The 113,022-nt window shown below is 68.7% G+C and carries 109 protein-coding genes and 3 pseudogenes (2 of these 112 only partly in view); 40 read left to right on the top strand and 72 right to left on the bottom strand.

The annotated features are described in order from the left end of the window. The 10 genes from AC5DRG_RS29355 to AC5DRG_RS29310 all read right to left on the bottom strand — a co-directional run. Positions 1-472 carry the 5' portion of a Uma2 family endonuclease gene (locus AC5DRG_RS29355; protein ID WP_491802448.1) on the bottom strand. 107 nt of this gene lie to the left of the window's left edge, so only the first 472 of its 579 coding nucleotides appear in the window; it begins with the start codon at positions 470-472; the stop codon falls past the left edge of the window. Positions 473-560: 88 nt separating this feature from the next. Beyond that, on the bottom strand, positions 561-1,589 hold the full coding sequence (locus tag AC5DRG_RS29350; RefSeq protein ID WP_491802447.1) for a hypothetical protein: 1,029 nt from the start codon (positions 1,587-1,589) through the stop codon (positions 561-563). A gap of 297 nt (positions 1,590-1,886) precedes the next feature. Further along, entirely contained in the window at positions 1,887-2,078 is a 192-nt protein-coding gene (locus tag AC5DRG_RS29345; RefSeq protein WP_491802446.1) for a DUF397 domain-containing protein, read from the bottom strand. Next, positions 2,071-2,889 carry a helix-turn-helix domain-containing protein gene (locus tag AC5DRG_RS29340; RefSeq protein ID WP_491802445.1) on the bottom strand — a complete coding sequence of 273 codons (819 nt, stop codon included), beginning with the start codon at positions 2,887-2,889 and terminating at the stop codon, positions 2,071-2,073. Before AC5DRG_RS29340 ends, AC5DRG_RS29345 begins: the two co-directional genes overlap by 8 nt. A 514-nt stretch (positions 2,890-3,403) precedes the next feature. Continuing rightward, positions 3,404-3,655: a trypco2 family protein gene (locus AC5DRG_RS29335; RefSeq protein ID WP_491802444.1), complete on the bottom strand. Its 252-nt coding sequence runs from the start codon at positions 3,653-3,655 to the stop codon at positions 3,404-3,406. Positions 3,656-3,777: 122 nt separating this feature from the next. Beyond that, the gene (locus AC5DRG_RS29330; protein ID WP_491802443.1) at positions 3,778-4,110 is read right to left on the bottom strand and encodes a helix-turn-helix domain-containing protein; all 333 of its coding nucleotides are present in this window, start codon (positions 4,108-4,110) and stop codon (positions 3,778-3,780) included. After that, on the bottom strand, positions 4,107-4,493 hold the full coding sequence (locus AC5DRG_RS29325; RefSeq protein ID WP_491802442.1) for a type II toxin-antitoxin system RelE/ParE family toxin: 387 nt from the start codon (positions 4,491-4,493) through the stop codon (positions 4,107-4,109). The genes AC5DRG_RS29330 and AC5DRG_RS29325 overlap by 4 nt, the downstream gene beginning before the upstream one ends. 94 nt (positions 4,494-4,587) lie before the next feature. Further along, positions 4,588-5,247: a DUF5063 domain-containing protein gene (locus AC5DRG_RS29320; protein WP_491802441.1), complete on the bottom strand. Its 660-nt coding sequence runs from the start codon at positions 5,245-5,247 to the stop codon at positions 4,588-4,590. After that, entirely contained in the window at positions 5,240-5,839 is a 600-nt protein-coding gene (recR, locus tag AC5DRG_RS29315; protein WP_356133870.1) for a recombination mediator RecR, read from the bottom strand. The genes AC5DRG_RS29320 and recR overlap by 8 nt, the downstream gene beginning before the upstream one ends. A 97-nt stretch (positions 5,840-5,936) precedes the next feature. Then, entirely contained in the window at positions 5,937-6,284 is a 348-nt protein-coding gene (locus tag AC5DRG_RS29310; protein ID WP_491802440.1) for a YbaB/EbfC family nucleoid-associated protein, read from the bottom strand. 298 nt (positions 6,285-6,582) lie between these two features. Here AC5DRG_RS29310 and AC5DRG_RS29305 point away from each other — a divergent pair, with 298 nt between their 5' ends. Next, on the top strand, positions 6,583-7,335 hold the full coding sequence (locus AC5DRG_RS29305) for an SLATT domain-containing protein (protein ID WP_491802439.1): 753 nt from the start codon (positions 6,583-6,585) through the stop codon (positions 7,333-7,335). Between the two features lie 351 nt (positions 7,336-7,686). Here AC5DRG_RS29305 and AC5DRG_RS29300 read toward each other — a convergent pair whose 3' ends face one another. The 4 genes from AC5DRG_RS29300 to AC5DRG_RS29285 form a co-directional block, all read right to left on the bottom strand. After that, on the bottom strand, positions 7,687-9,108 hold the full coding sequence (locus AC5DRG_RS29300) for a M20/M25/M40 family metallo-hydrolase (RefSeq protein ID WP_491802438.1): 1,422 nt from the start codon (positions 9,106-9,108) through the stop codon (positions 7,687-7,689). A gap of 46 nt (positions 9,109-9,154) precedes the next feature. Further along, entirely contained in the window at positions 9,155-10,708 is a 1,554-nt protein-coding gene (locus tag AC5DRG_RS29295; RefSeq protein ID WP_491802437.1) for a substrate-binding domain-containing protein, read from the bottom strand. 168 nt (positions 10,709-10,876) lie between these two features. Next, complete coding sequence (locus AC5DRG_RS29290) at positions 10,877-12,871, bottom strand: serine/threonine-protein kinase (protein ID WP_491802436.1); 1,995 nt, start codon at positions 12,869-12,871, stop codon at positions 10,877-10,879. Between the two features lie 130 nt (positions 12,872-13,001). Beyond that, entirely contained in the window at positions 13,002-13,799 is a 798-nt protein-coding gene (locus AC5DRG_RS29285) for a hypothetical protein (protein WP_491802435.1), read from the bottom strand. Positions 13,800-13,979: 180 nt separating this feature from the next. Here AC5DRG_RS29285 and AC5DRG_RS29280 point away from each other — a divergent pair, with 180 nt between their 5' ends. The 4 genes from AC5DRG_RS29280 (at position 13,980) to AC5DRG_RS29265 (ending at position 19,334) form a co-directional block, all read left to right on the top strand. Beyond that, entirely contained in the window at positions 13,980-15,335 is a 1,356-nt protein-coding gene (locus tag AC5DRG_RS29280) for an aspartate aminotransferase family protein (RefSeq protein WP_491802434.1), read from the top strand. Positions 15,336-15,466: 131 nt separating this feature from the next. Then, positions 15,467-16,168: a GntR family transcriptional regulator gene (locus AC5DRG_RS29275; protein ID WP_491813192.1), complete on the top strand. Its 702-nt coding sequence runs from the start codon at positions 15,467-15,469 to the stop codon at positions 16,166-16,168. Then, the gene (locus tag AC5DRG_RS29270) at positions 16,165-18,594 is read left to right on the top strand and encodes a dolichyl-phosphate beta-glucosyltransferase (RefSeq protein WP_491802433.1); all 2,430 of its coding nucleotides are present in this window, start codon (positions 16,165-16,167) and stop codon (positions 18,592-18,594) included. Before AC5DRG_RS29275 ends, AC5DRG_RS29270 begins: the two co-directional genes overlap by 4 nt. Before the next feature lie 89 nt (positions 18,595-18,683). Beyond that, entirely contained in the window at positions 18,684-19,334 is a 651-nt protein-coding gene (locus AC5DRG_RS29265; protein WP_491802432.1) for a putative DNA-mimic protein, read from the top strand. Here the strand turns inward: AC5DRG_RS29265 and AC5DRG_RS29260 are convergent. Next, the gene (locus AC5DRG_RS29260; protein WP_491802431.1) at positions 19,327-19,623 is read right to left on the bottom strand and encodes a hypothetical protein; all 297 of its coding nucleotides are present in this window, start codon (positions 19,621-19,623) and stop codon (positions 19,327-19,329) included. The two genes, AC5DRG_RS29265 and AC5DRG_RS29260, sit on opposite strands and share 8 nt — an antisense overlap. A 176-nt stretch (positions 19,624-19,799) precedes the next feature. Here AC5DRG_RS29260 and AC5DRG_RS29255 point away from each other — a divergent pair, with 176 nt between their 5' ends. After that, positions 19,800-20,663, top strand: a complete 864-nt coding sequence (locus AC5DRG_RS29255) for an SDR family oxidoreductase (protein ID WP_491802430.1) — start codon at positions 19,800-19,802, stop codon at positions 20,661-20,663. A gap of 45 nt (positions 20,664-20,708) precedes the next feature. On the opposite strand, the gene AC5DRG_RS29250 is transcribed toward AC5DRG_RS29255, so the two are convergent. From AC5DRG_RS29250 to AC5DRG_RS29235, 4 genes are all read right to left on the bottom strand, one after another. Next, positions 20,709-21,173 (bottom strand): PIN domain-containing protein, encoded by a 465-nt coding sequence (locus AC5DRG_RS29250; RefSeq protein ID WP_491802428.1) that lies wholly within the window; start codon positions 21,171-21,173, stop codon positions 20,709-20,711. Further along, positions 21,170-21,436 carry a cupin domain-containing protein gene (locus AC5DRG_RS29245; RefSeq protein WP_491802427.1) on the bottom strand — a complete coding sequence of 89 codons (267 nt, stop codon included), beginning with the start codon at positions 21,434-21,436 and terminating at the stop codon, positions 21,170-21,172. The genes AC5DRG_RS29250 and AC5DRG_RS29245 overlap by 4 nt, the downstream gene beginning before the upstream one ends. A gap of 115 nt (positions 21,437-21,551) precedes the next feature. Further along, positions 21,552-22,388, bottom strand: coding sequence for a hypothetical protein (locus AC5DRG_RS29240; RefSeq protein ID WP_491802426.1), 837 nt, complete (start codon positions 22,386-22,388; stop codon positions 21,552-21,554). 137 nt (positions 22,389-22,525) lie between these two features. Further along, a complete protein-coding gene (locus tag AC5DRG_RS29235; RefSeq protein ID WP_491802425.1) occupies positions 22,526-22,921 on the bottom strand; it encodes a hypothetical protein in 396 nt (131 codons plus the stop codon). Between the two features lie 125 nt (positions 22,922-23,046). Between AC5DRG_RS29235 and AC5DRG_RS29230 the strand changes: the two genes are divergently transcribed. Together AC5DRG_RS29230 and AC5DRG_RS29225 are read left to right on the top strand one after the other, a co-directional pair. After that, positions 23,047-23,883, top strand: coding sequence for a helix-turn-helix domain-containing protein (locus tag AC5DRG_RS29230; RefSeq protein ID WP_491813191.1), 837 nt, complete (start codon positions 23,047-23,049; stop codon positions 23,881-23,883). Continuing rightward, the gene (locus AC5DRG_RS29225; RefSeq protein WP_491802424.1) at positions 23,880-24,131 is read left to right on the top strand and encodes a DUF397 domain-containing protein; all 252 of its coding nucleotides are present in this window, start codon (positions 23,880-23,882) and stop codon (positions 24,129-24,131) included. Before AC5DRG_RS29230 ends, AC5DRG_RS29225 begins: the two co-directional genes overlap by 4 nt. A gap of 164 nt (positions 24,132-24,295) precedes the next feature. Here AC5DRG_RS29225 and AC5DRG_RS29220 read toward each other — a convergent pair whose 3' ends face one another. From AC5DRG_RS29220 to AC5DRG_RS29200, 5 genes are all read right to left on the bottom strand, one after another. After that, complete coding sequence (locus AC5DRG_RS29220; protein ID WP_491802423.1) at positions 24,296-25,294, bottom strand: peptidoglycan-binding protein; 999 nt, start codon at positions 25,292-25,294, stop codon at positions 24,296-24,298. 1 nt (position 25,295) lies between these two features. Continuing rightward, positions 25,296-25,469 (bottom strand): hypothetical protein, encoded by a 174-nt coding sequence (locus AC5DRG_RS29215; protein ID WP_491802422.1) that lies wholly within the window; start codon positions 25,467-25,469, stop codon positions 25,296-25,298. Between the two features lie 51 nt (positions 25,470-25,520). Then, on the bottom strand, positions 25,521-26,405 hold the full coding sequence (locus tag AC5DRG_RS29210; protein WP_491802421.1) for a helix-turn-helix domain-containing protein: 885 nt from the start codon (positions 26,403-26,405) through the stop codon (positions 25,521-25,523). A gap of 86 nt (positions 26,406-26,491) precedes the next feature. Further along, positions 26,492-28,309 (bottom strand): bifunctional metallophosphatase/5'-nucleotidase, encoded by a 1,818-nt coding sequence (locus AC5DRG_RS29205; RefSeq protein ID WP_491802420.1) that lies wholly within the window; start codon positions 28,307-28,309, stop codon positions 26,492-26,494. 194 nt (positions 28,310-28,503) lie between these two features. After that, positions 28,504-29,787: an adenylosuccinate synthase gene (locus AC5DRG_RS29200; RefSeq protein WP_491802419.1), complete on the bottom strand. Its 1,284-nt coding sequence runs from the start codon at positions 29,785-29,787 to the stop codon at positions 28,504-28,506. 207 nt (positions 29,788-29,994) lie between these two features. Between AC5DRG_RS29200 and AC5DRG_RS29195 the strand changes: the two genes are divergently transcribed. After that, on the top strand, positions 29,995-30,840 hold the full coding sequence (locus AC5DRG_RS29195) for a diacylglycerol kinase family protein (RefSeq protein ID WP_491802418.1): 846 nt from the start codon (positions 29,995-29,997) through the stop codon (positions 30,838-30,840). Positions 30,841-30,873: 33 nt separating this feature from the next. Here AC5DRG_RS29195 and eutC read toward each other — a convergent pair whose 3' ends face one another. Both eutC and AC5DRG_RS29185 read right to left on the bottom strand, forming a co-directional pair. Next, entirely contained in the window at positions 30,874-31,659 is a 786-nt protein-coding gene (gene eutC, locus AC5DRG_RS29190) for an ethanolamine ammonia-lyase subunit EutC (RefSeq protein WP_491802417.1), read from the bottom strand. Next, a complete protein-coding gene (locus AC5DRG_RS29185) occupies positions 31,656-33,062 on the bottom strand; it encodes an ethanolamine ammonia-lyase subunit EutB (protein ID WP_491802416.1) in 1,407 nt (468 codons plus the stop codon). Before AC5DRG_RS29185 ends, eutC begins: the two co-directional genes overlap by 4 nt. Before the next feature lie 153 nt (positions 33,063-33,215). On the opposite strand from AC5DRG_RS29185, the gene AC5DRG_RS29180 reads away from it, so the two are divergent. Further along, positions 33,216-34,724, top strand: a complete 1,509-nt coding sequence (locus tag AC5DRG_RS29180) for an APC family permease (RefSeq protein WP_491802415.1) — start codon at positions 33,216-33,218, stop codon at positions 34,722-34,724. Between the two features lie 32 nt (positions 34,725-34,756). Here AC5DRG_RS29180 and AC5DRG_RS29175 read toward each other — a convergent pair whose 3' ends face one another. After that, complete coding sequence (locus tag AC5DRG_RS29175; protein ID WP_491802414.1) at positions 34,757-35,251, bottom strand: GbsR/MarR family transcriptional regulator; 495 nt, start codon at positions 35,249-35,251, stop codon at positions 34,757-34,759. Between the two features lie 73 nt (positions 35,252-35,324). Here AC5DRG_RS29175 and AC5DRG_RS29170 point away from each other — a divergent pair, with 73 nt between their 5' ends. The 3 genes from AC5DRG_RS29170 to AC5DRG_RS29160 are packed head-to-tail and all read left to right on the top strand — an operon-like array spanning position 35,325 to position 38,203. Then, the gene (locus AC5DRG_RS29170; RefSeq protein ID WP_491802413.1) at positions 35,325-36,284 is read left to right on the top strand and encodes an ABC transporter ATP-binding protein; all 960 of its coding nucleotides are present in this window, start codon (positions 35,325-35,327) and stop codon (positions 36,282-36,284) included. Beyond that, positions 36,281-37,900, top strand: coding sequence for an ABC transporter permease (locus AC5DRG_RS29165; protein ID WP_491802412.1), 1,620 nt, complete (start codon positions 36,281-36,283; stop codon positions 37,898-37,900). Before AC5DRG_RS29170 ends, AC5DRG_RS29165 begins: the two co-directional genes overlap by 4 nt. A 48-nt stretch (positions 37,901-37,948) precedes the next feature. Further along, positions 37,949-38,203 carry a hypothetical protein gene (locus tag AC5DRG_RS29160; RefSeq protein WP_491802411.1) on the top strand — a complete coding sequence of 85 codons (255 nt, stop codon included), beginning with the start codon at positions 37,949-37,951 and terminating at the stop codon, positions 38,201-38,203. Positions 38,204-38,393: 190 nt separating this feature from the next. On the opposite strand, the gene AC5DRG_RS29155 is transcribed toward AC5DRG_RS29160, so the two are convergent. The 13 genes and pseudogenes from AC5DRG_RS29155 to AC5DRG_RS29095 all read right to left on the bottom strand — a co-directional run bounded on the left by AC5DRG_RS29155 (position 38,394) and on the right by AC5DRG_RS29095 (position 51,196). Beyond that, complete coding sequence (locus tag AC5DRG_RS29155; RefSeq protein ID WP_491802410.1) at positions 38,394-39,620, bottom strand: cytochrome P450; 1,227 nt, start codon at positions 39,618-39,620, stop codon at positions 38,394-38,396. 44 nt (positions 39,621-39,664) lie between these two features. Next, the gene (locus tag AC5DRG_RS29150) at positions 39,665-40,333 is read right to left on the bottom strand and encodes a response regulator (RefSeq protein ID WP_491802409.1); all 669 of its coding nucleotides are present in this window, start codon (positions 40,331-40,333) and stop codon (positions 39,665-39,667) included. Further along, positions 40,330-41,667 (bottom strand): sensor histidine kinase, encoded by a 1,338-nt coding sequence (locus tag AC5DRG_RS29145; RefSeq protein ID WP_491802408.1) that lies wholly within the window; start codon positions 41,665-41,667, stop codon positions 40,330-40,332. Before AC5DRG_RS29145 ends, AC5DRG_RS29150 begins: the two co-directional genes overlap by 4 nt. Before the next feature lie 98 nt (positions 41,668-41,765). After that, on the bottom strand, positions 41,766-42,452 hold the full coding sequence (locus AC5DRG_RS29140) for a response regulator (protein ID WP_491802407.1): 687 nt from the start codon (positions 42,450-42,452) through the stop codon (positions 41,766-41,768). After that, positions 42,449-43,819, bottom strand: coding sequence for a sensor histidine kinase (locus AC5DRG_RS29135; RefSeq protein WP_491802406.1), 1,371 nt, complete (start codon positions 43,817-43,819; stop codon positions 42,449-42,451). The genes AC5DRG_RS29140 and AC5DRG_RS29135 overlap by 4 nt, the downstream gene beginning before the upstream one ends. Positions 43,820-43,829: 10 nt before the next feature. Beyond that, positions 43,830-45,074, bottom strand: a complete 1,245-nt coding sequence (locus AC5DRG_RS29130) for an acyltransferase family protein (protein ID WP_491813189.1) — start codon at positions 45,072-45,074, stop codon at positions 43,830-43,832. A 1-nt stretch (position 45,075) separates the two neighbouring features. Beyond that, complete coding sequence (locus tag AC5DRG_RS29125; protein ID WP_491802405.1) at positions 45,076-45,981, bottom strand: alpha/beta hydrolase; 906 nt, start codon at positions 45,979-45,981, stop codon at positions 45,076-45,078. 597 nt (positions 45,982-46,578) lie between these two features. Then, complete coding sequence (locus AC5DRG_RS29120; protein ID WP_491802404.1) at positions 46,579-47,505, bottom strand: alpha/beta hydrolase; 927 nt, start codon at positions 47,503-47,505, stop codon at positions 46,579-46,581. A 238-nt stretch (positions 47,506-47,743) separates the two neighbouring features. Further along, positions 47,744-48,946 (bottom strand): kynureninase, encoded by a 1,203-nt coding sequence (kynU, locus tag AC5DRG_RS29115; RefSeq protein WP_491802403.1) that lies wholly within the window; start codon positions 48,944-48,946, stop codon positions 47,744-47,746. After that, complete coding sequence (locus tag AC5DRG_RS29110) at positions 48,939-49,778, bottom strand: tryptophan 2,3-dioxygenase family protein (RefSeq protein ID WP_491802402.1); 840 nt, start codon at positions 49,776-49,778, stop codon at positions 48,939-48,941. The genes kynU and AC5DRG_RS29110 overlap by 8 nt, the downstream gene beginning before the upstream one ends. Positions 49,779-49,931: 153 nt before the next feature. Continuing rightward, positions 49,932-50,087: pseudogene (locus AC5DRG_RS29105) on the bottom strand (DUF3151 family protein); the annotation flags it as partial. Between the two features lie 508 nt (positions 50,088-50,595). Then, entirely contained in the window at positions 50,596-50,820 is a 225-nt protein-coding gene (locus AC5DRG_RS29100) for a hypothetical protein (RefSeq protein WP_491802401.1), read from the bottom strand. A 94-nt stretch (positions 50,821-50,914) separates the two neighbouring features. Next, positions 50,915-51,196 (bottom strand): NADPH-dependent FMN reductase, encoded by a 282-nt coding sequence (locus tag AC5DRG_RS29095; protein ID WP_491802400.1) that lies wholly within the window; start codon positions 51,194-51,196, stop codon positions 50,915-50,917. 731 nt (positions 51,197-51,927) lie between these two features. Between AC5DRG_RS29095 and AC5DRG_RS29090 the strand changes: the two genes are divergently transcribed. From AC5DRG_RS29090 to metG, 10 genes are all read left to right on the top strand, one after another. Beyond that, on the top strand, positions 51,928-53,070 hold the full coding sequence (locus tag AC5DRG_RS29090; RefSeq protein WP_491802399.1) for a GNAT family N-acetyltransferase: 1,143 nt from the start codon (positions 51,928-51,930) through the stop codon (positions 53,068-53,070). Between the two features lie 182 nt (positions 53,071-53,252). Then, positions 53,253-53,447 (top strand): hypothetical protein, encoded by a 195-nt coding sequence (locus AC5DRG_RS29085; RefSeq protein WP_351587934.1) that lies wholly within the window; start codon positions 53,253-53,255, stop codon positions 53,445-53,447. A 180-nt stretch (positions 53,448-53,627) separates the two neighbouring features. Further along, positions 53,628-55,808, top strand: coding sequence for a radical SAM protein (locus AC5DRG_RS29080; RefSeq protein WP_491802398.1), 2,181 nt, complete (start codon positions 53,628-53,630; stop codon positions 55,806-55,808). A 10-nt stretch (positions 55,809-55,818) separates the two neighbouring features. Then, positions 55,819-57,468: a B12-binding domain-containing radical SAM protein gene (locus AC5DRG_RS29075; RefSeq protein ID WP_491802397.1), complete on the top strand. Its 1,650-nt coding sequence runs from the start codon at positions 55,819-55,821 to the stop codon at positions 57,466-57,468. Continuing rightward, positions 57,465-58,079, top strand: coding sequence for a hypothetical protein (locus AC5DRG_RS29070; protein ID WP_491802396.1), 615 nt, complete (start codon positions 57,465-57,467; stop codon positions 58,077-58,079). Before AC5DRG_RS29075 ends, AC5DRG_RS29070 begins: the two co-directional genes overlap by 4 nt. Next, positions 58,079-59,062, top strand: a complete 984-nt coding sequence (locus AC5DRG_RS29065; protein ID WP_491802395.1) for an aldo/keto reductase — start codon at positions 58,079-58,081, stop codon at positions 59,060-59,062. The genes AC5DRG_RS29070 and AC5DRG_RS29065 overlap by 1 nt, the downstream gene beginning before the upstream one ends. A 26-nt stretch (positions 59,063-59,088) precedes the next feature. Then, positions 59,089-60,018 carry a phytanoyl-CoA dioxygenase family protein gene (locus AC5DRG_RS29060; RefSeq protein WP_491802394.1) on the top strand — a complete coding sequence of 310 codons (930 nt, stop codon included), beginning with the start codon at positions 59,089-59,091 and terminating at the stop codon, positions 60,016-60,018. Positions 60,019-60,035: 17 nt separating this feature from the next. Next, complete coding sequence (locus AC5DRG_RS29055) at positions 60,036-61,274, top strand: MDR family MFS transporter (RefSeq protein ID WP_491802393.1); 1,239 nt, start codon at positions 60,036-60,038, stop codon at positions 61,272-61,274. 71 nt (positions 61,275-61,345) lie between these two features. Next, entirely contained in the window at positions 61,346-62,161 is an 816-nt protein-coding gene (locus AC5DRG_RS29050) for a phytanoyl-CoA dioxygenase family protein (protein WP_491802392.1), read from the top strand. A gap of 199 nt (positions 62,162-62,360) precedes the next feature. Beyond that, positions 62,361-63,977 carry a methionine--tRNA ligase gene (gene metG, locus AC5DRG_RS29045; protein ID WP_491802391.1) on the top strand — a complete coding sequence of 539 codons (1,617 nt, stop codon included), beginning with the start codon at positions 62,361-62,363 and terminating at the stop codon, positions 63,975-63,977. Between the two features lie 133 nt (positions 63,978-64,110). Here metG and AC5DRG_RS29040 read toward each other — a convergent pair whose 3' ends face one another. Beyond that, positions 64,111-65,127, bottom strand: coding sequence for a ParB/RepB/Spo0J family partition protein (locus AC5DRG_RS29040; RefSeq protein WP_491802390.1), 1,017 nt, complete (start codon positions 65,125-65,127; stop codon positions 64,111-64,113). Positions 65,128-65,495: 368 nt separating this feature from the next. Then, positions 65,496-65,801: a hypothetical protein gene (locus AC5DRG_RS29035; protein WP_491802389.1), complete on the bottom strand. Its 306-nt coding sequence runs from the start codon at positions 65,799-65,801 to the stop codon at positions 65,496-65,498. Between the two features lie 116 nt (positions 65,802-65,917). Between AC5DRG_RS29035 and AC5DRG_RS29030 the strand changes: the two genes are divergently transcribed. After that, positions 65,918-66,973 carry a LuxR C-terminal-related transcriptional regulator gene (locus AC5DRG_RS29030; RefSeq protein WP_491802388.1) on the top strand — a complete coding sequence of 352 codons (1,056 nt, stop codon included), beginning with the start codon at positions 65,918-65,920 and terminating at the stop codon, positions 66,971-66,973. 62 nt (positions 66,974-67,035) lie between these two features. Here AC5DRG_RS29030 and AC5DRG_RS29025 read toward each other — a convergent pair. From AC5DRG_RS29025 to AC5DRG_RS28975, 11 genes and pseudogenes are all read right to left on the bottom strand, one after another. Continuing rightward, positions 67,036-67,224 (bottom strand): annotated as a pseudogene (locus AC5DRG_RS29025) (NUDIX domain-containing protein); the annotation flags it as partial. A 125-nt stretch (positions 67,225-67,349) separates the two neighbouring features. Next, positions 67,350-67,484 (bottom strand): hypothetical protein, encoded by a 135-nt coding sequence (locus AC5DRG_RS29020; RefSeq protein WP_281250185.1) that lies wholly within the window; start codon positions 67,482-67,484, stop codon positions 67,350-67,352. A 180-nt stretch (positions 67,485-67,664) separates the two neighbouring features. Next, entirely contained in the window at positions 67,665-67,988 is a 324-nt protein-coding gene (locus AC5DRG_RS29015) for a hypothetical protein (RefSeq protein WP_491802387.1), read from the bottom strand. After that, on the bottom strand, positions 67,982-68,389 hold the full coding sequence (locus AC5DRG_RS29010; RefSeq protein ID WP_491813188.1) for an ATP-binding protein: 408 nt from the start codon (positions 68,387-68,389) through the stop codon (positions 67,982-67,984). Before AC5DRG_RS29010 ends, AC5DRG_RS29015 begins: the two co-directional genes overlap by 7 nt. A gap of 168 nt (positions 68,390-68,557) precedes the next feature. After that, complete coding sequence (locus tag AC5DRG_RS29005) at positions 68,558-69,406, bottom strand: DUF5753 domain-containing protein (protein WP_491802386.1); 849 nt, start codon at positions 69,404-69,406, stop codon at positions 68,558-68,560. A gap of 15 nt (positions 69,407-69,421) precedes the next feature. Beyond that, positions 69,422-69,955 (bottom strand): DUF6879 family protein, encoded by a 534-nt coding sequence (locus AC5DRG_RS29000; protein WP_491802385.1) that lies wholly within the window; start codon positions 69,953-69,955, stop codon positions 69,422-69,424. Further along, positions 69,924-70,190: a hypothetical protein gene (locus AC5DRG_RS28995; RefSeq protein WP_224739827.1), complete on the bottom strand. Its 267-nt coding sequence runs from the start codon at positions 70,188-70,190 to the stop codon at positions 69,924-69,926. Before AC5DRG_RS28995 ends, AC5DRG_RS29000 begins: the two co-directional genes overlap by 32 nt. A gap of 161 nt (positions 70,191-70,351) precedes the next feature. Then, a complete protein-coding gene (locus AC5DRG_RS28990) occupies positions 70,352-72,067 on the bottom strand; it encodes a relaxase/mobilization nuclease domain-containing protein (protein WP_491802384.1) in 1,716 nt (571 codons plus the stop codon). Continuing rightward, entirely contained in the window at positions 72,064-72,624 is a 561-nt protein-coding gene (locus tag AC5DRG_RS28985; protein ID WP_491802383.1) for a MobC family plasmid mobilization relaxosome protein, read from the bottom strand. The genes AC5DRG_RS28990 and AC5DRG_RS28985 overlap by 4 nt, the downstream gene beginning before the upstream one ends. A 244-nt stretch (positions 72,625-72,868) precedes the next feature. Beyond that, positions 72,869-73,777, bottom strand: a complete 909-nt coding sequence (locus AC5DRG_RS28980) for a DUF2637 domain-containing protein (RefSeq protein WP_491802382.1) — start codon at positions 73,775-73,777, stop codon at positions 72,869-72,871. Positions 73,778-74,154: 377 nt separating this feature from the next. Beyond that, the gene (locus AC5DRG_RS28975) at positions 74,155-75,684 is read right to left on the bottom strand and encodes a DnaB-like helicase N-terminal domain-containing protein (protein ID WP_491802381.1); all 1,530 of its coding nucleotides are present in this window, start codon (positions 75,682-75,684) and stop codon (positions 74,155-74,157) included. 265 nt (positions 75,685-75,949) lie between these two features. Between AC5DRG_RS28975 and AC5DRG_RS28970 the strand changes: the two genes are divergently transcribed. Beyond that, entirely contained in the window at positions 75,950-76,504 is a 555-nt protein-coding gene (locus tag AC5DRG_RS28970; RefSeq protein ID WP_491802380.1) for a helix-turn-helix domain-containing protein, read from the top strand. 413 nt (positions 76,505-76,917) lie between these two features. Here AC5DRG_RS28970 and AC5DRG_RS28965 read toward each other — a convergent pair whose 3' ends face one another. Beyond that, the gene (locus AC5DRG_RS28965) at positions 76,918-78,366 is read right to left on the bottom strand and encodes a recombinase family protein (RefSeq protein ID WP_491802379.1); all 1,449 of its coding nucleotides are present in this window, start codon (positions 78,364-78,366) and stop codon (positions 76,918-76,920) included. 122 nt (positions 78,367-78,488) lie between these two features. Here AC5DRG_RS28965 and AC5DRG_RS28960 point away from each other — a divergent pair, with 122 nt between their 5' ends. After that, complete coding sequence (locus AC5DRG_RS28960) at positions 78,489-78,908, top strand: DUF3151 domain-containing protein (protein ID WP_385730082.1); 420 nt, start codon at positions 78,489-78,491, stop codon at positions 78,906-78,908. 87 nt (positions 78,909-78,995) lie between these two features. Here the strand turns inward: AC5DRG_RS28960 and AC5DRG_RS28955 are convergent. From AC5DRG_RS28955 to AC5DRG_RS28915, 9 genes and pseudogenes are all read right to left on the bottom strand, one after another. Next, positions 78,996-79,271, bottom strand: a pseudogene (locus tag AC5DRG_RS28955) (DUF3151 domain-containing protein); the annotation flags it as partial. Positions 79,272-79,362: 91 nt separating this feature from the next. Then, positions 79,363-80,832 carry an MFS transporter gene (locus tag AC5DRG_RS28950; RefSeq protein ID WP_491802378.1) on the bottom strand — a complete coding sequence of 490 codons (1,470 nt, stop codon included), beginning with the start codon at positions 80,830-80,832 and terminating at the stop codon, positions 79,363-79,365. Between the two features lie 80 nt (positions 80,833-80,912). Further along, entirely contained in the window at positions 80,913-81,944 is a 1,032-nt protein-coding gene (gene fbaA, locus AC5DRG_RS28945; RefSeq protein WP_491802377.1) for a class II fructose-bisphosphate aldolase, read from the bottom strand. A 140-nt stretch (positions 81,945-82,084) separates the two neighbouring features. Further along, positions 82,085-82,639, bottom strand: a complete 555-nt coding sequence (gene pyrE / locus AC5DRG_RS28940) for an orotate phosphoribosyltransferase (protein WP_491802376.1) — start codon at positions 82,637-82,639, stop codon at positions 82,085-82,087. A gap of 10 nt (positions 82,640-82,649) precedes the next feature. After that, the gene (locus tag AC5DRG_RS28935) at positions 82,650-83,456 is read right to left on the bottom strand and encodes an aldose epimerase family protein (protein ID WP_491802375.1); all 807 of its coding nucleotides are present in this window, start codon (positions 83,454-83,456) and stop codon (positions 82,650-82,652) included. A 176-nt stretch (positions 83,457-83,632) separates the two neighbouring features. Then, on the bottom strand, positions 83,633-84,403 hold the full coding sequence (locus AC5DRG_RS28930; protein WP_491802374.1) for an SRPBCC domain-containing protein: 771 nt from the start codon (positions 84,401-84,403) through the stop codon (positions 83,633-83,635). Between the two features lie 76 nt (positions 84,404-84,479). Beyond that, positions 84,480-86,141, bottom strand: coding sequence for a polyamine aminopropyltransferase (locus tag AC5DRG_RS28925; RefSeq protein WP_491802373.1), 1,662 nt, complete (start codon positions 86,139-86,141; stop codon positions 84,480-84,482). A 123-nt stretch (positions 86,142-86,264) separates the two neighbouring features. Further along, on the bottom strand, positions 86,265-86,792 hold the full coding sequence (locus AC5DRG_RS28920; RefSeq protein ID WP_491802372.1) for a DUF2617 family protein: 528 nt from the start codon (positions 86,790-86,792) through the stop codon (positions 86,265-86,267). 356 nt (positions 86,793-87,148) lie between these two features. Beyond that, complete coding sequence (locus AC5DRG_RS28915) at positions 87,149-87,412, bottom strand: hypothetical protein (protein ID WP_491802371.1); 264 nt, start codon at positions 87,410-87,412, stop codon at positions 87,149-87,151. Between the two features lie 129 nt (positions 87,413-87,541). On the opposite strand from AC5DRG_RS28915, the gene AC5DRG_RS28910 reads away from it, so the two are divergent. After that, positions 87,542-88,732 (top strand): pyridoxal phosphate-dependent aminotransferase, encoded by a 1,191-nt coding sequence (locus tag AC5DRG_RS28910; RefSeq protein ID WP_491802370.1) that lies wholly within the window; start codon positions 87,542-87,544, stop codon positions 88,730-88,732. Between the two features lie 75 nt (positions 88,733-88,807). Then, entirely contained in the window at positions 88,808-90,019 is a 1,212-nt protein-coding gene (locus AC5DRG_RS28905) for a hypothetical protein (protein WP_491802369.1), read from the top strand. A 38-nt stretch (positions 90,020-90,057) separates the two neighbouring features. Here the strand turns inward: AC5DRG_RS28905 and AC5DRG_RS28900 are convergent, their stop codons facing one another. From AC5DRG_RS28900 to clpB, 4 genes are all read right to left on the bottom strand, one after another. Continuing rightward, positions 90,058-90,609 carry a YbjN domain-containing protein gene (locus AC5DRG_RS28900; protein WP_491802368.1) on the bottom strand — a complete coding sequence of 184 codons (552 nt, stop codon included), beginning with the start codon at positions 90,607-90,609 and terminating at the stop codon, positions 90,058-90,060. Between the two features lie 196 nt (positions 90,610-90,805). Further along, a complete protein-coding gene (locus AC5DRG_RS28895; protein ID WP_491802367.1) occupies positions 90,806-91,327 on the bottom strand; it encodes an RloB family protein in 522 nt (173 codons plus the stop codon). A gap of 46 nt (positions 91,328-91,373) precedes the next feature. After that, positions 91,374-92,654 carry an AAA family ATPase gene (locus AC5DRG_RS28890; RefSeq protein WP_491802366.1) on the bottom strand — a complete coding sequence of 427 codons (1,281 nt, stop codon included), beginning with the start codon at positions 92,652-92,654 and terminating at the stop codon, positions 91,374-91,376. Positions 92,655-92,787: 133 nt separating this feature from the next. Further along, the gene (gene clpB, locus AC5DRG_RS28885) at positions 92,788-95,385 is read right to left on the bottom strand and encodes an ATP-dependent chaperone ClpB (protein ID WP_491802365.1); all 2,598 of its coding nucleotides are present in this window, start codon (positions 95,383-95,385) and stop codon (positions 92,788-92,790) included. Positions 95,386-95,495: 110 nt separating this feature from the next. Between clpB and AC5DRG_RS28880 the strand changes: the two genes are divergently transcribed. After that, positions 95,496-95,909 (top strand): pyridoxamine 5'-phosphate oxidase family protein, encoded by a 414-nt coding sequence (locus tag AC5DRG_RS28880; RefSeq protein ID WP_491802364.1) that lies wholly within the window; start codon positions 95,496-95,498, stop codon positions 95,907-95,909. Positions 95,910-96,069: 160 nt separating this feature from the next. Here AC5DRG_RS28880 and AC5DRG_RS28875 read toward each other — a convergent pair whose 3' ends face one another. Next, the gene (locus tag AC5DRG_RS28875) at positions 96,070-96,405 is read right to left on the bottom strand and encodes a hypothetical protein (RefSeq protein WP_491802363.1); all 336 of its coding nucleotides are present in this window, start codon (positions 96,403-96,405) and stop codon (positions 96,070-96,072) included. A 282-nt stretch (positions 96,406-96,687) separates the two neighbouring features. Between AC5DRG_RS28875 and AC5DRG_RS28870 the strand changes: the two genes are divergently transcribed. The 3 genes from AC5DRG_RS28870 to AC5DRG_RS28860 are packed head-to-tail and all read left to right on the top strand — an operon-like array spanning position 96,688 to position 99,712. Next, positions 96,688-97,698, top strand: coding sequence for a helix-turn-helix transcriptional regulator (locus AC5DRG_RS28870; RefSeq protein ID WP_491802362.1), 1,011 nt, complete (start codon positions 96,688-96,690; stop codon positions 97,696-97,698). Between the two features lie 20 nt (positions 97,699-97,718). Then, on the top strand, positions 97,719-98,702 hold the full coding sequence (locus tag AC5DRG_RS28865; RefSeq protein ID WP_491802361.1) for a helix-turn-helix transcriptional regulator: 984 nt from the start codon (positions 97,719-97,721) through the stop codon (positions 98,700-98,702). Next, positions 98,699-99,712, top strand: a complete 1,014-nt coding sequence (locus tag AC5DRG_RS28860; RefSeq protein ID WP_491802360.1) for a helix-turn-helix transcriptional regulator — start codon at positions 98,699-98,701, stop codon at positions 99,710-99,712. Before AC5DRG_RS28865 ends, AC5DRG_RS28860 begins: the two co-directional genes overlap by 4 nt. On the opposite strand, the gene AC5DRG_RS28855 is transcribed toward AC5DRG_RS28860, so the two are convergent. Beyond that, positions 99,651-100,724 (bottom strand): helix-turn-helix transcriptional regulator, encoded by a 1,074-nt coding sequence (locus AC5DRG_RS28855; RefSeq protein ID WP_491802359.1) that lies wholly within the window; start codon positions 100,722-100,724, stop codon positions 99,651-99,653. The two genes, AC5DRG_RS28860 and AC5DRG_RS28855, sit on opposite strands and share 62 nt — an antisense overlap. A 384-nt stretch (positions 100,725-101,108) precedes the next feature. On the opposite strand from AC5DRG_RS28855, the gene AC5DRG_RS28850 reads away from it, so the two are divergent. The 3 genes from AC5DRG_RS28850 to AC5DRG_RS28840 are packed head-to-tail and all read left to right on the top strand — an operon-like array spanning position 101,109 to position 104,426. After that, positions 101,109-102,653, top strand: coding sequence for a circularly permuted type 2 ATP-grasp protein (locus AC5DRG_RS28850; RefSeq protein ID WP_491802358.1), 1,545 nt, complete (start codon positions 101,109-101,111; stop codon positions 102,651-102,653). After that, positions 102,650-103,582: an alpha-E domain-containing protein gene (locus AC5DRG_RS28845; RefSeq protein WP_491802357.1), complete on the top strand. Its 933-nt coding sequence runs from the start codon at positions 102,650-102,652 to the stop codon at positions 103,580-103,582. Before AC5DRG_RS28850 ends, AC5DRG_RS28845 begins: the two co-directional genes overlap by 4 nt. Position 103,583: 1 nt before the next feature. Continuing rightward, positions 103,584-104,426 (top strand): transglutaminase family protein, encoded by an 843-nt coding sequence (locus AC5DRG_RS28840; protein WP_491802356.1) that lies wholly within the window; start codon positions 103,584-103,586, stop codon positions 104,424-104,426. Positions 104,427-104,499: 73 nt separating this feature from the next. Here AC5DRG_RS28840 and AC5DRG_RS28835 read toward each other — a convergent pair whose 3' ends face one another. Beyond that, positions 104,500-105,609: a sugar ABC transporter substrate-binding protein gene (locus AC5DRG_RS28835; RefSeq protein WP_491802355.1), complete on the bottom strand. Its 1,110-nt coding sequence runs from the start codon at positions 105,607-105,609 to the stop codon at positions 104,500-104,502. A gap of 308 nt (positions 105,610-105,917) precedes the next feature. Between AC5DRG_RS28835 and AC5DRG_RS28830 the strand changes: the two genes are divergently transcribed. Continuing rightward, positions 105,918-108,215 carry a fibronectin type III domain-containing protein gene (locus AC5DRG_RS28830; protein ID WP_491802354.1) on the top strand — a complete coding sequence of 766 codons (2,298 nt, stop codon included), beginning with the start codon at positions 105,918-105,920 and terminating at the stop codon, positions 108,213-108,215. 31 nt (positions 108,216-108,246) lie between these two features. Here AC5DRG_RS28830 and AC5DRG_RS28825 read toward each other — a convergent pair whose 3' ends face one another. Together AC5DRG_RS28825 and AC5DRG_RS28820 are read right to left on the bottom strand one after the other, a co-directional pair. Further along, on the bottom strand, positions 108,247-108,906 hold the full coding sequence (locus AC5DRG_RS28825) for a Uma2 family endonuclease (RefSeq protein WP_491802353.1): 660 nt from the start codon (positions 108,904-108,906) through the stop codon (positions 108,247-108,249). Positions 108,907-109,009: 103 nt separating this feature from the next. Then, entirely contained in the window at positions 109,010-109,462 is a 453-nt protein-coding gene (locus tag AC5DRG_RS28820; RefSeq protein ID WP_491802352.1) for an ATP-binding protein, read from the bottom strand. A 265-nt stretch (positions 109,463-109,727) separates the two neighbouring features. On the opposite strand from AC5DRG_RS28820, the gene AC5DRG_RS28815 reads away from it, so the two are divergent. The 4 genes from AC5DRG_RS28815 to AC5DRG_RS28800 all read left to right on the top strand — a co-directional run. Then, entirely contained in the window at positions 109,728-110,609 is an 882-nt protein-coding gene (locus AC5DRG_RS28815) for a helix-turn-helix domain-containing protein (protein WP_491802351.1), read from the top strand. 9 nt (positions 110,610-110,618) lie between these two features. Then, a complete protein-coding gene (locus AC5DRG_RS28810) occupies positions 110,619-110,807 on the top strand; it encodes a DUF397 domain-containing protein (protein ID WP_491802350.1) in 189 nt (62 codons plus the stop codon). Positions 110,808-110,924: 117 nt separating this feature from the next. Further along, positions 110,925-112,901 carry a PA14 domain-containing protein gene (locus AC5DRG_RS28805; protein WP_491802349.1) on the top strand — a complete coding sequence of 659 codons (1,977 nt, stop codon included), beginning with the start codon at positions 110,925-110,927 and terminating at the stop codon, positions 112,899-112,901. A gap of 12 nt (positions 112,902-112,913) precedes the next feature. Then, positions 112,914-113,022 carry the start of a fibronectin type III domain-containing protein gene (locus AC5DRG_RS28800; RefSeq protein WP_491802348.1) on the top strand. 1,586 nt of this gene lie beyond the right edge of the window, so the window shows 109 of its 1,695 coding nt (coding positions 1-109); its start codon is at positions 112,914-112,916; its stop codon lies beyond the right edge, outside the window.

Here is a 113,022-nt window from a genome sequence, read left to right as displayed (position 1 = left end):
CGTCCTCGGGTTCGGTGAACACGGTGACCGAGCCGTCGTCCCTGTCGATGAGGAGGTAAACAGGGATACCGGCCGCTGCGTAGCCATCCGGCTTCTCGACACGATCACGCTGGCCGGCATCGGCGTCGTACGAGGTCACCTCCACAGCCATCAGCGCACCCTTAGTTTCCGACCACTCACCGTGCCCCTTGAAGGTGCCCACCGGCACGAGTACTCCGTCGGCCCGAGCACGGCCTTTGCGGTAGCGCTCTGTCTTCAAGCCACGCTCCGCGTGCAACCACAGCTCGGGACGATGCTGCATACACAGCCTCTGTAGCCAGGCGATGATCTCGCTGTGGTTGCCGTCAGGCACGGGCTTGACCACGACCCTTCCATTGATGAACTCCAGCCACACGGTCTCGGGGGCATGGTGTTCCAGCTCCTCGAACTCCTCGACGGACATCTGGGGCCGGTTCTCGATCCTGGGGGTCATGGCGTCGCCTCCTCGACTCCATGGTGCCCTGACCGGCGCGTCCTGCACGCTCATACGTCACTCCCGTCGAGTGCTCCATGTCTCTCGGTCACTTCCAACGCCCCAGCCCCGCCGCCCGGCGCAGCGCGTCGACGCGCTCGGTGACATCGATGACCTCGTCGGCGCCCGGCAGACCGCCGCCGCCTCCGCCGTCGCGCGGGCCGGCAAGGAAGGTCTCCGGGACGGCCCCGTACACCGTCACCGGCCCCTCCGCCTCGATCAGGTCGATGCACTCGCGGCACAGCCCGCTCACGATCTCCACCGTGCGCTCGTCCGCGTCGCACAGACCGCAGGCCATGATCACCCGGTTCACGTGGGCACGACGGGCGGGCTTCTGGCGCACCTTCGCCTTCTTCGGAGGCATCTTGTTCTCCAATCGCTTACGGGCGAGTCCGCCCGGGTTGGTGACGGCGGGCGGCAACCCGTCGGTCAGGGCCTTGGTGATGTCGTGGGGCGTCGCGCCACGGCTCAGCCACTCGGCGGCGAGAGATTCGAGGGAACGGCAGTCGCGGTCGGACAGCGGCATACGCGGGTCGGCTGCCGGGAGGTCGGCGAGGGTCTGGAAGGCAGTGCTCGGCTGCCCGGCGCTCTCGCCGTCGGGTTCGACCTGGTCGCCCTGTTCGCCCTGCTCGACCTGGTCCGTCTGCTCGGCTTCCGGAGAGGGTTCCGGGATGTCCTCGGCTTCCTCGATCCGGGCCAGCCCCGGCTGGTAGCGCTCGGTCACGTCCTTGCCGTGCCGCTCCCGCGCGAAGTCCGCCCACCATTCCGGCGACCTGCTCTCACGCGACCAGTACGTCCGCGTCACCCACCGCATCGAGTTGTCCTCGACGGTTATGTGCTCCTTGATCCAACGGAGGTGGCCGGCGAGGGTGATGCGGCCCATCGAGACTCGGGCGGCCTGCTGGCCGTAGCGGGGGTGCTCGGCCGCGATCACCTTGTAGCCCATGGCGTGGCCGTCTTCGAGGTGGTCGATGAAGACGGCGATCTCGGCGTCGCGAGGGAGCAGATGTGCGAAGTCCGGGTCGGCGTGCGGGTCTTCGTCACCTACGTCGCGCTTTCCGTAGCCCGAATTGGCCATGGGATGCGACGGGGACGGCAGGGCAGGGCTAAGGTTGGCGTAAGCCACGGTCGAAGCTCGCATTCGATCTGTAGGTCTAGGCCCCGGAGCCGGTGTTGGTAGCACCGACCGGGGCCGAATTATTTGCTTGTTTGCCGCGAACCTAGAGTGGCTTTACCTTCCGGCGCAAGCCGATCACGGAACGTCACCCGTTCGAGTGACGGTGCCTCAACTCACGTGCAGGCTTGGTTGGTTGGGTTGGATTTCACCCATTCCCAAAACCCAGGAAACCCAAGGGAAGAGCTCGAAGCCCGAGGCTCAAGCTCCGGGCTGAACTGCGGAAACGTCGGAGAGGAACGCCGTCCAGGCGGGGGCGGGGATGTGGAGTTCGGGGCCGGAGGGGACCTTGGAGTCGCGGATGTGGATGCGGGCGGAGAACGCGACTTCGACGCAGGCGCCGCCCTCGTCGTCGCTGTAGCTCGACTTGAACCACTTCAGCTGGTCACTCACGGCTGTCCACCATCCGCTCGATGAAACGGGCCGACTCGTCGGGTCCGAGAGCCTGCGTCCGGATCATGCTAAGCCGCTCCGTGACCCTGCTGACAACCCCCGGATCGGCCGACAATTCGCTGGCGAACTGCCCCTCCATGAAGGCGAAACGCTCGTGGTCGTGGGTCTCCAGCAGCAGCATGGGGCCCATGAGTGCGGCAGGGATGGCGCGTTCGAAGGGGAGCACCTGCAACACGACGTTCCGCAGCCGCCCCACGTCCAGCAGGTGGCGCAGTTGTTCGCCGTCCACCTGCGGGGCGCGCAGCACGGCCTCGTAGAGGACGAAGCTCAGGCCGACCGGCGGTTTCCGTTCGGTGAGGATGGACTGCCGCTCCATGCGGCCCGCGATGCGCTCCTCCACCGTCTCCTCGTCCAGGGGCGGGATGCGGTTGTCGATGAGGGAACGGGCGTACCCCTTGGTCTGCAACAGCCCCGGCACGAGCGAGCTTTCGTACCACCAGATGCTGGTGGCCTCCTTCTCCCGATCCATGAGGTCCTGCGCACGTGGCGAATACCGCTCCCGGTCCAGGAACTCCTTGGCCGCGCTCAACATGCCTTCCGCACCGCACATTTCGTCCGCCACGTCGAGCGCGCGTGGCGTCGGCCTGCGTACGCCGCGCTCCATGGACGCGATGGTGTCCGGGGAGTAGTTGGCGGCCGAGGCGAGTTTCTCCCGGCTGACGTCCGCCTTCGTGCGCCAGCGTTTCATCTGGTCGCCGCTGTAGCGCCAAGACGCGGGCGACTGGGAGTTGGAGTTGTACGGACTCGGCATAGCGCCACCTCCGACAGGGACACCCCGGCGTTCAAGACCTCGGTCACTACCGAGCGTAGCCTCACGGGCGCAGCTGTGTGACCATGACGAACGCAATTCCCCACTACCGGCCTGAGTGGATTCCGCCGGCTGGTCACCAACTCTGCGTACCCGGCGTCTACTTCGACGCGGTCCGTATCCAAGGGGGTGCGGGGAGAGCAAGTCGCCGCCGACCTCGTCGAGGCGACTGACGGGGACGCGGGGCCGGTGGTGTGCGAGGCGGTCGGGTTCCGCTAGAGGTACTTCCTGGTGGCGCCGGGGGCGACGAGGGGGCGGGAGTGGCCGTTGGGGGTGCAGCGGTTCAGCGGGGCTCGGAGCCGGAGTCCTCGTACGGTCACGTACATCAGGATTCCGGTGCCGGACGGGAACACGTGGCCGTTGCGGTGGCACAGCGAGCCTACGGTTATGGCGCCGTTTGTGGAGGCGGGGCGGTTGCGGGCGGTTATGGGTGCTGGCAGTTTGTAGATCACACGTCTTACCCACGCACGATCAACAAGTTCTTGCGGACAATCCTTGTCGTCGGATGGTCCTCACCCAACACCCGAAGACATTCGGGGACCTTCGCCCGTGCTTCCCCGTCCTTCTTCACGTCCACGGCGAACTCGATCTCCACCGGGCCCGTCCGGAACTGGATCTCCTGACCCGCCCCGTCCCGCGCCGCCTGCTGAAGCTCCGCCCGGATCGCCCCGATCGCCTCGGCCAGCCCAGCCCACGCCTCGTCGGCCATCGGGCGCCCCCTTCATCCCCGTACGAGATCCGCCGTACGAAATCCCCCGCACACGCGCTGTGGGGCGCAGCGTACTCGCCGCGCCCCACGTCATACGGCCCCATCCGCGATCCCGCCGCCGCTCAGGCCGCGCCGACCGTCCGGTCCCCGTACTCGATGGTCACCGTGATCCTCGCCCCGAGCGCCTCCGCGTACGTACGCATCGTCTCCAGGTTGTGGATCTCGCCCCGCTCGATCTGGGAGACGCGGGCCTGGGTAATCCCCACCGAGGCGGCCACCTGAGTCTGCGTCAGGCCTTGCTCCTCGCGGATCTCCCGGAGGTGGTGGCCCACCACATACGCCTCGGTCGCCGTACGCGCCGCCTGCTTGCGGGCCTCCCACTCGGCGTCGGACACCTCGGGCCGACTCTCCCGCATCCGCCGCTTGGTCTCAGCCCAGCTGCTGTACTGGCTCATCGGGCCTTCCCGTCCTCTCCTGCCTCGTCTGCGGCGGCCAGATACTCGTCGTACCGGGCCTCGGCGAGGGGGACCGCCTCGCGGTACCAGTCCCTCCAACGGCCGGACTTGTCCCCGACCACCAGCAGGATCGCCTCCCGCTTGGGGTCGAAGACGAACAGGATCCGAATCTCGGTGCTCCCTGCGCTACCCGGCCGCAGTTCCTTGAGGTTGTGCGTGCGGCAGCCGGAAAGCCGGTCGACGAGCGGACGCCCCAGCGCGGGACCGCTCTCCGCCAGCATGTCGACTGCCGCTTCGACGAGGTCCGCCGACACCGGGTCCTCCTCCGCCAGTTTGAGCAGCCAGGACTCCACCGATGCATGGAGGTTGATCTCCCAGTTCATACTCCGCATCCCAGCGTACGACGCAGAGACGCAGAAGGAAATCCTTATATCTTCAGCTCAACGAGTGAGCAGGTACGTACCCCGCCAAACTTTCTTACTGCACCGTCCGCAGCCCCAGCGGCCCCGCGATCTCCTCCGCCATGACCTCGCCCGCCTCGAACTCAAGCGTGTCGTCGCCCACGGACTGGTCCGTGTCCAAGCCGTCCAGTTCCTCCAGGGGCTGGTTCAAGCGGACGTGGGCCACCACGGACTGCAGCGCACGCAGCGTCGCCGACGCCGTCGAGCCCCAGTTGGAGAAGTACGAGAACTGCCACCACCACAGGGCCTCCGTGGTGCGGCCCGCGCGGTAGTGGGCCCAGCCGTGGCGGAGGTCGGTGATGACGTCGGCCAGGTCGTCGGAGATGCGGGCCGGGACCGGGGGCTTGCGGGGCTCGTAGGGGTCGAAGACCTCCGAGTAGACGTCCACCGGCTCCAGCATCGCCGCGAGGCGCTCGCGGATGTCGTCCACGTCCGGCTCCGGGCCCAGGTCGGGCTCGTAGCGCTCGTCGGGGACGATGTCCTCGTGCGCGCCGAGGCGGCCGCCGGCCAGGAGGAGCTGGGAGACCTCCAGGAGGAGGAAGGGGACCGCCGAGTCGGGGTCCTCGCCCTTCGCGACCTCGGTGACGGCGACCAGGAAGCTCTCCACCTGGTCCGCGATCTGGACCGCGAAGTCGTCCGGGTCCTGCGTCGTGTCGTGCAGCGTGGCGTCAGACATCTAGGAGTCGTCTCCCCTCGAAGGCGCGCCCGAGGGTCACCTCGTCCGCGTATTCCAGGTCGCCGCCCACCGGGAGGCCGCTGGCCAGGCGGGTGACCTTGAGGCCCATGGGCTTGATCATGCGGGCGAGGTACGTGGCCGTGGCCTCGCCTTCCAGGTTCGGGTCGGTGGCCAGGATCAGCTCCGTGACCGTCCCGTCGGCCAACCGCGCGAGAAGTTCTCGTATACGCAGGTCGTCCGGGCCCACACCCTCGATCGGGCTGATCGCTCCGCCCAGGACGTGGTACTTGCCTCGGAACTCGCGGGTGCGCTCCACCGCGACCACGTCCTTCGGCTCCTCCACCACGCAGATCACCGACAGGTCGCGGCGCGGGTCGCGGCAGATGTTGCACAGCTCCTCCTGCGCGACGTTGCCGCAGGTCGCGCAGAAGCGGACCTTCGCCTTGACTTCCATCAGGCACTGCGCGAGGCGCCGTACGTCCGTCGGTTCCGCCTGGAGGATGTGGAAGGCGATCCGCTGCGCGCTCTTGGGACCGACGCCGGGGAGCCGCCCCAGTTCGTCGATGAGGTCCTGGACCACGCCTTCGTACAACGGCCTGCCCTTCCTGGGTCTTCGGTACGTATGTACGTACCGTAGTTGGCCACCACCCGCCTGAGGAAGGCGGTACGGGGGGCGCGTGATGCGAACGTCAGAACGGCAGGCCCGGGATGCCGCTGCCGCCGCCACCAAGGCCCTGGGCCAGCGGGCCCAGCTTCTGCTGCTGGAGCGTCTGCGCGTTCTCCGTCGCCGCCTGTACGGCCGCCACGATCAGGTCGGCGAGGGTCTCCGTGTCATCCGGGTCCACCGCCTTCGGGTCGATCTTCAGCGCCCTGAGCTCGCCGGCGCCGGTCACGGTCGCCCGGACGAGGCCGCCGCCGGCCTGGCCGTCGACCTCTGTCTGCGCCAGTTCCTCCTGCGCCCGCGCCAGGTCCTGCTGCATCTTCTGGGCCTGCTGGAGCAGCTGCTGCATGTTGGGCTGGCCACCACCGGGGATCACGATCAGCTCCGTTTCGTACGGCTGTCCAGGCGAGGTTCTTTCCCGCTTGGCACGAGCCTACGTGGTCCTCGCAGCCGTCGCTCCAGCACTCTTTCGAGTGAGACGCCCGTGACGCCCATACCTGATCAAGGCCCTCTTCCGGGCGAAAAAGAGACGAAACCGGGGACTTCGCCACCCATTGGGCGGTAGGAAGGTTCCGGAGCGTCGGCATCAGGCGTCACGCAGGCGCCATACGTAATACGCCATACGCGGCGTCACACACTGTGATCAGTGAGCCGTGATCAGTAGGGAGTGCCGGGTGGGTCAGCCGGAGATGCAGCCCGAGGGTCCGCCTCAGGACGGGCGGGGTGGCGAGGGCGGGGCGGGGCTGAGGCCGGGTGATCTGGCCGGGCGGGAGTTTCCGCTCGGGGACTGGGGCGAGCCCGCCGAGCGGCTCGACGAGCTGTACCGGTGGGTGGAGCGGGGGGCTCTGGAGACTTCGGCCTGGTATCTCGCGGACCGGGTGTGGAAGCGGCGGGGGGCTCGGGGGCTGCGGGTGGGGGCGGCTGTCGGGGCCGTGTGCGGGACCGCGTTGCCTCTGCTCGACCTTGCGGGGGTTGTGGGCGGGGCGGCCGCCTGGGGGTATCTCGCGCTGCTGCTCGGGGTGGCTTGTGTGGCCGGGGATCGGTTTTTTGGCGTGACCTCCGGGTGGATAAGGGACGTGGCTACCGCGCAGGCGGTTCAGCGGCGGCTTCAGGTGCTCCAGTTCGACTGGGCTTCGGAGAGTGTGCGGGAGGTTCTGGGGCCGACGGAGGGGACCGCGAGTGAGGCTGCCGAGCGGTGTCTCGGCGTGCTTCGGCGGTTTTCGGAGGATGTGACGGAGCTGGTGCGGACGGAGACGGCCGACTGGATGGTGGAGTTCCGGATGGGGGCGGCGCCGTTGGGGATTCAGGCGGCGGTGCCGGCTGGGGGGCGGGCGGATGTTGGTGGCCCTCAGGGGCGGTTTTCTACGCCGCCGGGGGCGAATGCCCGGCCTAACATGCCTCGGCAGCGGCCGCCGGAGCCGCGGTGAGTTTCTTCGCCCCCGCCGCCCCTACCCGTCCCATCACCAGGGGCTGCCGCCCCTTCGACCCCGTCCCCAGGGGGCTCTGCCCCCTGGACCCCCGCTCCTCAAACGCCGGAGGGGCTGGATTTTTGCCGGCCGGGGTGGAATGTACGGGCGGGCTGAAATTGTGAGGACCAGGCTGGATTGTGCGGGCGGGCTGGAATTTGCGAGACGGGCTGGATCTTGCGAGACGGGCTGGATCTTGCCGGGACTTTTCAGCGCCGGTCCAGGCAATCCCAGCCCGTCCGGCGATTGAGGACAAGGCCCGTTCAGGGCCGGAGCGGGGGTCTGGGGGCGCAGCCCCCAGGGACGGGACCGCTACACCTGCGGGTCCGGAAACGCCACCGGGCTCCGCAACCCCGCCCCGTTCACCGCTCGCACCCCGAAGAACACGTTGTCCTTCGACAGGTCCACCTCGTATGTCGTCACGTCGCCCGCGGCGATTACGTGGGTCCACTCCGGGGCCGTTGTTTCTCGCCAGACGATTTCGTAGCCCGTCAGGTCGGGTTCCGGGCCCCGGGTCCACACCAGCTGGGTTGAGTTCGTGAGGGTCGACGTCACGATCTTCGCCCCCTTCGGGGTTCCCGGTGCTTGCGCCAGCGTCCATATCGTCGCCGCGTTCACCTTGGCCACCCGCGTGATGTACGGGAAGTCGCAGAACTCCGGCAGGTCCCCGTACTGCTTGCCTGTGTCGTCGACGCGTACGTCCTGGTGCTGGTGGGCGTAGTCCTCGGTCGGTTCTGTGTAGCGGGCGGCCGGGTAGCCGCGTTCCAGAAAGGGGATGTGGTCGCCGCCTCGGCGGTAGCGGTCCCGGCGGTAGATCACGCGGACGTGCATGCCCGTGGCGTCGTTGTCCGCCACGTCCCTTACGAAGCGGGCCAGTTGGCGGGTCGCCGAGTCGTTCTCGCCGCCTACCGAGCGGCGGATCGCCGCCTGTTCCGCCGTTTCCGACGAGGGGACGCCCTCTGTGAACAGGCGGATCGTGTACGGGTCCACCGTGCCGTCGTCCGCCTTCGGGCTGCCGACGATGTCGTTGGTGAACATGCCCTGGACGTCCGCGCCCGCCGACTTGAACTGCTGCGCCATGTACGCCGCCCCGTACAGGCCCTGCTCTTCCCCCGCCACCGCCGCGAACACGATCGTCGCGGCCGGCCGGCGGGTCGCCATCACCCTGGCCAGCTCCATCGCCACCGCCACGCCCGACGCGTCGTCGTCCGCGCCCGGGGCGTCCGAGGTGGCGTCCATGACGTCCGTGACCCGGGAGTCGTAGTGGCCCGATACGACGTACACGCGGTCCGGGGTCACCGAACCCCTCAGCGTCGCCACCACGCTCGTGATGCGGGTCGCCACCGGGATGCGGGTCGCCGGTTCCTGGATGTACGACTGGAGCTCCACCGTCATCCGGCCTTCGGACCGGGACGCGTACGAACGCAGCTCCGCCGCTATCCAGTCCCGGGCCGCGCCTATGCCTCGCGTCGGGTCGTCCTGGGAGGAGAGGGTGTGGCGGGTTCCGAAGGAGACCAGCTTGCGGATCGTCGCCTCAACTCGCTTCTCGTCCAACTCCCTCAGCAGCTTGCGGAGTTCACTGCTCGGCTGCTGTGCCGTCGCCGGGGGGCGGGGGCTCGACGGTGACGCCTGTGCGGTGCCCGCCGCCGCGCCCAGCGCCACCGCGCTCGCCGCCGTCGCGGTCGCCGTGAGGACCGACCTTCTGCTGGGGCTGGGGGTGAGGTTGGGGCTCATGCCGTCATCGTCGTGCACATGCCAGACGCAGGCAAGAGGGCCCGGCTCAGGGCGAGTTGGTCGGCAGCGCGTCATCCGCGCACAGCTTCATGCCCTCCGGCGTGTAGCACGGCAGATGGCCGTGGGTGCGGATCACCTGCTGGCCGTCGCCGCGGACCAAGTACGTCAGGAAGCTCGATGAGAGGGAGTCCGCCGGGGGCTGGCCGTAGGTGTAGGCGTACTCGATCTCGCGGTACGGGTACGCGCTCGTCCCGTCCTCGATGGCCTCCACGGAGGGGGTGTGGCGATCGAGGTTGAGGCGGTGGAGGCCCTTTGCCCGGGCGGCCGCGTTGAGTTCGCTGTAGCCGATCGCGCCGCGGAGTCTCGCCACCGTCGACAACACCTGGTCCGTGGAGTCGAGTTCGCAGCGGATGACCGGTGCCGTCGCGTCGTCCTTGTGGACGCAGTCGACCGAGGAGTTGGCGATCTCGCCCCGGCCCAGGACTCTTCGCTGGAAGACCTGTCTCGTCCCGGAGTTGGCGTCGCGGCTGACCAGGTGGACGGCCAGGTCCGGGCCGCCCAACTCCTTCCAGTTCGTGATCTCGCCCCGGTACAAGCTTCGCAGATCCTCAAGGGAGAGGTTCTTCACGTCTACGCCGTCGTTAACGACGAGGGCGAACACCGATATCGCCACCCGGTTGCCTCGCAGTTCGGGCAGGCCGTACTGCTTGGGGCCGTCGGAGAGGGCGATGACCGGCGGCGAGCCCTTCTTCGACGCGGCGCCGGCCTCGGCGAGTTCCCGCACGCCCGCCGTCGAGCCGTGCGGGTCCACCGTGATCGACGAACCCTCGCAGGCCTTCTCGTACTTGCCCGCGACCTCCTCCATCACGGGCGCGAAAGCCGTCGAGCCGGTGATGGTCAGGGAGCCGCTCGCGCAGACGATCGGGGGCGGGGTGTCGTCGTTGGCGACGACGAGCCACGCCAGTACGACCACGCTGGCCGTGAGCATGACGGTGATGTTCCGGGCGGCCCGGCTGAACAGGGGCGGCTTGTCGTCCGGGGTCGCGCTGCGGTTGGGGTGCACCTCGCCGTCCCGCAGGCCGCCGCGCAGCCGTATCTCGCTGCCCACGTCGCCGCCGGACAGGAGCACCAGGACCTTGAAGTGGTCGCCCTGGTTCAGCGGGACGCGGGGGATGCGCAGGGTGTTGCCCTCGTAGCCGAAGCCGGCGGCCGGGGTGAAGTGCTCCATGAGGTGGTCGGTCTCGGGCGGCTGGGTGACCGAGACTCCGCGGATGGTGCGATCGGTGAACACCGCTGTCAGGCCGTGGAGTTCGCGGCCCGTGTAGTCGTTGTCGCCGATGCTCTGCGAGCCGTCGTTCTCGATGCGCAGCAGGACCAGGGTCGCGTCGGACATGTCCGGGGCCTCGTCGAAGAGGCCGAGCCGTACGTTGAGCCGGCCGAGGCGTACGTCGTCGCCTATCGGGTTGTCCATCTGGACGCGGTAGCCGATCCGCTTACGGCGTGGCACCCGGCGTTCGTACCAGACCATCACGCCGGACGCGACGACGCCCAGGATGGCCGTGCCCACGGCCACGAAGTTCTCTGCGCTCAGCCACTCCACTGTGGGTGCCCCCGCCGCTCCCCGGAGTCATTTTGTGTGGGGTCACGGTACGTGTGCCGACGGGGACATTCCGGTCTCGTCCGCTGAAGTTCGCCGTACGTTCAACAGCCGTCAAATGGCGTTGCGGCGCTGGTCAGTTGGCGGATAGGAGGTTGCTGATCGTTACTACTACCGGGTGTACGTCAGGCTGTCCCCGTTGCCCGTGTTCAGTCGCTGGAGGCTCCCGTCCGGCAGGAGGCTGATCTCCGTCGCCTCGCCGGGAGTGCACGCGGAGATCGGCTCGCCGGAGGTGACGACGGACGGGCCGACCTCCAACGGCCCCTCCGCGCCCGGCTGTCCGGTCAGCTCGGCCTCGAACACGCAGCGATAGGTGCCGTTCGCGGTGGGCCCCTCGGCGATGAGGGACATGACCGTGTCGCCCACCTCGCCCTGCTGGATGGTCAGTTGGCGGGTGCTGTGGCCGTTGTCGTTGTCGATGGACGCGGTCCACGTGCCGAGGAACGCGGCCGGGATCGCGCCGTCCGCGGCGGCCGACATCGACGCGGACGCCGACGGTTCGCCGGTGGTCGGGCCCGGCGTCGTGGGCGCGCCACTCGTGCTCGCGGACGCGGAAGCGTCGCCGCCCGCCTTGTCGTCGCTGCCGTCACTGTTCATCAGCGCGTAGACCGAGCCCCCGGCGGCGAGCGCGACCACGAGGGCGACGATGACGAGGACCGCCGTGGAACGCCCGCTGCGACGCTGCGGTTCCTGAGGGGGTACGGGGGCGAGGGCGCCGTAGGGCAGCGTCGTGGACCCGGGCGGGGGCGGGCCGTGGGGCGTGGTGGGCCCGAGGCCGCCGCCGCTGTACGGGTTGTAGGGGTTGTACGGGTTCTGCGGCGCCGGGGTGCCGGGCTGCGGTGGATAGCCGTAGGCGGGGGGCTGCGGGTGCTGCTGCGGATAGCCGTACGCCGGATGGGAGGGGGGCGGAGCGGCCGGGGTGGGTGGCGGCGGAGGGGTCTGTCCGGCGACCACCGTCGGGAGCTGGCTCTGTGGGGTGCCGGGCGGTGGCGAGACCGGATCCGGAGAGGGGGCGGGAGCGGGAGCCTGAGCCGGGATGGGTGCCGGGGTGGACTCATCGGCGGCGGGCGCGTGCTCGGGCGAACCCCCCGAGCCCACCGATCCAGCCGAACCCGCCCGTCCTCCCGAACCCGCCGACCCTCCCGATCCTCCCGGGCCCGCCGATCCCCCCACCCCAACCGGCCCCTCCGGATCCTCCGCGTCCAGCAACCGCACCGCGTGGCGCCCGAGTTGGGCCACCAGCGCGCTCGGCAGCCAAGGGTCCCGTGAGCGGCCGTCGGCGACCGTGTCCTCCGCGCCCGTGCGTTCCAGGATCCGGTCCAGGGGCGGGCGGGCGGCCGGGTCCTTGCGCAGGCACTCGCGGACGAGGTCGGCGATGCCCTCGGGGACGCCCGTGAGGTCGGGTTCCTCCTGGGCGATGCGGAACATCAGGGCGTGCACACCGCTGTTGGCGGCGCCGAAGGGCAGCGCGCCCGTCGCCGCGTAGGCCAGCACGGAGCCCAGGCAGAAGACGTCGCAGGCGGGCGTGATCCGGTCGCCGCGTACCTGCTCGGGTGCCATGAAGCCGGGCGAGCCGACCAGCGAACCGGTGCGGGTGAGGCCGTCGCCGGCCTGGGTCTCCAGCGCGCGGGCGATCCCGAAGTCGATGACGCGGGGGCCGTCGATGGTGACGAGCACGTTGGACGGCTTGAGGTCGCGGTGGACTATCCCGGCGGCGTGGATGTCCTGGAGGGCGTGGGCGAGCCCGGCCGCGAGGATCCGTACCGAGCGTTCGGGCAGCGGCCCGTGGTCGTGCCCGACGACCTGCTGGAGGCTGGGCCCGGCGACATACCCGGTGGCGACCCACGGCACGGCGGCCTCGGTGTCCGCGTCCAGCACCGGCGCCGTCCAGTACCCGCCGACCCGCCGGGCGGCCTGGACCTCCTGCCGGAACCGCCCGCGGAACTCCTCCTGCGCGGCCAGCTCCTCACGCACCAGCTTGACGGCGACGGTCCGCCCCCGGTCCGACCGGGCCAGATACACCTGCCCCATCCCACCGGCCCCGAGCCGCGCCAGCAGCCGGTACGCCCCGATCCGCTGCGGATCGGCCGCCCCCAGTTTCTCCATGGCAGCGCCGCCTCCCCCCGAAATCCCCCGATACGCCGCTGTGCGACAGACCCAGAACGAGAATAGTGCGGGGACACGACGAGCCGGGCGGAGCGGTGTCCACGGTTCCGTAACAGGAGGGCCGGTCTCGTCAGCGGCCGGAGGCGTTGCGCGTCGTCCACACGAGCGCCAGGTCGATGTCCACCTCGAAGGGAAGATCGACGCACACACCGCCTTGAGCGGGGAAGTGGCCGATGCCGCGCTGCCGGATCAGCTTCCAGGCCGCCTCGATCTCGATCACCGAGTGGGGTGGAACCTCGACCGCGATGGTCCTGGTCCGGCGCAGTGTCGTCTGGCTGGTCACGGCGTACATGGCTCTGAGTTCGTTCGCCAGCGTCCTGCCCAGGGTGGCGAGTCCGGCGAAGGTCAGGCGCCCTTCGGTTCCCGCGATGGTCGCCCTGCGGTCCTCGACCGTGACCGAGCGGACCCATTCGCAGGAGAACTGGTCGGAGTCGGTCACCTTGGCCGAGCTGTTGTTGGTCATGGTCCTGTGGTCGGTGCGCACGAGGAGTTCGGCGCGATCCGATTCCTCGACGGTGGAGAGGCTGAACTGAGCCGGAGACAGGGTGGGCGGGGTGGACGGGGCGGCAGCACCGAGGGACGTGGAGAAGAGCTGCGAGGTCGCGGTGCCCAGTTGCAGTCTGGCGGCCAGGACCTGCGGGCCCTCCTCTCGGATCTGCCAGTGCTCCCTGCAGAAAAGGCAGGTGAAGGTGTTGGGCGACGTGAACGTCACCGGGGCGCTGCTCGGCGCCAGCCGCAACCTCTGCGCGAACGTCAGGCCAGTGGCGTACGCGGACAGTCCCAGTTCGTCGTTGACGAACGCATAGGCAAAGTTGAGGATCTCCCGACCGCAACGCGGGCAGTTACCCGAGTTCATGTATGACCGCATGTCAGCGGTGATCCTTTTCATACCCACCCCCGATGAGACCCTCCCCCGAGGACCTCCTCCGAGAGTAGGGATGGAGCGGACCGTCCGTCCCCGGCACGCGACAACCTGTCGCGGAAACCCCCCGACCACAGACAGGACGCCGATTCCCCTTCCGTATCGCGGACATTTACGCTCACCCGCATGACCCCTCAGCCCAACCCCCAGGCCGGCGCCGCCGTCAAGGCCGCGGACCGTGCGCATGTGTTCCACTCCTGGTCCGCGCAGGAGCTCATCGACCCGCTCGCCGTCGCCGGCGCGGAGGGGTCCTACTTCTGGGACTACGACGGCAAGCGGTACCTGGACTTCACCAGCGGGCTCGTCTACACGAACATCGGCTACCAGCACCCGAAGGTCGTCGCGGCGATCCAGGAGCAGGCCGCGAAGATGACGACCTTCGCGCCCGCCTTCGCCGTCGAGGCGCGTTCGGAGGCGGCGCGGCTGATCGCCGAGCGGACGCCCGGTGACCTGGACAAGATCTTCTTCACCAACGCCGGCGCGGACGCCGTCGAGCACGCGGTGCGGATGGCCCGGCTGCACACCGGGCGCCCGAAGGTGCTGGCGGCGTACCGCTCGTACCACGGCGGTACGCAGCAGGCGATCAACCTCACCGGCGACCCGCGCCGCTGGCCCTCCGACAGCGGCACCGCCGGTGTCGTGCACTTCTGGGCGCCCTACCTCTACCGCTCCCGCTTCTACGCGGAGACCGAGGAGCAGGAGTGCGCCCGGGCGCTTGAGCACCTGGAGACGACGATCGCCTTCGAGGGGCCCGCGAGCGTCGCCGCGATCATCCTGGAGACCATTCCGGGCACCGCCGGGATCATGGTCCCGCCGCCGGGCTACCTCGCCGGTGTGCGTGAGATCTGCGACAAGTACGGGATCGTCTTCATCCTCGACGAGGTGATGGCCGGGTTCGGGCGGACCGGTGAGTGGTTCGCGGCCGACCTGTTCGACGTCACCCCGGACCTGATGACCTTCGCCAAGGGCGTGAACTCCGGATACGTGCCGCTCGGCGGTGTCGCCATCTCGGGCGCGATCGCGGAGACCTTCGGCAAGCGGGCGTACCCGGGCGGGCTGACGTACTCCGGGCACCCGCTGGCCTGTGCCGCAGCCGTCGCCACGCTCAATGTCATGGCCGAGGAGGGTGTCGTGGAGAACGCGGCGCACCTCGGCGCCACCGTCGTCGGGCCCGCCCTGCGTGAGCTCGCCGAGCGCCACCCCTCCGTCGGCGAGGTGCGCGGCGTCGGCATGTTCTGGGCGCTGGACCTCGTCAAGAACAAGGAGACGCGCGAGCCGCTGGTGCCGTACAACGCGGCCGGTGAGGCGAACGCGGCGATGGTCGCCTTCGGCGCCGCCGCGAAGAAGCAGGGCCTGTGGCCCTTCATCAACATGAACCGCACCCATGTCGTGCCGCCCTGCAACGTGAGCGAGGCGGAGCTGAAGGAGGGGCTGGCCGCGCTCGACATCGCACTGTCTGTGGCGGACGAGCACACCGAGTAGGCAGTAAACGGCTGTTGCCGCACTCACCTCGGCGGACCGGGAATCCGAACGCGTAAGGTGGCGTGCTCGTAGACATCTACGCGCGCATCTACGAGCATGCCACCAACCGCGACGAGGGAGACGCCCCGACCATGCCCGCCACCAGCGGCAACGGCGCCGTGACCCGCAACACCCTGCGGCAGCAGATCGCCGACGCGCTTCGTGACGAGGTGCTGGGCGGGCGGCTGCAGCCGGGCCAGGAGTTCACGGTGAAGGAGATCGCCGAGCAGTACGGCGTTTCCGCTACCCCTGTCCGCGAGGCGCTGGTCGATCTCTCGGCACAGGGCCTGCTGGAGGCGGACCAGCATCGCGGGTTCCGCGTCCACGAGTACTCGCTGGCCGACTACCGCGGCATGGTCGAGGCCCGCAGCCTCGTCTCGGACGGCATGTTCCGCGTCTTCGAGGACAGCCACATCGCCGCCGCACGCTACGCCGACCCCCGTACCGTCGCCGCCCTCGCCGGGGTGCGCCGGCGCGGCGAGGAGGCCCAGCGCGCCGCGGCCGCCGGTGACCTCACCATCCTCATCGGCTACGACCTGCGCTACTGGCGGGAGCTCAGTGCCCTGTTCGGCAACCCCTACCTCGTCGACTTCCTGCACCGGCTGCGCGTCCAGTCCTGGGTGTGCGCGGTACAGCGCCTGCGCCACCACACCGATCTGCGCGGACAGCTGTGGTCGGAGCACACCGAACTGGTCGACGCGCTGGCCCGCCAGGACTTCGTGACCGCGCAGGCCATAGTCGCCACGTACAACGAGCAGTCCCTCGCCGTCATCGAGCGGCTGGCCGCCGGATGAGCGGGCCAAAGCAGCGGACCGTCGACCTCTCCGTCGTCATACCCGCCTACAACGAAGAGCAGCGCCTGGGCCCGACCCTCGACGCCGTGACCGCGTATCTCAGCGTGAACGAGGGCCGCTGGGGCACGTGGGAGGTCGTGGTCGCCGACGACGGCTCGACCGACGGAACGCGCGAGGTCGTGACGGCCCGCACCGACCCCCGCGTCCAGCTCGTCACCAGCCCGCGCAACCGCGGCAAGGGCTCCGCCCTGCGCCTGGGCGTCGCCGCCTCGGTCGGCCGCCGGGTCCTGGTCACGGACGCCGATCTGGCCGCCCCCATCGAGGAGTTGGACCAGCTCGACAAGGAACTCGGCGAAGGAAACGCGGCCGCGATCGGCTCCCGCTCCATACCGGGCTCGACCATCGACAGCCACCAGCACCGGCTGCGCGAACTGGCCGGCCGGGCAGGCAACCTCCTCATACGGCAGGTCGCGGTGCCCGGCATACGCGACACCCAGTGCGGCTTCAAGCTCTTCGAGGGCGACAAGGCCCGCGAGGCCTTCGCCGCGTCCCGGCTCAACGGCTGGGGCATCGACGTAGAGGTCCTCCAGCACTTCCGCCGCTCCGACTGGCCGGTCGCCGAGGTCCCGGTGCGCTGGTCCCACCAGTCAGGATCGAAGGTACGGCCCCTCGACTACGCCCGTGTCCTGGCCGAGCTGACCGTCCTGAAGTCCCGCAGCCTGCGCCCGGCGGACGCCTTCGCGGTGATCCTCTTTCTCCTCATGGCGGTGGCCCTGTACTCGGGCCGCTTCTTCGACCCGGGGAACCGCTACCTCCCGGACTCGCTCCAGGACCAGAACCAGTGGGAGTGGTTCTTCGCGGTCACGGCCGACAGCGTCAGCCACTTCCGCAACCCCCTCTTCACCGACCTCCAAGGCTTCCCCGACGGCGTGAACCTCATGGCCAACACGGTCATGCTGGGCCTGTCGGTCCCCGCCACCCCGATCACGCTCCTGTTCGGCCCGGCGACGGCCCTGAGCCTCGTCATGACACTGGGCCTGGCCGCCACCGCGTCGGCCTGGTACTGGCTGATAGTGAAGCGGGTCGTAAAGCAACGCGCCGCAGCCTTCCTCGGCGCATCGCTCGCGGCCTTCGCCCCACCCATGGTCAGCCACGCCAACGCGCACCCGAACTTCGTGATCCTGTTCATGATCCCGCTGATCATCGACCGCGCCCTGCGCCTGTGCACGGGCGCCCGGGTCCGCCGGGACGGGATCGTGCTCGGCCTGATGGCGGCGTACCAGGTCTTCCTGGGCGAGGAGCCGTTCCTGCTCGCGGCCATGGGCATGCTGATGTTCGCGGCGGCCTACGGGGTCGTACGCCGGGACGTGGCGAAGGAGGCCTGGCGCCCGCTGCTCAAGGGCCTGCTGATCGCGGGCGCGGTCTGTCTCCCGATCGTCGCCTTCCCCCTCTACTGGCAGTTCGCGGGCCCGCAGAGCTACAAGAGCGTCCTGCACGGCGACAACGCGGGCAACAGCCCCCTGGCCCTGCTCTCCTTCTCCGAACGCTCCTGGATGTTCGGCGACCGGGACACGGCCAACGCCCTGTCCCTGAACCCCACCGAACAGAACGCCTTCTACGGCTGGCCGCTGGCCCTGCTCGCCTTCGGGATCGTCGTACGACTGTGGGACCGCGCGCTCGTCAAGGCGCTGGCCTTCACGGCGGTCGCCGCGGCCCTCCTCTCCCTGGGCCCGAAGATCAAGTTCCCGCTCACGGATGTGGTGTTCTCGGGCCCGTGGGCCGTCCTCGCCGACAAACCTCTCTTCGAGTCGGTCATCGAGGGCCGCCTGGCGATGATCTGCGCGCCCGCACTCGGCATCCTGCTCGCCGTCGCGGTCGACCGGCTGGCGGCGACTAGGGCCATGGGCACGCAGTACGTCGGCCTGGTGGCCGTCTGTCTGGCGGTGCTCCCGATCATCCCCGCCCCGCTGAAGGCGGTGGGCCGCGCGGAGGTGCCGGCGTTCATCGCGGACGGAACGTGGCGGTCGTATGTGGGCAAGGGCGAGTCACTGGTCCCGGTGCCGCTGCCCGACCCCGGCAACGCGGAGGCACTGCACTGGCAGACGGTCGCCGGCCTCGGCTTCGACCTCCCCGGCGGCTACTTCAACGGCCCCTACGGCGAGGACCGCGTCGGCATCTACGGCGCCTCCCCCCGCTACACCTCCAACATGCTGCGTGACGTCCGCTACACCGGCGTGGTCCCGGTGATCGGCGAGAACTGGCAGGCGCAGGCCAAGAAGGACTTCGCGTACTGGAACGCGGGTGTGCTGGTGGTGGCCCCGCAGACCAACGCCGACAAGCTGCGCGAGGCGGTGGAGAAGCTGGTGGGCCGTCCCGGTAAGTGGACGGGCGGGGTGTGGGTATGGGACCTGCACAACGGGAGCTGAGCTTGGCCCGGACCGATTACTCTGCCTTGACCACGCACGTGACGACGTACTCGACCACCTGCTGACCGCACTCTGCGAGGAGTCCTCTTTTGGCCTGTGACCTGTGGCTGGTACCGCTCGTCGACGTGTTGTGCCACACGCCAGACAACCCGTTCGCCGAGGAACTCGCGCAATACAACATGGTGCTGGGCGAGGCGGGCCTGCCTCCGGTGCCGGTGTACCAGTACATGCCGGGCCTGTCCGGCGAGGTCGCTCCGGTCGCCGGGTTCGACTACGACGCGCTGCACTTCCTGCGCCGGGCCTACCTCCTCCAGGTCTGCGGACTGCCCGTGACACCGGTGGACGAACTGGGCGGCGACTACGAGCAGTTGCTGGAGATGTTCGAGACGACGGCCCAGCAGTCACACCTGGTCTGGCACTACGACCACGCGGGCGCGTACGTCCCGGTCGACTTCCCGCACCCCTTGTCGAGCGACGAACTCCTCGCGGGCGGAGGCCCGTTGGGCTCGTCGCAGACTCTCCTGAGGGAGCTGGAGTTCGTGGCGGGCGTGATCGGCATCGACGCGACCAACCCCCCGGCGCCCCCGGAACCGCCACGAGCTCCCACGGAGCTGGAGGAGCCCGCCGTACCGCCTCCGTACGACCCCAGCCCCTTCGCGCGCGAGCGTCATGTGTGGCTCGGCCTGCACGCGGCGGCGACGCGGAGTCTGGCGCAGGGGTCGATGATCATCTTCAGCTGAAGTGCAGCTGGGACAACCCCTTCTGCAGGTCTTCGAGGTTCATGATCGGCGTGTAGTACACCTTGGCGCCCAGGTTCATGAAGAACGGCTCGGCGATGGCCGGCATCTGGGAACTGTCCTGCATGTCGAAGACCAGGAAACACGTGCGGTCGCCCTGGTCTGCGGTGAAGTAGGCGGCTTCCGGCTTGATTTGTTCCAGTGTTTCCTGGATCAGCTTGGGCAACGTGCCGTTCCGTATGGCTTCGTTCGAGCTCTCCCGGTCGAGAGTGGCCTTGAGCAACACACGCATGACGCTCTCCTTCCTCTGCACAACCCCAACCCCAGGATATGCCCGATTCGCGAGCCTTGTGAGGTGACTACTCCCGGGGGAGCAGGGCACCCGCCTCCTGCCGTGCGATGCCGCCGAAGGCCTTCCGCCACACGCTGGTGCGAGAGGCGAAAGGCGAATGCCGAAGGGAGACGGCGATGATCGTGGTGACCGGGGCGACAGGGCATGTGGGCGGCGAGCTGGTACGGCGACTGGCGGGCGCCGGTGAGCCGGTACGGGCGATGACGCGCCGCCCGACGCAGGCCGACCTCCCGGCGGGCGTGGAGCGGGTGTACGGCGACGCGGCCGACCCGGCGAGCCTGGACGCGGCGTTCGCGGGGGCGAGCGGGGCGTTCCTGATGTCGGCCCAGGCGATCGGCACGGCACCCGGCCCGACCCACGACCTCGCACTGGCGGAGGCAGCGGCGAGGGCGGGAGTGAGCCGGGTGGTGAAACTGTCGGTGCTGGACGGAGGGGCGGGCACGGACCTGGTGGCCCGTTGGCACGCGGAGGCAGAGGCTTCCGTGACCGACCCGTCCCGCGCATTCGCCTGGACGCTGCTCCGCCCCGGCCGCTTCATGAGCAACGCGCTCCAGTGGGCAGGGCAGTTGCGGGCCGGCGACGAGGTGACGATGCCCTTCGCCGACCGTCCGGCCGCGAGCGTGGACCCGGGTGACCTGGCGGACGTGGCAGTGCTCGCGCTCATGTCCAGCACGAACGAACACGCGGGCGCGACCTACGAGTTGAGCGGCCCCCAGACACTGACGCCGAGGGAGGAGGTGTCGATCCTGGGCAGGGCCCTGAACCGCGACCTGCGGGTGACCGAGATGGGGGCGGAGGCGGCCCGCGCGGCCATGGAGCGGTACGGCTTCCCGACGGAGGTGGTGGACGCGATCATGCGCCGCACGCTGGAGGACGACCGGGGGACGGAGGTACTTCCGACGGTGGAGAAGCTGCTGGGGAGGCCGGCGCGGTCGTTCGGGCAGTGGGTGGGGGTGCATGTGGGGGCGTTCGGGGGGTGAGGGCAGGGGAAGGGCACCCGAAGGCGCCCTTCCCGTGGATCGTCGTCAGCCCCGCTCGACGATGCGGATGGTGCGGATGCCGGTGCCGCGATAGCGCGTGGGTGTCCTGGTCAGGACTGGACGGCCGCGTGGCCACTCCACGGTCGGCAGAGCGAGGTGCAGCACGTGAGCACCGCTCCAGTCCGGCTCGCTCTTGTCGCCCGGCTCCTCGTCCTCCCCGACGGCCGCCGTCCGAAGGCGCTTGCCCACGGCGGCCGCCGCGGCGAAGTCGAGGCCTTCGATGTTGACGGACGGCAGCGCGCCCAGGTGCTCCGCGACCCCGGCCCGCTCGCGCTCGGCGGCGGCCAGACTGAGTGCCGGGATGTAGACGCGTAGCGCGGGATCCTTCTCGGCCTCGACGACCAGCCGGGACGCCATGCTGTTCCCGGCGCCGAGCGCGAGCGCCGCACTGTCGTCGAAGACGATGGCACGCGGCAGCGGATACCGCTCCTCGCCCTGAGCCCCGGTCACTGGACCTCCCCGATGCGCCCGGCCTCAAGATCGGCCCACAGCTTCTCGCCGGCCTTCTCGTCCTCCTCGGTATACGGCCTGCCGAGGAAGTGCTCCTCCACGTACGCCTTGGTCTCCTCGCACCGCTTCCGCAGCTCTTCCTTGGTGGGCGTGGCCCCGGCCAGCTCGGCGATCAGATCGCGCATGGTCATCCCGCGCTCGCGGGCCAGCTCCTGGAGGCGGTCCCGGACGGCGGGGTCGACCTTGATCGTTGTGTCAGCCATGAGCAAAGTATACCGGTGGTATACCGTCTCAGGGCGTTCGAGTGCGATGGTCATCGGCACTCCGTTTCTTTCGAAGGACCCGCCCGTACGGCTGCACGGCCGGGAGTCTGTGTGCCTACGCGGGCGCCAACTGCCCACGCAGCAACGCACGGGCGACAGCGCCACCCCGCCGCGCCGCCTCGCGATACCCGGACGCGCCGGGCGTGCGCAGCTCGACCTCGACGGTCGTGACCGGCCCGGCGGCAGGGGCGGCAGGGCACTTGCGACGCAGACGGTTCTCGACGATGGCGCCCGCCGAGTACATCCGCCGCGGCAGCCCGTCCGTCAACGCGGCCCGCACCTGCGCGCTGCTCGCCCCCGCGTCCCACCACGCCTCCACGAGCGGCGCGAGCCGCAGCGCGTCGGCTCCGCCGAGGGTGAGCCGGGGTTCGGTACGGCCGAGCGAGCCGAGCAACTTGGCGGCGAGGGCGGTGCGTTCACCCGGCTCGGGCGCCGGGTCCGGCTCGACCGGGGCCGGGGCCGGGACCGAGGCCGGGGAGGGAGGTTCTTGCTCCCTGGTCTTTACCCCCGAAGGGGGACCGCCCGATGCCGCGACAGCCAACTCGCCGGAAGCCAGGTTCTGGACTTTTTCCTCTTCACCCGCCGGTGGTTCGTCCTCGTACGGAGTATCGAAAACCTCGTACACGGTGAAGAGTTGCCCCGTCTCCCGGCTCTTCCGCACGACCCGCCGCAGATACCGGGACTCCTCCAGCTCATGCAGGGCGGCAGCGATCCGCGCCCGTCCCTCCTTGCGCTGGTCCGCGAGCGTGCGGATGGTGACGCGGGCGTCGTCGGGGAGACTCAATAGGTACGTCAGTACGCCGACCGCACACCAGGAGATGCTCCGGTCACGGAGAAGGGCGTTGGAGAAGACCGAAAAGGCGCGCGTGGGCGTCGTACGATGAATACGCATGGGAGGTGTTGCTCCTGTGCCAGGCCCCCGGGTGTTGGCGCACCGCGGGGGCGTTCTTTGTTGCCGTGACTCTATGGGTACGCAGAGCGACGATTGCAAGCCGGAACTGGCTTTTCCTGGGCGGAAGTTCGCGTTCTTCACTCCATAGGGTGAAGCGCGGTGTGCAGAAGCAACGCGTGCACGAGGCGATCGGCGGCCGTGGGGCGGTAGCGCCAAGTCAGCGGCCACGTCTGGCCGTCGAGGGCCGGGATCGGGATGAACGAGACGTGGTCCGGGCCGGCGGTGAGGCGGGTGATGCCGGGCGGCCAGGGGCGGTGGGAGACGCTGCCGACGGGGACGAGGAAGTAGACGCCTCGGCGTCCGGTCGCCGTCTCCACGACAGGCCCCGGGTCACCGCCCGTGATGCGCGCGAGGTGATCGGCCACGGCTCGGCCCTCGTCGCCGTCCACCCTGACCGCGTCGAACTGGACGCCTGCCTTGCGGAGTTGGACGCCGGTACGGGGGATCCAGTCCAGGTCACTTTGTGTGTTCATGGGGCCAGTTTCGGCAGGTGAGGCTAGCGTTCTCCATAACTCTGAGTCGTCGGTCGGCCACGGTTGGGTGGGGCCGTCGACCAGTTGAGACCGGTTGAGTTCGGTTGAGTTCGGGGGTGACCGCAATGGCGCGGGCGGAGAACAAAACGGAGGCAGGCGGTACGGCCCACTTGGTCGCCGCCCTGGCGAAAGCGCTGCGGGAGCAACTGGGGCTTTCACAGGAACAGTTGGGCAAGAAGCTCGGCTACACGGCATCGGCGATCAGCGCGATGGAGACGTGTGCGCAGCCCGCGAGCGATCAGATGCTGGTGAGGTTGGAGGAGGTGATCGGGGGCGGGCTGGAGGTCTTCCAGAAGGCGCGCAAGTGGATGCTGCTGGAGAAATACCCGGCACGCTTCCGTGGCTTCTCGGAACTGGAGGCGGGGGCGCTCACGCTCTCGTCGTACGAGACGCTGGTCGTCGACGGCCTGTTCCAGACGGAGGACTACGCACGGGCGTTGATCGGTGGCGGCTATCCACCGGTGTCCGAGGCCAAGCGCGAGGAACTGGTCGAGGCCCGGCTGGCCCGCAGGGCGCTCTTCGATCGGGATCCGGCGCCGTACATCGAGCTGATCCTCGAAGAGAGCGTGCTGCGGCGGCCGTTCGGGAGCTGGGAGATCCTGCGCGGGCAGCTGCGCTCGCTAGCGAAGGACGCGCGGCGGGACAACGTGTGTGTGCAGGTGCTGCCGTTGGATCGCGGGCTGCGCGGGACGTACGCGGGCGACCGTGGTTCCATGAAGCTGGTGGAGACCTCGGAGCACCAGCACGTCGTCTACATGGAGGTCGAGGACCAGGGCATTCTGATCAGCGATCCCTCGGAGGTCTCCCAACTGGCACACCGCTATGCGAGGATCCGGGCACAGGCTCTGAGTCCCGACGACTCGCTGAGCCTCATCGAGCGGTTGGCAGGAGAGGAACGATGAGCGGCACCGGAACCCTTCGGTGGTTCAAGTCCAGCTACAGCGACAGCGGTGGCGGCAACTGCGTCGAGGTCGCCTACGCCTGGCACAAGTCGTCGTACAGCGACGACGGCGGCGGCAACTGCGTCGAGGTCGCCGCCTGCCCCCGAGGCCCCCGCGCCATCCACATCCGCGACTCCAAGAACCCCGACGGCCCCACCCTCACCCTCTCCGGCGATGCCTGGGCCGCGTTCCTCTCCGTGGCTTCCTGAACTTCGGGGATGTAGTGGTCTGGTGGGCATGCCCATGCGTGCCTTCGACGTGACCGCCCCACCAACCCACGACGCCCAGATCTGAAAACGGCTCCGCACGCCGCAGCACAGTGCGACGTGCGGGACCTGCCGGGCTACCGGGCTACCGGCCTACCGGCCTGCGGTCAGAACTTGCCCGCGTTCAGCGTCAGTTGCAGGTGGCGGGTGGTGTCCGAACCCCACTGGCCGTCTACTCCCGCGCCGACCTTCTTCTGGAGGGCCTTGATCGTGTTCGGGCCGACGACGCCGTCCGCGGTCACCTTCAGGTAGCTCTGGAGGGCCTTCTTCGTCAGGGGGCCGAAGGAGCCGTCTACGGAGAGCTTGGCGCCGTGGGAGTTCAGTGAGCGCTGGAGTGCGGCGCAGGTCGCGGGGCCGAACTGGCCGTCTACCGTGAGTTTTCCGGCGGCCGGCGGGCGCGGGGTGGGTTGCGTCGGCTTGGTGCCGCCCTTTAGTGCGGCCTTCATCATGGCCGCCGAGGCCGGGCCGTACACGCCGTCCACCGAGAGGCCGTACTTCTTCTGGAAGGCCTTCACGGCCGTCTCCGTGGCGGGGCCGAAGTCGCCGTCGACGACCAGCTTCGACGCCATGACCGTGTTGAGGTTCTGCTGGAGGGTCTTGACGGCGGCGCCCTTCGAGCCGCGGCGCAGCATGCCGTCGGTGGAGGGCAGCGGCTGGGCGTTGCCGTAGGAGGGGCGGCCGTAGCCCACGATCTCGGAGGAGTAGCGGTCCCGGCGCATCACCTTGTCGCTGGTGTTGCCCTCGATGGTGGTGATCTTGCCGCTGGAGTGCACGGCCTCCACGACGCCGACGTGGTCGATGTTGTTGATGGACCGGGTGCCGCTCCAGTCGAAGAACACGATGTCGCCCGCGCGGATGCCGCCGACCCCGTAGTGCCAACGGCCCTTGTTCTGGAAGGCCTTCGCGTGCGCGACCGTCCACGCGAACTTGCCCATCACCGCGCTCAGGTTGTCCGAGTGTGCGGCGGCGTAGCTGACGGTCATGTCGCACCACGCGTCGTTCATGCCGTACCACTTGGTGATGAAGTTGGTGTTCGAGCCGGGCGGAGTCTCACCGGTGCCGATCAGCTTGCGCATCTGCGCGAGCATTCCCTCGACGGATCCCATGTCATAGCCCCCCGTTCTCGGGGAAGGCAGTGATGTCGCCCTTGACTACGGCCTTCGGGTCCTGGCTCACCTTGCTCTGGTCCGGGTCGACGTCGAACACCCCGGCGCCGCCACGCGGTTCCACCGGCTTCTGCTCGCTCGCCGCCGCGGCGGCGACCGCTTCGTTCTCGGCCATACGGTTCCCCCATGGATGTGGTCGTGGCAGGGCACACCCCCGTGCCTGCCCTTATCCCTGAGTCTGCTGAGCCGTGAGGTGACTGTCGTTGGCAGCGCGCGCACTGTTTGTTGGCGGACAGCGCACCCGGAAAGCCGTCGGGGCGATGCCGTACGCGGTGCGGAACGCCCTGCTGAAATCGGCGGGTTGCGGGAATCCCCAGCGTGCGGCGACGACATGGACGGGCAGCTGGGCCAGGCGTGGATCGGCCAGGTCCCGCCGGCACCGCTCCAGCCGTTGCGCCTTGATCCAGGCGGCCACGGTCAGGCCCTGGCGCTGGAAGAGACGGTGCAGATAGCGGGTGGATATGTGGTGCGCGGCTGCGACGTCGTCGGGCGTGAGGCGGCCGTCGCCGAGATGCTGGAGGACGTAGGCCTGGATGCGCGGGAGGAGGGGCTCGCTCCGCTGCTCCCCCGGCCCCAAGTCCAGTAGCGCACCCGTGAGTTCGAGTACGGCGAGGCCCAGCCGCCGCTGGTCGGCGGGCCGGTACGGCGTGGTGTCCCTCGCCAGCCCGGTGAGAAACCCGGCGACCAGCGCGCCCGGTCCCTCCCGCCCGGTCAGCGCCCGTGCCACGCAGAGCGCCGGGTCGCCCGGCACCGTGGGCAGATGGGCGGTGACGACCGTGTTCCGGGTGGCGGTGAACGCCATCCGGAACGGACGGCTGCCGTCGAGCAGCACCAGATCCCCGCGGTCGACCCGCGTGGACCTGCCCTCCTGTTCGAGCACGAGCGCACCGGCCAGCAGCAGTGCGAGGTGATACCGGGGACCGGACAGGGAACCGAGCCCGGCGCCCCGTAACTCCACCGCCGGGCAGCGCACGGCGGACACCCACACGCCGCCCAGCTCCCGCACACTCCCCGGCCTGCCCAGCTCCCGTGTCCAGCCTTCCGCGTCCATCGGTCCCCCCGAGGTCAATGAATACGCCTGGTACAAGAGTTACCAAGAACGCGTAAACATGCGATGGACGCGGAGTCCCACGACTGTCAGAACACCGCCGTCCCGTCCTGCGTCAGCTTCCAGTTGGTGACCGCGAAGTCCGCCGGGTTCAGCGTGCCCTTGGCCGTCACGTAGTCGATCATCAGCTGGCGGACCTCGTTGGTGGAGCTGTACGCGATGTCCGCGTCCGCGATGTGCGGGTAGCCGGAGCCGCCGTTGGCGCGGTAGTTGTTGACGGCGACGACGAAGACCTGGTCGTCGGTGACCGAAGTGCCGTTGTAGGCCAGGTTCTTGATGCGGGAGCCCTCGGCCTGCGCGATGTCGATGTCGTACGAGACGCCCGCGGCCGCGTCGTACATGTAGTCCCAGAAATTGTTGGCGTTGGTGAGGGTGGCGGTGTCCACCTTCGTTCCGGTGGGGACCTGGTGGTAGTACTTCGCCGCGTACTCCAGGTAGTCCTTGAGCTGGGCGCCCGTGAGTTTCTTGCCGTACAGGGTGTTGTCGTAGATGTAGAGGCCGGCGACGTCGCGGATCGTCACGTCGCCCTTGGGAATGTCGGCCGTGCGGCTGAAGGACGCGGCGACGGAGATCAGCGGGAGGGCCGCGTCGGAGGTCGACAGGCCCGCCTTCACCGCGTCCATCTGTACCTGGTGGACGAAGTCCATGGCGGCGGTGTCCTTCCAGCAGGACTCCGCGGCCGACAGCTCCTCGGTACACGTGCCGACGGCCGTGTTGACGTACTCGACGACCAAGTCATGGTCGGCCTTGAGGAGTTCGGTGATCTCCGCGTCCTCCTCGACCGTGTTGCTGTTGAGGGTCTGCGCCTTGGTGCTGGTCACCTTCCACTGGCCGCGGACGAGTTCCAGCTCGAAGTCGAAGACCGTCAGGCGCATGCCCCAGCAGTACGGCTCGGAGAGGATGACTTCCTTGCCGGTCTCCGTGTTCTTCACCGTGTAGGAGGAGACCTCGGTGTGCGTGTGTCCGACCAGGATCGCGTCGATTCCGGGGACCTGCTCGGCGACGAGGTTCGACGCGTTCTCGACGTAGGGGAGTTCGTCGCCGTACGACGAACTGCCGTCCAGGCCCGAGTGGTCGGTGAGGAAGACGACGTCGCAGCCGAGGGCGCGCATGCGCGGGACGTACTTCTTCGCCTGCTCGACCAGGCCCGGGAAGACCATCTTGCCGCTGACGTTGTCCTTGTCCCACAGGGCGATTCCGGGGTTGGTCAGGCCGAGGATGCCGACCTTGATGTCCGGGGCGCCGGGGACGCGTATGCACTTCACGGTGAACGGCTGGAAGGCCGGCAGAAGCGTCTTGGCGTCCAGCGCGTTCGCGCCGAGCAGCGGGAAGTGGCACTGCTTCTCGAACTTGCGCAGCAGGTCGATGCCGTAGTTGAACTCGTGGTTGCCGAGGGCGGCGGCGTCGTAGAGCATGGCATTCATCGCCACGGCCATCGGGTGCTTGGGGCCGTTCTTGCCGTCCGTGCCGGTGATCGGGTCCACGCGCGCGTAGTAGTACGCCAGTGAGGTGCCCTGAATGATGTCGCCGGCGTCGACGAGCAGCACGCGGTCCTCGCCCTTCGCCTCGCGCTGCTGCTTGATGAGCGTGGCGACACGGGCCACGCCCGTCTTGTTGCCCTTGCTGTCGCTGTAGGCGGCGTTCTTGTAGTAGTCCCAGTCGAAGACGTGGCTGTGCAGGTCGGTGGTGCCCAGGATGGAGAACGACCAGGTCTTCGGCGCCTTGGCCGGCTTGCGGTCGGCGGCTTGCGCGGCGGGCGCCGCGACCGATCCCGCGACGGCCACGGCGGCGCCGGTGACCGCCGACTTCTTCACGAAGTCCCGGCGGTTGAGCGGATTGACGGGCATAGGGGGTCTCCTGGGCTGGGGCTGGCTCGGGGTACGGCGGAGGCGAGTGTGACTACACGCGTAGATCGTGGCCGTGCCGAACGCCCGTCGGAACCAGAGGGAGCCCATGTCCAGGTCAAGTAAGAGTCATCCCCCGGCGGGCCGAAGCCCGCCGGGGGATGGGGTGTTACCAGCTCGTGTACGGAACGTCAGTACTAGACGAACGAGTTGATCTCGATCGTCTCGTCCCGGCCCGGGCCCACGCCGATCGCGGAGATCGGAGCGCCGGACATGTCCTCCAGGGCCTTGACGTAGTCCTGGGCGTTCTTCGGGAGGTCGTCGAAGGTCTTGGCCTTCGTGATGTTCTCCGACCAGCCGGGGAGATACTCGTAGACGGGCTTCGCGTGGTGGAAGTCGGTCTGGGAGTACGGGAGTTCCTCGACGCGCTTGCCGTCGATCTCGTAGGCGACGCAGACCGGGATCTGCTCCCAGCCGGTCAGGACGTCCAGCTTCGTGAGGAAGAAGTCCGTCAGACCGTTGACCCGGGTCGCGTACCGCGCGATGACCGCGTCGAACCAGCCGCAGCGACGGTCGCGGCCCGTCGTGACGCCCCGCTCGTGGCCGATGCGGCGCAGCGCCTCGCCGTCCTTGTCGAACAGCTCGGTCGGGAAGGGGCCCGAGCCGACGCGCGTCGTGTACGCCTTGAGGATGCCGATGACCCGGCTGATCTTCGTCGGGCCGACGCCTGCGCCCGTGCACGCGCCACCGGCGGTGGGGTTGGAGGACGTGACGAAGGGATAGGTCCCGTGGTCGATGTCAAGGAGCGTGCCCTGGCCGCCCTCGAAGAGGACCACCTTGTCGTCCTCGAGGGCCTGGTTGAGGATCAGGACCGTGTCGGCGACGTACGGCTTGATCTGCTCGGCGTAGCCCAGCAGCTCCTCGACGACCTGCTCGGCCGTGATCGCGCGGCGGTTGTAGAGCTTGGTGAGGACCTGGTTCTTGACGTCGAGGGCCGCCTCGACCTTCTGGAGCAGGATCGACTCGTCGTACAGGTCCTGTACGCGGATGCCGACGCGGTTGATCTTGTCCGCGTAGGTCGGGCCGATGCCACGGCCGGTGGTGCCGATCTTCCGCTTCCCGAGGAAGCGTTCCGTCACCTTGTCCACAGTCACGTTGTACGACGTGATGATGTGGGCGTTTCCGCTGATCAGCAGCTTGGACGTGTCGACGCCACGCTCGTTCAGACCGCTCAGCTCGGAGAGCAGGACCGACGGGTCGATGACGACACCGTTGCCGATGACCGGCGTGCACTCAGGGGTGAGGATCCCGGAAGGGAGAAGGTGAAGGGCGTACTTCTGATCGCCCACGACTACCGTGTGGCCGGCGTTGTTGCCGCCCTGGTAGCGCACCACATAGTCGACGGAGCCGCCTAGCAGGTCCGTCGCCTTTCCCTTGCCTTCGTCACCCCACTGAGCACCGAGCAGCACAAGTGCGGGCACGCGCGTACACCCCTTCCGGGCGGGGCATGTCCAAGGTCAGGGGCGCACGCCACGCAGCCTGTGCAGGGCACAGCCTGTGGTGCGTACGCACACCGGCGACCTTCGTTGGCCGCAACCCGTCGGACCGGATGCCCCGGAATAGACGAAGCCCCTGGCGCAATAGCGCAAGGGGCTCTTGCACAAAGATGCTACCCGAGGAAGCGAGGCATGACCGAGGTGGCGACTTCCGACCAGCTTCTGGTGGTCATCGACCCGGTCGCTTTGCGCACGGACGGCGAGTCCGTACGGATCGCGAAAGACGTGCTCAGCGGGGGTGCGGCGACGAAAGTGTGCCAGCCGGACGGGCCTGAGGAATTTGCCCGGGCGCTGGCGAAACGGGGTTCTCGGCGGCCTGTGGTTGTGGGGGACGACCGGACTTTGCTGCGGACCGTCTCCCTGCTGCACCGGCAGCGGGAGCTGGCCGCGTGCGGGCTTTCGCTCGTGCCGGTGGGGTGTGGTGGCTCGGTTTCGCTGGCGCAGGCCCTCGGGGTGCCCACGGGGGCCGTGGCTGCCGCGCGGGCCGTGCTGGACGGGGTCGAGCGGCGGCTTGATCTGCTCGTGGACGACAGTGACGGGGTGGTGCTTGGCGCGTTGCGGATTCCGCCGGTCGCTCCGCGGGAGGAGCCGGTGGAGGCGGAGGCCGGGCGTCCCTGGCTGCGGACCTGCCAGTCCCTCGTACGGACCCTGGTGCCGACCCGGCCCGCGCGGGAACCCGCCCTGCCCGCTTCCCGGCCCTCCCGGCTGAGGCTGGAGGTCGACGGGATCACGCTGGTGGACCTGAACCAGCCGGTGGAGTCGGTGTCGGTGACGCCGGGCGGCTCGGGCGTGGCCGAGGTCGAGGTGCGGCCGGTGTCGGTGGGGGCGGAGGCCTCCCCGCTGCGGGCCTCCGGGATGACGGTGACCGTCGCCGGGGCGGCCTTCCGATACCGGGCGGATTCGGTGGTGAGCGGGCCTGTGCGGACTCGGACGTGGGTGGTTCGGGAGGGGGCGTGGGGGTTGACGTTGCCGAAGTAGTCTTCGCGCCGTCCCCAGGGGGCAGCGCGACGGTCAGGTGAGGTGCGCCGGACCGTCCGACTCGTCCTTCAGACCCACCCCCGTCGCCCCCAACACCCTTGCCCTCCGCATAAGCGCCCCCAACTTCCCCGCCGCCGCCTCATACGTCAGCCCCAGCGGCGGCCGAATGTTGGACAGGCAGTTGCGGTCGGCATCCGTCGTCGTGCCCGGCACAGGCTCGTACGTCAGATACGCCCCCAGCGAGTCCGCCGCCGACATACCGGGGCGTTCGCCAACGAGGACCACCACCATCGCCGCCCCCATGGCCTGGGCGATGTCGTCACCGAGGGCCACTCGGGCCTGTTCGGCCAGGACCACCGGGGCCACGCGCCACTCCCCCGGCAGCAGAGCAGTCGTGGCCCGCACCATCGCCGCCGCGTGCTCGTGCACGGCCCTGCTGGACAGCCCGTCGGCGACCACGAAGACGACGTCCCAGTCATCGCGGGGCAGATGCGCCCGGTCCGCCGGATCGAGGCGGCGGCCAAGGTCGGGACGCTGGAGGTACACCAGCCGGTCGGGCGCCGCACTGCGCACGCGGATCGTCGGGATGCCCGTCAGCGCGGACGCCACCACGTCCGGGTCGAAGGGTGAGTGCACGGCATCCCGGGCGGCGGCGTGCGCGGCCTGGAGTTCCAGGCGGTGCCGGGTCGGCAGGCCGGCGCCCGCACGGCCGAGCCCGATACGAGCCTGAGTGTGCTGTCGTAGGGCCGCCCACATGGCGTCGTCGGACTCGGGTGCCACCAAGGCCCGTACCAGAGAAGCGAGTTGACTGTCCGTCATGCTGCCAGCTCCCGTCCGATCGCCGTCAGTGGATGCGCCCCGGCCGTGCCCGACACGTCACGGATCGCGCCCCGTTCGTCCAGCAGGCCGATGCGTTCCAGCCACGCCTCGAACTCCGGCGCCGGCCGCAGCCCCAGTACCTGCCGCAGGTACAGCGCGTCGTGGTACGAGGCCGACTGGTAGTTCAGCATGATGTCGTCGCCGCCCGGCGTGCAGATCACGAAGGACGCCCCGGCGACGCCGAGCATCGTCAGCATCGTGGCCACGTCGTCGTCATCGGCGTCGGCGTGGTTGGTGTAGCAGATGTCGAGGCCCATGGGCAGGCCGAGCAGCTTGCCGCAGAAGTGGTCCTCCAGAGCCGCGCGGAGGATCTGGCGGCCGTCGTACAGGTACTCCGGGCCGATGAAGCCCACCACCGTGTTCACCAGCAGCGGGTCGTAGCGCCGCGCCACCGCGTACGCCCGCGCCTCCACCGTCTGCTGGTCCACCCCGTGATGCGCGTCGGCGGACAGCGCACTGCCCTGCCCCGTCTCGAAGTAGAGGGCGTTCGACCCGACAGTCCCCCGCCCCATCCCCTTCGCCGCCTCGTACGCCTCGTCCAGCAGCCCCAGGGTCACGCCGAAGGACGCGTTCGCCGCCTGCGTACCGGCGATGGACTGGAACACCAGGTCGACCGGAGCGCCCCGTTCCATCAGGTCGATGCTCGTCGTCACGTGGCACAGGACGCAGGACTGGGTGGGGATGTCGTAGCGCTGGATCACCCCGTCGAGGAGTTCCAGCAGATCCCGTACCGCCTTGGGACTGTCGGTCGCCGGGTTGATGCCGATCACCGCGTCACCGGAGCCCAGCAGCAGCCCGTCCAGCAGGGCCGCGGCCACACCCGCCGGGTCATCCGTCGGATGGTTCGGCTGCAACCTGGTCGCCAGCCGCCCCGGCAGCCCGATCGTCGACCGGAACGCCGTCACCACCCGCACTTTCCGCGCCACCGCGACCAGGTCGGCGTTCCCCATCAGCTTGGACACCGCAGCGACCATCTCCGGCGTCAGCCCGGGCGACACGGCGGCCAGCGCCCGCGCGTCCGCCGCCTCCGACAGCAGCCATTCCCGGAACTCGCCCACCGACATGCCCGCCACCGGCGCGAAGGCCACGGTGTCGTGCGTGTCGACGATCAGACGGGTCACGTCGTCGTCCTCGTACGGGATCACCGGCTCGGCCAGGAAGGCCGCCAGCGGCACGTCCGCCAGCGCCCAGCGCGCCGCGACCCGCTCCTGCGCCGACGCGGCGGCGAGGCCGGCGAGGCGGTCGCCGGAGCGTTCGGGGCTCGCGGCGGCGAGCAGGCGCGCGAGGGAGTCGAAGCGGTAGCGGTGGCCGCCGAGGGTGGAGGAGTACGTACTGCTGCTCATGTCGGCGACCGTACGAGCCACGTGTTGCCGCCAGATTTCTAAAGGTCTGGTTGACAAACATTTAACGCGCCGATGCCCTTGACCGACTCATTCGAACTACAGAGTTCCGGTCCAGTGCAACCAGCGCCGACCGACAGGAGAGGGGCCACCCCGATGGCAGTTGATGAGGGAATCGCCCCCGCGGCGAACACAAGCGAGGAAGGCGCCGTCCACCGGCTCAAGCCCAACGCGATCGGCCTGCTCGGCGTGGTCTTCATGGCCGTGGCCACCGCCGCGCCGATCACCGCGATGACCGGCAACGTGCCCTTCATGGTGTCGGCCGGCAACGGCATCGGAGCCCCGGCGAGCTACCTCGTCGCAATGGTCGTCCTGGCGATCTTTTCCGTCGGCTTCACCTCGATGGCCAAGCACATAACCTCCACGGGCGCCTTCTACGGCTTCATCTCCTACGGCCTCGGCCGCACCGTCGGCCTCGCCTCGGGGCTGCTCGCGACCTTCGCGTACGCCGTTTTCGAGCCCGCGCTCATCGGCATCTTCTCGGTCTTCGCGACCACAACTCTTGAGGACCAGACGGGACTTGCCGTCCCGTGGTGGGCGTTCGCGATGCTGATGCTCGCCATCAACGCCACCGGCACCTGGTTCGGCGTCAGCGTCGCCGAGAAGCTGCTTGTCGTACTTCTCGCGACCGAGGTGACGATCCTCGCGGCGATGGCGATCTCGGTCGCCCTGCACGGCGGCGGCCCGGAGGGCTTCAGCTTCGACCCGGTCAACCCGGTCAACGCGTTCAAGGGGACCAGCGCCGGCCTCGGGCTGTTCTTCGCCTTCTGGTCGTGGGTCGGCTTCGAGTCGACGGCGATGTACGGCGAGGAGTCCCGCAACCCGAAGAAGATCATCCCCAAGGCGACGATGATCTCGGTGCTTGGTGTCGGCGTCTTCTACGTCTTCGTCTCCTGGATGGCCATCTCGGGCACGGGCACGTCGAAGGCCGTCGAGGTCGCCACCGCCAACCCGCTCGCCCTCTTCTTCAACCCCACCGAGCAGTACGTGGGCGCCTGGGCCGTCGACGTCATGCAGTGGCTGATGATCACCGGCTCGCTCGCCTGCGGCATGGCCTTCCACAACTGCGCCGCCCGCTACATGTACGCGCTCGGCCGCGAAGGCGTCATCCCCTCGCTGAAGAACAGCATCGGCCGCACCCACGCCAAGCACGGCTCCCCGCACATCGCGGGCCTGGTGCAGACGATCGTGAGCGCCGTGCTGATCGGCGCGTTCTGGATCGCGGGCAAGGACCCGTACAACGCGCTCTACGTCCTTCTCGCCATCCTCGGCACCATGGCGATCCTCGTCGTCCAGGCCGTGTGCTCCTTCGCGGTCCTCGCCTACTTCCGCAAGAACCACCCCGAGAGCCGCCACTGGTTCAAGACCTTCACCGCCCCGCTCGTCGGCGGCGTCGCGATGCTCGCGGTGGTCGTGCTCCTGGTGTCCAACATGGGCGTCGCGGCGGGTACGGAGTCCGGTTCGCTGGTGCTGAAGGCGACGCCGTGGATCGTCGCGCTGATCGCGCTGGGCGGCGTCGGATACGCGCAGTACCTCAAGCGCCGCTCGCCGGAGCGGTACGCACTGCTCGGCCGCACGGTGCTGGAGGAGACCAAGGAGCGGTAACTCCTGGTCGACAGCTCTCAGTTGGGTAACTCCTAGTCGCCGAAGACCTGTTGGCGGTGCACCCGCCACCGCTCCATCATGGCCGAGATCTCGCCTTCGATGAACTCGAAGAAGGCGAGCGTCTCGGCCATGCGGCGTCCGGCCGCCGTGTCGATCCCGAGGCTGGCGACCCCTTCGCGCAGGGCACCTTCCCAACGCTTGATGACGGCCTCGCGGTTGGTGAGAGCCTCGTACCACTGGTCACCGTGCACCCGGTAGCGCTCCCGGCGCGAGCCGGGCTCCCGCTCGCGCGACACCATGTGCGTCTGGGCCAGGTACCGCACCGCCCCGGAGACCGCAGCGGGGCTGATCTGCAGCTGTTCGCCCAGTTCGGCGGAGGTCATCACACCGTCGTCGGAGGACAGGAGCGCGGCGAAGACCCTGGCTGCCATGCGCTGCATCCCCGCCTCGACGAGCTGCGCCGCGAAGGACTCGACGAACTTCGACACAGCCTCCGCGTCCCGACCGACCCCGACTGATTCCGTCATGCGCCCATCCTATCGGGGCTTCATACGCTTCCTTAACTTCACAAATTTCTGAAAGAAGCGTACGTTCTGAACCATGACGAAGGCAATCACCGTCTCCGGACTGCACAAGTCGTTCGGCAAGACGCATGCCCTGGACGGCCTCGACCTGGACGTCGAGACCGGTGAGGTGCACGGCTTCCTCGGCCCCAACGGCGCCGGCAAGTCCACCACCATCCGCGTCCTCCTCGGCCTGCTGCACGCCGACGCGGGCGCCGCGCAGGTACTGGGCCGCGACCCGTGGGCGGACGCGGTGGAACTGCACCGCCGCGTCGCGTACGTCCCCGGCGACGTGACCCTGTGGCGCGACCTCTCCGGCGGCGAGGTCATCGACCTCTACGGCCGTCTGCATGATGGGGGTCGCGCGAAGCGCGTCAGGCAGGGTGGTGGTGGGCGACGGGCGGGCGGCCTCGACAAAGGGCGCCGGGCCGACCTGATCGAACGGTTCGAACTCGACCCGACCAAGAAGGGCCGGACGTACTCGAAGGGCAACCGGCAGAAGGTCGCCCTGGTGGCCGCCTTCGCCTCGGACGTCGACCTGCTGATCATGGACGAGCCGACCTCGGGCCTGGACCCGCTGATGGAGGAGGTCTTCCAGCGCTGTGTGGAGGAGGAGCGGGACCGGGGCAGGACCATCCTGCTCTCCTCCCACATCCTCAGCGAGGTCGAGGAGTTGTGCGACCGGGTGAGCATCATCCGCAAGGGCCGGACCGTCGAGAGCGGCTCGCTCACCGACCTGCGCCACCTGACCCGGACGAGCGTGACGGCCGAACTCGCGGGCCCGCCCAACGGGTTGTCCCATCTGCCCGGCGTCCACGACCTCGACGTACAGGGGAATCGGGTCCGACTCCAGGTCGACACCGACAAGTTGGACGCCGTACTGCGCTCGCTGAGCGAATCGGGCGTGCGGTCGCTGAAGTCGACGCCGCCGACGCTGGAGGAGTTGTTCCTGCGGCACTACCAGGACGAGTCGACCGAGGAGGCGTTGACCCGATGACCGCCCTCGCAGCGGATGCGCGCTTCGCACCCCGGGTCGGCGGCCGACGCCAACTGGCGGGCACGGGAACCCTGTTGAGGTTCAACCTGCGCCGCGACCGGGTGGTGATCCCGGTCTGGGTGGCGGTGACGGCGTTGATGGTCGTCTCCCTGCCCAACTCCCTGAAGTCGGTCTACTCCACCCCCGCCGAACGCGCCGACATCGCCCAGCAGATGCTGACGAACAACTCCCTGCGCGCCATGTACGGCCCGGTGTTCAACGACTCACTCGGCGGCCTCACCGCCTGGCGCATCGGCGTCTACGCGGCCGTACTCGCCGGAATCATGAGCCTGATCGTCGTCGTACGCCACACCCGCGACGAGGAGGAGAGCGGTCGCCAGGAACTGATCTCGTCGGCGATGGTCGGCCGCCGCGCCCCACTGACGGCGGCCCTGCTGACGGCCTTCGTCGCCAACGCCGTACTCGCACTCCTCATCACGGGCGGCCTCGCCGGACAGGGCGGATCGGGCGCGCTGGCGTTCGGCCTTGGCGTGGCGGGCGTCGGGATGGTGTTCGCCACGATGGCGGCGATCATCGCGCAGCTGACGGAGAGCGGACGGCTGGCGAAGGGCCTGACGGGCGGGCTGATCGGGGCGGCGTTCGTCCTGCGGGCGGCGGGCGACTCGTCGACGACGGACGGTTCGGCGGTGACGACATGGATCTCACCGATCGGCTGGCTGGAGAACCTGCGGCCCTTCGCCACCGAACGCTGGTGGGTACTCCTCCTGTTCGTCGCGGCGGCGCTGATCCAGGGACTCGTGGGGTACGAACTCGCCGGGCGGCGTGACGTGGGCAGCGCCTTCCTGCCGACCCGGCCGGGACCGGCCGAGGGCGGGTTGGGAACGGCGGGTGCGCTGGCCTGGCGGCTGCAGCGCGGCAGCCTGTTCGGCTGGGGGCTCGGTTTCCTCGCGGGCGGGGCGGCCTTCGGCGGGGTCACCAAGGGGGCGGCCGATCTCGTCGGCGACAACGACAAGACCCGCGAGATCATCGAACGAATGGGCGGTCAGTCCGGCGTCACGGACGCCTTCCTGGCCACGATGGTGGGCATGTTCGGCCTGGTGGCGGCGCTGTACATCGTCTCCTCCGTGCTACGGCTGCACGGCGAGGAGACGTCGGGGCGGGCCGAGCCGGTCCTGGCCAACGCGGTCGGCCGACTGCGCTGGGCCGCCGGGCACTTGGCGATCGCCTTCGGCGGAACGGTCGTACTCATGCAGCTGGCGGGCTTCGGCCTCGCCCTCGGCTACGGCGACGGGTTCGGCCCGATCCTCGGCGCCTGCCTGGTCCAGATCCCGGCGGTCTGGACACTGGGTGCACTGGCGGTCCTGCTGTACGGGGTCTCCCCTCAACTGGCCCCCGCGGCTTGGGGCGCGGCAGGCCTGGCCCTGTTCCTGGGGTGGATCGGCCCGGCCCTGGACCTTCCGCAGGCGGTGCTGGACATCTCGCCCTTCGGCCACCTGCCCAAGCTCCCGGGTGGGGAGATGAACTGGCCGCCGGTACTGATCCTCACGGCGATCGCAGCGGCGCTGACGACCGGCGGGCTCGCGGCCCTGCGCCGACGGGACATGACGTCGGCCTGACGACCGGCACGGGGAACCCGGGGCGGCCTGAGCGCGTCCATGCCAGGCATGGGACAACGCGCACAGGCCGCCGGAGGATGTCTGACCGTCGCTCTCGGGGTGGGCGCGGGGCTGGCGGTGTGGTTCGTCAGGGCCCAGGGCCGGGTCCGGCGCTTCGAGCAGGGCCCCGACTGGAGCGTCTTCTACGCCGAGTTGCCGCTGCTGATGCTCGCCGGGACCGCCGCCGGTCTGGGCGTCTGGGCCGTCGTACGGGGCCTCGGAGCTCGGCTCGGATCTCGACGCTCCGCCCCTCCGACCCCCTGATCCAGCCCTCACAGCCTCAGTCGACGTGATGCTTGAGTTCCTCGGTGTCGAGTTCGATGCCGATGGGCGCCGGCAGCGAGAGCTTCGCGCCGAAGGGCTTCTGGTCGGTGCTGCGGTACCCGACGCCCGGGGCTATGGGCGTGCTGTGCCCGGATCGGCCACCTGATCATCCGAACGAGTGATCAACCCGCTATTTCCGCCCGATCTCCACCTTCAGCCCCTCCAACCCCCTGATCACAAAGTTCGGCTTCCGCACCGGCTCCGCCGCCAACCCCAGTGTCGGCGCCCGCTCCAGCAGCGCCCCCATCGACGCCGCCAGCTCGATCCGCGCCAGCGGAGCCCCGATGCAGTAGTGAATCCCCGCGCTGAACGAGATGTGCGGGTTCTCTGTCCGCGTCAGGTCCAGGCGGCCCGGGTCCGCGAACACCTCCGGGTCATGGTTGGCCGAGCCGAAGAGCAGGGCCACCTCGCTCCCCCTCGGGATCACCGCTCCGTCGATCTCGATCTCGTCCAGTACCCAGCGTTCGAAGAGCTGGAGCGGGGTGTCGTAGCGCATCAGCTCCTCCACGGCGGAGGGGATCAGGGAGTGGTCCGCGCGCAGGGCCGACAACTGATCCTCGTTGCGGAACAGGGCCCACCAGCCGTTCACCGTGGCGTTGACCGTCGCCTCGTGGCCCGCGTTGAGCAGCAGGACGCACGTCGAGATCATTTCCTGTTCCGTCAGGCGGTCGCCCTCGTCGTACGCGGCGATCAGGCCCGAGATCAGGTCCTCGCCGGGCTCCTTGCGGCGGGTCGCGATCAGCTCCCGCAGGTACTCCGTGAACTCCTCCGACGCCCGTACCGCCTTCGCCGCCGTGTCCTCGGACGGCTTCAGCTCGTACATGCCGCAGATGTCCGCCGACCAGGGGCGCAGCGGGGCCCGGTCGGCCTCCGGGATGCCCAGCATCTCCGCGATCACCGCGACCGGCAGCGGCTCCGCCACGTCCGTCAGCAGGTCGCCGCCGCCCGCCTTCACCAGGGCCGACACCAGGTCCCCCGCCAGCTGCTCGACGTAGGGCTTCAGGGCCTCCACCGTGCGTGGCGTGAACGCCTTCGACACCAGACGCCGGATCCGGGTGTGGTCCGGCGGCTCCAGGTCGAGCATGCCGTGGTCGTTGAGGGTGTGGAACGGCTCGTGTTCCGGCGGAGGTGCCGTGCGGCCGAAGTCCTCGTGCGTGAAGCGGTGCTGGTAGGTCCGGCCCAGGCGCCGGTCGCGCAGCAGCGCCGAGACGTCCGCGTGGTGCGGCACCAGCCACTGGTTCGTGGGCTCGTAGTAGTGCACGCGGCCCTTGGCGCGCAGCTCGGCATAGGCGGGGTACGGGTCGTCGAGGAACGCCGGGTCCCAGGGGTCGAAAGCGAGGTCGGAAGTGGCTGCCATGAACGGACGCTAGCCCGCCCCACCCCTCTCTGACCAGGGCTGTCTCATCCCGGCGTGACGAGTCTCGCCTCGTAGGCGAACACCGCCGCCTGTGTCCGGTCCCGCAGGCCCAGCTTCACCAGGATCCGGCTGACGTGGGTCTTGATCGTGGACTCGGCGACCACCAGCCGCGAGGCTATCTCCGAGTTCGACAGGCCCTGGGCGATCAGGACCAGTACCTCCGTCTCCCGTTCGGTCAGATCGCCGTACGCCGCCTGCGCGCCCGGCATCAGGCGTGGGGCGTCGGACAGCTTGGAGAACTCCGTGATCAGCCGCTTGGTGACCGAGGGGGCGAGGAGTGCCTCGCCGGCCGCCACCACCCTTACTCCGTCGGCCAGTTGGCGTGCCGACGCGTCCTTGAGAAGGAAGCCGGAGGCTCCCGCCCGCAGCGCCTGGTACACGTACTCGTCGAGGTCGAACGTCGTGAGCACCAGCACCTTCGCCGCGGTGTCCGTCGCGACGATCTCCCGGGTCGCCTCGATGCCGTTCAGCTCGGGCATGCGGATGTCCATCAGGACGACGTCCGGGGAGAGTTCCCGAACCCGCTCGACCGCCTCACGGCCGTTGACGGCCTCGCCGACCACCTCGATGTCCGGCATCGCGTTCAGCAGGACCGAGAAGCCCTCGCGCACCATCATCTGGTCGTCGACCACCAGTACCCGGATGGTCGTCATGCACTGTCCTCGTTCGTCGCCGCGACCGCCGCGACCGGCAGGAACACGGTCACCTCATATCCTCCGTCGGCCGTCGGGGCCGCCGTCATCTCGCCGTTCAGCATGGAGACACGCTCCCGCATCCCGGTGATGCCGTGTCCCGCGCCGGGCGAGGGTTTCACCAGCGACGGCTCGGGCGGCGGGCCGTTGACTATGCGCAGGCCGAGCCCGCCGAGGACGTACCCGATCTCGACGCGGGCGCTCGCCCCGGGTGCGTGCCGCAGGCTGTTGCTCAGCGCCTCCTGGACTATGCGGTACGCCGACAGCTCGACGCCCTGCGGGAGTTCACGCACCGCTCCGGTGACCGTCTTGTCGACGCTCAGCCCGGTGTCCCGCACATTGGCGAGCAGCGCGTCGAGGTCGGCGAGCGTGGGCTGCGGGGCGTCCGGGGCCTCGTAGTCCTCCGCCCGGACGACGCCGAGGACGCGGCGCAGTTCGGTGAGCGCCGCCACCGCGTTCTCCCGGATCGTGGCGAAGGCGCGCTCCAGCTCAGGCGGCGGGTTCTCCACCCGGTAGGGGGCGGCCTCCGCCTGGATGGCGACCACCGACATGTGGTGGGCGACCACGTCGTGCAACTCGCGGGCGATCGTCGTGCGTTCCTCCAGCAGGGTGCGCTTGGAGCGCTCGTGTTCCGTGACCGTCTGCTGGGCGGTCACCTCCTGTGCGGCCGCCCGGCGGGTCTGCCAAACGGTGACGGCGAGCAAGGTCAGGGCGGAAACGAAGAGCAGCTCCATGGTGTTGGAGCCGAAGTAGTGCCCGCCGCCCAAGGCGTTCGTCGACAGCAGCCCGTACGCGGCGGTCAGCAGCCACATCCACGCCGCTGTGCGCGGCCGGGTGCGTATGGCCACGACCGTGAGCACCACGAGGTGACAGGCGAAGCTGCCGGCCGGCCACGGCCACTCGGTGTCCGGGCTGTTCGCCAGCAGATAGGAGACCGGCGTCGCGGCCATCGACAGCCAGAAGGCGGCGATCGGCCGCACCATGGTCAGCAGGACCGGGGCCAGCGCGAGAACACCGACGAAGAGATTGAGGATCGCCCCCTGATCGCCGTTGTCCGAGGCGAGGAGCATCGCGAGCAGGCCGGCCGCGGCGATCACGGCGTGCGGTGTCCAGACCGCGTACTCCCGCGCCCGGCCGGGAAGCCGGCGGGAGATCGGGCCGCCGACACCCATGCGGGGCAGCGGGCGGTAGGCGAAGACATCGCTCAGCAGGTCCTGTCGCAGGCCGCGCAGAGCTTCCAGGGCGGCCCGGACCTCCGGGCTGCGGGGCTTGTACGTCTCGGTCGTATCGGTCACATTCAAAACGGTAGGTGGGGACGGGGGTCGCCGTCGTCACCAGTGAGGGGGGTCCTTCGGGATCCGTCTCAGGTACTACGGGTAGCCCTCGCCCCGCCTCAGCGGGCACTGCCCGGCCTCACCAGCCCCGACTCGTACGCGAACACCGCCGCCTGCGTCCGGTCCCGCAGCCCCAGCTTCACCAGGATCCGGCCGACGTGCGTCTTCACGGTCTGCTCGGCGACCACGAGCCGCTCGGCGATCTCCGCGTTCGACAGACCCTGGGCGATCAGCGCCAGCACCTCCGTCTCCCGTTCGGTCAGGTCGCCCACCCGCTCCTTGAGGGGCGCGCGGGGTGTGGTGTCGAGGCGGGAGAACTCGGCGATGAGTCTGCGGGTGATGCCGGGCGCGAGCAGCGCGTCGCCGGCCGCCACCACCCGGACCGCCTCGGCCAGCTGGTCCGCGGAGGCGTCCTTCAGCAAGAAGCCTGACGCGCCGGCCCGCAGCGCCTCGTACACGTACTCGTCGAGATCGAAGGTGGTCAGCACCAGCACCTTGATGTGCGGGGTCTCGCCGGTGATGCGGCGGGTGGCCTCGATGCCGCCGAGCTCGGGCATGCGGATGTCCATGAGGACGACGTCCGGGGCGAGTTCGGCGACCTTGGCCACGGCGTCCAGGCCGTCGACCGCCTGCCCGATCACGTCGATGTCGGGCTGGGTGTTGAGCAGCACGGTGAAGCCCTGCCGGACCATCTGCTGGTCGTCGGCGATGAGTACGCGGATGGTGCCGCCGGTGCCGCTCGTCATGGGTTCTCTTCTCCTGGAGGGGGCTGTGTCCCTGTCGGGGGCGGGTTTCCGGTCGGGGGCGGGTTTCTTGAGGGAGACGGGAGGAAGCCCGTGACCTGGAATCCGCCGTGCAGCGTCGGGATCGCGTGGACGAATCCGCCGAGCATCGCCGCCCGCTCGCGCATGCCGAGCAGGCCGTGGCCGGCGCCCGGGGAAGGTGGGACGGGGTGCTGCGGGCGGGAGTTGGCGACTCCCAGGTAGAGGCCGTCGGGGAAGTGGGTTATCTCGACGCGCACCTCCGAACCCGGCGCGTGCCGCAAGGCGTTGCTGAGCGCCTCCTGGACGATCCGGTACGCGGAGAGTTCCACACCCTGTGGATAAGGGCGGGCCTCGCCGTTGATCTCGGTGACGACACGCAGCCCGGCGGCGCGCGTGTTCTCGATGAGGGCGTCGAGTCGGTCGAGCGTCGGTTGCGGGGACTCCGGGGCGGTGGCGGTGCCGGGTTCGCCCAGGCCGTACGGACCAGACGGGTCGTCGGGGTCATCGGAACGCAGCACCCCGAGTACCCGGCGCAGCTCGGTGAGCGCCTCCAGGGCGTTCTGGCGGATGCCCGCCAGGTTCTCCGTCAGTTCCTCGGACGGGTTCTCCACCAGGTGCGGGGCGACCTGGGCCTGGATGGAGATCACCGACATGTGGTGGGCGACGACGTCGTGCAGTTCGCGCGCGATACGGCTGCGCTCCTCAAGCAGCGTGCGCCGGGCCCGCTCCTCCGCCGTGATCGACTCCTGCTCGACCAGTCGGGTACGGGCCTCGCGACGGCCGCGCAGGGCGGTGCCGAGAAGGACGACGACGGCGAACAGGGCCACGGCCAGGGCGCCGGTCGGCGCGTAGTTGGCGCTGCCGATGAGCCCCTGGATGACGTAGGTGACCAGCGCGGTCAGGGCCAGGACCTCGGCGGAGACCCGGGTGGGCAGGCGCAGCGCGAGCAGGAACAGCACCATGGCGTGGGCGATCAGCCCGGTAACGCTCCAGGGCCAGGACTGGTTGGACTCGGCCTGGCCCGAGATCAGTTGGGAACGTGCGCCCATGGCCACTACCACCATGACCGTCATCGACAGCCACCACGCCGGAACCGGCCGCCACAGGGCCAGCGCCACCGCCCCGCCCTGCGCCACCGACCACAACACGGCGTAGTTCTCGCCCTGGCCGTAGCCTTCGGCGACCGGATCCACGCCGCCCAGCGTGGTGCCGATGGCGAACAGGATCACCAGCCCGTGCGGCAGCCAGCGCAGCCACACCGACGGCGGCAACGGGGCCACACCGACGCTCAGCAGATCGTCGCGGAGCAGCCGCACCCCCCGGCCCAGTCGGCTCTCAACCCCAGTCATCCGCACCACCCTAAGCACCGCGCACCGCCTTGGTCCCCGCCGATTCCGGCCGCCGCCCGATCCACACCACCCGCGAGTCCCGTGTTCCCCGTGATGTGCGTGATCCCTTCCGCGCCGGTGTTCCGCCCCCGTTCTCGAAACCGTGGAACGCCGCCCAGCACACCGCCAGCGCCAGCGCGAACACCGGCAGCCAGGCGAACCGGACCGCGACCCAGTCCAGACCGTCGGGTGCGGTGTGCAGGCCGGGGAGGCGGCCCGCGAGCAGACCGGTGGCCGTGGTCGCCATCAGGGCCGTCTGGTGCCACAGGAAGATCGTCATAGCGGACAGGTTGACCAGCGCCACCACCGCCCACGCCATGGGCCGGCGCATCGCCCGGCGCAGCCGCTCACGGAGCAGGAGGGCAAGACCGCACTGGGCGAGGCCGAAGGTGACGGCGGCCAGGGTAGGCGGGTCGAGGTTGGACATCCCGGTGCCCGGGACGCCCACCATCGACGCCGGATAACCCGCCCACGCGACCAGCCCCGCCGTGGCCGCCGCACCGCCGGCGAACAGCACCCAGCCCGCACGCCGCCGCTCCAACTCGCCCCGGGTCCAGGCCGCGCCCACCGTGTACGGCACCATCCAGCCCGCCGCCACGTTCACCCAGCCGAGCCAGGACGGGCCGCCGAGGCCGAAGCGCAGAAGGTCCACGTGGAGGACGACGGCCAGCGGCCACAGCGGGTTGATCCTGGCCAACAGCGGTGTCGCCGCCGTCAGCCCGGCGAAGACCACGAGGAACCACAAGGGTGACAGGGCCAGTTTGACGAGTGTCCGCACCGTGCCGAGATCCGTGCCCGACAGGAGGAGACAGACCGCGGCGACCGTCCAGAGCGCGAGCACAGCTGCCACCGGCAGGAACAGCCTGGACAAGCGCGTGCCCAGCCACTGCCAGTACGTCGTGCCGCGCGCCCGCGCCGAGGCGTGACTCCGGGTCGCCACATGCCCGCCCACCAGAAAGAACACGGCGAGCGACTGGAAGACCCAGGAGATCGGGGCCAGCCAGGGCATGTGTCCCAGCGGGCTCGCTGTGCGCAGGGCGCCGCCGTCCGCGACCAGGCCGGTCACCAGCCAGTGGCCGAGGACGACGCCGAGTATCGCGAAGGCGCGCAGCGCGTCGACGGCACGGTCGCGTTCGGCGGGGGTGGCGGCGTCGATGCGGTCGGCGGACTGCCGTATGCCACGCAAGCGAGGCCCTATGCCGTTCCGTACGGTCAGGTCACGCACGAGTCACCTCCGAGGTGTCGCCGAGGACGATCCGGGTGAGGTTGGCCAGGGAGGCCGAGCCCGGGGTGAAGTAGTCGCTGTGGCCGCCGTGGCCGGCCTCGAAGACGCGGGCGCCGAAGGAGGGCGACACCGGGTCGGTGCCGAAGCCGACGGTGGCGCCGAACAGGTCGACGCTGACGTGCGGTACGTCCGCCACCCAATCGCCCGCGCCGCGTGCCGCCCACACCCGGGCGCGGGTGCGCAGCGCCGCCGCGGAGTCCGCGCCCGTGCCGGGGCTGCCGACCAGGGCTATGTCGTCCACGTCCAGAGCGGCGGCGGCGCGTCCGCAGACGACCGAGCCGTAGGAGTGGCAGAGCAGCGAGATACGGGCCTCCTGGCCGACGATGCCGTGCAGCTGCCGTATGAACCCCCGTAGGTGCGGGGCCGCTTGTTCCGCCCGGCCCATCGTGGCGACGGTGGTGCTGACGGTGCCGGGCGTCTCGTAGCCGAGCCACGCGACGACCGCGGTGTGGGTGCCGACGGGGGCCTCCTTCGTGAGGCGTTGCTGCAGGGCGACCGCCCCGGCGCGGAAGCGGTCGTACGTGTCGAGGGAGGTGTCCGAGCCCGGGACGAGGACCGCGACGCGGGTGGCGTGCGCGAGGTCGCCGACCACCTCCGTGGCCTGGCCGGAGCCGCGGCCGTCGAAGGCGAGGAAGTGGCGGGACGGGGCGGCCATGGCACGGTCCGCCGCGGCGCGGTGGTGGTCGCCGTGGGCGGCCGCCATGTCGGACGCCTGGGCGGCGTTGGCCCGGTTGGCGGCGTAGGCCTCGTCCAGCGTGGCCGCCGTGACCGGGGCGAGGGTGGCCGGGCGAGGAGCCGGTATCTCGGGCCGGGCGGCCGCGGAGAGCGGGGCGACCACGGCACCGGTGATGAGGGTGGCGAGGAGAGCGCGGCGCCAATTACGTGTGCGGTGCGGTCGAGAGGCGCGGTCTGGTCGAGAGGACCGGTCAGACCAGGAGGCGCGGTCGGACCGGGAGACGTGGTCGAGCCGAGAGACACGGTCGGTGCGAGAGGCGCGACGGGATCGAAAGTCGCGCGCTACCACGGCCGGCCACTCCTCCGGCCTCGCCCGGCGCCTTTCCCTCCGCGCCTGCCCGCGCTTCTCCCTCCGCCACGCGCCCCGCCCCTCGCCCCGCCCCTCGCGCAGCCAGTCCTTCAGCCCCTCCCTCAGCCCCACAGCCGTCTCCCCTCCCAGTCCGCCCGGCCATCGGGCGCCTCTGGTTGGGAAGTTACGGATCAAGGACCGTGGTCCGCGTCACGCCAGGGAGCTCACCTGCGTCGTAGCTCTCAGGTATTACGGGTATCACCGGGGCGGGGCAGGCCACCCAGCTGGCAGCTCACCCAGCTGGCAGCTCACCCATCATGCTGCGGGCGGGGCAGGCCCCCACCCGGCAGACCACCCACCCAACAGACCACCCACCTGCCAAGCCACGCACCATGCCGCAGGCAAGCCCCCTCACCACGCCAGCTGTGCGATCTCCTCCGCCACCACCGCACACGCGTCCGCCGCCGGGTCGATCAGCGGAAAGTGGCCGACGTCCTCCAGGAGCGTCAGGCCCACCACCTCGCCGGCCTTCGCCGCCGCGTCCGCGTACGACTCGGCGACGGCGTGCGGGACGACGATGTCGGTACGGCCCTGGACGAGGGCGGTCGCGATGCCGGTGGGGAGCAGGAGGGCCGGGTCGGCGTACGGCTGACGTTCGCTGAACTTGTCCTGGCCGCCGAGGAGTTGGCGGGCCGCGCCACCGCAGACATCGAGTTTGTCGGCGACCGCGAAGTCGGCGATCGGGGCGAGGGCGACCACGCCGCGAAGAGGGGCGGGCCGGTCGGTGCGCCAGGGCGCGTCGGTGGGCAGTACGTGTCGCGCGGCCGCCCACAGGGCCAGTTGACCGCCCGCCGAGTGCCCGGTGACGACCATGCGGCGCGCGTCGGCCTGCGGGAGCTTCTCGCGGACGAGGGCGGGGAGTGCGTCGAGCGCGGCCGCGATGTCGTCGAAGGTGTCGGGCCAACGGCCGGCGATCGGACCGCCTCCACCGCCCTGACCACCACCGTCTTCCCGGCCAACTCCACCGCCCTGGGCCGGAATCAGAGCACCCCGCCGATACTCGACATTGGCCACGGCGAACCCCCGGCGGGCCAGGAAGTCCGCGAACGGGGTGATGTGGCGACGGTCGTACGGTGCCCGCCAAGCACCGCCGTGCAGGACGACGACGAGCGGTGCGGGGAACTCCGGCGTGGCGGGCTCGTTGCCGCGCGGGGCGTAGAAGTCGATCACCTGGTCGGGGTGTTCGCCGTACGCGGCGGTGACGTCGGGGTCGACCGCCGGGTGCGAGAAGGCCGACTCCTCTTCGGCGGCGGCTCGGGCTGCGGCGTCGTCCGGCATGCTCCAACCTCTCAGCGACGATGGGGGTACCTCCCAGGCTTTCGGCACTGGGGGAGGATTTGGCGGACCAGGGATTGAACGCGGCCGTTGCCGGGACGCTATCAGGCCCGTGACGTGCACGGACACACGGATGTCACGCTCGGTGAGGGTTAAACGGTTCAGTGGCGCCGACAGCCACAACCGCCGACGCCACCCACCTACACGCGCGATACCCGCAACACCCTCAACACCACCCGTACTAAGCCAGGATCTGCCCCAGCACCCGAGCCGCCCGCTCCACATCCGCGTATCCCACATACAACGGCGTGAATCCGAACCGCAGCACATCCGGGTGCCGGAAGTCCCCGACCACCCCCCGCTCGATCAGCCGCCGCATCACGTCCCCGGCGTCCGAACACCGCAGCGCGACCTGGCTGCCGCGCTCCTCGTGCGCGCCCGGAGTCACCGACTCCACGCGCCCCTCGGGGACGTACGCCTCCACGCACTCCAGGAAAAAGTCCGTCAGGGCAAGGGACTTGGCGCGTACGGCGTCGATCGACACGCCCTCCCAGACCTCAAGGGCCGCTTCCAGGGCGAGCATCGACAGGATGTCCGGCGTACCGACCCGCCCTCGGACCGCGCCGGCGGCGGGTTCGTAGGAGGGCCGCATGCCGAAGGGTTCGGCGTGCGAGTTCCAGCCGGGGAGCGGGGAGTCGAAGCGGTCCTGGAGCTCCCGGCGCACGTAGATGTACGCGGGTGAACCCGGGCCTCCGTTCAGGTACTTGTAGGTGCAGCCGACGGCCAGGTCGACCCCGTGCTCGTCGAGCCCGACCGGCAGCGCGCCCGCGCTGTGGCACAGGTCCCAGACCGCCACAGCCCCCGCCTCGTGCACGGCGGCCGTCAGACCGGGCAGGTCGTGCAGCCGGCCGGTGCGGTAGTCGACGTGGTTGAGGAGTACGGCCGCCGTACGGTCGCCGAGCACGCCCGGCACCTCCGCCGGGGTCACCGGCCGCAGGGTGCAACCGGTCAGCCGGGCAGCGGACTCGGCGATGTACCCGTCCGTGGGGAAGGTGGTGGCGTCGACGACGATCTCGTCCCGCTGCTCCCCTCCCCCCTGCCGCGCCATTCGCACGGCAGCCACAACCGCCTTGAAAACATTGACACTTGTCGAGTCGCCGACGACGATCTGCCCGGCCGCCGCCCCGACCAGCGGAGCGATCCGGTCGCCGATCCGCTCGGGCGCGGTCCACCAGCCGCTCTCGTCCCAGGAACGGATCCGCAGCTCGCCCCACTGCCTGCGTACGACGTCCTCGACCCGCCCGGGAACACCGACCGGCAGCGCGCCGAGCGAGTTCCCGTCCAGGTACACGACATCGTCGAGTACGAACTTCGCGCGCAGGCCCGCCAGTTCGTCAGCGGCGTCCGACTTCCCCGCGCGTGCCATGAGCTCGGACTCAGACATGAGACCTCGCCGTCCACAGCTCGGGGAAGACGTTCTTCTGCGCGCGCTTCTCCAGCCAGGCCACCCCGGCGGAGCCGCCGGTCCCGGACTTCGCGCCCATCGCGCGCCGGGTGGCGACGAGATGGTCGTTGCGCCAGCGCCACACCAGCTCGGCGACATCGGTCAACGCCTCGCCCAGCCGGGCGAGTTCATCGGTGCCGTCGCCCGAGTAGAGGGCGGTCCACACCGCCTCGACGTCCGCCGAAGGCTCGTACCGCCGCGACACGTCACGCCCCAGCACGGCGTCCGGGATCGCGTGCCCGCGCCGGGCGAGCAGCCGCAGGACCTCGTCGTACATGCTGGGCTCGTGCAGGGCCTTCTCCAGTTCGGCGTGGACGCGCGGCGCGGCCCGGTGCGGGACCAGCATGGACGCGGACTTCTCGCCGAGCAGGAACTCCATCCGCCGGTACATCGCCGACTGGAATCCGGAGCCCTCGCCGAGGGCACTCCGGTACGAGTTGAACTGGGCCGGGGTGAGCTGGCCGAGCGGCCTCCAGGAGGCGTTCAGCGCCTCCAGCTCCCGTACGGAACGCTTCAGCGCGTCGATCGCCACCGGCACCCGGTCCTCGCGCAGGGCCCGCGCCGCGGTGTCCCATTCGTGCACGATGACGGTGAACCACAGCTCCATCACCTGGGTCGTGACCAGGAAGACCATCTCTCCGGGGTCGTCGGAGAGGGTGTGCTGGAGGTGGGTGAGGACGTCCGCCTGGACATAGTCCTCGTACGGCGTCGTACCGGCGAAGTCGAGATGCGGGGTCTCGGGCTCCTGAGCCTCATGAGCCTCGTGGGACATCGCTGTCTCCTGATGTGTACTCCGGGTAGCGGTCCGCCCCTGCCGAATTCCGACACGGGGGCCCCGGTCCCCGCCGGGCATCCTCTTCGATGGTCCGCCGAAAACGCAAGGCCCGCCTGGTCACACCAGACGGGCCCACTCCAGAAATACGGCTTAACCCAGCGTCTGGGCCGCCGTCGGCGAGGAGTCCTTCAGGAACTGCGTGCAGCGCTCGTACTCCTCCTGCTCGCCGATCGCCTGGGCGGCGCGGGCGAGGGCGTGCAGGGCGCGCAGGAAGCCGCGGTTCGGCTCGTGTTCCCAGGAGAATGGTGGAAGATGTACCTGAGAGCGTGAGGGGGCACGGTATGACCGAACAGGAGTGGCTGGACAGCCTCGCGGCCCAGCTGCCGGAGCGGGACGTGGAGTGGGTGGTGGAGCTTGCCAGGATTTGCTCCACGGAGTGGGCGGGGGACAAGCCGCCGACGGGAGGAGCTCACCCACGTCCAATGGATTGAAAGTCCTGGCGTGATCTTGCTGGGTGGTTCCGGACGCTGCTTCGGTTTCCGGAACTGCCTGGTCAGGACGGGTGCTGCCACTTGCCCGGTCCACGCCATGATGACCTCTGCTAGATCGTCCGCTCACGCATCGCTCACGCACAGCGTGGCGCTGAGCAGGGGCTTTCGGTCTACAAGGAAACGACGCACCCTCGCCGCTCCAGTTCGGTCAGCAACGGCAGCGAAGGCTCGCAGGCGTTCCAGCGCAGGTCCAGCTTTTCCATTGCAGGCATGTCGGCGACCCAGTCCGGCGGTCGTGCGAGGCGGTTGCTCCGCACGTCGAGCTAGCGCAGTCGGGGCAGGTCAGCGAGCGTCTCCGGGAGTTCGGCGACGGCGTTTTCCCTCAGGTCCAGGTGCCGCAGTTCGCGGAGTTCGGCTATGGACGGCGACAGGTTTTCGACCGCGTTGCCCCGGAGCCAGAGCTCGCACAGGCTGTGCAGATGGCCGATGCTGTCGGGCAGCGTGGTCAGCCAGTTGTGCTGCGCCTGAAGTTCGATCAGGCCGACCACCCGGCAGACAGGCTCGGGCAGGGCGGTGAGGGCGTTCTCGCCGACGTTGAGGAACGCAGTCGCGTCAGGTTTCCCAGGGCGCCGGGTATCTCTGTCAATTTGTTGTCGTGCAGGTAGGCCCACCGGGATCTTTACACAGGCCGACTCCACGATGCGCGCCGGTGTACCCGAGGACCGTCCGCAGCGTTGCCTCCGCGCCCTGGCCGCAGCCCGGGGCGGCTGCATCGATCCAGGCAACCGGCTTGTCGCAGATCTCGGTGCCGCCAACCGTCCAGTCCAGCAGGTTCTTGAACGAACCCGGCAGCGTGCCCGCGTACTCCGGCGTGCGGATCAGGATGCCGGTCACCCCGTCGATCGCCGCGCGCAGCTCGGCCACGGGCGCCGGCAACGAGTCGGTGTCGTCACCGGGGTTGGAATTGCGGAAGCTCCGCCAGGCCGCCGTACATGACTGCCTGCATCCGTGCGCGCGTTACCACGGCGTGGGTCCGAGCGCTGCCGCCAGAGCCGGTGAGCTTGATCTGGCGGGAGGGTGGCTCTGGCGCGTACGTTATGCGGCACATCGACGGTGCGGGTGTGCGGGACGGTGGGCGCGACCGGAGTGAAAGCCCTGTTGTCGTGCTTCCACACGTCAGTCAGAACGATGTCGGGATGATGCTCGGCGCTCTTGTGGATCGCCTCTGCGCTCGTACTTGGGCGACGCCGGTCCTGCTATCCGCGCCGTACGTCGGTGACCTGTGGGGGGGAGTCGTCCAACTGCTCACGGTGGGCAGTTGAACATGCATCAAAACTTCATACGCGCCACCTTCAAGCAAGCAGTTCAAGGTGGTGGACGGCTTGACCGAGAGTCCAAAGAAGCTTGGCGGCATCCCCTGCGCGGCGGTGGAGCGACGTCTCTTCGTACTGTCGCGGCTTGTCTCCTCAACATTGTTGGACACGTCAGGGAAGGTCTACAGTCCGCCAACGCATATCAGCGCCCCATTCAGGTCGGATCTCTGTTTCTGCCATGCCATTTGATTCCCTGCTCGAGGGTTCTACGGAGTGCGCCGCTACCGGATTTTTGCGGATGCAGGACAAGTCTGACTGTGCCTTCGACCGGGAGGTCCGGCCGTGCTTGTGACGACCAGCAGTACGCTCATCGGAATCGAGGAGACCTGGGTCCGGGCCTCGCGGCCCACCAGCCTCTATGCCACGGCCGAGTGGCTCGTGTGCAACGAAAGTGGCGCCGATCCGAGCACTCTGCGGTACATCCTGGGGAGTGATGTGCCCGGTTCCATGGTGGTGAGAAAGATCGCCGCGGGCGGCTTCCTCGGAGGTGACCCTCTGTGGTGCCTGTTTCACCCGGCCGGCGACGAGGTGGCCACCATCAATCAAAACGCGCTGACTGCGGCTACCGGAGATGTGTTCCCGCTCGCGGCGGCCTCCCTGCCTGGCTCGTACCTTCCAGGGCTCCTCGGGGGAGACGCGGTGCCGGACTGGAACCCGTTCTTGGCCGCCCTCGAAGAGACAGCGCGTGACTGGTCCTGCCCCTCGACGGGCGTGCTGAACGTGCCCGATGGCCACCCTGCCGCGGCCCTCCTCGGCGATCACGGGTACCTGGCAGTGCCGAGCTTCGCCCAGGCAGTGATGACCGTCGAGGGCGACAGCCTTGAGGACTATGTCGCGCGGTTTCACCGGCGCGGTCGGGTGCGCAGAGCACGGGTGATGCGTGAGATAGCTTCCTTCGAGCAAGCCGGCCTGACGGTCCGCGAGACGGGGCTCGACGAATTCGACCTACCCCATGCGTCCCTCCATCTGCGCCAGTTGCGGCGTTACGGCCATGACTTCTCCGCCGAGTGGCTCGTGGGACTAATACGGCGTAGCGCACACCATATGGGGCAATGGGCGCGCATGGCTGTGGCGGAACGAGACGGGGTTCCCGAGGCATTCACCATCTGCTACGAGTACGGCGGTGAGCTGCATGTCAAAATGTCGGGTTTCTCAGAGTATGCGGAAAAAAATTCCGCATACTTCTTCATGATCTTCTACGAGATGATCGCTTACGCCCAGCGTGTGAGAGCGAAACGTATCGAGTACGGCCCTCTGACCTACGAGGCGAAGGTCGGGCGTGGGTGCGCCCTAGAGGCCCGTACCAATTACATACGAGTTCCCGAGTCGTGGCGCGAAGAGTTTTCCGAGGCAGCCGTGGTGGCGGAGCGGGAGAGTCGCAAAAGACTGGCAGGTCTCGAAAAGACTTGGAGTTCCATGACGTGACCCTGTGGTTGGAGATGAATCGGTAGACACGCCCAGGGTGCGGTATCGGCTCCCTGGGTGTCCGTATTCCTCTTCTGGGGCACCATGCCCCTGGTAATCAGTTGGACACTCTTGCTCGAATTTCTCGATCTGTGTCAATGTGATCGCGCAAGGTAAGTATTCGCCGAACGAATGGAGGGTTAATGTCTCCCACCGTCGCGGTCCTTGAAGAAAAGCTCGACATTCCTGTCGAGGAGCTCATGGAAGCGCTGAGCGACGAGGCCAAGGCCGAGGAGCTCATCGCTGCTCAGGGCTGGACCCGGGAAGACCTTCTCGAGCGCGCGGAGGCGCTGACGCGGTCGCTTTCCGCGGACATCTCCACGCTCAACATGGTCTGAAGGGGCGTCTAGGTCTCTTAGCGGACCGCTGATGCATCCTGCCGCCGCGGAGGCGCGATCTCCTGTGTCTCCGCGGTGGCTGCCACTAATGCACCCGAACGAATCAGACCAGTGAGGCACGGACTTCCAGCCCTGCCCCCAGCACGATGGATTTGCCGCTATAGAGGAGACCTGACGCCCGTGGCACTCTTGAAAACCGATCCGGCGGTTCGGCTTCCGAGGGCCCGAGAAGCCTTTCACCGGTATATCGGCTCGATTCTCGACCTCGTATTGTGTGGTGCGACTCTGCAGGACCACCGGGGCGAGTCGCTGCACCCGAATTCCTATCGACTGCGATGCCGGGACCCACATTCGGCGCCGGACTACGGACTCGGCGAAGGCGTGCCGCTCACCGGACCGCGCCCGGTGCCGGAGGATCCGATCGGCGAGTCCCTGACGGCTCTGCTGGACCTGACTATCCCGGAGAACGCCAAGGTTCCGCTCTTCTCCGCCGACTGGACCACCGTCGACGGTGCCGCTTCCGGCTCCTGGGACCACACCCCCGATCTCTCCGGCGACTTCACCTTCTCCTACCCGGTGCCGCCGGCGGAGGAGCAGTCAAGCCCCCACTCGTTCGTCGTGTCGTTGCTCGAGATCGTTCTGGACGAAGTCGACCTCCTTGAGAACGGTGAGGTCGTGAACCCGGCAGCAGTGCTGACCGAGTACGGCTTCTTGCCCCTCACGCTGCGCCCCTTGGCGCAACCACATCCCATGGCCGAGCGTACCGAGAACGCCAAGGCGGCTATCCGACGGCAGCCGCTGTTCTCCGTGTCACAGACCGAGCCCACCATTCCGGTCCTCTCCAGGCACTGGTCGCTCCTCGTGCCGCTGATCCGGATTTCAAAGAAGGGCGAGTGCACGGAGATAGAGGGCTTCCGCCTGCGCCGCACGTCGGACTGGGTCGTGCCGTCACATGGCCATCCGTCAGAGGTCTATGAGCACTTGGCGCGGGTTTGCAACGTGGCGTGCTCCTTCTGCTACCTGTTCGGGAACCCGGACACGCTGGCCATCGCGCGGGCGAAGAAGAGCATCGCCCGCGACGAGCTGGACACGCGCATGGCCTACTACCGTCCCAAGGAACGCCGTGCGCTGTTCTCAGCCCAGTGGGAGCTCAACGAGTTCCTCGTCGACCCCCGGTTGCCGGAGGTGATGAAGACTCTGCGGAAGACGACGGACCGCCCGTTCTTCTTCACCACGAACGGAAACCCGCTGACACCGCGGATCGTCGAGCAGTTGGCCGAAGTCAAGCCAGTCCACTTCGTGGTGTCGACCAACACGGTCGACGAGCCACTGCGTCAGGAAGTGATGAATGAGCGTCCCAGTCGCACCTGGACGGCTCTGCACTGTCTGCAGGAACTGCGCAGTCACGAGATCCCGTTCGGGGTGAGCCTGGTGGCGACGCCGGACTTCCCGCTCGAGGACCTGACCCGCACGATCGAGACCGTGTCGGAACTCGACCCCAACTTCATCCGTGTGAACGAGCCGGGCTTCACTCGTGATCACCCCTCCCCCATGGACTTCGACACGGACGTCCTGTGGGGCAGCGTCATCGAGTGGACCCAGTCCATGCGCGAGAAGACCCACGTGCCGATCATCGCCATTCCTAGCGCGTACGAGGAGAACTTCTTCTACGACGACCCCCTGGCGGCCCGCATCATCGGCACCATTCCCGGTTCGCCTGCGGCGGCGTGCGGGCTGCGGCCCGGCGATGTCATCGTCGGTGTCGGTTACCTGCGTCCCACCACGAGGTCGGAGGTAGTGAGCGCTCTGATGCTGGTGAAGGGGCAGGTAAAGCTGCGAATTCAACGATCGGGCCAGTCACTGGAGCTGACGTTGGACACGGAGCGCCCGTCGGCGTATCCCTACACCGGGCCCTACATCGGCAAGTACATCGTGCCGCACGGCGTGGTGACGGCGCCCTCAATCAGTAGCGGCGACGCTCGGGGGATCGCCCAGCAGATCGAAGAGGTCGGTTCCCGCCACAACTGGCTCGTGACTTCCTCGCTCATGCTCCCCGCCGCTCGGGCCTTCATCGAGCGCTCCGTGCCGGAGCATGCAGACGGGATCGACTTCGTCGTCGCCACCAATGACTACCTCGGCGGCAACATCAGGGTCATGGACATGTGCACCGTCGGTGACATCCACGCAGCTCTCGTCCGGCATCAGGAGAGCACCGGCCGCACACCCGACCTGATTCTCGTGCCCGCCACCGGATTCAACGCCCATGGACGGGACCTCGTCGGCAGGCACTGGGGGGATCTCGAACGCGCATGGAACATCCCGGTGCGCCTGCTCGGCCACACGACCCAGTTCGTTTTCTGAGAGGGCTGCCATGGGCAAGACGGTTCTCGTACGGCCACCGGTCGACGTCCTGCACAAGTTCAGCAAGCCCGTGGAGTGCCTGGGCATCGCTTACTGCGCCGGCGCGCTGCGCCACCACGGCCTGGACGTCACGATGCTCGACGGGATGCTCCACGACTGGAGCGAGGAGGAGACCGTACGCCGCATCCTGGACGAGCGGCCGGATGTCGTCGGCTTCACGGTAATCCTCAACCATTTCCCTGACAGAACCGCCCGCGTATGCCGGATGCTGCGCGAGGCTGGATACGGCGGTCATATCGTCATCGGCGGACACGCCGTGTCCTTCATTCCGCGTCGCGTTCTGGAGGCGAACCCCGCCGTCGACGCCGTGGTGGCGGGCGAGGGAGAGGGCCCCATCGTCGGGTATGCGCGTGCGGTCGCCGACGGCGGCGATCCGCGCACGGTACCCGGCGTGTATGCCCGGTGGGACGGCGACATTCGCTGGAAGCCTGCCCGGCGGGTACACAACCTGGACACGCTGGCGCCACCGGCTCGTGATCTCACACGAGAGATCATCGACCTGGACGGGCTCGTCTGTGTGTCCACCAGCAGGGGCTGCTACGCGCGCTGTACCTTCTGCAGCATTCCCCGCTTCTACGGCCTCGAACGAGATCGGCCGCTGGCCAACGGAGGGTGGCTCGCTCGGTCTGTCGCGCACACGGTGAGTGAAATCGCGGACCTCCATGAGCGCTTCGGACTCATCGAACTGCTCATCGTCGACGACGAGTTCTTCGGCGGCACGGAGGCCGGACACGAACGTGCCTTCATGATCGGGCAGGAACTCGCGGAGCTGAACCTGCCCGTAGGGTTCGCGATGTCGTGTCGCGCCGAGAACGTGAACGAGCGGGTGCTGACCGCGCTGGCCCAGGGGGGGCTCAAGCACGTCTTCGTCGGGTTGGAGACTGGCGACGACGACACCCTGCGTCTGTATGGGAAGGGCCATACCGTACGCCAGAACCAGGAAGCGGTACGCGTCATCAAGTCTCTGGGGCTGTCGTTCCAGCCGGGCTTCATGATGTTCAACCACCGGACCACGTTGGCCGAGGTACGAGCAAACCTCGACTTCCTCCGGAACATCGACGAACTGAAGCCGGTCATCGTGAACAGCGCCGTGGATCCGCACTTCGGGACGCCGCTCAACCGGGTCATCGAACACGACGGAGCCTTGCGGGACCATGGAGCGACGCTCTCGTCCGAGTACCTGGACCCCCATACGGCGATCGCCAAGCGAGTCGCAGAACTGGCGGCAGCACGCTTCGCACCGTTCCAGGAGGTCATCGCTGGTCTGCAGTCCTCAGTGACCTACGAGTGGCGCAGGACCGTTCCGGGCCGCAGACCCGAGGTGACCCGGTCAGTCGACCGCTTCGAAACACTGTGCAATGAGGCATTCATCCGAGTGTTCGAGCAGGCCGTCGAGGACCTGTCTGGTCCCGACGCCCCGACGGCGGAAGAAGCCCTCGCGGATGCCAGCTGCAGATTGGACGAGGTCCAGTCCCGGATGACGCTGGCCAAGGCGCTGCTGCTGACGAGTGTGGCCAAAACCGAAGGTTCGGCCCGCTATTACACGCAGAACGACATCATCGCGATGAGCCGGGAACAGCGCCAGGAGGCGACAGCATGAACGCGATCGCAACGCTTCTCGACCGCGTCGACAGCAGTCTCCCGCTGCTGCCGCAGATGGAGACGGCGCTGAGGGCGGACATCGACTGGCGAGCCGAGACCGCGGAGTACGTGGCGTCGCTCAACGCCGAGGATCTAGTCCGTCTGGCCCGGCACGACGGTGAGACGCCGGACGTCGATCCCCGGGTCCTGACCGTCGCTGAACGCGACGGTGTGGGTCTTGTCCGGATCAACCTGTTCAGCCGCGAGCGGTTCCTCGAATTCTGGCGCCGTGGAACGCTCAGCCCGCACTACCACCGGCGCTCGTTCGCTACGCGCATCGTCAAGGGGTCCTACCAGCACCTGCGGTTCGACAACGCCGGATCCCAGGACGTGCCCCAGCTCACCTGTACCTCGAGGGAGGTCCTGAAAGAGGGGTCGGGCTACGGCATCGAGTGGCAGGACTACCACTTCGTCATGCTGCCCGCCGACGCGACAGTCACGATCAACGCGCATCTCCCGCCCGCGGTACCCACGAAGGTGACCGAGCCGCCGCCGTCGGCCGGGACACTCGCGCGGCTCCGCGACGACATCCTGGCCGGGCTCGCCACCGAGCCGGCGCTCCCGGCGTGATGTCGGCGCAGACGGCGGCGGACCGCCTCGTCCTTGGTACGTGGGGACTCGCGGGCCAGGGCAGCCTCCCGCCCGGCCGTTCCTACGGCGAAGTCAGCGACGAGGTGGCGTACGAGACGATGGACCGAGCATGGGCCGCGGGAATCAGGATCGTCGACACGGCGCCGGCCTACGGCGCCGGAGAGGGCCTGCGACGGGTCGGTCAATGGCAGTGCACCCGAGGGCGGCGGTGGCGCATCGCCGCCAAACCCGGGCGGCCACTCACCGAGCGTGGTCCGGTCAGCGATCTGAGCCTTCCCGGCCTCGTCGCGGAAGTCGGGCAGGGCGCCAGCCTCACAACTGATCCCTCCTACATCCTGGTGAAGGATCCCGATGCCCGCTCCTATACGGACGGCACCCTCGCCGAGGCCGTCTCGTCGCTGGAGAGCTGCTTCCCCGGCGCGACAATAGGCGTCGCCAGTCACCTGCCGGAAACTCTGGCTGAATTCGCGGAGCGCTGCCCGGCACGGTGCACGCGTGTCGCCCAGATCGAGCTGAACGCGGTGAACCATCGCGTCGCGGCCCCGGCGGCCGAACGACTCGCCGCACGAGGCTGGGAGGTGTGGGCGATGCAGCCACTGGCTTACGGATTCCTGGCCCGCCCAGGCTTCGTGCCGACACCGGGAACAGATTGGCGGGCCAGCCTACCGTCCGACGTCCAGGCAGCCTTGAGGGCCGCCGGGCGGGGCTTCGCGCACGCGGCGCAATCGATGGCGGAGTCCGGGCCTACGACCGTGGTGGGGTCGGTCTCACTGGCGACCTGGGCAGTCGCGTTCTGCCTGAGCATCCCGTCCGTCAGCCGCACCGTCATCGGCCCCAAGAACGCCACGCAGTTGGAAGCGGCAATCCTCGCCCTGACCATTGCGTCGGACCCCGACCTGGGAGGCCGGCTGAGAGCCTGGGCGAGGGGCGCACCGACCGGCGTCAGGAGCGCGCCGAGATGATCCTTGATGAGAAGGAGTCTTGTCCCTTGCTCGAATACAAGCGGAGCTGGGAGGAGGACGGGTTCTTCCTCATACCTGAACTGCTCGGGAAGGACGAACTGGAGGGAGCGCTGGCGGAGTTGGCGCGTGTCTACCCGTTGGGCGCCGAGTACGCGGAGGGGCAAGCGGATGCCTATCCCCATGCCCCGCAGCGGCTTCCCGACGGGCAGCGGGGGAAGCGAACGCTGTTCACGCAGAACCCCTCGCAGTTCGCAGGGCAGATCGACTTCCCCTGGACCGGGCAGGCGCTCAACCGGCTGACCGTCCACCCCCGGATCACGGAGGTGGCGGCCGCTCTCCTTGGTACCGATGATCTGCGCATCTACCAAGCCCAGCTCTGGGCGAAGTACACCGGCGCGAGGGATTACGAACAGCCTTTGCACCTTGACTACTCTTCGCACACCCTGCTGGTTCCTAAGCGGAAGTCCCGTCCTCAGCAGGTCGAGATGTTCCTGTACCTGACGGATGTGACGGAGGGGTGCGCGCCCACTCGGCTCGTACCGCGATCCCTGACCCAAGAGATGTCGCCGGTGCCGTATCACGTCTGGCGGGGAACGCACCCGGAGTTGTATCGGGCGGAGGTCTCCTTTCCCGGGCCCGCGGGCAGCCTCCTCGTCTATGCGCCGGACATATGGCACCGGGCGGTCGAGCTGACCGAGTCTGAGGGGGCACGTATCTGGATGAACCTCTCCTACAAGGTGGCCGGCACCGACTGGCTCGGCTTACAGAGCTTCCAGCGCGTCGCCATGGCTTCGGACTGGCAGCGCTTCGCCGCGGCGTCCACACCGCGAGAACTCGAATTCTTCGGCTTTCCCCCACCTGGGCACGACGCCTACGACGAGGACGTCCTGGCCGGATTGAGCAGCCGCTATCCAGGACTGGACACCGTCCCGTGGCGCGACGCGCTGAGCTCCTGAGGAAGGGCACACCGCACATGCCGCATCCCACCGAAAAGCACCAAGAGAGGCCCACGGCCACGGGAGGCTCCTGGACCGCGAGGCTGTGGTCCTCCCGGTTCGGGGGATTGCCCCGCGGGTTCGGCGTCCTCTGGGTCGGCACGCTGGTCAATCGGGCCGGTACGTTCGTAGCGCCCTTTCTCGCCATCTATCTCACCGGGCATCACGGACTTCCATCGAGCACAGCCACCACGATCCTTGTGGGCTACGGCGTCGGCGTCATGCTGAGCAGTCCATTGGGCGGCGTGCTGGCCGACCGGATGGGGCGCCACCAGACCATGGTCGTCGGGCTTGTCGCGGCGGCGGCTTGTCAACTGCTGATTGCCCTGGCCCGAGGAGCCGTCCTCATCGGCGTGGCGGTCTTCGCGCTGGGCCTGGTCGGCGACATCTTCCGCCCGGCGGCCCAGGCCATGGTCGCCGACGTAGTATCAGAGAAAGACCAAGCGCGAGCCTTCGGCCTGTTGCACTGGGCACTGAACCTCGCCGCTCCGGTCGCAGCCCTGGGCGCCGGCTGGTTCGCCACGCGCAGTTGGACGCTGTTGTTCGTCCTCGATGCGACCAGCTCGCTGGTCTTCGCGACGCTCGTGTGGATCAGATTGCCGCGTTCGTTCGCCAGGAAGGCGCAGGCTGATTCCCAGAAACCCTCGGCGGATCGTCGGTGGAACGGAGCCCTCGTCGGTGTATGCCTGCTGACCCTGGCCGTGTTCTTCACCTACTTCCAGACCTCCTACGCCGTTCCCGTGGACGTGCTGAACTCCGGGCTGACGGCGCGCGACTACGGCGCGATGATGGCCGTCAACGGCGTGTTCGTCGCGGTGGTGCAGCCTCTCGTGGGTCCGTGGCTTACACGCGTCCCCAAGTGGCACGGCCTGGGCGCGGGGGCTGTGTGCATAGGTGCCGGCTTGTGGGCGACGGGGTGGGCGGACACGCTACCGCTTCTCATGGCCACCGTTGTCGTCTGGAGCTTCGGTGAGATCACGGTGGCCGCGCTGCTGCCCTCGCTGGTGGCGGAGCTGGCGCCTCCGGAGAGCCGCGGAGGCTACATGGGGGCGTTCGGTGCCTCCATCGGTGCCGCGGGTGTCGTGGCGCCGGTCGGGGTCACCCTGTACCACATCAACCCGTCACTCGTCTGGTGGCTCTGCCTCGCGTTGGGTGCTGCGGCTTGGCCGGGGGCGGTGGCACTCGCCAAGGCCACACGTCACGTTCGTGATCAATAAATTCCAAGCACCGCTCAGAGGTGGATGGCCGGCCCCCCCCGCGGGGAATGTGAATATGGAAAGGTGATCGCATGATTGTCGGAGACTTGCTTTCCGGGCGTGTCGGAATATCTGCCTTGACCGTGGATGGCCAGGGCGACAACTTCGCGCAGGAGGTCACGGAAAAGGTCAAAGAGTTCGGGGTGTCCCTCGTGCCCGGTTGGCTGAAGGGCGATGAACTTGCCGCCCTTCAGGGCGAGTTCGAGGGCGTGTTCGCCGCAGCCGAAGGCCGGGATCTTGAGCAGCTCACGCCCGAGGGGAAGGACATCTCCCACCACTACGGGCAGACCCGAACGGGCCTGCACCTCAAATACAACCATGGTGACGAGCTCAAGAACGCACTTCCACGTACACACGAGGTGTTCACTCAGGACTGGATGGCTTCCGTAGCGGCTTCCTATCTCGGTGTGCCATGCACTCTGAACCGGCACCTCATCTTGACGGACGACTTCAAGCCGGACGAAGAGATCATCTCGTATCACTTCGACGAGGTGGGCTCACTCAAGTTCCTGATCTACCTGGACGACGTGGATCGCGAGAATGGGCCGTTCCAAGCGATTCCCCGCACCGCGCCGGCTACCAGCCGTATACGGGAGAGCGAGTGGCTGAGGTCCGACGACTTCAAGAAGATCCGTTTTGATGTCTTCAACCAGTACTCCGAAGAGCTGATTCACACGCTCTACGGGCAGTACAAGTCGTTCCTGTTGTCCCGCTCCATCACGTTCCAGGCGCCCGCCGGATCGCTGCTCGTGTTCGACACCGACACCATCCACCGGGCTGGCCCCCTCGCCGAGGGCAGGCGTCGCAGGGTGGTCCGCGGAAGCTCCTACCGCGGGTATTGGCCGTGACCGGAAAACGACGCCACGCCGGGGAGACGCGCTCCTCCCTGTCACGCAGGGCAGCGTATGAGCCGGGTGGCCCGACGACGTCTGTGTCGGGCCACGGGCCGGAAACCCTCGGCGTGGATCCGACGGTGTCCAACGGCGTTGCCGCGCACGCCTGTTCGCACGGTCCAGTGGTCACACGGCCCGACTAGGCTTGTCAGTCATGAATCCCATGGAACCCGAGTCTGCCGGGGCGAAGGCGTTCTACGTCAGTACGCCCATTTATTACGTCAACGACGCCCCTCACCTGGGCCACGCGTACACCACGGTCGCGGCCGACGTGCTCACCCGCTGGCATCGACAGCGGGGCGAGCACGTGTGGTTCCTCACGGGGACGGACGAGCACGGCCAGAAGATCATGCGTACGGCCGAGGCGAACGGAGTCTCCCCACAGGAGTGGTGCGACAGGCTCGTGGAGGAGTCGTGGAAGCCGCTCTGGGAGCATCTGGATATCGCGAACGACGACTTCATCCGCACCACGCAGAAGCGGCACACAGACCGCGTCCAGGAGTTCGTGCAGGATCTGTACGACAAGGGTGAGATCTACAAGGGCGGCTACGAGGGCCCATACTGCGTGGGCTGCGAGGAGTACAAACTCCCCGGTGAGCTACTCGACGGCGAGGGCGAGTACGCGGGGCAGAAGGTTTGTTCGATCCACAAGAAGCCGGTGGAGATCCTCAGCGAGGAGAACTACTTCTTCAGGCTGAGCGAGTACGGCGACAAGCTGCTCGCTCACTACGAGGCCAACCCGGACTTCATCCAGCCCGAGTCGGCGCGCAACGAGGTCGTGAACTTCGTCCGCCAGGGGCTGCAGGACCTGTCCATCTCCCGCTCGACGTTCGACTGGGGCATCCCGATCCCGTGGGACCCCAAGCACGTGATCTACGTGTGGGTCGACGCATTGCTGAACTACGCGACGGCGGCCGGCTACAACGAGAACTTGCAGAAGTTCGAGAGGACCTTTCCGGCCGACGTTCACCTGGTTGGCAAAGACATCCTCCGCTTCCACGCGGTGATCTGGCCGGCGATGCTGATGGCTCAGGGCCTTCCGCTGCCGCGCAAGGTCGCCGCCAACGGCTGGCTGATGGTTGGCGGCGAGAAGATGTCGAAGTCCAATCTCACCGGCATCAAGCCGCAGGACCTGACCTCACACTTCGGCGTGGACGCTTACCGCTGGTACTTCCTGCGCGCGATCGCCTTCGGCCAGGACGGATCGTTCTCCTGGGAGGACTTCACCGCCCGCTACACCAGTGAACTGGCCAACGATTACGGCAACCTCGCCTCACGCGTGGCGGCGATGGTCGGCAAGTACTTCGGCGGTACCTTGCCCGAGGCCACGGCGGACGGCGAGGCTGAGAAGGCGATCCAAGACGGCCTGGGTACGGCGGTGGCGGAGGCTGACCGGCGGATCGGTGACGAGCTGGACTTTCAGGGCGGCATCCTGGCCGTCTTCGACTTCATCAAGCAGGTCAATGGCTACCTCACGGAGCAGCAGCCGTGGAAGGTGGCCAAGGACGACTCCGAGGACGCCCGAGCCCGCCTGGCCACGATCCTCTACACGGCGGCGGAGTCGCTGCGGGCTGTTGCCATCCTGCTGAACCCCATCATGCCGGAGACCTCACAAAAGCTGTGGGACTCCCTGGGCGCTGAGGCGTCCTTGGGCGCTCTAGCGGACCAGAAGGTCCAGGAGGAGCCCAGGTGGGGCAAGCTCCCCGCGGGCGCCACCGTCAAGAAGGGCGCGGTCCTCTTCCCGCGACTGGAGGAGAAGACAGAGGCGTGAGGTGGGCCGGTGTCAGCCACCGTTCGGCGGTGGACACCCTTTGGCCTTGCGGTTGCCGGCAACGGATGACGATGCCGGCAACCGGCCGCCTCTCGGATAGGTCGTCCGCCCTTGGCGCCGAGGCTGTTTTCTCTTACGGGCCGTCGCTGAGGTCGCGCAGCTGCTCTGCGAGGAGTTGCCAGCTGTGTGCGTAGCCTCGTGCCAGCTTTGCCATGGCATTCGTACAGTGCGGGGGCAGGCTGGCGGCGATGCTGTCCCTGTTCCTGGCGAACGCGGCACTGGCGTCGAGCAGTCGGAGAATGGACCGCCCAACATCGTTGAGACGCAGGGAAGGGTCCCGTCGCAACAGCTGCAAGATCTCGGTGAGTTCCGCGACAGGGACGTCGGACGAGGGAGAAGAGGTAGTTGGAGCCTGGCGCGGTGGGTGTCCTCGCACAGGGCTCTTCTGTTGGGGGAGTGCTTCGGGCAGCGTCGGGCTCTCCCCGCGTGCAATGCGGTCTCGTACGTCGGCCACGGTGGTGGGAGAAATGCCGGCATCCTTTGCTATCTGCCGCAAGGAGGCGGTGGGGTTCACCTTCAACAGCATTGCTGCTAGCGCCCGCCCCTGAGAGGGGTCCAGCGGACGGGCGCGGCCGTCACGGCCCACTCGTTTATCGCCAGCCACCGTGTCGCCGAGGATGCTGCGGCGGATGTCTGCGGCCTTCTTCGGTGCCAGACCTGCTATGGACGCGACTGACCTGTCGGACCACTCTGGGTGAAGTGTGAGGACGCGTTGTGCCGCTGCGGTGCGTTCTTCGAGTGACAACGGCAGGCCGTGGGCGATGTTCAAGGCCACTGCCAGAAGCCGACCATCTCCTGCGTTGCCTTCGAAGTATCGGACACCGATGTGGGTCCGCCCCTGCAGCTGTGCGGCCCGGAGGCGGTGAATCCCGTCGATGACCGTCATCGAGTCGCGATGCACGAGGATGGGCGGCAACGGCCCGTCGAGTTCAGCGAGCGTGCGGGTGTGGTCAGGATTTTCGATGGTGCTGCGAGGCGATTCGGCGATCCTCAGTGCTCGCAGTGCGACGGTCTCCACGGGCGCCTCGTGCAGTTGATCCCGGAGCCTGAGCAGGTAGTCGGAGTCCCACTTCGTGGATGATGCTGTCATGGCAGACCCTCGAAGATGCATCGATGACCAGTCCCGACCCTCTACTGCCACCCCGAGTCACTGTTGGGGGAAACAGAGGTGCTGATGGCCTGCCACCCCGAGTCCGCCTGGATCGAAAGCGATGAAGGTGCTGGGCCCGAGATGCCAGGCAGGTTCGTCCCGCTCAGTCCGAGAACCGCTGCGACGGCCAGCGCTGCTCCCAGAAGCTTGATGTAACGCATCATCGTCTCTCCCCGAAGGCGTGGATTGTCGTTTGACGAGGCCGGCCGGTGACTGAAGTCTTGCTGCTGGTCAGCGGGAGAGAGAAGGGGGTCCGGGCCGAGCAAAGCGGTCATGTCCGCCTCAGGACAGTGAGTCGTAGGGCGGACCTATTCATCGAGATGATCAATGAGCGGCACCTCGGCCCGGGCCAACTGCCAGTAGTCCAGCCATGGTTGAGCAGCAATAACGTGCTGCCACACCTGCCGTGCGGACGCCTCGGCCCGATCGAGCGTTGCCTCCCGGATGTAGAGCCCAATGACGGGGTGCGGCTGGGCCAAGGGGTGGGCGACCACATGCAGGACCCCGGGATGGTTCGCGGCGCTGGCGATTGCTGAAGCCGTATGCGCGGGCAGGACTACGCCGAGGCCGCGCGGGGTCAGATGAATGTGCACGAGATAGGCCATTTTACTCATCAAGAGTGTAGTGGGCAATAAATGAGAATGTGGTTTATTTGGGGATGCTTGAGATGCGGTAACCGTGAAATCTATTGCCGAAAATTCCTCGGGGGATTGCTCGCACAAAAGAAATATTGGATATCGTTTCCTCGGCTGCTCAAGATGGGTGGAACGGGGTATCGGGGGATCTGATGCTGGGCCGACTTGGGATTGATTCGGCCGCCGAGGCGGTGTACCGAGTCATGTTGACGTATCCGCAAGAGGGTGTCGCCGACTGGGCAGCGCGTGTGGACCTGCCCGAGTCCGCCGTGCGCGACGCGCTCAATCGCCTGAGCGAGTTCGCGCTCGTTCGTCCTTCGACAGAGGACCAGACCCAGGTGCGTGCAGTCAATCCACTCCTGGGGCTGGAGGCCCTGCTCGCGCGGCAGCAAGCTGACCTGGCGGCGCAGCAGCAAAAGGTCGAGGCGAGTAGGGCCGTGATCGCGGAGGCTGTCGCCAAGTACGGGCAGGAGTACGCCGCAGGTGCTGGTGCCGGCATCCAGTACGTTGAGGGCATAGATGCCATCAGGGAGCATCTTGAAATGCTCAACAGCAAGGTCCGGGACGAGTTCTTGACCCTTGCGCCGGGCGGAGCTCAGACGGCTGCCAACATGGCCGCTTCCCGGCCGCTCAACCGTCGACTGCTTGAGCGAGGGGTCAGGATGAGAACGGTCTACCTCGACAGCATTCGACGTGATCCCCCGACCTTGGAACATGCGGAGTGGCTCCAGGGCCTCGGTGCGCAGATCCGCATCACACCTACGTTGCCCAACCGAGTCATCATCGTCGACCGGCGGATTGTGCTTGTCGCGGCCGACAGCCAGAGCACGGGGACAGGAGCCGTTCTCATCGAGAACCCCGGAACAGTCACCCTGATGTGCGCACTATTCGAGACGATATGGCAGTCCGCCGCGCCGTTGGGCGCTCCTCCCAGGCTGGCTCCGGGTGGACTCACGATGCAGCAGGGCGAGGTGCTGCGTTTGATGGCCCAAGGAAGCACCGATGAATCGATAGCCAACAGCCTTGGCGTCTCGGCGCGCACAGTGCGCAGAATCGCCGCAGACCTCCTCAGGCACCTCGGTGCACGAAGCCGCTTCCAGGCTGGTGCCCATGCTGTGCAGCGTGGGTACTTGCCCTCGGAGCCCGACTGACGCGCCCGTAGGCCAGCTGCTCAACTGCTCATTGTGCCCGGTTGGACGGTGCCAAAATGCCGTTCGTTTACTGGACGACAGGGGTCCCATATGCCCTGGGCGAACTTGGCGTTCTGGCTGCGCTGGAGGAGGACGACGCGGTTGGTGGCCTGGACATGGACGATAACGGCGGCGACCAATAGGGTCATGGATTCGAGGGCGGGCGGGAGAGCTTTGGGCTGGTCGTCGGTTGGCCGCTGAGCCGCTCTCACCTCGTGCTTTCGTATGTCGCGTCCAGGTACTCCTTCACCTGGCCCGCCAGCTCCTTGTAGAACGGCGTGCGATCGGCGGCCTGGAGTACCTGGGCGCAGACGGCAGTCACTTGTGTCGGCTCCGCTCAGTCGTTGGAGTCGGAGACGCCGGTCGAGCCGCCGTCGGACGGCTGCTCGGCACGGGAGCGGGCGGCGGCGATGGACTTCCGGGAGACGATCAGCCCGTCCTCAACGGGTTGGATGACGGTGTTCTCGGGCATCGTGCACTCCTGTTCTCTGGGCTTCCTCCCGCTCAGACGGAGCGAGAGGTCTGAACGGATCCGCTGTGCCGGTTACTGGCAGCGCGGATCTGGAGCGGCTCCGGTCCGCCTGGGGCGGACACAAGCGCGCGCTGTTCCGCCCGGGGTTCCCTTCGGTACACCGGGCGGAGTCTGTAGGTGCTACAAGGAGGCCCGCAGGCTCTGCAGGACACGGGAGAGCAAGGCCGTATCCAGCTCATAGGCCCCGACGGCGGCTCGCCCATCCGCGTGCCACTGCGCGAGTCGTTGGCGCCAGGTGGTCTCGGCGTGCATGGCTTCGGTGCGCATGTCCGCCAGGGCCAGATCGGTTTCTATGCGGAGCCGTACGAGGTCGGCGGGCGTCATCCGCAGGGCGCGGACGGTGATCGCGCCCTCGGCGCGGCGAGGTACGGCCAGCTCGACGCACCGCTCCGGATCGGCGACGCCCGCCAGTTCGTCTTCGGGCAGCAGCCGTACGGTCAGCACTGCGAGACCGCCAACTCCGCCCAGACGGTCTTGCCCCAGCGCATTTCGTCGTAGCCCCATCGGTACGAGAGCGCGTCGACCAGTACCAGGCCGCGTCCGGTCTCATCGCCATCGGCAACCAGATCCATTCTCGGCAGGGCGTGGGATCTGTCGGTGACGCCGATCCGTACGAGATCGTCCGTGACTCGCCGGACGGATACCCGGACCAGACGGCACGAGGTATGACGGACCGCGTTACCCACCAGCTCGGAGACGATCAGTGTGCCCGCATCCACCAACTCGGCTATGCCCCAGGTGTTCAGCGCGACCGAGACAAGGCGACGGGCACGGCGGGCCGTCTCGGGCTCGCAGGGGAGGGTTTCGGTGTAGCCGGGCGGTCCGACTGCGGTGGGTCTGGTCATGACGCTCACGGGGTCGTCTCCTCGGGGCTGGGATGTTCCGCTCGCAATGGGGGATGAGCGGGACTCCTCCACTGCCGCCGAGGGGAGCCTGGACCTGCCCGGCGACGCCAACGACCGTACGGAGAGCCGGAGTTTGACCTCAACGAAATTGCGGAGAATTGCGCAACGTCATCCCAGGGAGATGATCGCCGACTCGATCAAGGCGCGGGCGGCGTGACCGTGGACGGCCATCTTCGCCAGCTCCCCGAACGCCTTGCGGTAGTCGGCAAGTTCACGCGGCTGCACCACGTTGACCTCGGCGGTGAGGGTTTCCACGACACTGCGTGTGCCGTCATGGAGGTAGAACGCCTCCAGCGGCCACATCGTCCGTTGCGCAGTGAACGGGATGACGCCCAGCGATACGGAAGGAAGCGGCATCACGGTCAGCAGATGCCTCAGCTGTCCCGCCATCGTCTCGGCGTCGCCCACCCGATAGCGCATCACGCTCTCCTCCATGAGCACGACGAACCGGTGGCCGCCCTCGTACAGGAACCGGCTCCGGGCGACTCGGGCCGCGACAGCCTCGGAGATGTCGTTGGGGGTGCCCTGGAAATCGGTGATGGCCTCCATGAGGGCCGTGGCGTACGCGGGTGTCTGGAAGAAGCCGGGCACGACGTTGGAGACGTACGCGCGCGTGACGCCACCCTGCGCGTAGCGGTCGTTGATGTCCTCCTGGGTCTTGCGCATGCCGGTCCGGTGGCTCCTGCGCCATTCCACGTACATCGAGTCGACGGCGCGGGCCGTGGCGATCAGGTCGTCGGCCTGGTCGGCGGCGGCGCAGGCAGCGCACCAGGCGCGGATGTCCCCGTCGGTGGGCTGTACCTCGGCTTTTTGGATGCGAGTGGTTTTCGCGGGATGCCAGCCGCACCGGGCGGACAGTTCCTTCCCGGTGAGGCCGGCGTCCTTGCGAAGGTGCGTCAGGCGTACGGCGAGCGCTTCACGCGCTGCCTGAGCGCTGGACGAGGGGGAGGCGGGCATGGAGTGAGGTGCGGGTCAGACGGTGTACTTCTCGTGGTCGACGGCACGCTCCCATACGGCCTCGAAGGCGTCGGAGCAGAGCTTGACCACGGTGGGGTCCTCGCTGAATTCCTTGGGCGGATCCGCCCAATCACCGTCCCCGGTGAAGATGTTGAACTGCACCAGGCGGTCGTCGAACAGCCAGAAGTCGGCTCCCGGCAGGGCGATGTCCACGGCCCGGCGGCGGGGCAGCCAACGCACCAGTTCACCCGCATCGACGTTCAGCGAGGTGGCGGCGTGCTCCCACCGGATGTAGTCCGTCACGGGCTCGGACACAATCCGGGCGCGGCGCATCACCACGCCGCGGCCAACGGCCTCCCGCACGGTACCGAGCCACTGAGGCCACCACCGCGCCGTCGGATCGAGATCGACGTGGCCGGTGCGCTTGAACTGCTCGAACTCCTCGGCCTCGTCACCGACGCCGTACACGTCGCGCATCTCCAGATGCACCGCGCTGCGGCGCGTGCCGGCCAGCAACTCAGCGAAGCTCGGCACGCCGTTCTGCGACATCACACGCCTCCCTCAGAATCGGCACCATGCGGGCGGGGATGCGGATCACCGTCTCGTGGGCGGGGATTCCCACCGCGTGCCCGGCCACCCACTCCGTACCGCTGATCAGTGCCTCCAGCACTTCCTCGGCCTTGATCCCCTGGAGGACCAGGTCGGCCGTCTCTTCTTCCACCCACACCGTCGGCGACCCCTCGCCGCCGGTGTTGGGGTCGATTCCGATGAACTGTAGGTCCACGATGCCCTCCCGGATCAAGCGGGTTGCGCGTTCTTGCGTGCGACGCTTCCGAAGGGTTCGAGGGCCGTCAAGGGCGCGGGGCGGGTTCGAGACGACGTTGGCTTGAAGCCGCCGACTCTCCGTCGCGAAGCCGCGGGGTACGGGACGAACCCACACGACGGCTACCGGCTCGGTCGATGCGACTGTTGAGGACGCAACGTAGTCACCACTGGAGCCTGACCGCTCCGGGTCTGCTGGACAGGGATCGACCCTGCCATGGTCGACTTCAGGCGGGCGGCCTCGGCAAGGCGGTTGGCCACCGGGTTCCGGCCGGTGTGCTGGATGCGGGCTATCAGGACACGGGCGGGCTGGCGTGCGGTGGTCAACTCGCGCTGGGCGACGGCCTCCTTGAGGAGCTGGTGAGGCTGGTGGCCGCGGGCTTCGGCGTCGGCAAGGACGGTGGCGAGGGCCGGCCAAGCCGGGTCGGTGAGGATCCGCTCGGCGTGGTCGGGCGCAGCTGCCCGTACATCATTGGCGAGAACGCGGCGGGCTTGATCCCTGAGCGGCCGGGCTGTGAGTTCGACTAGCGTCGGGGCGAGTGCGCGGTCGGCAGCCATCTGCAGGTGCTGGACAGCCTGACGAACTGCGTCGGCCTGGTGGGCGTGGCTCTTCGCTTCGTGCCAGCGCGCGGCGACGATGGTGGCCCAGACGAGGGCCGCGACCAGGGCGGCCAGGGCGCTGCCGTCGGTGCCGGTGGCGGTGTGCACGATGTCGCGTGCCGCGTTGCGCAGGGCGTGGGCGGCTCGGTCTTCGGCCCGGATCTGGGAACGCTGGGCTCGGGCGAACGCCTTGGAGGCGGCCTGGAGTTCGGCGCGCAGAGGGGCGGGTGCCTTCTGGGCGGTGGCTTCAAGGAGTTCGCCGAGGGCGGTGATGTTGGCTTGGGCGTGGGTGTCGTCGGCGAGGTCGGGGTGGAGGGCGTCGAGGGCGTCGGTGGCTTGGTGCCACGGGGTGGTGGGGTGGTTGCGGCGGGCGGTGGGGTGTTCTTCGGGCCGGGAGGATTCGAGGCGGGCCTTGATTTTGGGCAGGGAGAGGTCGGGGGAGATCTTGCTTCCGGGGTGGTAGATCTGCTCGCCGGCCTCGTTGACGTCGCCGGGGCGGCCGGCGGCGTAGCCGAGGAGGTCGCCTGACGGGCCGCGCCTGACCTGGACCTCGACGCCGCTGGCTTGCAGGTAGGCGATGAATTCCTCGGCGCTGGTCATGTGGGGGACGGCGGCACGGATGCGGTCCTGGAGCCACTCGGCGCTGGTCTGGTCCCAGCCGAGGCGTTCGGCCTTGTGCATCTCGGCCTGGGTGGGGCGGCGGCTGCCGGTGCGATCGCCCTTCTTCAACTGGCGCAGCCCGTAGTCCTTCTCGATCTCACGGCAGGTGTCGCCGACACGGATGCCGCTGTCGTGGAGTTTGGGGCGGCGGCCGTCTTCGCGGACGGTGGTGGCGAGTATGTGGATGTGGTCGTCGGCGTGCCGTACGGCGATCCAGCGGCAGGCCAGGTCGTCACCGACCGGAGCGATGCCAGCGGCCTGGACGATGCGCTGGGCGATCTCGCCCCACTCGGCGTCGGAGAGGTAGCGGTCCTCGGGGGCGGCGCGGACCGGGCAGTGCCAGACATGGTCGGTGACCTGTTTGCCGAACTCGCTGTCGCGCAGCCGGACGGGTTCGTCTAGGTAGCGGGCGAGTTCGGTGAGGGTGGCGTTCTCGTCGCGGCCCGGATCGGGCATTCCGAGCATGGCGAATCCGGCCACGATGTGCGGATCGAGGTGCTCGTCGTGGCGGCCGGGGCCGTAGAGGTAGGCGAGCAGGCCGCGGGTGTTGGACCCGGCCGGTTTGATGGCGGCGATCACGCGGCTGCCTCCGTCTCTGGCTCGACGGGCTCGTGCAGGGCTTCGGCGATCAGCTCCAGCAGCTGGTGGAGTTCGGTCAGGCGTTGGCGGATGTCGGGTGGGGTGAGGTCGCTGTTGAGAGCGCGGGCGATCTGGTTGACGTTGACGCCGATCCGGTTGAGCTGACGCAGGACCTGGGCGCGGAAGATATGGGTGCGGCGGCGGTCCTCGAACAGGGGCAGGTTGGCGGTGAACCGGCCGGTGACGAAGGCGAGGACTATGTCTGCGGCGAAGCCGGAGTCGCCCTTGTAGCCGTGCTCGGCGGCTGCCTCCTGGAGCTGGGTGTGCTCGTCGCCGGTGAAGCGCAGGGGGCCGACGCGGACGACGCGCTTGGTGCCAGTGAAACGGCGGATCGTGGGCTGCACGCTCTGCACGGCGGGTGCGCCGGCATCAGTCTCGGCGGCGCGGGCGGGTTGCAGCACTTCGTGCTGGACGGCATGGAGCGTGTCCGGGTCGGGGCTGCCCTCGGCCCCGACCCCCCGGTCCGGCGCCCCCTGGCGCTGGGCCGTCTCCGCCACCCCCGGGGCGGAGACCCCCGAAGACCGGCCTTGAGTCGGACTCGGGGTACTACTGGCTCCGCCCGGGGCAGCCCGTCCGAACGCACGGCGCCAACGCTCCATCAGCGTAGGGGACTTCGTCAGTGGCAGCGGCTCGTCAGGACCGTTCTCGGGGTGGTGCTGGTCGTGCGTCATGTGCAGATCTCCGGACAGAGGCAAGTCGGACAGGGGGTACGAGATAGAGCGATCGGCGCGTTTGCGGGGGTCAAGCGATACCGACGGGGGCCGTGTCGAGCCCCCTCCGCCGTTGGGAGGCTGCTTCGTCGAGTGCGTCGAGAGGCTCGCCCTCGACGCCTTCGTAGGCGACGGGCTCGGCGGCGTTGGTGTGCTCGGCCCGTAGTTGGTCGCGCAGGGCGCGGGCGCGTTCCTGGCCGATGTGTAGTTCGCGGCGCAGGCTCTCGGCGGTCAGCCGGTCGGTGCTCCAGCCAGCGGTCAGGAGTCGGGCTGCGTTGAGGATTTCGGTGTCGGTGCGCGTGCGATCATCGGTCGACTTGGCGCTGGCGGGGCGCCGACTGGTCGCCCGACGCGGGGCGGCTCCGGTCGGCCTCGTCGCCGGTGCCTCGTCGACCTTCACGGGGGTCGACTCGGCCTGGTCAGACCTCGACCGTGTGGCCTGCTCGCCGGCCGACTCGTCAGCTTGCGGGTCGACCGACTGGGCAGAGGCCACGTTGGCCGACCCGGCCGAGTCGGGGTTGTGGTGCAGCACCTTCGCGACGAGGTCCGATCCGAAGTAGATCGACCCGACCGGGAGAGAGGTCGCCAGCAGTACGAGGGCCCAGTTCGCCGGGTCCCAGTCGGTGAGTCGGCCTTGCTGGACCGACTCGGTGTGCAGGGCCGGGATGAGGCCGTGCACGTAGTTCAGCAGGAGGCTGGCGATCGTGTAGGTCGCCAGGACTCGCAGTGCGAACCTCCGGTCGGTGCCAGTCAGCACGAGTGTGGCGACGAGCGCGAGGGCCATCAGTCCGTCGACGACGATCGGGTAGAGCAGGGCGGCGGTGGGGTCGGCGCCGATGGCACGGGCCACGTCGGACAGCGCGTTCCACGAGACCCGGAAGGCCATGAGGACCACAGCCACCAGGCCGATGACGAGGGTCCCGCGCCCCATGCGGTTCATGCGACGACTCCCAGCGCGTGCTCGGCGGTCGGGGCGACCCCGGAGCAGGGCGATGCCCGAGTGGAGGCTGTGGCCGTCGGGAACGGCGGCTGGGGTTATCGGGGCAGGGGAGTGCAAGAGGCGGGCTCCAGGTGGTGAAGTGAGGCTTATGGGGCGGGAGTGGCCGACGTTCACGGAGGGGGCGTACACGCGGGCCCCCTTCTAAAGGGGGCCCCGCGCGTGATCGCTAGGGCGCGTGTACGGCGTGGACGCTCGCGTGATCGCTTGACCTGCGGTTTCGCGGCGAGCGTGGACGTCGTGAGCGGTTTTCCGGGGCATGCGCGCGCGAGGGCCGCGTGCACGGTCGCGTGATCGCTCCGCGCGGGCGGAAACGGGGTTCAGCCGACGGCGGTGAGGTGGCGAGCCGAGGCGTAGTAGCGGGTCTGCTGCCCGCCACCGGCCCCTCCGGCGGCCCCGTCGGCCTTGGTCGCCAGACCGGAGGAGACGAGGGTCTCCAGGCGCCGCCGTGCCTTTTCCAGTTCCGCGCGCTCGGGGTCGCCCCCGCCGAACAGGACGGCGGCCAGCTCGCGCGCGGTCATCCCGTTCGGGGCGGTGCGCAGCAGGACCGCGGGGTCCTTGCTGGGGTCGAGGGTGGTGGTGCCGCGCCTGTGGTCGTGGGTGACGTCCAGCGGGCCGACCTCCCCGGTGGGGGTCTTGAGGTGGTGCAGGGTGACGGCGGGGTCGCCGGCCTTTCCGGTGACGAACAGGACGCTGCCCGCGCCGGAGACGTACCAGGTGGAGCCGTAGACCTGGTCCAGGCTGGGGCGCTGGCCGCGCGGGGCGTCGGCGGTGGCCTTGCGCTGGTGGTGCAGCTCCAGGATCTCCACGCCGTCTCGCAGGGCGCGGTTGCGGGCGTTGTGGAAGGCGACCGCGAGGCCGTCGTCGACCATCGTGCTCACCGCGTCCTTGAGGCTGTCGATCACGATCGTGTCGGCCCGGTGGGCGGCGGCGAGATCGGTGAGGAGGTCGGGCTCCTTGTCCAGGCTGGCGGGCAGCGGGCCCTGCCAGACGACGAGCCGGTCGCGCAGGATCTTCTCGTCGGTGTCGAAGACCCGGCGGCGCATGGCCTTGGCGATCTGCGTGGGCCGGTCCATGGCCAGGTAGAGCACCCGCCTGCTGGGGGCGACCGGCATCTCCAGGACCGTCTCCGACAGCCCCAGGCGGGCGAAGATCACCTGATGGGCCAGGGTGGTCTTGCCGACCCCGGGAGCACCGACGATCATCAGGCTCTCCCGAGAAGCCCAGAGGGTCTTCTCGGGGGTGCCCCACAAGGGTTCGGTGTCGGCGCCGGTCTCCTTGACGAAGGTCCACCCGTCGACGGCGAAGCGGTTCAGACGGCCCTGGCCCGAGGCGAGCGCCCGCTCGCGCTCGGCCCGCATCTCCGCTTCGACCTGGCTGCGGATCGCTTCCGGGTCGGCCCCCGGCTCCTGGGCGCGCTGGACGGTGCGTATCGCGGAGGCGAGCAGACGACGGAGGTTGGCCTTCTCACGGATGATCTCCGCGTGATGCTCCGCGCCTCCAGTGCCGTAGTGCACGCTGGCGAGCTGGTGCAGGTAGGCACGGTCACCGACACGCACCAGATCCCCCTGCTGCTGGAGCAGCTCGGTGAGGACGATCGGGTCGGTCGGCTTGTCCTCGCGGTGCTGGGCGAGCAACGCCCGCCAGATGGTCTCGTGCGCCGGCCGGTAGAACGCGTCCTCGCCCAGGATCGGCCGGACCGTGTCGATGACGCCGCTGTCGTGCATGCAGGCGCCGAGCACCGCGCACTCGGCGTCCAGGTTGAAAGGAGCCTGCGCGGACTCGTCCGGAGACGGCTGCGTGGGGCCGTATCCGAACTGGGATGGCGTATTCGGTTGGGCGTCGGTCATACTGGGCATCAGCTCCTCTACTCGTGGGCCATACGGGACGGCAATCCCGGCCACGCGGGTCGATCGCTAGGGATGGCGGTTGAGAGGTTTGCGCTTGGCCCCCGGTGACAGCCGGGGGCTTTTTGCGTGCGGCGCTACGTCGGGTGGGCCGCGGGGACTCCTTCGGGCTATGGAGGTGGGGCTACCAGTATGCCACACGAATTGCCGATCGCAGTAGTGTTCTGCACCTCGCAGAACGCATGCTACTCTTTAGAGGTCACTGCACATGGCAGTGCATTGCTACGAACGGAAGGAGGTGGCCGTGACCGACGAACACGCCCCGCAGGGCGTGCTACTCAGCGGCGAGGCGAACGTCGCGGTGCGTATCAAGCTTGAACGCGAGGCGCGCGGCTGGAGCACCAACGCTCTGTCCGACCGCCTGAACGAGGCGGGCTTCGAGATGAACCCGTCGGCGGTCTGGCGCATCGAGAACGGCAAGCGCCGCATCAACCTCGACGAGGCCATCGGCTTCGCCGAGGTCTTCGGCATCGACCTGCGCAACCTCGTCGGCCCCCCGCAGCTCGCTGCCCAGGCCCGCGCAATGGAACTCATCGACGCCGTCGTGGACGCGTTCCGCGAGACCCAGCGCGCCAACGCCGCCTACACCCAGGCGCGCGACGCCCTGGACACCTACCTCACCGAGCACCCCGACATCCGCGAGGAAGCGGACGTGATGGTCTCCAACGCCATGGCCGAGGCGTCCACCAAGCACCTGCTGGAGACGTACAGACCGTCACCCGACGAGCACCGCAACGACGCCGGCGCCTCCGACGAGACGTAGCCTCCGGCCTCTATCCGCTCCCGTCCTGGGCCCGCAAACCCCCAGCACGGGCACCTCACCCCATCCCCAGCGATCGACCGGCGGTCCGGTGTTGCCGCACCCATGCTCGCCAGAAGAGGACCCACCCCTTGCGCCAACCCGCAATTCCCCCTGCCTCCGCATCGACCCAGCGCCCGAACGCCGCCCTCCCTCCCCGTGTCCCACCGCCGTGTTCCCGCCCACCCGGCGGTCACGGCGGTGCGGTGCGGGAGGTGCGGCTCTTTGACTGAGGACGAGTGGCTGCGCCGTGTAGAGGCGCAGCTCCCCGACCGCGACGAGGAGTGGGTCGACGATCTGCTCCGCATCTTCGGCATAGACCGGTCGTGAACGAACGAAGCCGGGCCCCCACCACAACGGGGCCCGGCTTCCGCCTGTCACCTGAGCACCGGCTCGATGTCCGCCGGATCGAAGATCGGCCCGTTGGAAGCGGGCTTGATGATGACCGCGCGGAAGACCTTGAGGACCGCGCCGCGCTGCTGCTCGATCGCCAGGTTCTCCCACCGACCCCGTATGTCGATGGGGCCCGCCGCGAAGGTCGCGGCCTCGGCCCGGTGCAAGGCTCGCTCCCGGAGCAGCTCCGCGATCTGCTGCTCCAGATCCTCAGTGAGCGCGATGTAGCGAGCGGCCGACATGCGCTTCTCCTGCCACGCCTGCTTGAACTCGGCCATGTCCCTTTCCAGGGCGGCCAGTTGCTCCTCCTTGGTCCATTCCGGCGCCCGCTCACGTACGCTCGCCAGCGCCTTGTCCGAGCTGAGGAACACGGCGTTCCTGATGAGACGGTCGACCGGTTCACCGGCCCTGGCCACTCCCCCACATCCACCGTCGTTCTTCCCGGGGCACGCGTACTTGAACTGCGACGACGTCTTCGACTTCCGGTACGACGGAAAGGCCCGCATCTTCGTGCCGCACCGCCCGCACCGGGCGATGCCGGAGAGCAGGTACTTGGTGGCGTTGTCCCGTACGGCACGCCCCTCCGATTCCCGCCTGACCTTCTCCGTCAGCAGGTACCAGTCGTCGGGGGTGATGATCGGCTCCCAGTCACCGACGACGGGAGCACCGCTCTCGTCCAGGAACAGCTCACCCTGGTGCATCCGGTAGCCGCAGATCCGCGGGTTCATCAGCATCCGCTTGATCTTGGAGTCGTCGAAGAAGCCGCCGCTGTGCGACCTGACCCCCTTGTCCCGCCACTCACGCGCGATCGACGCCCAGCGGATGCCGCCCAGGAAGTCCTTCACCGCCTTGCGGAGGTTCTCCGCCTCTTCCGGCACCAACGTCCGCCGGTCCTCGCGGTTCCATCCGTACGGCGCCCGGCCGCCGGGGAGCTTGCCCTGCGTCGCCAGTTCCAGGTGCTTGCGCTTCGTACGCCGTGAGGTGTCCGCCGAGGACTTGTTGGCGATGGTGACTTTGATCCGGGCGATGAACCGGCCGTTCTCCGTGGACAGGTCGATGTCCGAGGCCGACACGGAGTCGAAGACGAGGTGACGCTTCCGCCGCTCGGCATCCTCGTACTCGTCGATCCATGCCTCCAGTTCACGCGGCTGGCGCGTGAAACGGTCGATGTCCCAGGCGACGACCCCGTCGATCCGCCCGGCCTTCAGGTCTTCCAGCATCTGCCGGAACTCCGGACGAACCGTCTTGCGCTTGTACGCGGAGAGGTCGTTGTCCTCGTAGACCTTGGCGACCTCCCACCCCCGGGCAGCGCAGTGCAGTCGGCAGTCCTCCTCCTGCCGCGCGACGCCCAGCCCCTCGGCCTCGTCGTCCTTGCTGATCCGGGTGTAGATGCCCACCTGTACGGCCCCGGAGGACCCCCGTCGTGCTGCCATGCGTCGGATCGTCGCATGGCGCGATCAGGTACATCAAGCGCCCTTCTCATATCCACCTGGTCCACGGCCTATATTCCGCAGCGGCGTCCCGAAGACCCATCCCCAAGTGGCAGACTGCTTACATGACGACGCACAAGAACCTGCTCGGCGGCCCGGACCCGACGTACCTGCCGGAGAACGAAGAGGCATACCGCCTGCTGGGCGAGGAGTCCCAGCCCCCGGCCGAGGTCGCGGCGAAGCATCCGACGTTCTCGCTCGCCTGGGCGATGCTCGCGGACGATGCCTTCGAGGCGGGGCGAGTGATCGAGTCGTACGCCTACGCACGCACCGGCTATCACCGCGGTCTGGACTCGTTGCGTCGCGCCGGTTGGAAGGGACACGGCCCCATCCCTTGGGACCACCGGGCCAATCGCGGGTTCCTGCGCTGCCTCGCCGCCCTCGCCCGTGCCGCTGGCGAGATCGACGAGAAGGACGAGACGGAGCGTTGCTGGCAGTTCCTCAAGGACAGCAGCGCCGAGGCGTACACCGAACTGAAGCGGTAGTCACCGCAGTTGAGACGTCTGTGCCGCCGTCACTCAGGCAGCGGCGGCGGCACGGAATGCAAGAACAACCCGATCACATGTAGCGCCGTTCTCCCAGGGGACCGGGCCGTGGCCCTTCCAGCCGCTGCGGCGCAGCGAGTCCAGGCCGCGGTGGTAGCCCGTACGGGCATAGGCGTACGACTCCACGGCCGCGCCCCGCTCGAAGGCGTCGTCGGCCAACTGGGCCCAGGCCAGCGAGGACGTCGGGTACTTCGCGGCCACATCGGCGGGCGCCGTGCCGTTCGCGAGCAGCTCGCGCGGCTCCGGGTCGTCGGGGAGGTGCGTCGGGGGCGGGCCCCCGAGAAGGTTTTCGTGAATCGTCATGGGTTCCAGTCTGGCCCATCGGGGACGAAGTCCACTCGTCCGGCAGCGTCCGGCGGCATCAGTCCCGACAGCCGCCCCGGGCCCTGTCGGCCTAGGCCTCCAACCGCCCCGCCGACCGCTGCCCCTCCAGGGGCGGGGCGAGCACGTTGCCGTGGGTGCGGCACTCCGGGCGTCGGCAGTCCGGGGCCGGTCGCCGCACCGTCGCGAAGGCCAGTACCGCCCCGACCAGCAGGATGCCCGCGCACAGCGGCATGGCGCGGCGGAAGGCGTCGTCGAATGCGTCCGCCGAACGGTAGGCCTCCGGACCCATCCCGGTGAGCAGCGGCAGCGCGGCCACGGCGATGAGGCCGGCCGCGCGGGCCGCCGCGTTGTTGACGCCGCTGGCCAGGCCCGCCCGCGAGGTGTCCACGGAGGCGAGCACGGTGGCGGTGAGCGGTGCGACCAGGGTGACCATGCCGAGGCCGAGCACAAGCACGGCGGGCAGTACGTCGGCGACGTACGACGCGTCCGGCCCGACCCGCAGCATCAGCAGCATCCCGGCCGCGCACAGCACCGGGCCGACGGTGAGGGGGATGCGCGGGCCGATGCGGTCGGCCAGTTCGCCGGAGCGGGCGGAGAGCAGCAGCATCAGGGCGGTCGTCGGCAGCAGGGCCGTACCGGCGCCGAGGGCCGAGTAGCCGGCGACGACCTGGAACTGGAGCGCGGAGAGGAAGAAGAACCCGCCGAACGCCGCGTACACGCACAGGGTGACGAGGTTGACGGCGGTGAACTGCCGGGACGCGAAGATGTCCAGCGGCATCATCGGATCGGACCGCCGCTTCTCGACGTAGACGAACGCGACGCCGGCGGCCACCCCGGCAACCCCCGTGACCACGACGGCGAGCGAACCGGACCGCGCCTCGATCAGCGCGTACGTCACCAGAGCGAGGGCGATCGCGCCGAGCGCGGCACCCAGCACATCGAAGCGGCCGTGCTTACGACCGTCCCCGGACTCGGGGACATGCCGCAGCGCGATCGGCGCACAGAGCAGCGCCAGCGGGACGTTGAGCAGGAACACCCAGCGCCAGCCCGGCCCGTCCACCAGCCACCCGCCCAGGAACGGCCCGACCGCCGCCCCGATCCCCCCGAACCCCGACCACAGCCCTACGGCCCTCCCCCGGTCGTCCGGATGGAAGGACGCCTGGATGAGAGCGAGGGAGCCGGGCGTGAGCAGGGCACCGCCGACGCCCTGCAGCGCGCGGGCGGCGATGAGGACACCGGCGTTCGGGGCGATCCCGCACAGCAGCGAGGCCGCGGCGAACCACACGACCCCGATCACGAAGATCTTGCGCCGGCCGAACCGGTCGCCCAGCGATCCGCCCAGCAGGATCAGCCCGGCCAGCGTGAGCATGTACGCGTTGATCGTCCACTGGAGCGAGGCGAGGTCGGCGTCGAGATCACGGCCGATGCGGGGCAACGCGACGTTGACGACGGTCGAGTCCAGCATGGCCATGCTGGAGCCGAGGACGGTGGTCAGCAGAATCCATTTGCCCTGGGCCGAGGCGAGCCGAACGTCCGACATGCCCCAGGTATACAGCGAGCCCGGCGCCGTAGCACCGGGCTCACTGCAAAACCGTCAACCCGTCAGGCTGAACGCCCGGTTTACTTGATCTTCGTGCCGGACGACCGCAGATCCTGCGTCGCCTGGACGACGCGCGCGGCCATCGAACCCTCGGCCAGCTTGCCCCAGGTCCGCGGGTCGTAGGTCTTCTTGGAGCCGACCTCGCCGTCGACCTTGAGGACGCCGTCGTAGTTCTTGAGCATGTGGTCGGCGACGGGACGCGTGAAGGCGTACTGCGTGTCCGTGTCGAGGTTCATCTTGACGACGCCGTTCTCCAGCGCGGTCGCGATCTCCTCCGGGCTGGAGCCGGAACCGCCGTGGAAGACGAAGTCGAAGGGCTGCGAACCGGCCGGCTTGCCGTACTTGGCGGCCACGCCGTCGTTCAGCTCCTTCAGCAGGTCGGGGCGCAGGACGACGTTGCCCGGCTTGTACACACCGTGGACGTTGCCGAAGGACGCGGCCAGCAGGTAGCGGCCCTTCTCGCCGAGGCCGAGCGCCTCGACCGTACGCACGGCGTCGTCGACGGTCGTGTAGAGGGAGTCGTTGATCTCGTGCGAGACACCGTCCTCCTCGCCACCGGTCGGCGTGATCTCCACCTCAAGGATGATCTTCGCGGCGACGGCGCGGGCCAGCAGCTCCTGCGCGATGGAGAGGTTGTCGGCGAGGGTCTCGGCGGAACCGTCCCACATGTGCGACTGGAACAGCGGGTTGCGCCCGGCCTTGACGCGCTCCTCCGACACCGCGAGTAGCGGACGTACGTACCCGTCGAGCTTGTCCTTCGGGCAGTGGTCCGTGTGCAGCGCGACGGTGACCGGGTACTTCTCGGCGACGATGTGCGCGAACTCGGCCAGGGCGACGGCGCCGGTGACCATGTCCTTGCTGTACTGGCCGCCCAGGAACTCGGCGCCACCCGTCGAGATCTGGATGATGCCGTCGCTCTCCGCGTCGGCGAAGCCGCGCAGCGCCGCGTGCAGGGTCTGGGTCGAGGTCACGTTGATGGCCGGGTAGGCGAACTTGCCTGCCTTCGCCCGGTCGAGCATCTCGTTGTAGACCTCAGGGGTTGCGATGGGCATTCGTCCGCTCCTTGTGATGTGCGGGTTGGCGTTCTCGTGCTTACGGCCCTGACCTAGACCTTGGCTGCGACGTCATCGTCGGCCCCATCTTTCCAGACTTGGCCGAATGGTCCGCAGCACCGTCCCAACCTGTGGATAACTCAGTCGAGCCCCAGCTCATCCTTGGAGAACGCGAACAGGTACGGAACCCCCGCCCCCTCCTCGATCTTCTCGGCGGCACCGGTCGCCCGGTCGACGATCGTCGCGACGCCGACGACCTCGGCACCGGCCTCCCGTACGGCCTCGACGGCGGTGAGCGGGGAACCGCCGGTGGTGGAGGTGTCCTCGACGACGAGAACGCGACGCCCGCTGATCTCGGGCCCCTCCACCCGCCGCTGCATACCGTGCGCCTTGGCCGCCTTGCGCACGACAAAGGCGTCGAGCTTCTGCCCGCGCGAGGCGGCCGCGTGCAGCATGGCCCCGGCCACCGGGTCGGCGCCCATGGTCAGCCCGCCCACCGCGTCGAAGTCGAGGTCCGCGGTCAGGTCCAGGAGCACCTGCCCGACCAGCGGGGCGGCCTCGCCGTCGAGGGTGATGCGGCGCAGGTCGACGTAGTAGTCGGCCTCCAGGCCCGAGGAGAGGGTCACCTTGCCGTGCACCACGGCCTTGTCCTTGATCTGCTGCAGCAGCGCGCCACGTACGTCGGTCGTCGTCATGCCTGCCAGCTTAGACAGCTCCCAGGCGCCGCCAAGTCCAGGTGGTCGTGGCTTCGAGAGGCTCGATGGGGGTCACGAGCCGGGGCAGGCTGTTGAGCCCGTCGGGCGGCCCGGTCTGCGGTTCCACGCATACGGCGGCCTCCTGCTCGTCGTACACGACGACCCACTCCTCAGGGCTGGCCACCTTCAGCTCGATCTCCCCCGGCCAGGTGAGGGTGACGTCGACACCGCCGGGCATCCCGAAGCAGTCGTCCCAGGGCCCGGGCTTGGGATCCAGCCGATTCCCGGTGGGCAGATGATCGTCGCCGCGCTCCTCCTGCCAACGGGGGTGGAACTCGATCGCGACGTCCTCGCCCCCCTCACCACCAAGCTTCCGGTTGAACCACGGATGCCAGCCGATCTGCGCCGGGAAGGACGACTCGTGCGCCTCTACGGCCATGGTGAGGGCGAGGGAGTCCGCGGTGAGGGCGATGACCTGGGTGACGCGGCCGGGGTAGGGCCAGGGGTCGACCAGGTCGTACGTGATGACGGCCTCGTCGGCCGTCCTGCGGGCCGTGCGCCAGGCGCCGTCGCGGACGGTGCCGTGGATGGCGTGCGGTGGGGAGTTCAGCGGCATCTGATGGACGGTCCCACCATCCCGGAACCGCCCTTCACGGATCCGCCCGCACCAGGGAACCATCGGGAAACACCCGAACCGCTCCCCCTGCCGCAGCAGTTCGACCCCACCGACCCGCAGCCCACCCACCCGGCCGCCGTTCCCCGGCTGCACGGTCACCTCCGCGTCACCCGCGGTCAGCGTGATGTCTTCGCTACTCACGGCACGACCCTACTGGGCGGATCAAGAGGACGCCCCCGTCGCTGACTTTCAGCCCGTCTGGGGGTCCCCCTCTGGGGGAGTTTGAGGACGAGGCCCCTTCAGGGCCGAAAGGGGGGTCTGGGGGCGCAGCCCCCAGGGATGGGACTGGTAGGGGCGGCGGGGGCGAAAAACCCAGGTCACCGCCGCTTACGCAACGCCCGCCCCACCACGATCACCGAAGCCACCACCAACGCAGCCGCCGGCGCCGCCCACCGAAGCGTCGCATTCGCGGAGACACTCTGCGGAGCCGGAACCGGCGCATACCGCCCGCGCGGCGGCGCATGGTCCACCTCCTCCGCACTACGCCCGATCATCGTCCGACGCGCATGGGCAGCCTCGGCAGGCGGCTGCGGAGACTCCCCGAAATCCTCAGCGACTTCGGCGACTTCAGCCACTTCGGCGACCTGAGATTCATCGATGTCGTCCACCTCATCGGCCTCGAAGCCAGAGACGGACTCCTCAGCCTCCGACTCGTCCCCCACCTCTCCAACCCCCGCCGCCAAATTCTCCGCGAACCGATTCAGCAACCGCGTAACCGCCGCCCCCACCGCCTCCGCGGACAGCTCCTTGACCCGCCCGTCCGCAGCCGCCGTACCGTCGAACCCAAGCGTCGCCCCACCCTCGACGGCAGCCACCCGCAGCGTCAGCGCAAGCTTGACCGACCCACTCCCCCGCGCCTCGGTGGCGTCACCCTCGACGGCATACGAACCGTCGTCCTGGGCGGAGATCCGCACCGACCCCCGATAGGTGATGGACGTGCTGCCGACGCGCACCTTCAGCCGCCCGGTGACAGGCTCACCGCCCGCGTCCTGCTGGAGTCCGGGAACCGCCCGGGCCACCCGCTCGGGGTCACCGAGCGCCGCCCACAGCGCCTCGGCCGGAACCGGAACGAACACCTCATGCTCCATGGCAGCCGAGCCTACCCAGTGGCCGCCGGGCAAACCCTCCCCTTGACCCCAACTCACCCCGAGTTCGTACACCGACTCAGTACCGCGGATGCACCAACGTCGACGCGGCCAGCCCCGTCACCCGCGCACGAGCCGCCGCCCGAGCATCCGCTTCCAGCCCCGCCTGGGTCAGCGTCCGCAGCGGCGGCTCTTGGTGGTCGAGGCGCAGAGGCGGCCGGGGACCAGTCGTCGCCAGGACGAAACCCCAGTCGCGCGGAGCTGAGGCCGCATCCGCCGTACGGTCGGGGCCCGCCGCGAAACCGGGATCGCGACCGCCCACGCAGTAGGGCGCAGTGTGCAGCCCGGCGGCCCGGATGGTCGTCTCCACCGTCCAGAAGACCCGCGGCCGCGAGGAAGCCGGCCCGGCGTGCACGACAAGACGCCCGTCGTCGGCGAGGACCCGCCGGGCGAGGCCGTAGAACTCCTGCGAGTACAGCTTCGTACTGGCGGTGATGCCGGGATCGGGCAGATCCGAGATCACCACGTCGTACGCCGACTCCCGCGCCTCGGAGGCACCGGACGCCGCCGAGCGCAGCCAGCGGAACGCGTCGTCCGTGGACACATGGACGCGCGGATCGTCGTACGCATGCCCGTTCAGGGCGGACAGCGCCGGGTCCCGGCGGGCCAACCGCACCACCCCCGCGTCGAGTTCGACGACGTCGACCCGCCGCACGCCGGGATGCCGGAGCACCTCGCGGGCGGCCAGGCCGTCGCCACCGCCGAGGATGAGCACGCGCGCGTGACGGCCGCCGCCGAACGCGGGGTGGACGAGCGCCTCGTGGTAGCGGCGTTCGTCGCGGCCCCCGACCCGGAGGCGGCCGTCGAGGAAGAGGTCGAGGGGGCGGCCGTGGGTGCCGCCGGTGAGGACGACCTCCTGGATGTCGGTCTGGACCGCCACGCGCACGTCCTGGCCGTAGACGGCGTGCCGTGCGGCCCTCTCGAAGTCGTCGACGAGTACGGCGGCCGCGGCGAGCAGGCCGAGAACGGTGATGTTGGCGATCAGGAGCAGCCAGCGGGCCCGGCGGGTCAGGTCGCGGTGGAACAGGCCGAGGACGAGCGAGCCGCCGGCGACGAGGTTGACGGCGCCGGTGAGCAGCGCGCCCGTCAACTGGCCCAGGAAGGGGAGGAGGAGAAAGGGGAACGCCAGCCCCCCGACCAACGCCCCCACGTAGTCCGCCGCGAACAGGTCGGCCACCGCGCCGCCCGCGTCCTGGCGGCGGATGCGCTGGATCAGTTCCATCAGCAGCGGGATCTCGGCGCCGATCAGCAGGCCGATCGCGAGGGAGAAGGTGACGAGGAGGACGCGCGGGCCGTTCGCCCACAGACCGCCCCAGTCGCCGGTCCACGCGAAGACGGCGTACAGGGCCATCGCGCTGGAGCCGCCGATGAGCGCGAGGACCGTCTCGACCGCGCCGAAGCCGGCCGCCGCGTGCCGGCGCAGGCGTTTGGCGGCGAGGGAGCCGATGCCCATCGCGAAGACCATGACGGACAGGACGACGGATGCCTGGGTGACCGAGTCGCCGATCAAGTAGGAGGCCAGGGCGACGAGTTCGAGTTCGTACACGAGTCCGCACGCCGCACAGACGAAGACACCGGCGAGGACCAGGAACCGGCCCGTGTCCGGGCGGACCGGCAGCCGCGCCGGCGCGCACCGGGGCGGCGGTGTGCCGGGTCGGGCCGGCGCGTGCGGTTCGATCACGCTGCGACGTTACGTCACATCGCGGGCACGCTTCGTCACCCACACGTGTGGAGTCTGTTTACATCGGCGCGGCGTTGCCGCGACGGGGTGCGAACACAGGCCCGAACTCGGTGGAGCCGCAGCTCAGTTGAGGCCGGCGAGCGCCGGGAGCCGTACTCCCACTCTGGTCCGGGTCGCCACCAACTGCCCGTCCTGCGGGTACGCGTGCCAGGTGCGCCAGTGCACCTGGCCCTCGTGGTATTGGGCGAGCAGCGCCGTGAAGGCGTGTGGGCTGCCGGGGAAGACGCCGGCCAGGCCGTTGGGGTGGTCGGCGACGAGGGCCAGCAACTCCTGGGCGCGGCCCGCGAAGGAGCCGGGGGAGAGCACCTCGACGCGCGCGGCGAACTCGTACTCCCAGTCCCCGACCCGCTTGGCGACGCCGAGCGGGAGGGGTGTGCTGGAGCCGGGGATGCACGCGACCGTCTCCGAGCAGCTGCCCCGCTCCTCCTCAAGGAGGACCTGGTGCGAGGCGCCGAGCAGTCTCAACTGGAGCGTCGCGCCTCCCAGTTCGAGGTCGAGAGTGGCGAGTGCGGGCAGCGGCTCGCGGCCCAGGGCCCAGGCGAGGTCGGCCGCGCGCGTGTCGGTGTACGAGGTGTTCAGGGTCGTGAGCATGGATCGGCTCCGCTAGTCACACAAAGAAAAAGGGAGGTGTGGGTCCGGCGCACCCCGGTCGATACGAGGAGATCGGCCGGTCAGCCCAGTCAGGAAGTGGTATCCGCAGGACGTCCGAGGGGCTGCGTTGGTGTTTTAGAGGGAATCATGAACGGTGGCGCCGCCACAGCTCTTTTACCCAACTTCGTGGCGTTTCCATCCCTCAGAGGGCTCCACAGCTCAACTGTTCAACCACGGCGCACTTCCCGACCCCGAAGGCGTACGCCGGAGCGCCTGCCGGAAGCTCTCTCCCGACAGGCGCTCCGCCCCCCGTTTCCGGATGCGATTCCCCCTGCTCGAAGCTCAGCTGCCCCGTGTCAGCTGCCTCCTCCACCACATCCGCCCCCGCCGCCCCCGCAGGAGGACCCGCCGCCGCACGACGAGCTCCCTCCGCAGGACGATCCGCTGTCTCCCCCGCCGCCGGTCCACCAGCTGCCGCTGCTGTCGCCGCCGCTGCTGCCGCGGTGCCGGCGTCCCCGGGCGCTGCGGGCCGCGGCCGCGGCGCTGTCTTCCTTCAGGCTGAGCACCACGACTCCCACTATCAGGACCGCGGCCACCGCCAGGACGATGCCGATGAGCATGGCGTCACCCTCCTTCCGATTCCCCCGAAGCGGCCCCCCGCGGGCGCCTCGCGTCTTGCGTGAAACGGGGATGCCCGCCCGTCTCACGTGCCAAAGCAGAGTTGAGGAAGTCCAGAGCTTGGGCGCAGGATGATCGGCATGACCTCCAGCGCACGCCCCCTCCTCAACCGCCGGCTCGCCGAGTTCGGGACGACGATCTTCGCCGAGATGTCCGCCCTGGCCCTGCGGACCGGGTCGATCAACCTCGGCCAGGGCTTCCCCGATACGGACGGCCCCGAGGAGATCCGCGAGGCGGCGGTGCGCGCGCTGCGCGAGGGCCACGGCAACCAGTACCCGCCGGGCCCCGGCATCCCCGAACTGCGCACGGCGATCGCCGCACACCAGCAGCGCCGCTACGGCCTCTCCTACGACCCCGACACCGAGGTCCTCGTCACGGCCGGCGCCACGGAGGCCATCGCCGCCACACTGCTCGCCCTGCTGGAACCGGGCGACGAGGTGATCGCCTTCGAGCCGTACTACGACTCCTACGCGGCCTGCATCGCGATGGCGGGCGGCACGCGCGTGCCGGTCACCCTGCGCCCGCACGAAGGCAGCTTCCGCCTCGACCTCGACGAGCTGCGCGACGCGGTGTCCGACAGCACCCGCCTCCTCCTCATCAACACCCCGCACAACCCGACCGGCACCGTCCTCACCCGCGAGGAGCTGACCGCGATCGCCGAACTGGCCGTCGAACGTGACCTCCTCGTCGTCACGGACGAGGTGTACGAGCATCTGGTGTTCGACGACGCCGAGCACATCCCCCTCGCCACCCTCCCGGGCATGCGCGAGCGCACGGTGACGATCGGCTCGGCCGGCAAGACCTTCTCCTTCACCGGCTGGAAGGTCGGCTGGGTGACCGCGGCCCCCGGCCTGGTCTCGGCGGTCCGCTCGGCGAAACAGTTCCTGACGTACGTCGCGTCCGGGCCGTTCCAGTACGCGGTCGCGGAGGCGCTGGCCTTCCCCGACAGCTACTTCACGGCGTTCCGCGAGGACATGCTGGCCAAGCGCGACCTGCTGGCGACAGGACTGGCGGACGCGGGCTTCGAGGTGTTCAAGCCCGCCGGCACGTACTTCATCACCACCGACATCCGCCCACTCGGCGAGGCGGACGGCTTCGCCTTCTGCCGCGCCCTCCCGGAACGGGCCGGTGTGGTCGCGATCCCGAACGCGGTCTTCTACGACCACCGGGACGCGGGCGCCCCCTTCGTACGATTCGCGTTCTGCAAGCGGACAGACGTGCTGGAAGAGGCGGTGGAGCGGCTCAAGAAGCTCGCCGGCTGAGCCCTGCGGCGGGGCTGCCACCCACTCGGCCGCCCACTGCTCGCGCGGCGCCCACTCCCTGGGCATCGTGCGGATGTGACTCACGCCAGCGCCCTCGCCCCACCCGCCGTCACCGAGCGCGACCCAGCCGACGTATCCCAGGGAGAGAAGTCACTCCGCTCGCGGCGGCCCCTCGCGGCGGTGGCCGTCGCGCTCGGTCTGTTCGCCGCCGCCCGGCTGACCGGGCTGGCCGTGCTCGCGGCGGTCGCCTGGGCCACCGGCCGGCATCCGCTCGGGCTGCTCGGCCGGTCCTGGGACTCGAACTGGTACCTGGGGATCGCGGCCCACGGATACGGCCGCACCCTGCACTACGGGCCGGACATCACCCACAGCGACCTGGCGTTCTTCCCGCTCTACCCGGCGCTGGTGCGCACCGTGACCGAGCTGAGCCCGCTGGGCGGGGCCCCGGCCGGCCTGATCCTGTCGTGGACGGCAGCCGCCGTAGCGGCCACCGGCATCCACGCGATCGGCGCCCGCCTGCACGGCAGGGGGGTGGCGACCGCGCTCGTCCTGCTCTGGGGCCTGCTCCCGCACTCGGTCGTGCTGTCGATGGCGTACACCGAACCGGTGCTCACCGCCTTCGCCGCCTGGTCGCTGTACGCCGTCCTCAGCGGGCGCTGGGTGTGGGCGGGCGGGCTGGCGGCGCTGGCGGGGCTGGCCCGGCCCAACGGGTTCGCGGTCGCGGCGGCGGTCCTCGCGACGGCGGCCTACGAGATCTGGCGCACGCGGGGCCGAGAAGTTACCCACAGGCTGTGGACGGGCGCGGCGCTCGCCCCGCTCGGCTGGGCGGCGTACGTCCTGTGGGTCGGCCACCGCAAGGGCGACCTCCTCGGCGGCTACTTCGAGGTGCAGCGCCTGTGGGGCTCACGCTTCGACTTCGGCCGGGGCTCACTGGGCTTCGTCCGCCACCTGCTCCTGCACGGCGACCGCCTGGCCTTCCCGATGACGATGGTGATCGTAGCGGCGGCGCTGCTGCTCTACGCCCTGCTGTTGGCCGACCGCGCCCCGCTGCCGTTGCTGGTCTACAGCGGGGTCCTGCTGCTGATCGCGGTGGGCGGCTCGGGCTTCTTCGAGTCCAAGCCGCGCTTCCTGCTGCCGGCCTTCCCGCTCCTCCTGCCCCTCGCCAGGGCGGTGGTCCGCACGGCGAGAGCCCGGCCCTGGCACGCGACCGTGGTGGTCGGCGCCTTGGCCGGGCTCTCGTTCACATACGGCTCGTATCTGGTCGTAGTGGCCCACACGCCGCTGTAGAAATCCTGAAGGTCTGAGGAATCCCGAAGGTCTGGGATCTACTCCTCGTCGCCCTTGTCGCCCTGGTCGTCCTCGGGCTTCTCGGTCTCGTTGATCTCCTGCTCCAGGCCGAGCTGCTCCACGAGCCACTTGTCGAACTCGATGGCCGCCCGCACCCAGCTCACCGTCGACGAGACGAAGTGCTCCAGGCTCACGCCCGTGCCGATCAGCATCTGGGCCTCGCCGATGAGGCGGACCGTGCCGTCGTCGTGGGTGTGGCTGTAGACCTTGGGCCACAGGGTCCGCCGGTTCCAGTCGTCGATGGACTCCAGGAGCAGCGGCTTCTCGTCGATCTTGTGGGGCCGGTCGTAGAACGTCCGGACGGAGAAGACCTGCTGGTCCCCTTCCCCACGGAACATGAAGTACGTACGGAACTGCTCCCACGGCGCGGCGAGGTCACCCTCGTCGTCGACGACGTATTTCAGCTCCATCTGGTCGAGGAGCTGCTTCACGAGGTCCTGATCCGGGACGACGGGGCCCGCCGGTCCACCTTGGGGCTGCGGCTCGGGCTGGCCCCCGAAGTTCGGAATCGAGGACGGGTCGATGGACACTATTGGACACTCCTGCGCTCGTCTGACTCGTCCGGCCATCGCTGAGACCAGACGTACGCACCCCACCCTCTCTCTCTTCGCCCCCGACCGGCAACCGCCTGCCGGTCGGGTTCACCCCACGTTGGCGGAATTAAGCTCAGAGCGTTTTCCCGGCGGCGGGGCCGACGATCAGCCCGTCGTTGTCGGGCCCCGGCCTCTACCGCTCCTCCATCCGTTCAGTCAGCTGCCACATGCCCGTGGAGGGGTTCCTCGTGTGGTCGGCACCCGTCGGGTCGAGCTTCCTCGCACGGTCCACGGCATCGGCGTGGCCCTCGCGGTAGACCGCGAAGTCGACGCGTGTCTTGTCGTAGCCCGGCACATGCCTCTGAAGCAGCGGCAGCAACTTCTTGTACGTCGGAACGTGCGCGGTCTGTGAGGCGAAGTGCAGCAGCAGCCACAACTCGAAGCACGGGTTGGATATCGCCACCCGGATGCCTGCCTTACGCGCGGCGACCGTGGCCTCAGCGACGTCGACGAACTGATCCACGTCGAAGACGCACCACACCTCGTCAAAGCTGCCCTTGCCGGCGATCCGCTGCGTCTTGGCATAGGCGACGAGCTGGGTCGGCGAACAGGCCTTGCCGCGCACGACCACGGAAACCGCGGGATTGCGGAGGTGCTCTCTCAATCCCTGGAGGTACTGGCGTTCCGTCTCCTTGCTGCCGCAGACGACGAGCATCGTCCTGGCGGACCTACGGTTCGGGCCACGTCGACGGCCCGAACCCTCACGCGGAAACGGCCTTGCCATGTGCCCCCCAGTACTCCCTGACCACGTCCTCCAGTGCCGTGTCCGGCAGCACCGGCACAGCGCCGTAGCTGCCCGCGAGATAGCGCCGCTCGAAGTTCTCCCCTTTGCGCGGCTTGAAATCGCTGAGCGGGAAGAGCTCGGAGGCCCCGGTCTCCGCGCTCTTCTCCACGAACCAGACCTGATCCCGGCGCAGGACCTCCTCGCCCAGCATTGTGCCGAGCAGCGAGGCACTGTGGGTGGTGAAGATCAGCTGGGCGCCGAGCGGGTTGAGCTCCGGGTTCTGGAACAGCTTGACGAGCTTGGCCGTGAGGAGGGGGTGCAGGCTGACGTCGATCTCGTCGATCCAGACCTGGCGCCCCGACGGCAGAGCAAGCAGCGCCCAGGAGACCAGGTTCAGCCAGGTCTTGGTACCGGCCGACTCGTCCTTGGCCGGCAGCAGGAACTCCTCGGCCCCGACCCGATGCACGAAGTGCAGGGACTTCGTCATAGCATCTTTGGCTTGGGCCGACTTTTCGTCCCACCCTTCGGTGGCCGCAAAATGCCTGACCAGCGAGTCGTCTTCGGAACCTCGACGAATACCGTGCACTCCGAGGTCGGCTGCTGCCAGGATCTCGTCGCCACTGGCGAGCCCCCAACTCTCGAAGCTCTCGAACAACTCGGTGAGAAACGAGCCAACACCGGTGAGGGCATGCCGCGTGCGGTCGTTGACGACGTTCGCCACTTTCAACTCTGCCCAGACCGCTCCCAACTGCTCGTGCGCCGTCTGCGCCGCCGCGGACAGGTAAAGGCTGTTCGGCCGCATCACCCGCTCCGCTGCGGCTCGCTCACCGGTGAGTGAGTTCCCAAACGTCACGTCCATGCCTCGACGCTCGAAGAGGACCCGTCTACGACCCTTGGGATAGACGTACAACCACTCCTCCTCGACCTCCGTATCGGAGACCGCGAAGCCGTACACATGGCGGACCCCCTCAATCAGCACATCCACGGCGTACGTCGACGGCTCATGCCTGCTCTCGTGATCCAGCAGAAACGGCCGCCGCTCGATGGGAGCGCCCGGCAGCCACCGGGCCTGGGACTGTTCCACCGCCCGCCGAAAGAACGCGTACGCGTCCAGCACCGTCGACTTCCCCGACGCGTTCGCCCCGTAAATCGCCGCCACGGTCAAAGCCGGCCGCTCGTCCTCATAGACCGGTACGAGGTTTAGCTCCTGCGGCTCACGCAATGAGCCGTGATTGGCCACACGAAAGCTCAGCAGCACCCCTTACACCCCACTTTCAGGCCTTGTGAACAAGTGAATCTCCAATTTGGGCTTCACTTCATGCTAGGTCCATCAACTGACAAAGAACAGGCCCGCCACCCACAGGGGTGACGGGCCCGCGCACACTGCCCGACTACAGCGTCTTCCCCGTGGCCGGGCCGACGATCAGCCCGTCGCCGAAGGCGTCCACGCGGACCGTGTCGCCGTCCTTGACCTCGCCCGCGAGGATCTCCTTGGCGAGGCGGTCGCCGATTGCGGTCTGGACCAGGCGGCGGAGGGGGCGGGCGCCGTAGGCGGGGTCGTTGCCCTCGTCGGCGAGCCAGGCCAGGGCCTCGTCGCTGATCTCCAGGGTGAGACGACGCTCGGCGAGGCGCTTGGCGAGGCGGTCGATCTGGAGGCGGGCGATCCGCTCCAGCTCGTCCTTGCCGAGGGCCGAGAAGACGACGAGGTCGTCGAGGCGGTTCAGGAACTCCGGCTTGAAGGACGCCCGGACCACCTCCAGTACCTGCTGCTTCTTCTCCTCCTCCGACGTCAGCGGCTCCACGAGGAACTGGCTGCCCAGGTTGGAGGTGAGGATCAGGATCGTGTTGCGGAAGTCGACCGTGCGGCCCTGACCGTCCGTCAGGCGGCCGTCGTCCAGCACCTGGAGGAGGATGTCGAAGACCTCCGGGTGCGCCTTCTCCACCTCGTCGAGGAGCACCACGCTGTACGGGCGTCGGCGCACCGCTTCCGTGAGCTGGCCGCCCTCCTCGTAGCCGACGTAGCCGGGCGGGGCGCCGACCAGGCGGGCCACGCTGTGCTTCTCGCCGTACTCCGACATGTCGATGCGGACCATGGCCCGCTCGTCGTCGAAGAGGAAGTCGGCGAGGGCTTTCGCGAGCTCGGTCTTGCCTACGCCCGTCGGGCCGAGGAAGAGGAAGGAACCGGTGGGCCGGTCCGGGTCGGCGATTCCGGCGCGGGTGCGTCGTACGGCGTCGGACACCGCCTGGACGGCCTCGCGCTGGCCGATGAGCCGGCGGCCCAACTCCTCCTCCATGCGCAGGAGTTTCTGCGTCTCGCCTTCGAGGAGACGTCCTGCCGGAATCCCGGTCCAGGCGCCGACCACGTCCGCGATGTCGTCGGGGCCGACCTCCTCCTTCACCATCGTGCCCTTGGCGGCCTCCACTTCGGCCTCGGAGGCTGCCTCCAAGTCCCTTTCCAGGGTGGGGATCTCGCCGTAGAGCAGCTTGGAGGCGGTGTCGAAGTCACCGTCGCGCTGGGCCCGTTCGGCCTGGCCGCGGAGTTCGTCGAGCTTCTCCTTCAGCTCGCCGACGCGGTTGAGGGACTCCTTCTCCTTCTCCCAGCGGGCGGTGAGACCGCGCAACTCCTCCTCCCGGTCGGCGAGATCGCGGCGCAGCTTCACCAGGCGCTGCTTGGAGGCGGGGTCGGTCTCCTTGCTGAGGGCGAGTTCCTCCATCTTCAACCGGTCGACGGAGCGCTGGAGTTCGTCGATCTCCAGGGGGGAGGAGTCGATCTCCATGCGGAGGCGGGAGGCGGCCTCGTCGACGAGGTCGATGGCCTTGTCGGGGAGGAAGCGGGAGGTGATGTACCGGTCGGAGAGGGTTGCGGCCGCGACGAGCGCGCTGTCCGCGATGACGACCTTGTGGTGGGCCTCGTAGCGGCCCTTGAGTCCGCGCAGGATCGCGATCGTGTCCTCGACGCTCGGCTCCGCCACCAGCACCTGCTGGAAACGGCGCTCCAACGCCGGGTCCTTCTCGATCCGCTCGCGGTACTCGTCGAGGGTGGTGGCGCCGACCATGCGCAGCTCACCGCGGGCGAGCATGGGCTTGAGCATGTTGCCGGCGTCCATGGCCGAATCACCACCGGCGCCAGCCCCGACGACCGTGTGCAGCTCGTCGATGAAGGTGACGATCTGCCCGTCGGAGTCCTTGATCTCGGCGAGTACGGTCTTCAGCCGCTCCTCGAACTCACCGCGGTACTTCGCCCCCGCAACCATCGCGCCGAGGTCGAGCGCGACGAGCCGCTTGTTCTTGAGCGACTCGGGCACGTCGCCCTTCACGATCCGCTGGGCGAGCCCTTCGACGACGGCGGTCTTGCCGACGCCCGGCTCACCGATGAGGACGGGGTTGTTCTTGGTGCGGCGGGACAGCACCTGGACGACCCGCCGGATCTCCTGATCCCGCCCGATGACCGGATCGAGCTTGCCCTCACGCGCCGCGGCGGTGAAGTCCGTACCGAATTTCTCCAGGGCCTTGTACTGGCCCTCGGGGTCGGGTGTGGTCACCCGGCGCCCTCCCCTGCTCTTCTGAAACGCGTCCAGCAGCCTCTTCGCACTGGCCCCCTGCTGGGAGAGTACGTCGCCGGACCGGCCGCCCTTCGCGGCGATGCCGATGAGCAGGTGTTCGGTGGAGATGTAGTCGTCGCCGAGCTCCTTCGCCCGCTCGGCGGCGTCTTGGACCACCGCGAGCAGCTCGCGGCTGGGCTGCGGGGGCGAGACGGTGGACCCGGTCACGCTGGGCAGCCCGGCGAGGACCCGCTCCGCGCCATCGCGTACGGCGGCCTGGTCGGCCTCGACGGCGGCCAGCAGGTCGGTGATGTTCTCGTTGTCCTCCCCCGCGAGCAGCGCGAGGAGCAGGTGGGCCGGGGTGAAATCGGGGTGCCCCCCGGACACGGCCCGCTGGGTGGCCGCGTTGATCGCGTCCCGGCTCCGGTTGGTCAGCTCGGCGTCCACTTTCGCGTTCTCCTCCTTGCGTCAGCCTGACTTGAGCAACGTAGATAAAGTTGAGTCTATTCCACTCAAGGTGGCGCCCGGGGGGCATCCGGGGGGCTAAATTCCGGGCCATGGCCACATATCCCGTAGACCTGGGCGATCCCGACGCGTCGTACCTCAGCTTCTGGCGCGAACGGCACCTGTGCACCCTGACGACCCTCCGCCCTGACGGCAGCCCTCACGTGGTGCCTGTCGGGGTTACATACGATCCCGGCGCGCGACTGGCTCGGGTCATCGCGAACAAGGCCAGCAAGAAGGTGGGCAATGTGCTGGCGGCGGGGCCGGAGGGGGCACTGGTCGCCATGTGCCAGGTGGACGGGCGGCGCTGGGCCACGCTGGAGGGGAGGGCGACGGTGTCGGCGGACCCCGGGAGGATCACGGAGGCCGAGCGGCGGTATGCGGAGCGTTACGGCCGGACGCCGGGGGTGAATCCGTCGCGGGTGGTGATCGAGATCGTGGTGGAGCGGGCGACGGGACGGGCTTGACGGCTTGATCGATCATTTCCGGCCACGGAGAAGTGGGCGCCGATACGGCGGATAACCGGAAATGTCGCCCAAAACTGCAGCGGCGTCACCGTGTTCAGGTCACGGTGACGCCGCTGCGGGGGGAAGCACCTGAGCGATCTGTTGCGACGGGGGAATCGCGTCAGGCACTGCGGGGGGTGGCTGAGATGGTCTCTATATCCGGGACGTCGGGGCCCGTGAGGCTGTGGTCCCGCTGGTCCAGGTTCACAAAAATCATTCCGTACCGAATGGCACACCGGACGGGCTGCGGCGCCCCCCGAGGCCGCCGCAGACACCGGTACGCCTGCAGGTCTTCGTTCTCGTCCCGCGTCACGACGACCGGCTCACCGAAGACGGTCACCATCAACGAGTCACCGCTGTGGGGGATGGCGGTGGCCAGGTCGATGAAGTGCCAGCCGGAGCGATAGGCCGTGGCCATCTCGCGGCGGAAGGAACGGTCGTCGGGCGGGGTGGTCATGTCAGCTCCCGGCTCCATCTGTCACATCATCAGGGGCGATGGACACTGCCACGCCCGGCCAGCTCGTGTCCGCCCGAACGTCGCTCTTCGCATCTGAGGGGCCCGTCAGCACTCCGAGGGCCACAACAACGGCGGAGAAGGCGGCGACAAGCACCGAGCGAAGCATTCTGTTACGCATAGTCGGCTTCGTCCTCACTTGAAGGTCCCCACTTCCCCCGTCGAGTAAGACGATGGCTCATTCAGGCACGTCATGGCCACACAATCGATGCATCATGTTCCTGCATGTTCAGGACCCTGGGGGGTGGAGATTTGACAACGAATCGTATTAAAGCGACGCATCCCCACGCGGTGACGGAGCTGTGCGAGGAGGGTGGCCGTCTTTATGCGAACGCTCTACGCATGGGACGTATCGCCCGTGTGGAGGTGGAGGTCGCTCCATGTCTGATGGACTTCGCCCTGCTTCACCCCGATCCTGACGACCAGGACTGGCTGCGCCCCGTTCCTCCGTCGGTCGCCCTGGCACAGCGGCTCAACCCGATAGAGCAGCAGATCACCGACAGCAGGCGACTGTCGATCGAACTTGCCGATGCTTTCGAGCCGTTCATGGCCCTCAGCGCCCAGACGACGTCGACCACGGACTCGATCACGGTGCTGGAGGGTGGTGAGCGCATCAACGCGGCACTCAATCTGGCCACGACTCAATGCCAGACCGAGGTGCTGACGATCCAGCCGAGCGACCGATTCTCCGAGCGCAGCCTCCTTCGGGGGCTGGAACGCGACAGGCCGTTGATAGAACGCGGCGTGCGGATCCGGACGCTGTATCAACACACGGCCCGGTACAACCCCGAGAAGCTGGCCTACGTGGCCCAGCTCGCCAACGGCAAGGTGGAGTACCGGACCATTGACGAGCTGGTCGAGCGCCTCATCATCTGCGACGAGACCGTTGCCTTCATCCCCACCCGCGATGACCAGCAGGTCGCCCTGGAACTGCGCCATCCGGGCCTCGTCCGCTACCTGATCAAGGTGTTCGAGTTCATGTGGGACCGTGCGGTCCCCCTGAGCGCCGGCGCCCCGTACGAAACCGCCCCTGACGGCATCACCAACATCCAGCACTCCATCGCCAAGCTCCTCGTGGAGGGGCACGTCGACGAGGCCATAGCCCGCCGCCTGGGCATGAACGTGCGCACGTGCCGGGCCCACATAGCCAAACTGGCCACGGCCCTGGGAAGCGGCAGCCGCGCCCAGCTCGGCTATCTCATAGCCCAGTCAGGAATTCTCAGACAGGAGCAGTGAATCCAGCGGGGAGAGACGCAGTGACCCTGGCACCACATCCAGAGCACAGCGCGGAGGATCTCTGCTCCGTCGGCACGGCAGTGTACGAGCAGGCCCTGCGCCACGGGCGGGTGCGAGCCGAGGACGCCGACGCGGCGCCCTGCCTGATCGACTTCGGTCTGCTGCATCCCTCAGTCGAGAACCTGGACTGGTTGGAACCCGTCGCGCCCGCCACGGCTCTTCACCGCCTGCTTCGAGCCGCCGAGGAGCGCATCGCCGACGAGCGGCAGCGCGAGGAGCGGCTGGCCGAAATGTTCGAACCATTGATGCGGATCGACGGGAGGCTTACGGCGACGGACACACCGAGCATCGGCATCCTCAGCGGGTTCGACCGGATCAACCTGGCGATCGCCCAGGCCATGGCCACCGTCTCCGGTGAACTGCTCGCCGTCCAGCCCCACCACCGCCGTCCCGACCTAACGCTCGGGCCTCCTTTGGAGCGCGACCAGGCCCTGCTCGACCGAGGCGGCCGCATCCGCACCCTCTACCAGCACACATACCGTCACCTGCCGGCGATCCATGCCCGCTACGAGCATCTGAGCGGCGACGTCGAAGCCCGCTCCCTCGACGAGGTCACCGACCGTCTGATCATCATCGACCGCACGGTCGCCTACGTCCCCGCCAGCAAGGACCGCGCCATCGCCCTGGAGGTCCGCCACCCAGCCTTGGTCGCCTTCCTCGTCACGGTCTTCGACCGACTGTGGCGCCTGGCCACCCCCATGTACCCCGAGACCGTCCAACGCCCGTCCCTCAACGGCATCACCCCTCGCCAGCAGGCCATCGCCGCCCTCCTCGTCGAAGGCCACACCGACGCCGTAATAGCCGACCGCCTGGGCATGAACATCCGCACCGCCCGAGTCCACATAGCCAAACTCGCCGCCACCCTCGGCAGCGAAAGCCGCGCCCAACTCGGCTACCTCATCGCAGAATCAGGGATCCTCAAGCAGGAGGGAACGACGCATTGACCGGGGCCCCACACCCGAGCCACGGAGCGGAAGAACTGTGCACAGCAGGAGTGGAGCTGTACGCACGCGCCCTGCGCGAAGGGCACATGGTCGCCGCTGACGTCGCCACGGCACCCTGCCTGATCGACTTCGGGCTGCTGCACCCGGCCGTCGACGATCTGAGCCGGCTGGAGCCCGTCACCCCGGCCGCCGCCCTCCACCGACTCCTGCGCTCCTCGGCGGACCGCGTCGCCGACGAACGGCGGCGGGAGGCCCTGCTGGCGGAGACCTTCGAGTCCCTCATGCGGATCGACTCCCGCCGCACCGAGGCACCGGACACCCCGACGATCAGAGTCCTCAGCGGTTCGGAGCGGATCAACCTCGCCATCACTGAGGCCATGGCCGACGCGACGCGGGAGATGCTCTGCATTCAGCCCCACACCGACTACAGCAATCAACGCGGACTGACCGCCCAGGCCGCCGCCATGCACCGCGACCAGGCCCTGCTCGACCGCAGCTGCCGTATCCGCACCATTTACCAGCACACACAGCGCCACGTGCCGCTAGTCCACTCCCGCTACGAACAGCTGAGAGGCGACGTAGAAGCCCGCACGCTCGACGAAGTCACGGACCGTCTCATAGCCATCGACCGGGCGGTCGCGTTCATCCCCGCCAACGGGGACGCCTCGATGGCACTGGAAGTCCGCCACCCAGCCATAGTCGGCTACCTCACAACCACCTTCGACCGCCTCTGGCGCCTCGCCACCCCGATGTACCCCGAAGCCGCCCGCCAACCCTCGCTGAACGGCATCACCCCGCGCCAACGCGCCATCGCCGCCCTCCTCATCGAAGGCCACACCGACGCCGTAATAGCCGACCGCCTCGGCATGAACATCCGCACCGCCCGAGTCCACATAGCCAAACTCGCCGCCACCCTCGGCAGCGAAAGCCGCGCCCAGCTCGGCTACCTCATCGGACAGTCGGGGATTCTTGACCAGCCACAGGACCGGAGCCCGGAACAGGAATCCTGATCTCGGCCACGGCCGCACTCTCCATCCCGCCCTGCCCCGGTCCGTCCAGCCCGACCTGCGCGATCCGGACCCCCAGCTGCGTACGGCTGGCCGCCCCCAGCGTCTCCGACAGGCGGGCGATGTGGGCCCGGCAGGTGCGGACGCTTATCCCCAGCCGTTCCGCGATCACCGCGTCCTGGTGGCCCTCCGCGAGCAGGGCGGCGATGGACTGTTCCCGGTGGGAGATTCCCTCGATGCCCGTGTCCGGCAAAGGTGCTGTCAGGGGGATCGCCAGGCGCCACAGCCGTTCGAAGACCGTGAACAGGTACTCCACCAGCGCCGGGTGGCGAAGCTCAAGGGCCACTGTGCGATCCGTGTTCGCTGGGATGAACGCCACCGTGCGGTCGAAGAGGATCAGGCGGTCGATGACCTCGTCCAGCGTCCGGGCCTCCACCGCGTCGCCCATCAGCTCCAGGTAGTTCAGCAGGCCCTGGCCGTGCCTCGCCACGTGCGTGTACAGGTCCCGCATGCGTACGCCCCGGCCGCGCAGGGTCATCGCCCGGTGCAGGCCCTCCGACAGTTCCGGCTCGCGGCGGATGCCGCCGGGCTGGACCGTGAGGACCTCGCCCGTGCACGCCTCGGTCGCCTCGTCCATCGCGGCCTGGATACGGGCGAGACCGTCCAGGACCCGGATCGCCGTACCCTCGGCCTGGGCCACCGGCAGGCGCCGGCCCAGGCCCGCGTACCACTCGAAGGCCTCCACCGCCGAGCCCACCCGCCGCTGACTCGCGCTGACCTCGTCGTACACCCCGCGCAGCAGCCGGGTCATGACCTCCTGCGGGGAGGTCGGCACCAGCCAGTCCATGTCGTCGGGGTCGGGGTGCAGCAGCGCCAGTTCCAGCAGACAGGGCACCGGTTCCGCGTCCAGGCGCGGCACCCGACCCCGTCGTACGGCCCGGGAGTACACGCGGTCCCCGGCTGCGCACAGCCGGTCGGCACCGTGTGGATGTTCATCCGCCCCGTGCCCTGCCATCGCCCATCTCACCCCCGGTTCCGGCGTCTTTTGCAGCGCAACTATGCGCGGACCAGACCTGCTCCGCAACACGGCTCCCTCCACAGCGAACACCGGAATCCGCCCATACGCACCACTTTTTCCCCGCCTCCGTCCGTCGCGTTGCAACAAGCTGATGGTGGTGGTCCGTACCCACCCCGTGCATCGTGGAACCCGCTTCCTCCGGGTGTCCGGCACCTGTTAAGACACCCTGCGCGGTCCCGGCCGGAATTCCCCCTCGGGCCGGGGCCGCGGTACCACCCCGCCCAGGGCCTGCCCGGCCCCACCCGTATGTGTCGTACGCGCGTGAGCTGCCGGAAATGCCGGAGTGATCGTCGCGTTACGTACCGCCCTTAACGTCCAGTCATGGCGGACATATTTGACGCATACGCGTTGGCCGATGCGTGGGACGAGATGTTTGAGCGGCCGGGTGAGGTCAGGACCGCCTATGAGCCGGTGCTGGCAGCACTTCAGCCGATCGAACCGAGTGAACTGCGCTTCCGGGCGGACCAGATGGCCCGGGCGTTCACGGACCGTGGCGTGACCTACGCCTTCGCGGGCGAGGAGCGGCCCTGGCCGCTCGACCTGGTGCCCAGGATCCTCGACGCCCTGGAATGGGATCTCATACAACGGGGGGTGAGCCAGAGAGTCCGGGCCCTTGAGGCCTATCTCGCCGACGCCTACGGTCACTGCCGTGCCTTCGAGGACGGTGTCGTGCCCTGGCGGCTGCTGCTCAACTCCGCGCACTTCCATCGCGCCGCCCACGGGGTCGAACCGCCCGGCGGGGTACGGATCCACGTCGCCGGCATCGACCTCGTACGGGACGAGGCCGGGGACTTCCGGGTGCTGGAAGACAACGTGCGGGTGCCCTCGGGCGTGTCCTACGTCATCGAGAACCGGCGCGCCATGACCCGGATCTTCCCCTCCCTCTTCGCCGAGCAGCACGTCGTGCCCGTGGACGGGTACGCGCACAGACTGCTCGCCGCCCTGCGCGCCGCCGCGCCCGCCGGGGCCTCGGACCCGCGGGTCGTCGTCCTGACCCCCGGCCCCAGCAACGCCGCCTACTTCGAGCACGCTCTGCTCGCCCGGCTGATGGGCGTGCAACTCGTCGAGGGGCACGACCTGGTCTGCCGCAACAACCGGGTCTGGATGCGGACCACGCGCGGCGAGGTGCCCGTGCATGTCGTATACCGGCGCCTGGACGACGACTTCCTCGATCCGCTGCACTTCCGCCCCGACTCGGTGATCGGCTGCCCGGGCATCATGGGCGCCGCCCAGGCCGGCAACGTCACACTCGCAAACGCCGTCGGGAACGGAATCGCGGACGACAAGCTCCTCTACACCTACGTCCCCGACCTCATCCGCTACTACCTCTCAGAGGAACCGATTCTGCCCAACGTCGAGTCATTCCGGCCCGACGAACCAGGGCAGCTGGAGGCCGTCCTCGACCAGATCGACCAGCTGGTCATCAAGCCCGTCGACGGGGCCGGCGGCCAGGGCATCGTCATCGGTCCGAAGGCCGACCGGGAGACCCTGGAGCGCACCCGTGAGGCCGTCGCCGCCGACCCGCGCGGCTGGATCGCCCAGCGGCCCGTCGCCCTGTCCACCTCCCCCACCCTCGCGGGCGAGCGCATGGCACCACGCCACATCGACCTGCGCCCCTTCGCCGTCAACGACGGCAACGATGTCTGGGTCCTCCCCGGCGGCCTCACCCGAGTCGCCCTCCAGGAGGGCAACCTGATCGTCAACTCCAGCCAGGGCGGCGGCTCCAAGGACACCTGGGTGCTCGCGGAAGGCCCCGCCGATCAGCCGACCCCGGTGTCCGCCGAGGGCGGACTCCCCGCGGTCGCACCCCGCCAGCTCGGTCCCGACGGCAACCCCACGGTCGTACAGGAAGGAGCGCAGCAGTGAACGACGTGATCCTCTCCCGGATAGCCGAGGCCCTGACGTGGACGGGCCGTTACGTCGAGCGCGCGGACATCACCGGCCGCATCCTCGACGCGTATCTCCACCGCATGCTGGAGGACCCCTGGCGTGACGAGGACGCGGCCTGCCGGTCGCTGTACGCGATCCTCGGCGTCGACGCGGGCGCTGCCCGCGTGGACATGCAACAGGTCCTGGACCAGCTGGCGTTCGACGCCCGCTCCACCTGCTCCATCGAGGGCGCGCTCGGCGCTGCCCGGCTGAACGCGCGCAGCGCCCGCGAGGCGGTGTCCTCGGAGATGTGGGAGTGCCTCAACTCGACGTGGCACGCGCTCGCCGACCAGCGTCTGGCGGCGCGCCGCACCGGCCCGTACGCCTATCTGGAGCTCGTACGACGCCGGGCCGCCCTCTTCTTCGGGCTCGCGGACTCCACCATGAGCCGGGACGACAGCTGGCGTTTCGTCGTCCTGGGGCGCAGCCTGGAGCGGGTGGACATGACCGTACGGCTGCTGAACGTACGGGTGTTGGACGCCGCCCACGCGCCCGACTGGACGACGCTGCTCAGCGCGAGCGGGGCGGACGAGGCGTACGCGCGCGTGCACAGCGGTTTCGGCGACAGCCCGCGCGTGGCCGAATTCCTGCTCCTGGACCGGGACTTCCCGCGCTCGGCACTGCACGCGCTGACGACGGCCGAGGAGTGCCTCACCGCCCTCGGGCGTCCACGCCATGACCCGGCCCGCCGCCCGATAGGCCGCCTTCGCACCCGCCTCGAATACCTGGACTCGCACGCTCTGGAAGACCAACTCCCCTCCCTCCTCAAGGACTTGCAGCACGCCTGTATGGCCTCGGCGGAAGCGGTGGCGGAGCGGTTCTTCCCGTACCAGGGGCCCGTCGAGTGGGCCCAGGAAGGAGCCTGAGATGACCCGTAGGCTTCGTATCCGCCACATCACCCGTGTGTCGTACGCCCAGGCGGCCGTCTCCTCGCACAACGAGGTCCGCATGACCCCGCTGACCCTGCCCTTCCAGACGACTCTGGACTCCCGGGTCGGCATCAGTCCGGCGGCGTCGACCTGGTCGTACTGGGACTACTGGGGCACCCAGGTCACCGGCTTCGAGCTCATGGACCCGCACGCCGACCTCACCATCACGGCGTCGAGTCTGGTGGAGACGTCCCCACCGGCCCCGCTCACCGAGGCACCGGAATGGGCAGAAATCGCCGAACGCACCGCCAACTCCCGCCTGCTGGAATTCGCGAACGCGACGCCTCGTACGATCGTCCCGCCGGAGCTGGTGGAGAAGGCGCGGGAGGCGGCCGCCGGCCTCGACCCGCACGAGACGACGGTCGCGGTGTCGTCGTTGGTCGCCGACCGGGTCTCGTACATTCCCGGCGCCACGGGCGTGAACACTTCCGCGGCCGAGGCCTGGGAGCAGGGCGCGGGCGTCTGCCAGGACATCGCCCACGTCACCATCGCCCTGCTCCGCTCCCTGGGCCTGCCGACCCGCTACGTCTCCGGCTACCTCCACCCCGAGCGCGAGGCGGAGTTGCACCGCCCGGTCGCCGGCCAGAGCCACGCCTGGGTCGAGTACTGGGCGGGCGACTGGTGCGGCTACGACCCCACCAACCGCACCCGCGCCGACGAGTCCCACGTCGTGGTCGGCCGAGGCCGCGACTACGACGACGTGACCCCGCACAAGGGCATCTACCGGGGCGTGGCGGGCGGACCGCCGGAGGTGACGGTGGAGTTCACCCGGGTGGCGTGACGGGGCACGTAAGACGCGGTGGGAGGGCCGGGGGAACACCCCCGGCCCTCCCACCGCGTCACGGCTCCGTGAACTACTTCAGGCCGGCCGCCTCGCAGGCCGCCTCGTACTTGTTGGTGCAGATGTCGGACAGCTTGTAGATGTCGTCCGCGAGGACGGTTTCCTTGATGTTGTCCTTCGTCAGGGCGACGACGGGGACAAGCTGTGAGGGGACGTCCTTCTGGGTGGGGCTGTCGACCTTGTCGCGGGTGAGGGAGTCGAACTGGATGTCGCGGCCCTGGACCTTGGCCACGGCCATCTCCGCGACGGCCTCGGCCTCCTGCGGGTACGACTTGTAGACGCTCATGTACTGCTCGCCGGTGAGGATCCGCTGCACCGCGGCCAGTTCCGCGTCCTGGCCGGTGATCGGCGGCAGGTTGGTGACGCCCGCGGCCTGGAGGGCCTTGATGATGCCGCCGGCCATGCCGTCGTTGGCGGAGTAGACGGCCTTGATGTTGCTCGCGCCGAACTCGTTGATCGCCTCGGTCATGTTGGCCTGGGCGTTCTCCGGCTTCCAGTCCTTGGTGTCGAAGGTCGCGGCGATGTCCACCTTGCCGTCGATCTCGGAGAGCGCGCCCTCCTTGAACTGGGCGGCGTTGGGGTCGGTGGACGAGCCGTTCATCATGACGATCTTGGTGGAGGTGGTGACGTTCGACCCGAGGGACTCCATGAGGGAACGGCCCTGGACCTCGCCGACGAGCTCGTTGTCGAAGGAGATGTACGCGTCGATCGGACCTTCGGCCAGGCGGTCGTAGGCGATGACCGGGATCCCGGCGTCCTTGGCCTTCTTGACCCCGCTCGCGATGGCGTGCGCGTCGACGGCGTCCAGGATGATCACGTCGGCCTTCTCGTCGACCATCTGCTGGAGCTGCTCGGCCTGCTTGTCGGCGTCCTGGTCGGCGTTGGCGTAGTCGACCTTGCCGATGTTCTTGGTGAGGGACTCGACCTTCTTCTTGATGATCGGGTAGTCGAAGTTCTCGTAGCGGGAGTTGGCCTTCTCCGGCAGCAGGAGGCCCACGGTGATGTCGTTGCCCTTGGTCGGGCTCGCCTCGCCGGCGTCGGAGGATGCGTCCAGCACGCCACAGGCGGCGAGCGACAGGGTCATCGTGGACGCGGCCACGGCGGCTATGGCGGTACGACGCATTTCGGGGGCTCACTTCTGGTGTCTTCAGGACGTGGGTGCAGCGTTGCGACCCAGGTGACTCAAAAGCCAACGCGGCCACGCCCACCGGCGTCAAGCGGAACTACTTAACGGGATTGCAACATCACGTTCCGTTTGGGGTGTGAAGGGGTCGCGGAACCCCCTCCAAACGCCCTTTACGGACTCTCCACCCCGCGTCCGTCAAGCGGAGTACCAAGATCCGCACAACCAAGACCATTCTTCACGAGTCGTGATCACGACAGCCTCGTCCAGACAGTTCCGAGCCGTTCCGATCCCGACCAGAGGACCGAATGAACCCAGCCAGACGCACGACGACCGCGGCAGCGACCGCCGTCGTGCTCGCCACCGCCGGCGGCCTGCTCACCGCCGTCGCCGTCCCGGCCTCGGCCGCGACCACCTGCGCGTCGCCGGTCTACAAGCGGCAGTTCTTCGCGAACACCACCTTCTCCGGTACGGCGAAGAAGACCGACTGCGACAGCGCGATCGACCAGAACTGGGGCACGGGCGCCCCGGCTTCGGGACTGCCGAGCAACAACTTCGGCGTCCGCTGGACCGTCACCCGCGACTTCGGCTCCGGCGGCCCGTTCTCCTTGGCCGCCTCCGCGCAGGACGGCATACGGGTCTACCTGGACCCCGGAACGACGAACGCCCGCAAGATCAACCTGTGGAAGAACGTTTCCTCGACGGTGAAGAAGACGGTGAACATCACCGTCCCGAAGGGCAAGCACACCCTCCGCGTCGACTACGTCAACTGGACCGGCAAGGCCAACGTCAAGTTCACGTACACACCCCGCACTTCGGCCACGGTCGACAAGGTCAAGCCGCTGACGCCGACGGGCGCGTCGGTGACGTACGCCTCGGCCACCGGCAAGGCCAAGCTGACCTGGGCGAAGAACAAGGAGAAGGAGATGGACCTCGCCGGGTATCGCGTCTACCGGCGTCTGAAGGGGGCCGCGTTCGGCAGCACGCCGCTCGCGACGACGACCTCGACGTCGTACACGGACAACCCGCCCGCGACCGGGGAGACGTACTACTACGAGGTCCGCGCCTACGACAAGGCGGGCAACGAGTCGGCCGGCAGCGCCGACCAGGGCGTCACCACCGTCGACACGGCGGCGCCCGCCGCGCCACTGGACCCGCTGGTGTCGTACGACACGACGACCAACGTGGCGAAGCTGACCTGGACGAAGAACCAGGAGACGGACCTCGCCGGCTACCGCCTCTACCGGCGGCTGCAGGGCAGCACCAGCTGGGCGGAGGTCGGGACGACCACGTCGACGACCCTCACCGACACCCCGCCCGCGACCGGCGAGGTCTACTACTACGAGGTCCGCGCCCACGACAAGGCGGGCAACGAGTCGGCCGGCACCGCCGACGTGCTCGTCACCAGCATCGTGCTGGAGACGCCCGCCTGGTTCGCCGCGAACGCCACCGACACGGGCGCCGAGCTGAACTGGTCGGGGGTCGGCGCCGCGGTGAAGTACCGGGTGGAGCGGACGGACTTCTACGGCACCGTCACCAAGTCCTGGGATCTCGCGTACACCGTGAGCCTCACCGACGACTCGCTCGAACGCGGCGAGATCGCCAAGTACCGGGTGGCCGCGGTGGACGGCTCGGGCCATGTCTCGCCGTACACCGAACTCCAGATGGTGACCCGGCCCATCGCCACCCCCCGCGACCTCACGGCGTCCGCGGGCATCGGCAGCGTGACCCTCCAGTGGACGATGAAGCCGGAGGACGCCCCGTACACCGACTTCCACGTGTACCGCTCGACGACGCTGCCGGTGGGCTCGTCGGGGGTGATCTGCCCCACCACGTACACCGAACTCGCCGACGGCAGCCGCCGGTACACCTGCACCGACGACGACGCCAAGGAGGGTACGACCTACCACTACGCGGTGGAGGCCCTGTACTACACCACCCCGTCCTTCCGCACCGACCCGGTGACCGTCACCACGCTCACCTCCGACACGGCGCCCGCCCCTGTCACCGGCCTCACGGCCACCGCGACGGAGTACGGCATCGAGCTGGACTGGGCCGACAGCACCGAGGAGGACATGTACCGGTACGTGGTCTACCGGGGCACCCTGGTCGGTGACTCGGGTGGCGAGCAGGAGTGCTCCGCCTCGGAGGTGGCGCAGCAGTCCTTCGGCCTCAGCTTCTACCGCGATGTCGCCCTCCCCGACGGCGAGTCGGTGTGCTACTTCGTGGACGCCCTGGACCAGGCGGGCAACTCCAGCTACATGTCGACCGGCACAGCGAACCGGGCTGTCGTGGACGAGCTGGACCTGACCCCCTCCGTCGCCACCCCGGAGGGCTCACCGCTCACCGTGACGGCGAGCGAGTGGAACCTGGAGGACGCCCGCACCCACCTCTGGTGGGAGCCGCTCGACTCCGCGACCGGTTACGACATCCACCGCTGGAACCCGGTCAGCGAGCAGTACGAGCTGCTGACGACCACGTCCGACAACTGGTACTTCGACACCACCGCGGCCAAGGGCACCACCCACTTCTACTGGGTGACCGCCCACTACGCCGACGGCACCCAGTCCCTGCCCGGCGCCGACCATGTGATCCTCCAGCCGTGAAATCCGGCGGCCTGATTCCCTGACCCAGGCCTCAGCTCCGCCGGGGGCCCGTGATCCCCTCACCGATCACGAAGCCCTTGGCGGGGCCTTCGGGGATGGTGACGTCGGTGCCGTAGGGGACGCGGTGCACCCCGATCCAGTCGGCCTTCTCGGGCTGGGGTTCGGTGAGGACGGTGACAGAGCCCTGGTCGTCGTAGTCATCGATGAGCACGTAGACGGGGATGCCGGCACGGGCGTATTCGCGGCGCTTCTTGACCCGGTCGCGGTCCTGGTTGCGCTTTCCGGGAGACACGACTTCAAACACGACCCGGACGCCCGAGGCTGTGAGGCCGAGGCCGTCATCCGTCACGTAGCGCTCGGCGTCCCTGGCGACGACGAACAGGTCAGGCACCCATGCGCTGCCGTCGTGGACGATGTTCGTGTCATGTCGGGCGGCGAAGTCCCCACCCCTCAGAAACTCTCCCAGCGCCTCCTTGAGCAAGAAGATGATCTGGCTGTGCGAGTAGCGGCCGGTGGGCGACACCTCGATGGCTCCCTCGATGATCTCAGCGCGGTAGCCCTCGGGGAGTTCCATGGCCTTCCATGCCCGCCACACGACCTTGTCCAGGTCGGCGTCGATCTCAGCCGGGGACACGGACTCGGTCCTGATGTCAGGCATGGTCTCGGGCCTCTCGTGCGCAAGAGCGGTCATGGTGGCGTCACCTCCTCAAGTGTGGGCTTGGCGTCCTTGGGGCACAAGCAACGCGATCACGGTAGGTACGACGATTGGGCTGACCAGGGGGGATAGCCAGGGCTCACCCGTTCGAGTGAGGAAAAAACAATCCACCGTCCCCACTCAGCTCGAACCACACCCCCTTCGCAAACCGCCCAGCCCTATCGACGGCAACGCCCCACAAGTCCGCGACCTCCTCCACAAGCGCGAGGCCCCTCCCCCAGCAGGCAGTCACCGCGACGCCAGAGGTGACCGGCGGATCCGGGCTCTCGTCGAACACGCTCACCCGCAGCCGCGCCGGGGTCAGCCGGATGCGGATCATCGCGGAGCCCTTGGTGTGCAGGTGCACGTTCGTGACGAGTTCCGAGGTGCAGAGGGCCGCCGGCATGACGAGGGGTTCCAGGTCGTGGGTGAAGAGGACGGCGCGTACGAAGTCCCGGCAGACGCGGGGGGAGGTGACGTCGCCGGGGGCGAAGAGGCTGTAGTGGTGGGCGAGTTGGGCGGGCCGGTGGGGTGCCCGGCGGGCGGCTTCCATAGATGGGTCAACTCCTGGTGGGGGGTGGCGTGAAGTGCGGGGGTCTGCCCGCGATGGCTCCGCCCGAGTCCGGCCGGGTGCCGGTTCGGGTGCTCTTTCGCTTGCGGGCAGGGGGAGTTGGAGGACTCCGGTACGGTTCCGGAGGGTTATCGGCGCCACACCAAAGGTAGCCACAGGAGTATTACAGGTACAACCAAAACGGAGATTCCGTAGACCAATCACCAAAAGCAGAGCAGACTTTGACCGAAGCGATCAGGAGTGAACCTTGGGACTGCGTACGACGGTCAGCGAGCGCCAGCGGCGACTCGGCAGCGAGCTGCAACTACTGCGCGAGCAGGCCGGCCTGACCGCAAGCCAAGCCGCGGCGGCCATCGGCATCGGCCGCGTGCAACTCAGCCAGATCGAGACGGCCCGTACGGCCATCACCACCGAGCGCCTCCGCACACTCTGCGAGCTGTACGGTTGTACGAGCCATACGCACATAGAGGCGCTGATCTCCATGTCGGAGGCAACCGGCAAGGGCTGGTGGAGCGCCTACAAGAAGCACCTCGGCCCCGGCCCACTCAACCTGGCCGAACTGGAAGCGGACGCCGTCGAGCTGCGGACGCACGAGCCCTCGTTCATCCCGGGCCTCTTCCAGACCGCCGACTACGCTCGGGCCATCTTCACCAGCCCCAAGCTGGGCTTCGAGAACATCGAGGAGGCGCTGAGCTTCCGGATGGAGCGGCAGCGGATCCTCACCGGCGAGAACCCGCCCGAGGTGCACGCCGTGATCCACGAAGCCGCCCTGCACATGCGGTTCGGCGGCACCGAGGTCGTACGCAAGCAGTTGCTCCGGCTCCTTGAGCTCGGACGCCTGCCGAACGTGACCATCCAGATCTACCCGTTCAGCGCCCAGGCGTACTCGGCCCTCGTCGGGAACTTCACCCACATCGTCCCGAGCAGCCCCGAGCTGAGCACGACGATCGTCGAACAGCCCCTCGGCTTCCACTACTTAACCGAGCAGGACCAGCTCCAGCGGTACTCCTCCCTCTTCGACCGCCTGGCCGAGAACGCCCTGCCACCCATCGACGTATCGTTGGCCCCGGAAGCACACTCCGTGAAGGATTCGCTGGCCCTCATCCAGCACCTCCTCTACGCGCTCTAGGAGGCCCAGGTGCCCGAACTGACCTGGCAGAAGTCGTCGTTCAGCGGCGGCCCCGAAGGCAACTGCCTCAACCTCGCCACCGCCCCCGACGGAACGATCCGCCTACGCGAGAGCGACACCCCAACCACGGTGATCCCCACCACCTCCGAGCCCCTGACCGCCCTCCTGGCTCACCTCAAAACAATCCCCCGCCCATAACCTGAGAACACCCACGCACCTCCCGTACAACCAACCCCCTCCTTCACGAGTCCTGATCATCGGCGGCCTCTCTTTGCCTGCCGTTGACGCGTAGACAATCAGGACTTGAAGGACCGAATGAACCCAGCCAGACGCACGACCACGGCCGCAGCCGCCACCGTCGTGCTCGCCGCCGCGGGCGGGCTCCTCGCCGCCACCGCCGCCCCGGTCTCCGCCGCCACGACCTGCAACTCCCCGGTCTACAAGCGGCAGTTCTTCGCCAACACCACCCTCTCCGGTACGGCAAAGAAGACCGACTGCGACAGCGCGATCGACCAGAGCTGGACGGGAGCCCCCGCCTCCGGGCTCCCCAAGGACAAGTTCGGCGTCCGCTGGACCGTGACGCGCGACTTCGGCTCGGGTGGGCCGTTCGCTCTGAGTGCCACCGGGACGGACGGCATCCGCGTCTTCCTGGACGGCAGCCGCAAGATCAATCTCTGGTCCAACACCACCGGTTCACGCTCCAAGACCGTGAACGTGACGATCCCCAAGGGCAAGCACACTCTGCGGATCGACTACGTCAACTGGACCGGCACCGCCAAGGTCAAGGTCACCTACGCACCCCGGACCGACGCGACCGTGGACAAGGTCAAGCCACTCGCCCCGGCCGGCCTCACCGCCACCTACACCGACGCCACCCAGCAGGCAAAACTGAGCTGGAAGAAGAACGTCGAGATGGACCTGCTCGAATACCGGCTCTACCGGCGCGTGGCCGGTACCACCGGCTGGCAGATCCTGCGTCACCTGGGGACCACCACCACCTCGTACACCGACACCCCGCCAGCCACCGGGGAGACGTACGAGTACCTGCTGCGGGCGTACGACAAGGCCCACAACTACTCGGCCGACACCTCGATCGCCACGGTGACCAGCCTCGCCGTCACCACGCCGACCGGCTTCACCGCCACCGGCACCGACACCGGGGTCACCCTCGGCTGGGACGCCGTGCCCGGGGCGGTCAAGTACCGAGTGGTGCGCTGGGCTTCCAGCGACGATGACGACGCCACCTGGGTGACCACGGGTACGTCGATGGCCGACACCGGCGCGACCCGTTCCGCCGACAACACGTACCAGGTCGCCGCGATCGACGCGAGCGGCCGGGTCACCGCCTACTCCACATCCAAGACCGCCCACCGACTGGTGGCCGCGCCCACGATCGGCCAGGCCTTCCCGCACTCCGGCGCGGTCACCGTGATCTGGGACGCGGACACCAAGACCGGCGGTGACTACATGGGCTTCCGGATCTACCGCGCCACCGGCACGAGCACCGACTGGGTCGAGGTGACAGAGCGCTGCCGCTGGACCCGGCGCACGTTCGCCGACGGCAGCCGCCATTACTACTGCACCGACTGGTCGGCGGGCACCAACACCGCCTACCGCTATGCGGTCAGCGGCTACGACAGCAACGACAAGGAGGGCCTGCGCAGCGGCGAGGTGGCGGCCACCACCGGCACCGACAAGCAGGCGCCCGCGGTTCCGGCGTCCCTGACCGCCACGGTCGAGGACTGGGGCACGTCCCTGACCTGGTCGAAGGTGGCGGACGCCGACCTCGACGAGTACACCGTGTGGCGGGGCACCACCGTCGACGGCGTGTGCACGGACCCCGAGAAGCTCGGGTACACCGCCGTGACCGAGACCTCGTACCAGGACGTCAACCTCGCGGACGGCGAGAACCTCTGCTACGTCGTCCGGCCCGCCGACTTCGCCGAGAACCTCAGCGCGGGCACCACCGTCCACGTCACCGAGCACGATCTGCGGCCCACGGTGGAGACCCCGGCCGGGGCCACCCACGCGGCCTCCGCATATTTCAACGCCCTCGGCAATGTCCAGTTGAGCGCCTGGGTGCCGGCGGGCACGGAGCACTACGCGAGTTTCCGGGGAGCCCGCTGGAACCCGCAGACCGCCACCTTCGACGCGCTGCCGGACTCCTCGCCGCTCACCGACGCGAACGTCCCGACCGGAACGTCCCTGTGGTACCAGGTCGTCGGCGTCCGCGAGGACGGCACCACCTCACTGCCGCTCCTGGTGAGCGTCGCCATACCGCCGGCCTCCTGAGAACGGAACCGAATGAACCCAGCCAGACGCACGGCGGCCGCAACCGCGACCGCCGTCGTACTCGTCACCGCGGCCGGCCTGCTCGGTACGGCCGTGTCCGCGTCCGCCGCCACCAGCTGCA

This window comes from Streptomyces sp. JLBG701 (genome assembly GCF_058544905.1).
This window is presented reverse-complemented; position numbering and strand designations above follow the sequence as displayed.

Excerpts from the sequence above, each read along its gene's own strand:
- AC5DRG_RS29230 (WP_491813191.1), top strand. The coding sequence starts at position 23,047 with ATGGCGCGGGCGGAGAACAAAACGGAGGCAGGCGGTACGGCCCACTTG.
- AC5DRG_RS29255 (WP_491802430.1), top strand. The coding sequence starts at position 19,800 with ATGATCGTGGTGACCGGGGCGACAGGGCATGTGGGCGGCGAGCTGGTA.
- AC5DRG_RS28835 (WP_491802355.1), bottom strand. The coding sequence starts at position 105,609 with ATGCGTCGTACCGCCATAGCCGCCGTGGCCGCGTCCACGATGACCCTG.
- AC5DRG_RS29055 (WP_491802393.1), top strand. The coding sequence starts at position 60,036 with ATGCCGCATCCCACCGAAAAGCACCAAGAGAGGCCCACGGCCACGGGA.
- AC5DRG_RS29150 (WP_491802409.1), bottom strand. The coding sequence starts at position 40,333 with ATGACGACCATCCGGGTACTGGTGGTCGACGACCAGATGATGGTGCGC.
- AC5DRG_RS29320 (WP_491802441.1), bottom strand. The coding sequence starts at position 5,247 with ATGTCTGACGCCACGCTGCACGACACGACGCAGGACCCGGACGACTTC.
- AC5DRG_RS29350 (WP_491802447.1), bottom strand. The coding sequence starts at position 1,589 with ATGGCCAATTCGGGCTACGGAAAGCGCGACGTAGGTGACGAAGACCCG.
- AC5DRG_RS29215 (WP_491802422.1), bottom strand. The coding sequence starts at position 25,469 with ATGGCCGAGAACGAAGCGGTCGCCGCCGCGGCGGCGAGCGAGCAGAAG.
- AC5DRG_RS28830 (WP_491802354.1), top strand. The coding sequence starts at position 105,918 with ATGAACCCAGCCAGACGCACGACGACCGCGGCAGCGACCGCCGTCGTG.
- AC5DRG_RS28930 (WP_491802374.1), bottom strand. The coding sequence starts at position 84,403 with ATGGAGCATGAGGTGTTCGTTCCGGTTCCGGCCGAGGCGCTGTGGGCG.
- AC5DRG_RS29185 (WP_491802416.1), bottom strand. The coding sequence starts at position 33,062 with ATGAGCAGCAGTACGTACTCCTCCACCCTCGGCGGCCACCGCTACCGC.
- AC5DRG_RS29280 (WP_491802434.1), top strand. The coding sequence starts at position 13,980 with ATGACCCCTCAGCCCAACCCCCAGGCCGGCGCCGCCGTCAAGGCCGCG.
- AC5DRG_RS29235 (WP_491802425.1), bottom strand. The coding sequence starts at position 22,921 with ATGAACACACAAAGTGACCTGGACTGGATCCCCCGTACCGGCGTCCAA.
- AC5DRG_RS29290 (WP_491802436.1), bottom strand. The coding sequence starts at position 12,871 with ATGGAGAAACTGGGGGCGGCCGATCCGCAGCGGATCGGGGCGTACCGG.
- AC5DRG_RS29005 (WP_491802386.1), bottom strand. The coding sequence starts at position 69,406 with ATGCCCGCCTCCCCCTCGTCCAGCGCTCAGGCAGCGCGTGAAGCGCTC.
- AC5DRG_RS28880 (WP_491802364.1), top strand. The coding sequence starts at position 95,496 with ATGGCCACATATCCCGTAGACCTGGGCGATCCCGACGCGTCGTACCTC.
- kynU (WP_491802403.1), bottom strand. The coding sequence starts at position 48,946 with ATGTCTGAGTCCGAGCTCATGGCACGCGCGGGGAAGTCGGACGCCGCT.
- AC5DRG_RS29340 (WP_491802445.1), bottom strand. The coding sequence starts at position 2,889 with ATGCCGAGTCCGTACAACTCCAACTCCCAGTCGCCCGCGTCTTGGCGC.
- AC5DRG_RS28875 (WP_491802363.1), bottom strand. The coding sequence starts at position 96,405 with ATGACCACCCCGCCCGACGACCGTTCCTTCCGCCGCGAGATGGCCACG.
- AC5DRG_RS28805 (WP_491802349.1), top strand. The coding sequence starts at position 110,925 with ATGAACCCAGCCAGACGCACGACCACGGCCGCAGCCGCCACCGTCGTG.
- AC5DRG_RS29180 (WP_491802415.1), top strand. The coding sequence starts at position 33,216 with ATGGCAGTTGATGAGGGAATCGCCCCCGCGGCGAACACAAGCGAGGAA.
- AC5DRG_RS29050 (WP_491802392.1), top strand. The coding sequence starts at position 61,346 with ATGATTGTCGGAGACTTGCTTTCCGGGCGTGTCGGAATATCTGCCTTG.
- AC5DRG_RS29240 (WP_491802426.1), bottom strand. The coding sequence starts at position 22,388 with ATGCGTATTCATCGTACGACGCCCACGCGCGCCTTTTCGGTCTTCTCC.
- AC5DRG_RS29065 (WP_491802395.1), top strand. The coding sequence starts at position 58,079 with ATGTCGGCGCAGACGGCGGCGGACCGCCTCGTCCTTGGTACGTGGGGA.
- AC5DRG_RS29035 (WP_491802389.1), bottom strand. The coding sequence starts at position 65,801 with ATGAGTAAAATGGCCTATCTCGTGCACATTCATCTGACCCCGCGCGGC.
- AC5DRG_RS29220 (WP_491802423.1), bottom strand. The coding sequence starts at position 25,294 with ATGGGATCCGTCGAGGGAATGCTCGCGCAGATGCGCAAGCTGATCGGC.
- AC5DRG_RS29175 (WP_491802414.1), bottom strand. The coding sequence starts at position 35,251 with ATGACGGAATCAGTCGGGGTCGGTCGGGACGCGGAGGCTGTGTCGAAG.
- AC5DRG_RS28970 (WP_491802380.1), top strand. The coding sequence starts at position 75,950 with ATGGCAGTGCATTGCTACGAACGGAAGGAGGTGGCCGTGACCGACGAA.
- fbaA (WP_491802377.1), bottom strand. The coding sequence starts at position 81,944 with ATGCCCATCGCAACCCCTGAGGTCTACAACGAGATGCTCGACCGGGCG.
- pyrE (WP_491802376.1), bottom strand. The coding sequence starts at position 82,639 with ATGACGACGACCGACGTACGTGGCGCGCTGCTGCAGCAGATCAAGGAC.
- AC5DRG_RS29225 (WP_491802424.1), top strand. The coding sequence starts at position 23,880 with ATGAGCGGCACCGGAACCCTTCGGTGGTTCAAGTCCAGCTACAGCGAC.
- AC5DRG_RS29040 (WP_491802390.1), bottom strand. The coding sequence starts at position 65,127 with ATGACAGCATCATCCACGAAGTGGGACTCCGACTACCTGCTCAGGCTC.
- metG (WP_491802391.1), top strand. The coding sequence starts at position 62,361 with ATGAATCCCATGGAACCCGAGTCTGCCGGGGCGAAGGCGTTCTACGTC.
- AC5DRG_RS29165 (WP_491802412.1), top strand. The coding sequence starts at position 36,281 with ATGACCGCCCTCGCAGCGGATGCGCGCTTCGCACCCCGGGTCGGCGGC.
- AC5DRG_RS28825 (WP_491802353.1), bottom strand. The coding sequence starts at position 108,906 with ATGACCGCTCTTGCGCACGAGAGGCCCGAGACCATGCCTGACATCAGG.
- AC5DRG_RS28920 (WP_491802372.1), bottom strand. The coding sequence starts at position 86,792 with ATGCTCACGACCCTGAACACCTCGTACACCGACACGCGCGCGGCCGAC.
- AC5DRG_RS28855 (WP_491802359.1), bottom strand. The coding sequence starts at position 100,724 with ATGGCAGGGCACGGGGCGGATGAACATCCACACGGTGCCGACCGGCTG.
- AC5DRG_RS29085 (WP_351587934.1), top strand. The coding sequence starts at position 53,253 with ATGTCTCCCACCGTCGCGGTCCTTGAAGAAAAGCTCGACATTCCTGTC.
- AC5DRG_RS28980 (WP_491802382.1), bottom strand. The coding sequence starts at position 73,777 with ATGAACCGCATGGGGCGCGGGACCCTCGTCATCGGCCTGGTGGCTGTG.
- AC5DRG_RS29020 (WP_281250185.1), bottom strand. The coding sequence starts at position 67,484 with ATGCCCGAGAACACCGTCATCCAACCCGTTGAGGACGGGCTGATCGTC.
- AC5DRG_RS28950 (WP_491802378.1), bottom strand. The coding sequence starts at position 80,832 with ATGTCGGACGTTCGGCTCGCCTCGGCCCAGGGCAAATGGATTCTGCTG.
- AC5DRG_RS29260 (WP_491802431.1), bottom strand. The coding sequence starts at position 19,623 with ATGCGTGTGTTGCTCAAGGCCACTCTCGACCGGGAGAGCTCGAACGAA.
- AC5DRG_RS29140 (WP_491802407.1), bottom strand. The coding sequence starts at position 42,452 with ATGACGAGCGGCACCGGCGGCACCATCCGCGTACTCATCGCCGACGAC.
- AC5DRG_RS29155 (WP_491802410.1), bottom strand. The coding sequence starts at position 39,620 with ATGGCAGCCACTTCCGACCTCGCTTTCGACCCCTGGGACCCGGCGTTC.
- AC5DRG_RS29330 (WP_491802443.1), bottom strand. The coding sequence starts at position 4,110 with ATGAGCCAGTACAGCAGCTGGGCTGAGACCAAGCGGCGGATGCGGGAG.
- AC5DRG_RS29205 (WP_491802420.1), bottom strand. The coding sequence starts at position 28,309 with ATGCCCGTCAATCCGCTCAACCGCCGGGACTTCGTGAAGAAGTCGGCG.
- AC5DRG_RS29335 (WP_491802444.1), bottom strand. The coding sequence starts at position 3,655 with ATGGCCGACGAGGCGTGGGCTGGGCTGGCCGAGGCGATCGGGGCGATC.
- AC5DRG_RS29000 (WP_491802385.1), bottom strand. The coding sequence starts at position 69,955 with ATGTCGCAGAACGGCGTGCCGAGCTTCGCTGAGTTGCTGGCCGGCACG.
- AC5DRG_RS28850 (WP_491802358.1), top strand. The coding sequence starts at position 101,109 with ATGGCGGACATATTTGACGCATACGCGTTGGCCGATGCGTGGGACGAG.
- AC5DRG_RS29195 (WP_491802418.1), top strand. The coding sequence starts at position 29,995 with ATGACCGAGGTGGCGACTTCCGACCAGCTTCTGGTGGTCATCGACCCG.
- AC5DRG_RS29170 (WP_491802413.1), top strand. The coding sequence starts at position 35,325 with ATGACGAAGGCAATCACCGTCTCCGGACTGCACAAGTCGTTCGGCAAG.
- AC5DRG_RS29245 (WP_491802427.1), bottom strand. The coding sequence starts at position 21,436 with ATGGCTGACACAACGATCAAGGTCGACCCCGCCGTCCGGGACCGCCTC.
- AC5DRG_RS29210 (WP_491802421.1), bottom strand. The coding sequence starts at position 26,405 with ATGGACGCGGAAGGCTGGACACGGGAGCTGGGCAGGCCGGGGAGTGTG.
- AC5DRG_RS29010 (WP_491813188.1), bottom strand. The coding sequence starts at position 68,389 with ATGACCAGACCCACCGCAGTCGGACCGCCCGGCTACACCGAAACCCTC.
- AC5DRG_RS28975 (WP_491802381.1), bottom strand. The coding sequence starts at position 75,684 with ATGACCGACGCCCAACCGAATACGCCATCCCAGTTCGGATACGGCCCC.
- AC5DRG_RS29300 (WP_491802438.1), bottom strand. The coding sequence starts at position 9,108 with ATGAGCCCCAACCTCACCCCCAGCCCCAGCAGAAGGTCGGTCCTCACG.
- AC5DRG_RS28840 (WP_491802356.1), top strand. The coding sequence starts at position 103,584 with ATGACCCGTAGGCTTCGTATCCGCCACATCACCCGTGTGTCGTACGCC.
- AC5DRG_RS28895 (WP_491802367.1), bottom strand. The coding sequence starts at position 91,327 with ATGCTCGTCGTCTGCGGCAGCAAGGAGACGGAACGCCAGTACCTCCAG.
- AC5DRG_RS28870 (WP_491802362.1), top strand. The coding sequence starts at position 96,688 with ATGTTCAGGACCCTGGGGGGTGGAGATTTGACAACGAATCGTATTAAA.
- AC5DRG_RS28965 (WP_491802379.1), bottom strand. The coding sequence starts at position 78,366 with ATGGCAGCACGACGGGGGTCCTCCGGGGCCGTACAGGTGGGCATCTAC.
- AC5DRG_RS28910 (WP_491802370.1), top strand. The coding sequence starts at position 87,542 with ATGATCGGCATGACCTCCAGCGCACGCCCCCTCCTCAACCGCCGGCTC.
- AC5DRG_RS29075 (WP_491802397.1), top strand. The coding sequence starts at position 55,819 with ATGGGCAAGACGGTTCTCGTACGGCCACCGGTCGACGTCCTGCACAAG.
- AC5DRG_RS28960 (WP_385730082.1), top strand. The coding sequence starts at position 78,489 with ATGACGACGCACAAGAACCTGCTCGGCGGCCCGGACCCGACGTACCTG.
- AC5DRG_RS28820 (WP_491802352.1), bottom strand. The coding sequence starts at position 109,462 with ATGGAAGCCGCCCGCCGGGCACCCCACCGGCCCGCCCAACTCGCCCAC.
- AC5DRG_RS29325 (WP_491802442.1), bottom strand. The coding sequence starts at position 4,493 with ATGAACTGGGAGATCAACCTCCATGCATCGGTGGAGTCCTGGCTGCTC.
- AC5DRG_RS29135 (WP_491802406.1), bottom strand. The coding sequence starts at position 43,819 with ATGACTGGGGTTGAGAGCCGACTGGGCCGGGGGGTGCGGCTGCTCCGC.
- AC5DRG_RS29120 (WP_491802404.1), bottom strand. The coding sequence starts at position 47,505 with ATGCCGGACGACGCCGCAGCCCGAGCCGCCGCCGAAGAGGAGTCGGCC.
- AC5DRG_RS28915 (WP_491802371.1), bottom strand. The coding sequence starts at position 87,412 with ATGCTCATCGGCATCGTCCTGGCGGTGGCCGCGGTCCTGATAGTGGGA.
- AC5DRG_RS29110 (WP_491802402.1), bottom strand. The coding sequence starts at position 49,778 with ATGTCCCACGAGGCTCATGAGGCTCAGGAGCCCGAGACCCCGCATCTC.
- AC5DRG_RS29275 (WP_491813192.1), top strand. The coding sequence starts at position 15,467 with ATGCCCGCCACCAGCGGCAACGGCGCCGTGACCCGCAACACCCTGCGG.
- eutC (WP_491802417.1), bottom strand. The coding sequence starts at position 31,659 with ATGACGGACAGTCAACTCGCTTCTCTGGTACGGGCCTTGGTGGCACCC.
- AC5DRG_RS29070 (WP_491802396.1), top strand. The coding sequence starts at position 57,465 with ATGAACGCGATCGCAACGCTTCTCGACCGCGTCGACAGCAGTCTCCCG.
- AC5DRG_RS29160 (WP_491802411.1), top strand. The coding sequence starts at position 37,949 with ATGGGACAACGCGCACAGGCCGCCGGAGGATGTCTGACCGTCGCTCTC.
- AC5DRG_RS29270 (WP_491802433.1), top strand. The coding sequence starts at position 16,165 with ATGAGCGGGCCAAAGCAGCGGACCGTCGACCTCTCCGTCGTCATACCC.
- AC5DRG_RS29285 (WP_491802435.1), bottom strand. The coding sequence starts at position 13,799 with ATGCGGTCATACATGAACTCGGGTAACTGCCCGCGTTGCGGTCGGGAG.